Source organism: Micromonospora sp. NPDC047187 (genome assembly GCF_040643355.1).
Lineage (GTDB): Bacteria > Actinomycetota > Actinomycetes > Mycobacteriales > Micromonosporaceae > Micromonospora > Micromonospora salmantinae.
This window is the reverse complement of record NZ_JBEYUF010000006.1, coordinates 114,345-229,687: the sequence shown is the minus strand read 5'-3', so window position 1 is coordinate 229,687 and position 115,343 is coordinate 114,345. Positions and strand designations below refer to the sequence as shown.

Here is a 115,343-nt window from a genome sequence, read left to right as displayed (position 1 = left end):
GCCCCGCGCTCTCGGGGACCGGTGGCGCGTGGCCGACCGGGCTGAAATGGCGCGGGAGTGGCCGGTCGCATACGGTGCCTGACGTGGACGGACGACGGAGTTTTCCGGAAGATCAGGAGTCGCGCTGGTACCCCGACGAGCGGGGTCGCGGTTACGGCGAGTCGGAGTGGCGCGGCGCGGGCGAACCGCGGTACGGGGACGGTGAGATTCCCGAGCAGCGTGGTGCGGAAGACGGCCGCTCCGTCGAGGACACCGGAGTCGGCCGCCGCCGCGAGCCGGACTCGGGACGCTTCGGCGCCGTCGACGTGGGCCGCTTCGGTTCGCCCGAGTCGGACTCGGGTCGCCTGAGCGCGGTGGACGCGGGTCGCTTCGGTTCGCCCGAGTCGGACTCGGGTCGCTTCGGCGCCCTGGACGATCAGACCGGTCGGTTCGGGGCGAGCGAGGCTGACTCGGGGCGTTTCGGCGCGATCGACCCGCTGGGTGCCGCGCGGCCGGAGACGGACGGTTACCGGGCCACCCGATCGCGGCGGGCGGACCGGGACCCCTCGGAGACCTCCGGTGAGCTGCCCGGACGCCGGGCCGCCCGGGAGACGACCACTGCGGGATCTCCGGTGACCAGCGCGGCGCCGGAGACGTCCCGCGACAGCACGTCGACAGCGCCGGCCGGTGTGCTCTCCGACCAGGCGCGTCCCGCTCCGCTCGGTGGGTACCCGATCATCGAGCCGACCCGGAGCGGCGGCGACACGCCGCACCCGCTGGAGATGCCGACCGGCCCGATGCCCGGGATCGGCCCGCGACCCGACCTGCCCGCAGGTGAGCCGCCGGTGTATCCGCCGGCCGCCGACGGCGTCTATCGGACCCGTCGACCGGTGCTGGCCGTACTTTTCGCTCTGCTGGTGTTGGTCTTCGAGGTTCCCGCGTCGCGGGTGCTGCTGGCGGGCGTGACCGGCGACCCGGTGGACGCCGGGAACGTGGTGGCGGGTATCGCCCTGGTCGCCGGGCTGCCGATCTTCGCGACCGGGCTGTACGGGCTACGAACCGGGGGTCTGGCGCTCGCCGACAACGGCCGGGGCTGGTTGCGCCCACCGACGGCCTACCTGACCGTCGGCCTGGTGCTCTTCGTGGCCGCCGCGCTCGCCGCCGGCTGACCCGGCCCGCCGCCAGCCTGACCCGCCGCCAGCGGCCGGGTCAGGCTGGCGGTTCGGACAAGAGCCGGCGGAGCAGCACGCCACGCGCACCCCGGGGCGGCTGAACGGGTGAGGGGCGTACACTGGCCAACTGGCGACCGCCTCGTGCGGTCGACCTCGCGCGCCCTCTTCACGAATCGTCGTGGAGCGACGGCCTCCCTGGTCCCGATCTTGATCGGGTCCACCATGGGTCGGCGACCAGGCGCCAGGACGCCCGGCCACCGGCCGGGCGTGACAACCAGGGACCTTGAGGAGTACCCCAACCATGGCCGTCGTGACCATGCGTCAGCTGCTGGAGAGCGGTGTCCACTTCGGGCACCAGACCCGGCGCTGGAACCCGAAGATGAAGCGCTTCATCATGACCGAGCGCAACGGCATCTACATCATCGACCTGCGCCAGACCCTCGAGTACATCGAGAAGGCGTACGAGTTCGTGCGTGGGACCGTCGCCGAGGGTGGCAGCATCCTGTTCGTCGGCACCAAGAAGCAGGCCCAGGAGGCGATTGCCGAGCAGGCGACCCGGGTCGGCCAGCCGTACGTCAACCACCGCTGGCTCGGTGGCATGCTGACCAACTTCCAGACCGTTTACAAGCGGCTCCAGCGGATGAAGGAGCTGGAGGGCCTGGGTGACCTCAGCGGCACCGCCGCCGGTTACACCAAGAAGGAGACGCTGCAGCTCTCCCGCGAGAAGATCAAGCTGACCCGCACCCTCGGTGGCCTGCGGGACATGCAGAAGCTTCCCGCCGCGGTCTGGATCGTCGACACCAAGAAGGAGCACATCGCCGTCGACGAGGCCCGCAAGCTGGGCATCCCGGTGATCGCGGTGCTGGACACCAACTGTGACCCGGACGAGGTCGACTTCCCGATCCCGGGTAACGACGACGCGATCCGCTCGGCGGAGCTGCTGACCAAGGTCGTCGCCGCCGCCGTCGCGGATGGTCTGATCGCGCGTTCCGGCCGTCGCCGGGGCAACGACGAGAAGCCCGAGGGTGTCGCGAGCGACGAGCCGCTGACCGAGTGGGAGCGCGAGCTGCTCGAGCCGAAGAAGGCCGACGAGTCGGCCGCTCCGGCCGCCACGGCCGAGCAGCCCGCCGCTGCCGCCGAGCAGCCCGCCACCCCGGAGCAGCCGGCGCAGGCCGCCACCGAGCAGCCGGCGGCCGCCACCGCGGAGTGATCGCACCGTCGCTGCCCCGCCGTCCGTTTTTGCGAACGGCGGGCAGCGACGGTACTCCGGGCACGATCCGCCCGGATCCGGGTAACCGGCACCTCTGACCATCCACACGCCGTCTCAACACCGAAGAGAGAGCCATGTCCCAAATCACCGCCGCGGACGTCAAGAAGCTCCGCGACCTCACCGGCGCCGGCATGATGGACAGCAAGAAGGCGCTGACCGAGGCCGAGGGCGACTTCGACAAGGCCGTCGAGATCCTGCGCGTCAAGGGCGCCAAGGATGTCGGCAAGCGGGCCGGCCGTACGGCCGCGAACGGCCTGGTCGCCCACTCCGGCAAGGCGCTGCTCGAGCTCAACTGCGAGACCGACTTCGTCGCCAAGACCGAGTCGTTCATCGCGCTGGGCCAGCAGCTGGTCGAGCACGGTGAGCGCGCCGGCGTGAACTCCGCCGAGGAGCTGCTCGCCTCCGAGCTCGACGGCAAGGTCATCGCGGACCTGATCCAGGAGCAGTCCGCCAAGATCGGCGAGAAGCTGGTGCTCAACCGGTTCGCTCGGGTCGAGGGCACCACCGCCGTCTACCTGCACCGCAAGGCCCAGGACCTGCCGCCGGCCGTTGGCGTGCTGGTGTCGTACACCGGCAAGACCGACGAGGCCGGCGACGCCGACGCCCGTGGTGTGGCCATGCAGATCGCCGCGATGCGGCCGAAGTACCTCACCCGGGACGAGGTTCCGGCTGAGGTCGTCGAGTCCGAGCGGCGCATCGCCGAGCAGACCGCCCGCGAGGAGAACAAGCCCGAGGCGGCTCTGCCGAAGATCATCGAGGGTCGGGTCAACTCCTTCTTCAAGGACTTCGTCCTGATCGAGCAGTCGTCCGTCTCTGACAACAAGAAGTCGGTGAAGCAGCTGCTGGCCGAGGCCGGCATCGAGGTCACCCGCTTCGTGCGGTTCGAGGTCGGCCAGGCCTGAGCCGCCACCGGGCGCCGCTGGCGCCCGTGGGCAGGAGACATCAACGAGGAGGCCGCCGGTGTACGTGACAGGCACCGCGGCCTCCTCGTCACATAGGGTCGGCAGCGGCAGGTTCGCGGTACGCGCCGCACGGGGCGTGCGCGTGGGGAAGGGCGGGGCGGATGACGCAGGTTGTGAGTGACCGGACGCTGGAGCTGGACGATCCGACGGCACCGCCGCCGGGACGTGCCCGCCGGGTGGTGCTGAAGCTCTCCGGTGAGGTCTTCGGTGGCGGCGCGATCGGCGTCGACCCGGACGTCGTCCAGGCCATCGCCCGGCAGATCGCCACAGTGGTCCGCCGCGGCGTGCAGGTCTCCGTGGTGGTCGGCGGAGGCAACTTCTTCCGCGGCGCGGAGCTGCAGAAGCGTGGGATGGACCGGGCCCGCGCCGACTACATGGGCATGCTCGGCACGGTGATGAACTGCCTCGCGCTCCAGGACTTCCTGGAGAAGGAGGGCATCGAGACCCGGGTGCAGAGCGCCATCACGATGGCCCAGGTCGCCGAGCCGTACATCCCGCTGCGGGCCATCCGGCACCTGGAGAAGGGCCGCGTGGTCATCTTCGGCGCCGGTGCCGGAATGCCGTACTTCTCCACGGACACGGTGGCCGCCCAGCGGGCGCTGGAGATCCGGGCCGACGTGGTGCTGATGAGCAAGAACGGCGTGGACGGCGTCTACACGGCCGACCCGCGGATCGACCCCACCGCCAGCAAGCTCGACTCGATCACCTTCTCCGAGGCGCTGCGCCGCAACCTGCGGGTGGCCGACGCGGCGGCGTTCAGCCTCTGCATGGAGAACGGCCTGCCGATGCTGGTCTTTGGCGCGCAGGGTGACGACACCATCATCCGCGCGGTGGGTGGCGACAAGATCGGCACCCTGATCACCGCCTGAGTCCCGCCGACCGGCGACGACGACAGCGGTCTGACGACTTTCAGCAGAGCCCACCACGAGCACAGAAGGAGGCGAGGAGACCGGTGATCGACGACACCCTCCTCGAGGCCGAGGAGAAGATGGAGCGTGCGGTTGAGCACGCCAAGGAGGAGTTCGGCGCCATCCGTACCGGTCGCGCCAACGCCGCCATGTTCTCCAAGGTCATCATCGACTACTACGGCACGCCCACGCCGCTGACGCAGATGGCGTCCATCGCGGTCCCCGAGCCGCGGATGGCCATCATCAAGCCGTACGACAACTCGCAGATCAATGCCATGGAGAAGGCGATCCGCGACTCGGACCTCGGGGTGAACCCGAACAACGAGGGCAACCAGCTGCGCATCCTGCTCCCGCAGATGACCGAGGAACGCCGCCGCGACATGATCAAGGTGGCTCGGCACAAGGGCGAGGAGGCCAAGGTGGCGATCCGCAACGTCCGCCGCCGTGGCAAGGAAGAGCTGGACCGGATCGTCAAGGACGGCGAGGCCGGCGAGGACGACGGTCGCCGCGCCGAGAAGGAACTCGACGACCTGACCCAGCGGTACGTGGCCAGCGTCGACGACCTGGTGAAGCACAAGGAAACCGAGCTGCTCGAGGTGTGACCCATGCTTCGAGGCCCGTTCCCGACGTCGGGAACGGGCCTCGTTCCATAGGTCAGCAGGCGATCCAGACGGTCCTGGTGCTGCTGTCTGCCGTACCGGATGGGTGTGCGTCGCTGGCCGGCGGGCCGGCGGCACCGGGTGGCGTCCGTGGGCGTGCCTCGTCCGCCGTGCCGATCCGGCGTGTGCAGTAGGCTCGGCAGGATTCCCGGCCACCGGGTGGTGAACACCGGGGATCGACCGACCGTCGGGGCGGTCAATCGGAGGAACATCGCACGTGTAGGGGATGCTTGTGGTCTTGCGTCATGTGGTGGTTCTCGTGCCGCTTCGCGGTGCGTGATGTCCCACCCCGACCCCTACGGCAGCGAGCCTCGCGGCTGGGACCGCCCGGAGCGCCCGGTGGCGCTGCCCTGGCCGGACCAGGATCTGGAGGCCGGCCAGTGGAGCCACCGTCCGGCCGCCGGCCCTGAGCTGTACGCCGACCCGCACGCTCGGCCGTACGCCGACCCGCACCCCGCGGACCCGTACGACGAGCGTGGCCGCCCGGTCCGTCCGGACGACCGTTTCGACGACCGGGACCGGCGCGATCGTTTCGACGACCGCGACCGGCACGTCGACGACCGCAACCAACCCGACCGGTACGACGACCGCGGTCGCGGTGACCGCTACCCGGACCGACCTCCCGCGGGGGAGGGGCCGCCCCGGTACGACGGCCCGGACCGTGGGCGCTTCGACGAGCCGAGCCGTCTCGACGGCCCTCCCGTCCGCTTCGACGACCCGGGGTACCCGACCGAGCAGCTCGCGCCCGTCCGGGCCGACGTGGTGCCGGACGAGGCGCCGACGACCGGTCGACGGTCGAAGGGGCGACGTCGGGCCAGCCTCGACCGTCCGGCCACCCAGCAGGTGGGCACCGGGCGGGCGGGGCGCAACCTTCCCGCGGCGATCGGGGTCGGGCTCGGCCTCGGCGCGCTGATCGTGGTGCCGCTGCTCTTCTATCCGTTGGCCTTCCTGCCGGTGATCGCCGCCGCGGTCGCCGTCGGCATCTGGGAGATGGCCCGCGCGGTACGGCGCAGCGGCGCGCACCCGCCGCTGGTGCCACTGATCGCCGGCGGCGTGTTGACAGTGGGTCTGGCCTGGTACGCCGGTCCGGACGCGCTCAGCCTGGGGCTGCTGGTCACCGTGCTGGGCACCATGATCTGGCGGTTGGGTGACGGGCCGGCGGGCTTCCAGAGGGATCTCACAGCGGCCACCCTGATCGCCGTCTACGTGCCGTTCCTCGCCGGTTTCGCGGCGCTGCTGGCGGCGGCCCCCGGCGATGGCCATCTGCGCATCCTGGCCACGCTGATCGGGGTGGTCCTCTCCGACACCGGTGGGTACGCGGCCGGGGTCTCCTTCGGCCGTCACCCGATGGCCCCGTCGATCAGCCCGAAGAAGTCCTGGGAGGGCTTCGCCGGCTCGGTCACCGCGGCGGCCCTGGGTGGAGCGTTGCTGCTGTGGCTGATGTTCGAGGTTGCCCCCTGGTGGGGCGCGCTGTTCGGGGTGGCGGTCTCCTGCGCGGCCGTCCTCGGCGACCTGGCCGAGTCGATGATCAAGCGGGATCTCGGCGTGAAGGACATGAGCAACCTGCTGCCCGGCCACGGCGGTCTGATGGACCGGCTGGACTCGATCCTGTTCGCGGTGCCGACGGCATACCTGCTGTTGGCGGTCCTCGTGCCGGTGGTGAGCTGAGGTATGAATCACGGCGACCTGGTCATCCGGCTCCGGCGGTCGCGGCCCGTTCGACACCTCCGGACCGGCAGCCGCCGCCGACGGCGTGACACACTGGACCAGCCATGACGAGCCTGCCCCTGATCCCCGCCATCTCGGTCGCCCCCGCTGCGCGCCGGGCCTCCATGCCCCCTCAGCACCTCGCTGACCTGGACCTGGCCGGCCGCCAGGCGTTGGTCACCGGGCTGGGTGAGCCGGCCTTCCGCGCCAAGCAGGTCTCCAACCACTACTTCGGGCGGTTGGTCCGCGACCCGCAGGCGATGACCGATCTGCCCGCTGCGACCCGGGAGCGGCTGGCCGACCAGTTGCTGCCGACGTTGCTCAACCCGGTGCGCGAGCTGGCCTGCGACGACGGCGCGACCCGCAAGGCGCTCTGGCGGCTGCACGACGGTGCGCTGGTGGAGAGCGTGCTGATGGGTTACCCGGACCGGGTGACCGTCTGCATCTCCAGCCAGGCGGGCTGCGGCATGGCCTGTCCGTTCTGCGCGACCGGCCAGGCCGGGTTGACCCGCAACCTATCGACGGCGGAGATCGTCGACCAGGCGGTCTACATGGCCGGGGTGGCGGCCTCCGGCGTGGTGGCGGGTTCCCCGCCGAGGCTGTCGCGCGTCGTCTTCATGGGCATGGGCGAGCCGCTGGCCAACTACAACCGGGTGATCGCGGCGATCCGTCGGCTGGTCAGCCCGGCCCCGGAGGGGCTCGGCCTGTCCCAGCGGCACATCACCGTTTCCACGGTCGGCCTGGTTCCGGCCATCCACCGACTGGCCAGCGAAGACCTCTCAGTGACCCTTGCGTTGTCGTTGCACGCGCCCGATGATGATCTGCGCGACGAACTCGTGCCGGTAAACCAGCGCTGGAAGGTAGCCGAGGTGCTGGACGCAGCGTGGGACTACGCCGCCCGGACGGGCCGCCGCGTGTCGATCGAGTACGCGATGATCAAGGACGTGAACGACCAGCCGTGGCGAGCCGACCTGCTCGGGCGGCTGCTGGCCGGCAAATTGGCCCACGTGAACCTCATTCCGCTCAATCCGACGCCGGGCAGCCGCTGGGACGCGAGCCCGAAGCCGGTCGAGCGGGAGTTCGTCCGGCGGTTGCGCGACGCCGGGGTGTCCACCACAGTTCGGGACACCCGAGGTCGCGAGATCGACGGCGCGTGTGGCCAGCTTGCCGCCGCCGAAGACAACGACACCAACACCGACCGCGCCGGAGAGGCACCGGCGTGACCGGGCGTGGCGAACGAGACCAGGAGACATAGTGGCGAGTCAGGGTCAGCGTTTCCGGCGCAAGGCGCTCCGCCGGGGATACAAGGTCGACGAGGTGGATGCCTTCCTCGACCGGGTCGAGGCGACGCTCGACGGCCGACAGGTCGGTGCCCCGGTGGCCTCCCAGGAGGTTCATGACGTCGTCTTCCGGGTCCGCTTCAACGGCTACGACGAGTGGCAGGTGGACCTGCACCTGGACCGGGTCGAGCGGCAGCTGGCCGAGCTGGAGGAGCGCAACAGCGCCGGGCGCGGTGGCGACCCCCGGATGGGTGACCGGATGGGCCCACCGGACCGGATGGGTCCGCCGATGCGTGATGACCGGGGCATGGTCCCGCAGCCGATGCCGCCCCGGCCGATGCCCGCTCAGGCCGGCCCGCCCTACGGCCGCTACGACGAGCCGACCGGTGCCTTCGCCGGTGGGTACGACGCCCCCCGCGGCGGTGGTTACGACGCGCCACGTGGCCCGGCCGGCCCGCCGATGGGTCCCGGTGGCCCGATGGGCCCCGGCCCGATGGGTGGCCACGGCATGCCGCAGCGCGGCCTGCCCGCCGGTCCCAGCGGGTACGGCCCCCCGGACGACCAGCGCTCACCCGGCGGCTACGGCCAGGATGACCAACGCGGTGGGTACGGCCCCGACGACCAGCGCGCGCCCGGCGGTTATCCGCCGCCGCCGGAGGAGCCGCGCTTCGACGGCTTCGAGGCCGGGCGGCACGGTCGCGCCGACATGACGGCCGAGATCCGGATGCCGGAGCGGGATCTGCGCGACATGCGCCGTGGTCCGGCCGGTCCGCCTCCGCTGCCGCAGCAGGGCATGGGTGGTCCGCCGATGGCCGGTCCGCCGGCGGTGGCCGGCCCGCCGATGGGTGGTCCGCCGATGGCCGGTCCGCCCGGCAGCGACCTGTACCGGGTCGACCAGATCCGCCGTAGCTTCCAGGTGCGCCGGTTCGGCAGCGGGTACGACCCCGACCAGGTGGACCGGTTCTTCGACACCCTGCTCGGTGGCATGCAGCGCCGCAACCCGATGCCGGTCGACCCGAAGGACCTGGACACGCTCCGGTTCGGCCTGGTGCCGGGTGGCTACTTCGAGGCCGAGGTCGACGCCGCGCTCAAGGACGTGCAGGACATCCTCTTCGGGCGCTGACCCGACGCGATACGGACGAGGGCCCGTCCCCCGGGTGGGGGCGGGCCCTCGGCGTACGTCGGCCGGTCGTCCGGCGGTGGGTCGGTCAGGAGCGCAGACCGCTGCGCCGCAACACGACGTCGCCGATCACGATGATCAGCAGCAGCGCGGCCAGGCCGATCAGCCAGATGTCCTCGACCCTGCCCTCGTGGTTGCCGCAGATCATCGCCAGCAGCGCCAGTGCGGACAGCACGGCGCCGATCTGCCCGGCTTTGCGGTGCCCGGGCTTGTGCTGGTCTGGCGACGTTACCGGCTCGCTTCCTGCCACTGTCGGTCCTTCCCTCGCGATCGGATCTTTGGTTAGTCTGGCACGCCTCGTAGGCGGTGCGGTGGGGTGGGGGTTTCCTGGCCATCGGCCCTGCCCCACCTGGGCTGGACGGCACTACCGGCGTCGCGGGGCGGCGGTCAGACTCGCTCCGGTAGCGTTTGGCGTACACCTGATTGTCTGTTTGAGGGGGACTGTGCGGTGCGAGTGACCGGAACCGGGCACGCCAGCATGCGGATCGACACGACCGCGGGCAGCATCCTGTGCGACCCGTGGGTCAACCCGGCCTACTTCGCGTCGTGGTTCCCGTTCCCGGACAATTCACTGCTGGACTGGGAGAGCCTGGGTCAGGTCGACTACCTGTACGTCTCCCACCTGCACCGGGACCACTTCGACGCGAAGCACCTGCGCGACTTCGTCTCCAAGGACGCAACGGTCCTGCTCCCCGAGTTCCCGACCTCGGAGATGGAGGACGAGTTCCGGGCGCTGGGCTTCACCAAGTTCCTGAAGGCGCCCAACGAGCAGGTGGTGGAGCTGCCCGGCGGCCTGAAGATCATGATTCAGGCGTTGACCAGCCCGACCGACGGGCCGATCGGCGACTCCTCGCTCTGGGTCGAGTACGAGGGGGTGCGGCTGCTCAACCAGAACGACGCCCGCCCCACCGACCTGACCGTCTTCGCCGAGTTGGGGCACGTGCACGCGCACCTGCTCCAGTTCTCCGGTGCGATCTGGTACCCGATGGTCTACGAGTTGCCGCAGGCGGCGAAGACCGCGTTCGGCAAGCAGAAGCGTGACCGGCAGTTCGACCGGACCTGGCGGTACATCGACGACCTGAAGGCGTCGCACGTCTTCCCGATCGCCGGCCCGCCGTGCTTCCTCGACGACGCCCTGTGGCAGTTCAACGACATCCACGGCGACGAGGGCAACATCTTCCCCGACCAGTCCGTCTTCCTGTCGGAGTACGCCAAGGTCGGCGGCACGAACGGGATCGTGCTGCTGCCGGGGAGCGTCGCCGAGGTCACCACCGAGGGCGCGAGCACCACCCACCCGGTGCCGGTGCAGGAGTTCTTCGCGAACAAGGTCGCGCACCTGGAGGAGATGCGGGAGCGCAAGCGCCCGATCATCGAGGCGGAGAAGGCGTCCTGGCGGCACCCCGAGGTGGACGTCCTGGGGGAGATGAAGCGTCGGATCGAGCCGCTGCTCGACGAGTCGATCTACCTGGCCAAGGGGGTCGGCGGCCCGGTCCGTTTCGACCTGGTGGGGTACGACGGCGAGAGCGTCGAGTCGATCGTGGTGGACTTCCCCGGCAAGGAGGTCCGGCCGTACGCGGACGAGAAGGTGCGCTACCGGTTCCGGACCGAGCGGTCGTTGATCGAGCACCTGCTCTTCATCGACGAGGTGGACTGGGTCAACTCGCTCTTCCTGTCCTGCCGGTTCTCGGCGGCCCGGATCGGCCAGTACAACGAGTTCGTCTACGCGTTCTTCAAGTGCCTCTCCGAGGAGCGGCTCCAGTACGCCGAGGGCTGGTACGACGAGCACGAACGCAGCACCGACGCCGAGGACATCACGTTGGGCGACTGGGTGGTGCAGCGGCGGTGCCCGCACCTGAAGGCGGACCTGACCCGCTTCGGCATCGTCGACGGTGACCAGCTCACCTGCCAGTTGCACGGCTGGCGCTTCGACCTGCCCTCTGGCCGCTGCCTGACCAGCGTCGGCCACAAGGTGAGAGCCCACCGAGTAGACGCGGAAACCCCCGCCCCCGCTGGCGAGGCCGTGATCTGACCCTCTCACCACCGCGATCTTGCACATGCTGCTGCGGCAAAGTGGGGCATATAGCCCACAGCGACGTCCGAAAGTGCAAGATCGCGGGAGTCTGGGTTAGCGGCCCAGATCGGTGAGGATGCGGCGGGCGGCGTTGTGGCCGGCCGCGCCGATGACGCTGCCGGCCGGGTGGCAGCCGGCGCTGCCGGCGTACACACCGTCGACGCCGGTGGCGTAGGGCATCCGGTCGGTGAACGAGACGGTGTTGTCGACGTGGTGGATGTGCCCGCCGGTGATGCCGAAGTGCTCCTCGATGCCCGGCGGCGGCAGCGGCACCGCGTCGGCGATCAGGTCGGCGGTGCCGGGGGCGTACCGCTCGACGATCCCGAGCAGCCGGTCGACGTAGCCGGGCAGCTCCGCGTCCCAGGTGGTGCCGGCCAACTCGTAGGGGACGGACTGGACGAAGAGCGCCGACGAGTGGTGCCCGGCGGCGTCGGAGAGCGACGGGTCGACTGTGGTGTGCAGGTACCACTCGATGGTGGGCTCCGCCGGCAGCAGCCCGGCCTGCACGTCCGCCCACATGGCGCGCAGCGCGGTCATCGGCGAGGTCTCCGCCCCGCCGACCAGCGACGCCGACCCGGGCAGCAGGTGGATGGTCGAGCCGAACGGGCTCGGCGTGCCGTCCGGCAGGCAGGAGAACCGCGGCAGCCCGGTGAGCGCCAGGTTGAGCTTGAGGGTGGTGCCGGGCCGGCGCACCGCCGCCATCCGTTCGCCGAGCCGCGCCGGGAGCGCGCCGTCGGGCAACAGGTCCATCAGCCGGTACGGGTCACACGCGCCGAGCACCACCCGGGCGGCGACCTCCCGACCGTCGGCCAGCACCACTCCGCTCGCCGCGCCGCCGTCCAGTGTCACCGCGTGCACCGGCGTACCGGTCAGGATTGTCGCTCCGGCGGCGCGCGCGGCCTCGGCGAACGTGCGCGAGACCGTGCCCATGCCGCCCTCGGCGATCATCCAGGTGCCGCCGGAGCCGGGCAGCCGACACATGTTGTGCACGAGGAAGTTGTGACCGGTGCCGGGGTCGTCCGGGCCGGCGTTGAGCCCGGACAGGCCGTCGGTGACCGCGTACATGCTGACCAGCAGCTCGGAGCGGAACTCGAACCGGGCCAGGTAGTCGGCGACCGAGCCCTGCACGAGGTCGACGAAGACCTGGCGCAGCGCCGGGCGGACGTGCCGTTCGGCGGTCTCCTGGACGCTCAGCGGCTCGGCCAGCCAGGCCGGGGCGAGGTCTTCCCGCAGCGCGGCCAGCTCGGCCTGCATGGCGTCGTCGGCGGCCACGTCGGCTGGGGAGAAGAACTCGGCGAGCTGCGCCCGGGTGGCGGTGGTGTCACTGCCGAACAGCAGGTACGGCGAGCCGAGGCCGCCCGGGGTGGGCAGGAAGTAGTGCGGGTCGCGGCGCAGCACCGGGATCCGTACGTCGAGCGTGGCGAGCAGCTCCGGGGGCATCAGCCCGAGCAGGTACGACCCGGTGGAGTGGCGCAGCCCCGGCACCTTCGGGAACGGGTTCTCGGTGCGGGTCGCGCCGCCGATGACGTCGGCGGCCTCCAGGACGAGAACGTCCAGGCCGGCCCGGGCCAGCAGGACCGCGGAGACCAGACCGTTGTGCCCGGCACCGACGATCACGACGTCGGCGCGGGCCGGAATCTCACTGCTCATGCCGCGGCAGCCTAGTCCGCCCCACCAGCCCAGGTAACCCCTTCCACGACCACCCACCCCACCCCCACCCCTCCCGGTGATCAAGAGCTTTGCGTCAAGGAACGGCCTCCCGGTGACGCAAACCTCTTGATCAACCCGGCGGGGTGGGGGTGGGGGTGGGGGTGGGGGTGGGGGTGGTGCGCCAGTTCGAGAGGGCGAGGGTGGCGGAGTAGCCGGCGAGGACGATCACGTGGAACAGATAGAGCCAGAGGAGGACGGCCACGCCGCCGCCGATCTCGTCGAAGCCGCCGAACGGTACTCCCAGGTCCAGCGGGAGTGAGGCGAAGAGCACGAAGCCGTGCAGGAATCCGGAGAGGTTCGCCGCGGTGAACGACCCGACCCCGAGGGTGCAGAGCCAGTCCGGTGAGGCCGGTCCGACGACCCGGAACACCCACACCAGCACCGGCGTGAGCACCAGCCAGACCGCCAGGAACGACAGCACCACGCCGAGCACGCCGAGCCAACCGCCCTGGCGTACGAGGCGGGTGGTGAGTGGGAGCGCCAGCAGGATCGACAGCAGCAGCGCGGGCGCCGGCGCGAGCAGCGGCAGCAGCAGGAGCCGGCCCCGCCAGCCGACCAGGTGCTCGTCGGAGCGGGGCGCGGCCACCGAGACGAACGCCCGGCGCAGGCCCTCGCCGTACAGCGAGGCGGGCAGCAGGGAGGCCAGCGCCAGCAGCGGGGTCAACCCCACCCCGGCGTCGACCAGCGCCTCCACCGCCCGGGGCGCGCCGATCGCGGTGGGCAGGGCCTCCACGGCGTACGAGGTGAGCCGGCGTACCCGGTCGGCCCCGGCCACCAGTGCGGTGAGCCAGATTGCCAGCAGGGCGACCGGCACCACGGCGATCGCCCCGTAGAAGGTGATGGCGGCGGCGTGCAGCGACAGGTCCCGTCCGCGCACCGGACGGAACGCGGCACTGGTGATCCGTTTCGCGCGCTGCCATCCGTTGCCCATCGGGTCCTCCTTCCCTGTCGTCGCGGCCGTCACTCCTTAAGATCGCCGGTCATGACTGTTCTCATCACCGAACGCCTGATCCTGCGCGATTGGACCGACGATCCGGCCGATCTGGTCCGGATCTACGACATCTACTCGCGTCCCGAGATCAGCCGATATCTGGGCGTGGCGTCGGGTCTGCCGATGACCAACCCGGCCCAGGCCGCCGAGCGGCTGGGGATCTGGCAGGAGCGGCACGCCGCCGACGGCGGCCGGTACGGCACCTGGGCGATCGAGGTATGCGAGACGGGTCAGGTGGCGGGCACTCTGTTGCTCAAGCCGCTGCCGGGGCGCGACGAGTCGCGCCGGACCGACGACATCGAGGTGGGCTGGCACCTGCACCCGGACGCGTGGGGTCACGGCTACGCCACCGAGGCGGCGCGCGCGGCGGTGGCCCGGGAGTTCGCCGCCGGTACCCGGGAGATCTACGCGGTCGTGTCGCCGAGCAACGAGCCGTCGATGGCTGTCGCTCGGAGGCTGGGCATGAGCCATGTCGGTCAGCGCACGGACTGGTACGGCGGGGAGCTGGTGGAGACCTTCGTGCTGACGGCACCAGATGCCTGATCGTTCCCGTACGACCTGACGCAAGATCCGCGCAACTTCGGGGAAGGTGTGGCCTCCAGTAGTCAGGAGGCGGCACCTTCCCCGAATTCGTGGGCAGGTCAGCGCGGACGGCGGCCCTCAGGGCAGACAAGTCCGTCAATAGTCACGGTGGTCGAAGTGTTGACGCTCCCGTAGCACGTCAGTAACCTTTGGGCCAAAGTAACGCAAGATTTAGACAAAGACATGCACGGTTCTGTGCATGCTCTCGGAAGATTCAACGGGCCTCCTGGGGAGGCCCGTTGATGGTCGTACCCATCTGGTGTTTGCAGGACGAGCGGCGCCCCCGCGCCGCCCGTACCACCCCGTCTCTCTCGACACCGGCCCTCTCGCGTCGGCCGGCGCTGCACCGCCGCACCCCCACCCCCGTGGTCCAGCCACCGCGGCAACCGTCCCCCGACGACAAGGACAGTGATGAGACGAACGAATCTGTTCAGGATGGTGGCGGCCACGGCCGCCGCCGCGCTGATCGCGACGGCCGGGGCGACAGCCCTCGCGAACCCGGCCGCCGCCGTCCGCCCGGCCGATCCGGCGGCCGCACCGAGCACCAGCTTCGCCCCGGCGGCCACCAACCTCGCCCAGGGCCGTCCCACCCAGGAGAGCGGCCACGCCGACGTCTACGACTCGTCGAAGGTCGTCGACGGCAACGCGGGCAGCTACTGGGAGAGCGTCAACAACGCGTTCCCGCAGTGGGTGCAGGTCGATCTCGGCTCATCGCAGAGCGTCAACCAGGTAGTGCTGAAGCTGCCGACCTCCGGTTGGGGGACCCGGACGCAGACGCTGAGCGTGCGGGGCAGCACCAACGGTTCGTCCTTCACCGACCTGGTCGGGTCACAGACGTACACCTTCAACCCGGCGAGCGGCAGCACCGCCACGATCAACTTCAGCTCGACCTCCACGCGCTACGTCCGGATCACCATCACCGCCAACAGCGGCTGGCCGGCCGGGCAACTCTCCGAGCTGGAGGTGTACGGCAGCGGCGGCACCACCCCCGACACCACGGCGCCGAGCGTCCCCGGCAACCTCTCGTACACCCAGTCGGGCACCACCATCAGCCTCAACTGGGTCGCGTCGACAGACAACGCGGGCGGCAGCGGCATCGCCGGTTACGACGTCTACCGCAACGGCGCGTTCCTCCAGTCCATCGGCAACGTGACCACCTTCAATGACACCCAGCCGGCCACGGCGACCGTGTCGTACCACGTCCGGGCGCGTGACGTCGCCGGCAACATCTCCGGCAACAGCAACACTGTGACCCGTACCGGCAGCGGTGACACCACAGCGCCGAGCGTCCCGGGGACGCTGTCGCACAGCACGTCGGGCAGCACGATCACGCTCAACTGGGGGGCCTCCACCGACTCCGGTGGCAGCGGGCTCGCCGGCTACAACGTCTACCGGGGCGGCAGCCTGATCGCCACGCTGGGCACCGTCCTCACCTACCAGGACACCCAACCGGCGACGGCGACCGTGTCGTACCACGTCCGGGCCCGCGACGGCGCCGGCAACCTCTCCGGAAACAGCAACACCGTCACCCGGACCGGCAGCAACCCGCCCGCCTGCACCAACGTGGCGGCGGGCAAGAGCATGACGGCGAGCGGCTCCACCTTCAGCTTCACCCCGGACAAGGCGAACGACGGGCAGCTCACCACCTACTGGGAGGGTGCGGCGAGCTACCCGCAGAACCTGACAGTGGCGCTCGGCGCGAACCACTCCATCTCCGGTGTCACGGTGAAGCTCAACCCTGACCCGGCCTGGGGCACCCGTACCCAGACCATCCAGGTCCTCGGCCGCGACCAGGCGTCGTCCGCGTACACCAGTCTGGTGTCGGCGGCGACCTACCAGTTCGCCCAGGGCACCAACCTGGTGACCATCCCGGTCAGCGCGACCACCGCTGACGTGCAGTTGCGGTTCACCGGCAACACCGGTGCCCCGTCCGGCCAGGTGGCCGAGCTTGAGGTGTGCGGCACCCCGGCGCCCAACCCGGACCTGGTCGTCAGCTCGGTGACCTGGTCGCCCACGTCGCCCAGCGAGGTCTCCCCGGTCACCCTCTCGGCAGTGGTGCAGAACGTCGGGTCGGCCGCCGCCGGCGCGACCACAGTGAACTTCAGCCTGGCCGGCGCGGTCGTCGGCAGCGCCTCGGTGGGCACGCTCGCCGCGGGCGCCTCGACCACCGTGTCGTTCAACGCCGGTACGCGGCCGATGGGCAGCTACGCCGTCTCGGCGGTGGTCGACCCGGCGAACACGATCGTCGAGCAGAACAACGGCAACAACAGCCGCACCGCGGCGTCGCCGCTGGTGGTGGCGCAGGCCCCGGGGCCCGACCTCCAGGTGCTCAGCATCGCCTCGAACCCGCCGAACCCGGCCGTCGGGGCGTCCGTCACCTTCACCGTGACCGTTCGCAACCGGGGCACCACCGCGACCGGGGCGACCACCGTCACCCGGCTGGTGGCGGGCAGCACCACGCTCAACACCAACACCGCCTCCATCGCCGCCGGCGCGACGGTCACCGTGGCCGTCAGCGGTAGCTGGACCGCCACCAGCGGCGGCGCCACCATCACCGCCACCGCCGACGCCACGAACGTGGTCACCGAGACCAACGAGACCAACAACGCGTTCAGCCAGTCGATAGTGGTCGGTCGTGGAGCAGCCGTCCCGTACGTCTCGTACGAGGCGGAGGCCGGCCGTTACCAGGGCACGCTGCTGGAGGCCGACCCGCTGCGGACCTTCGGGCACACCAACTTCGCCAGCGAGTCCTCGGGTCGCAAGTCGGTACGCCTCACCAGCACCGGCCAGTTCGTCGAGTTCACCTCGGCCAACCAGGCCAACTCGATCGTGGTGCGTAACTCCATCCCGGACGCTCCGGGTGGTGGCGGCATCGAGGCGACCATCAGCCTCTACGTCAACGACGTCTTCTCCCGGAAGCTGACGTTGTCGTCGAAGCACAGCTGGCTCTACGGCAACACCGACGGGCCGGAGGCGCTGACCAACACCCCGCAGGCCGACGCCCGGCGGCTCTTCGACGAGTCGAACGCGCTGTTGGCGCAGTCGTACCCGGCCGGCACCCGGTTCAAGTTGCAGCGCGACTCGGGTGACAGCGCCTCCTTCTACGTCATCGACATGATCGATCTGGAGCAGGTGGCGCCGGCGGCGAGCCAGCCGGCCGGCTGCACCTCGATCACCTCGTACGGTGCGGTCCCGAACGACGGGCTCGACGACACCGCCGCCATCCAGCGGGCGGTGACCGACGACCAGAACGGGGTCATCAGCTGCGTCTGGATCCCCGCCGGGCAGTGGCGGCAGGAGCAGAAGATCCTGACCGACGACCCGCTGAACCGGGGCATGCACAACCAGGTCGGCATCAGCAACGTCACGATCCGGGGCGCCGGGATGTGGCACTCGCAGCTCTACACACTGACCGAGCCGCAGAATGTGGTGGGCGGCATCAACCACCCGCACGAGGGCAACTTCGGCTTCGACATCGACAAGAACACCCAGATCTCCGACATCGCCATCTTCGGCTCGGGTCGGATCCGCGGCGGTGACGGCAACGCCGAGGGTGGCGTCGGTCTGAACGGTCGCTTCGGCGCCGGTACGAAGATCAGCAACGTCTGGATCGAGCACGCCAACGTGGGCGCCTGGGTGGGTCGCGACTACGACAACATCCCCGACCTGTGGGGGCCGGCCGACGGGCTGGAGTTCACCGGTATGCGGATCCGCAACACGTACGCCGACGGCATCAACTTCAGCAACGGCACGCGCAACTCGCGGGTGTTCAACTCGTCCTTCCGCACCACCGGTGACGACGCGCTCGCCGTCTGGGCCAACCCGTACGTCAAGGACCGCAACGTCGACATCGCCCACGACAACCACTTCGTCAACAACACCATCCAGCTGCCCTGGCGGGCCAACGGCATCGCCATCTACGGCGGCTACGACAACTCGATCGAGAACAACCTGATCTACGACACCGCCAACTACCCGGGCATCATGCTGGCCACCGACCACGACCCGCTGCCGTTCTCCGGCACGACGCTGATCGCCAACAACGGGCTCTACCGCACCGGCGGCGCGTTCTGGAACGAGGACCAGGAGTTCGGTGCCATCACGATCTTCCCGGCCACCAGGGACATCGTCGGGGTCACGATCCGGGACACCGACATCATCGACTCCACGTACGACGGCATCCAGTTCAAGAACGGTGGCGGCAACATACCGAACCTCGCGATCACCAACGTGCGGATCGACAAGTCGGTCAACGGTGCCGGCATTCTCGCGATGAGCGGCGCGCGCGGCAACGCCAACCTGACCAACGTGACAATCACCAATTCGGCCGACGGCAACATCGTCATCCAGCCGGGCTCGCAGTTCGTCATTACTCCCTGATCGACACGGTTTGAGTGAAGTCGGGGTGTCCGGATGTCGAGGACACCCCGACTTCCGTGTTGGGCACTGCGGCGCAGGGTCCGTCGTGGGCGTCGGGCCGCCGGCAGCGACCGGCACCGTCGAGGTTGGTGTCACAAAACACTCGGGTACGCAGGAACTGCGCGTCCTCCTCGCTGAGCGTCGTCTCGCCGAAGTCGATGGTGCTGAGATGGCCGAGCGAGTCGCGCAGCGCCACGGCCAGGGCGGTGACCTCGTCGAGGCTGGTCAGCGTGGTCGGCAGGTGGATGATCCACCGCGGCGCGGTCATCGCGGCCCCCGGTTGTCGGGTGCTCCCCGGACGCGGCGGCTCATCGCAATGCCACCGATCCTCCAGCGATCAACATCTGTACCTGCTCGTCGGTCAGGCCGCGCCGCTCCAGGACGCGACGGCCCCAGCGGTGCAGCCGGCACGGGTGTGTTGCCTGGTCCTTGCGGCAACGCTCACCGTCGGGCCGCTCGGGGGCGTGCACGGTGACCGCCCTCAGCGCGAACACGATGTCCTCCGTGGTCAGGTAGGGCGGCAGCGGTAGGTCATCGATGGGGTCCATGGTCCTCCCGTCCGGGCGGCGACCTCTCGATGAGCGGTATACCTCGTAGGTATAAATATGACCCTGAGGTATACCGCTCACGAGAGTGACCGCTCCGAGTTGTTGTGCCTTTCCACGATGGTCGTTTCACTGCTGGCCCAACGCAATCTTTCACGGCAGAATGCGGACCAAGGGGCGAGGTGTCTTACGCGACGACAGCCAGGGAGATGACGTGGACGACTCCGGCAGCACAGTCCCACGGAGGCAGCTCGGCAGATACCTGAGAGAGCTTCGCGAAAATGCCTATGTGACGGTTACCGCGGCGGCCAAGGAATTGGAATGGTCGGCACCCCGGATCTGGCGCTACGAGACCGGTCAGGTCCCCATGCACCCGAACGACGTGGCGGCCATGTGCCGCGTCTACGGCGCGTCCCCGGAGACGATCGAGACGATGCGGGCGCTGGCCCGCGAGACCAAGGCGCACGGCTGGTGGCACAGCTACGGCGAAGCGATCAAGGACTGGTTCAAGCTGTACGTCGGCCTGGAAGCCGCCGCCACCCGTATCCGCCACTACGAAGCGAACCTGGTACCCGGTCTGCTGCAGACGGTCGAGTACATGACCGAGGTGATCGCCACCGACCACCCGCAGCTCGGCGAGGCGGAGCGCAAGGCTCGGGTGGACATCCGGCTGCGTCGGCAGCGGTTGCTGGCCCGCGCGGTGCCCCGAGCCCCGCATCTCGACGTGATCCTGAACGAATCCGTGCTGCGTCGGCCGCTGCGCGACCGAGCGGCGATGGTCCGGCAACTGGATGCCCTGGTGGTGACGAGCGAGCGGCACAACATCAGCCTGCGGGTGCTACCGCTGGCTGCCGGGCTGTTCCGTTGGGCATCGTCTGGCACCTTCACCATGCTCGACTTCCCGACTGACGTGCGGGAGCCGGAGCCAACCACGATCTACATGGACGGTCCCTGCGGCGCGGTCTACCTTGACAAGGCCCACGAAATCGAGGTCTACGAGACCGTATGGCGCTCACTCGGGGAACGGGCGCTGAGCCCGATCGAGTCCCGTGAGTTGATCGTGGCTATAGCGAAGGAGATGACCGATGGTGCGTGACGGAGTCTGGCGCAAGTCGACCCGGTCCGGCGGCGACGGCAACTGCGTCGAGGTGGCCGGGTTCGCCGAGACGGTCGGCGTGCGCGACAGCAAGGACCGGCAAGGGCCGGTGCTGACCTTCACTCCCTCGGTCTGGACCGCCTTCGTCCAGGCCGCTGGCCGTTTCACCGGCGAAGCCTGACGGAACAGCCTGCCAAGGGCCGTTGCGGTTTTCAGCCGATGGAGGGCGGTGTGCAGCGATGCAGTCTCGCCTGGCGCGCGTCAACGCTCGTGCTCGACACGGTGCAGGCTGCACTCGGCCTGATCCCCGTCACCATGCGCGCCATCTCGGTGCAGGCGACTCCGGAGAAAGTCATCCTGCATTTCGCCCTGCTTGAGCGGAACGCCAACGTCAGCGCCACGAAGCCACACCCCATGTCCGTTGGCCATGAGCCGGGCCCTGCCATTGTTGCGACGTGCCCGCGAAGTCGTTTGAAGTGTTGGGCCGCCGCAGCGATGCGTGGACGGCGGGCGCCGCGCTTGACCTTCTGCCCGAGAACAGCGGTCCACGGGTGGAGGTGCTGCGCGGCTGTGTCGTGATCACGCCGGGTTCCGACCTCGATCGGCGGACGGTTCAACGGGAACTCGGCTACCTGCTGAAGCAGGCCGCCCGCCGGGCACGGCTGTGGCTCTATCACGAGGTGAACGTCGTCTCGGATGACGACCTGTTCATTCCGGACATCGCCGTGCTGAAGGTCCCCGGCGGCGGGCGAACGGCGATGAGCATCGGGCAGGCGGTGTTGTTGGGGGAGATCGTGTCTCCCGGAAATCGGCGTAAGGACGTGATCGACAGGCCCAGGGAGTACGCCGCCGTCGGGGTGCCGTTCTTCCTCCGGGTGGACCTGCGCAACCGGGTGCCGACCATGGCGCTGTTGGAGCTGGTCGACGGGGAGTACCGCCCGTTGGCCGCCGCTGCGGCAGGGAGCACCTTCGCGATGCGCGAGCCGTTCGATTTCTCGATCGACCCGGCCGAGTTGCTGGACGAGGCGGAAGCGTCGGAGGGGGAGGGCTGAGGCTCCCAGCAGACGTGCAGCGGGGGTGGGGAAGAATGGCCGGGTGACTTCCCCCCGCGACCTCGTTCTGCTCGGGTCCACCGGCTCGATCGGCACCCAGGCCATCGACATCGTCCGGCGCAACCCGGACCGGTTCCGAGTGGTCGCCGTGGGCGCCGGTGGCGGCAACGTCGAGCTGCTCGCCGCGCAGGCCCTCGAACTGGGCGTCGAGGCGGTCGGAGTGGCCAAGGCGTCCGCCGCGCAGGACCTGCAACTCGCGTTCTACGCCGAGGCGAGCCGGCGCGGATGGGCCACCGGTGACTTCAAGCTTCCCAAGATCGTGGCCGGGCCCGATGCCATGACCGAGCTGGCCCAGTGGCCGTGCGACATCGTGCTCAACGGGGTGGTCGGCTCGCTGGGCCTCGCTCCTACGCTGGCCGCGCTGCGCGGTGGTCGTACTCTCGCGTTGGCCAACAAGGAGTCCCTCGTTGCCGGCGGCCCGCTGGTCAGGGCCGCGGTGACGCGGCCGGGGCAGATCGTCCCGGTCGACTCGGAGCACTCGGCGCTGGCCCAGTGCCTGCGCTCCGGTTCGCGCGGTGAGGTGCGTCGGCTGATCGTCACGGCCAGCGGCGGCCCGTTCCGGGGCCGACGGCGCGACGAGTTGACGCAGGTCACACCCGAGCAGGCGCTCGCACACCCGACCTGGAACATGGGGCCGGTCGTCACGATCAACTCAGCCACCATGGTCAACAAGGCGCTGGAGGTGATCGAGGCGCACGAGCTGTTCGACGTGCCCTACGCCGACATCACAGTGATGGTGCACCCGCAGTCGGTGATCCACTCGATGGTCGAGTTCGTCGACGGGTCGACGATCGCCCAGGCCAGCCCACCGGACATGCGGCTGCCGATCGCGCTCGGCATCGGCTGGCCCGACCGGGTGCCGGAGGCGGCCACCGCCGTCGACTGGACGGCCGCGCACACCTGGGAGTTCGCGCCGCTCGACGACGAGGCGTTCCCGGCCGTCGCCCTGGCCAAGGCCGCCGGGGAGACCGGGCGCTGCCGGCCGGCGATCTACAACGCGGCGAACGAGGAGTGCGTGGCCGCGTTCGTGGCGGGCCGGCTGCCGTTCCTCGGCATCGTCGACACCCTCGAACGCGTGTTGGAGGAGGCTCCGGACTTCGACGAACCAGGTACCGTCGAGGACGTGCTCGCGGCCGAGTCGTGGGCACGCGCGCACGCGCAGGAGATCATCGCGGGTTCGGTGGAAGGAGCTTGATGTCGTACCTGCTCGGGGTGGTCCTCTTCGCCCTGGCCATTCTCATCTCGGTGAGCCTGCACGAGGCGGGTCACCTGCTGACCGCCAAGGCGTTCGGGATGAAGGTCACGAAGTACTTCGTCGGTTTCGGCCCCACCATCTGGTCGTTCCGGCGGGGTGAGACGGAGTACGGCCTCAAGGGCATCCCCCTCGGTGGCTTCTGCAAGATCGTCGGGATGACGCCGCAGGACGACGACGTCGAGCCGGGCGACGAGTCGCGGGTGATGTGGCGCTACCCGGTCTGGAAGCGGACGATCGTGATGGCCGCCGGGTCGATCACGCACTTCGCGCTCGCTCTGGTCACCATCTGGATCCTCGCCGTCTCCGCCGGCCTGCCCAACCCCGACTTCCCGACCACCGACGCGCAGGCCCGCCAGGAGCCCGCCGTCATCCAGCTCAGTGAGTGCGTGGTTCCGGAGAACGCGGTGCGGGCGTGCACCCCCGCCGACGCGGCCAGCCCGGCAGCCCAGGCGCAACTGCGCAACGGCGACCGGATCACCTCGGTCAACGGCACCCCGATCAACTCCTACGGCGACCTGCTCACCACGCTGCGCGGGCTCAAGCCGGGCGACAACGCGCAGATCGCGTACGTCCGCGACGGGCAGCCGGGCACCACCAGCACGGTGCTCGCGCAGACCCAGCGTCCGCCGCTGGACAACCCGACAGGTGCCGCCGCGCCGGTGGCCGCGCTCGGCGTCGGGCTCGTCCCCAGCACCCCAACCCGTGTGACGTACGGCCCGGTCGGCGCCTTCGGCGCCACCGCCGACTTCACCGGTCAACTGGCCGTCGGCACCGCCCAGGCGCTCCAGCGCCTCCCGCAGAAGGTCCCCGCCCTGTGGACCGCCCTCACCGGCGGCGAGCGCGACGTCGACACCCCGATCAGCGTGGTCGGCGCAAGCCGACTCGGCGGGGAGGCGGTCGAGAACAACGCCTGGCTGGTCTTCTTCATGCTCTTCGTGTCGCTGAACTTCTTCATCGGCGTGTTCAACCTGCTGCCGCTGCTCCCGGTGGACGGCGGCCACATCGCCATCGCCTGGTTCGAACGGGCCCGCTCCTGGGTCTACGCGCGGATCGGCCGGGCCGACCCCGGCCGGGTGGACTACCTCAAACTGATGCCCTTCACGTACGTGGTGATCCTGATCGGTGGCGCGTTCACGCTGCTGACCATCGCCGCGGACGTCGTCAACCCCATCACGCTCTTCTCAAGGTGAGTGCCTGAAGTGACAGCTATCAGTCTCGGTATGCCCGCCGTGCCGCCCCCGCCGCTCGCTCCCCGTCGGGCCAGCCGCCAGATCATGGTCGGTTCGGTTCCGGTCGGTGGTGGTGCGCCGGTGTCCGTGCAGTCGATGACCACGACCCTCACCTCCGACATCAACGCGACCCTTCAGCAGATCGCCGAGCTGACCGCGTCCGGCTGCCAGATCGTCCGGGTGGCGGTGCCGTCCCAGGACGACGTCGAGGCGCTGCCCGCGATCGCCAAGAAGTCACAGATCCCGGTGATCGCCGACATCCACTTCCAGCCCAAGTACGTCTTCGCCGCGATCGACGCCGGCTGCGCGGCGGTCCGGGTCAACCCGGGCAACATCCGGCAGTTCGACGACAAGGTCAAGGAGATCGCTCGTGCCGCGGGGGCGGCGGGGACGCCGATCCGGATCGGCGTCAACGCCGGGTCACTGGACAAGCGCCTGCTGAGCAAGTACGGCAAGGCCACCGCCGAAGCGCTTGTCGAGTCGGCGCTGTGGGAGTGCTCGCTGTTCGAGGAGCACGGCTTCCGCGACATCAAGATCTCGGTCAAGCACAACGACCCGGTCGTGATGATCCGGGCGTACCGGCAGCTCGCCGAGCAGTGCGACTACCCGCTGCACCTCGGCGTCACCGAGGCCGGGCCAGCCTTCCAGGGCACCATCAAGTCGGCGGTCGCGTTCGGCGCGCTGCTGGCCGAGGGGATTGGCGACACGATCCGGGTGTCGCTGTCCGCCCCGCCGGTGGAGGAGATCAAGGTCGGCAACCAGATCCTGGAGTCCCTCGGTCTGCGTGAGCGGGGCCTGGAGATCGTCTCGTGCCCGTCCTGCGGGCGGGCCCAGGTGGACGTCTACAAGCTCGCCGAGGAGGTCACCGCCGGCCTGGAAGGGCTGCCGGTGCCGCTGCGGGTCGCCGTCATGGGCTGCGTGGTGAACGGTCCGGGCGAGGCCCGGGAAGCCGACCTCGGTGTCGCCTCCGGCAACGGCAAGGGCCAGATCTTCGTCAAGGGCCAGGTCGTCAAGACGGTGCCCGAGGCCCAGATCGTCGAAACCCTGATCGAAGAGGCGCTGCGGATCGCCGACGAGATGGGCGCCGAACTCCCCGAGGAGCTGCGCGGGCTGGTCACCGGCCCGACCGTCACAGTGCACTGATCTTCCATCTGGAAAAAGCGGCCGCTCCCCGTGCGGGGAGCGGCCGCTGTGCGTTCGTGCTGATCGTGCGCTGTTGGGGTGGCCTGGCGTTGTGGTGCGGCCTGGCGTCACTCGGATTCGGCGAGGATCGCGTACAGCTTGCGCCGGGTCTCGTCGAGCACCTGGGCGGCCCGCTCACGCTGGTCGTCGGTGCCGTTCATCATCACCTGGCGCAGCGCGTTCATCGCCTGTGCGCCAGAGTCACGGATGTCGTGCCAGCTGCTCACAGTGCCCTGGGCGACGTCCGCCCACGGCGGGGTCTGCGCGGCCTCGGTGGCCTCCGCCTGACCGGCCTCGGTGACAGTGAACCGCTTCCGCCCACCACCGGACTCCTCGGTGCTGGCGACGATCACGCCCTCGTCCTCCAGTAGCTGGAGGGTGGGGTAGATCGAGCCCGGGCTCGGCCGCCACGCACCGCCGGTGCGGGAGTCGATCTCCTGGATCATCTCGTAGCCGTGCATAGGCCGCTCGGTGAGCAGGGCCAACACGGACGCTCGGACGTTGGGGCGTCGGCCCCGACCCCGTCCACGGCCCCGGCCGCCCCAGGGGCCGCCGTGCTCGTGGCCATGACCGTGCGGACCGGGCGGGAAGCCGAACCCCCGCATCCGGGCCTCGTGCATCGGGTGGTGCTGTCGGTGGAACCTCATCGGGTTTTTCCTTCCCTAGGACTATCGCTGATGCATCAACGATATATCGGCAATGCATCGCCGACAACCCCCATCTACCAAACCGTACGTACGTCTTGTTAAGGTGTCGGTCATGCGCCTGCTTCCCCCGCCGGGTCCGGCCCGGGTCCTCACCCTCGGCACTCTGGTCAAGACCGTCGGGCGGGGCCTCTGGCTCGTCGCCAGCGCGCTCTTCCTCACCCGGTCGGTCGGCCTGTCGGCCACCGAAGTAGGTATCGGGCTGACCATCTCGGCCCTGGTCGGTGTGTTGGCCAGCGCCCCGAGCGGTTACCTGGCCGACCGCGTCGGCCCACGCGGCGTGCAGGTCGGCGCGCTGTTCGTCGCTGGCACCCTGACCATCGGCCTGATCGCCGTCCGGTCGTTCCCCACGTTCGTGCTGGTGGCAGCGGCCACCGCGCTTGCCGACGCGGTCGAGCGAGGTGCCCGCGGCGCACTGATCGCCGGCGCGATCCCAGCCGACCAGCGGGTCCGCACCCGCGCCTACCTGCGAGCCACCACCAACGTCGGGATCTCCGTCGGCGCCGTCCTCGGCGGCTTCGCCATCGCCGCCGACACCCGAACCGGGTACGTCGTGCTCATCCTGGCCTCGGCGGCGACGTCACTGGCCGCAGCGGTGGTCTTCCTTCGTCTGCCCGCCGTCGCCCCGGTCGCCGCCCCGACGCACGGCCCTCGGCTGGTCGCCCTACGGGACCGCCCGTTCCTCGCCTTCACACTGGTCGACGGGCTGATGTCGATGCACTTCAGCCTGCTCACCATCGCCCTGCCGCTGTGGATCGCCGGCCACACCCGGGCCCCCGTCTGGATGATCTCCGCGTTGACGCTGGTCAACACCGTGCTGGTCGTGCTCCTTCAGGTACGCGCCGCGAATACCGCCGCCACAGTGCCCGGGGCCGCCCGCGCCGCCCGCCGAGCGGGCGTGGCCATCGCCCTGGCCTGCGTACTCTTCGCTGCCAGCGGCGCGCTGCCCACCGCCGGCGCGGTGGGCCTGCTCGGCCTCGGGGCGCTCGCGCACGTCACCGGGGAGCTGTGGCACTCCGCCGCCGGCTGGGGGATCTCCTTCGGGCTGGCACCAGCGGACGCACAGGGGCAGTACCAGGGGGCGTACGGCATGGGCTACGAACTGGGCAAGATGCTCGCACCGGTCGTGGTGACCACCCTCGCGCTCGGCTGGGGCGTACCTGGCTGGCTCGTGCTCGGTGCCCTTTTTCTCCTGCTCGGAGCCCTGGTGCCCCCGGTCGTCCGCTGGGCCGGGCGGACCCGGCCGATCAGTGGGCCCGCAGAACCGGTGCCGGCCTCGCCACTCGACCGGCGGAGCGGGGGGTCGATCTGGCAGGCTGATAGTCGTGCTGACGGTGCCGGTACGCCAACTGGGGGAATCGGAGCGCCGCGCGGTCGAGCGACTGCTCGACCATGACCCGTTCGCGGGCGCGCAGGTCGCCGAGCGGATCGCCGCGCGCGGACTCTCCTGGTGGCGGGCCGAGGGCAGAATCCTGGGGTACGGGGCTCGCCGCAACCTCGAGTCACTCTGCTGGCTCGGCGGCAACCTGACCCCGGTGCTGGCCAGTGACGCAGCGGTCGCTGCCTTCGCCGACCTGCTCGCCGGCGAGGAGCGGCTCTGCTCCTCCATCGTCGGCCGGGCCGATGCCGTCCTCGGGCTGTGGGACCGCCTTTCCGGAACGTGGGGGCCAGCGCGAGACGTTCGCCCCAATCAGCCACTGCTGGTCACCGACACGCTGCCACCCGTACCGGCCGATCCGGAGGTACGCCAGGTTCGCTCCGGCGAGGTCGACCGGCTCTTCCCGGCGGCGGTTGCCATGTACACCGAGGAGGTCGGCGTCTCCCCGCTGGCCGAGGACGGCGGACGCAGCTACCGCCGGCGGGTCAACGACCTGGTCCGGACCGGTCGCGCGTACGCCCGCATCATCGACGGCAAGGTCGTGTTCAAGGCCGAGTTGGCCGTGGTCACCAAACGGACGGCGCAGATCCAGGGCGTCTGGGTGGCACCGGAGTGGCGAGGCCGGGGGATCGCCACCGCCGCCATGGCAGCCGTGGTCCGCGACGCGCTGCTGCGGGTCGCCCCCACCGTCAGCCTGTACGTCAACGATTTCAACCTCCCGGCCCGCCGTGTCTACGAGCGCTGCGGATTCCAGCCGATCGGCACCCTGGCCACCGTCCTCTTCTGACCGCTGCCGGTTGGCTCGCGCGGCACGCGGTGATGTATCCCCGCAGATTTTGGACAGATTCCGTTCGCGCTGAACGGGAAATGTCCAAGATCTGCGCACTCGGAGCAAAGAAACGCCGCTGGCCGGCGCCCCGGGTTGCGGGGTGCCGGCCAGTGGTCGGTGTGGTGCTGTGGTGTTGCCGTGCTGGGTGCTGGGTGCTGGGTGCTGGGTGCTTGTGGTGTGGGTCAGCTGTTCCAGTGCTGGGCGACGAGGTCGGTGGCCTGCTGCTCCCACTGGGCGTAGGCGTCCGGGTAGGCCGACACCTGTACGGTCTGGGCGGCGTCGGTCAGCGGCATGTTCTGCCAGCCGTCGACCTGCTTGAGGCCCTTGAGGAACGCGGTGGTGGAGTAGGCGGGGTCGGTGATCTGCTCCGGGGTGCCCCAACCCGAGCTAGGGCGCTGCTGGAACAGGCCCAGCGAGTCGTGGTCGTTCCGGTCGCCCAGGTGACCGAGGTTTTCCAGCTTGGACTCCTGCAGGCTCGTCGCGATCGAGATGACCGCGGCCCGCTCGGGGAGGCCGGCCTTCTTGGTGGCCGCGATGATGGCCTTCACGTTGGTGGTCTGCTCGTCGTTGAGGGTGATGTGGGACTGCTCGCCCTGCGGCTTCGGCGCCGCCGACTGCACGGCCACCGCAACCGCCTTGGCATCCACGGCCGGGGTAGCGGCGTGGGCGGCGATCGGGCCGGCGAACACACCACCGGCGAACGCGAGACCAGCAACAGACAGCATGCTCTTACGGAAGATCGTGTTCATGGGGGTAGCTCCTTCGGGGGTAGAACACCCGCACCGCCAAAGAGGGGGACGGCGGTGATGGGTGTGAGCACCTCGTCCGGCGCTGCACTAACAAGGGGAAAAGTCTTGGTCGGGCGTCGGGGTCGGCGACCTGGCGAGCGGGGGGCTCGTGGCGCCGGGTCCCTGTGTAACGACCGGGGGGCCGGGGTCATTCCGGGGTCGGCCCATCTGCCGGCACCCTCGTCGTGGCGGTGCCCGGTGGTCGTTCGTGGGGACTGTAACGACCCGGTGGAGGCTGGCATTCCACCCTGTGCGACCAGCCGTCAGGGGTCCGGCGGCCGGTCGGTGGTACTGCGATCGTCAGGGTGTGTAACGACCCCGGCCCGGCCATGATTCCGGCCCACGAGTGCGCCCGGTCACACCCCACAACCACCCACCAACGGACAAATCACCCCATGCGGCGTGGCTCGTGCGACCCCAAACCACCCCTGGTCGACCAAGAAGCCCCTGCCGGCACCAAAGTTGGCTGGATCGCATCAGATCGGGCAGAACGCCAGCGGTGCGGAGCCCCGCCGGGGTTCTGCCGGCGCTGACCCTGCAGGTCCGCTGCCGCCGCTGGCGGAACTGCACGGATGCCCAGCTCAGAGGCCGGAAATTCGGTTGAATCCACACGCCGACGCCGGCAGGCTGAAGTCTCCGCAACCCCACATCCGGAGGACTTTCCATGCGCCTGCTCCGTGATCTGTGGGGCACCTCGACCCGTCGTGTGACGATCGTGGCCGTCCTCATCGTGCTGGGTGCCGCTGGGCAGGCGGGCGCGTCGGCCCTGGCCGGCGCGGTGCTGGTGCATCGTTCGGCTGGTTTCTTCGCCGTACTGGCCGCGGCCCTGGTCGCCGTGGTCCTCAGCGACCTCGCGGTGAGTCTGCTGATGGCCGGCCTGACCGCCGACTGGTCCGCCGACGTGCGTCGCCGGCTCTGCCGCGTCGCTCTCGGGCAGGACCTGCCCACCCTGGAGACCACTCCGGTGGGCGAGCTGCTGGACCGGATCGACGGGGACGTCTATCAGGTGGCGTCGGCAATTCGTAACCAGGGCACCCGGCTCGCCCAGGGCCTCTGCGTCGGTCTGTTGTCGATGGTCGTGGCGGTGTTCGTGTGGTGGCCGGCGGGGATCGCGATGCTGCTGCTCACTGTGGTGCTCGCGGTCGGCCTGCGCCGGCCCACGGCCCGGATCGGCCCGGCCCGGATGGCCGAGGAGGAGGCGTGGTCCGACCTGGCGGCCGTGATGGAGGAGGCGGTGCACGGGCAGGACGACGTACGCACCAGCCTGGCGCGGCCGTACGTGCTGCGGTTGTACGCCCGGCGGGCCTCCGCCGTGCTGTCCCGTGGCCTGGTGGTCTGGGTGCTGTCCGCCCGGGTGGCGACGGTGGCCACCGCGACGATCCGGGCGGGCATCGGCGCGGTGGTGCTCGGCGGTGCCTGGGCGTTGGCCACCGGCCGGATCGACGCCGCCCGGCTCACCGCCATCTGGCTGCTCGCCCTGGCCTTCGGGGCGACCGCGGAACACGTGAGCCGGATGGTGCCGGAGATCCAGGAGGCGCTCGGCGCGTGGGCGCGGGTGCAGTTGCTCTACAAGGCCCGGCAGGAGCCGGTGGGCGGGGCCAGCCCGAGCGAGGGTGACCTGCGCATTCGGGACCTGACATTCGGGTACGGGGAGGGTGGCCGCGGGGTCGCGCTGCGCGGGCTCAGCCTCACCTTCGCGCGCGGTCGCTCGTACGCGCTGATCGGGCGGACCGGTTCGGGCAAGTCGACGCTGGCGAAGGTGCTCACCCGGGCGGTCGACGTGCCGCCGGGCACTGTCTTCCTCGGCGGCACCGACCTGTGCGACCTCGACGTCGAGCAACTGCGCCGCTGGGTGGCGTTGGTGCCGCAGCGCACCGAGATCCTGGCCGGCACGCTCGCCGAGAACGTGGCGCTCTTCGACCCGGAGTTGCTCGACGCGGCCGCTCGGGCGCTCGACGAGCTGGGCCTGGCCAGCTGGATCGCCGAGCTGCCGGACGGGTTGACGACCCGGCTGGGGGAGGGCGGGCACGTGCTCTCCGCCGGTCAGGAGCAGTTGGTGGCGTTCGCCCGGATCCTGGTCCGGGAGCCGCACGTGGTGATCCTCGACGAGGCCACCGCTCGGCTGGACCCGGTCACCGAGGCGCGGGTGCAGCGGGCCACCGAACGACTGCTGCGTGACCGGATCGGCATCGTCATCGCGCACCGACTCTCCTCGGTGCGCCGCTGTGACGAAGTGGTGGTCCTGGCCGACGGCGCGGTGGTCGAGGCCGGTCCGCTGGAGACGTCGACACGCTTCGCCGAACTCCTGGCGACCAGCCACGCCGCCGCGTACGCCACTGTGGCGCCGGCCGGTCGCAGCGGCGTCGGCACGGACCTCCTGGTCGGCCCCGGTCCGGACGCGTGGCCGAGCGAGCCGGCGCCCGCGCGGGGCGAGCCGGTCGCGGCGACCGAGCACGCCGCCGCCTGGCCGACCGAGCCGGCACCGACGCGGGCCGAGCCGAACGGGCAGGCCACGCGGGAGACACCGCCCGACAGCACGCAGGGCACGGTCGGGCCGACCCGGGCCGACCCGCCGCCGCTGCCGCCGGTGCCGCCGGCCCGGACGCTGCGGGAGATCTTCCGACTCTGTACCAACGATCCCCGGTACGGGGCGGCCGCGATCGTGCTGTTCCTCGGGCTCAGCCTGCTCGGGTTGGACGGCCCGGTGCTGCCGTGGCTCTGGGCGGACCTGGTCGACGGGACCGGGAACCCGTACCTGCCGGCGGTGGGGATCGTCGCCGGTTTGCTGATCACACTGCCGCTGCCGTTCTATACCCACGTCTGGTTCCCGCAGTGGTGGGTGCGGCAGATGCTGCGGATCGGCCTTCGCCTGGTGCACGGCCAGACCGGGCCGCGCCGGGTCAGCTCACACAGCCCCGCCGAGGTGGTGGCGCAGGGTGGGGACACCGAACGGGTGGTCCAGCTCGCCGACAACGTGCTGGACCAGACCGTCGCGCTGGTGCTCGTGGTCGCCATGACGGCGGTCACCGGCAGCGTCGTACCCGGGCTGTTCTTCCTCGGCACGATGGTCGTCTCCGGGCTGGCGGCGACGTTGTTCGGGCCGAAGCTGGAGCGTGCGGCCCGGGCGACGGTGGCGGCGCGGGCCTCCTTCGCCACGGCGCTGGTCTCCGCGCTCTCCGCGGCGCGGACGGTGAAGCTCGCCGGCGCGACCACTGCGGTGCTGCGCCACCTGGCGAGCCTGGACGTGCTGCGCAGCGACCGACAGCGGCGGGAGATCTCGGTGCAGGTGTGGGCGCGCTCCACACCGTCGATGGCCAGTGGGCTGTTGCCGATCGGCGCCTGGGCGCTCTACCTGAACGGCTCGCTCTCCGCCGGGGCGGTGCTGGTGGCCGTGTCCACCCTGGGCGCGGCCCGGTGGTTCGCCTGGACGACGGCGTCGTTGATCTCGCAGCTGCCCTCGGCACGGGTCTGGACCCGGCGCACGGCGGCGATGACCGGGGTGAGCGCGTACTCCGCGGGGGTGCCGGAGGTCGACCTGACCGCCGGGACGGCGCCCGCGCCGACCATGCCGCCCCGGCATCCGCTGCGACGGCTGGAGCTGCGCGGCTTCGGGGTGGTGCACTCCGACGGCACGGTGGCCGTCCGGGACGTGGACCTCACCGTGCAGCGGGGGCAGTTGGTGCTGGTCGTCGGGCCGGTGGGGTCGGGGAAGTCCTCGTTGCTGCGTGGGCTGGCCGGGATCGTGCACCACACCGGCGAGCTGGCCTGGAACGGTGACCCGGTCACCGAGCCGGAGCTGTTCCTGCGTCCCAACCAGGTCGGCTACGTCGGTCAGTTGCCCCGGGTGCTCTCCGGCACGGTGGCCGACAACATCGCCCTCGGGCACCAGGTGGACGCGGCGGGGGCGGTCAGCACCGCCCAGCTCGACCATGACCTGGCTGCCGCCGGCGGCGGGCTGGGCCTGCTCATCGGGCACAAGGGCACCCGGCTCTCCGGTGGGCAGTTGCAGCGGTTGGCGCTGGCCCGGGCGCTGGCCCCGCGTACCGAACTGCTGGTCGCCGACGACGTGTCGTCGGCGCTCGACGTCACCACCGAGCTGGCGCTGTGGCAGGCGTTGCGCGGCCACGGGGTGACAGTTGTCGGCTCGACCGCGAAGCGCGCCGCGTTGGTCCGGGCCGACCACGTGGTGGTGCTGATCGGCGGCACGGTGGCCGCCCAGGGCACCTGGCAGGACCTGGAGGGCGACTGGTCGCACCTGGCCGGCTGACCGACGGTCGGGCGGCCGCTCACGCGGCGGCCGCCCGACCGGTCGGGATCAGGAGGCGCGGGCGTACTGGGCGGGGCCGGAGTACGTGACGCCGAGCTTCGCGGCGGCCCGGCGCGGCCAGTACGGGTCGCGCAGCAACTCCCGACCCAGCAGCACCAGGTCGGCCTCGCCGCCGGCGACGATCTGCTCGGCGTGCTCGGGCTCCACGATGAGGCCCACCGCGCCGGTCGGCACACCGGCCTCGCGGCGGATCTGGGCGGCCAGCGGCACCTGGTAACCCGGGCCGAGCGGGATGCGCTGGTCCGTGCTCACCCCACCGGAGGACGCGTCGACAAGGTCGACGCCGACGCCGGCCAGCTCACCGGCGAGCACCACGCTGTCCTCGATCGTCCAGCCGCCGTCGACCCAGTCGGTGGCGGAGATCCGGGTCAGCACCGGCACGTCCTCGCCGACCGCGGCGCGTACCGCGCGGGCCACCTCCAGGGTGAGCCGCATCCGGGCCGCCCGGTCGCCGCCGTACGCGTCGGTGCGGTGGTTGGTCAGCGGCGAGAGGAACTCGTTGAGCAGGTAGCCGTGGGCGGCGTGGATCTCCACGGCGGCGAAGCCGGCGTCCAGGGCGCGGACGGCTCCGGCCGCGAACGCCTCGACCACCCCGGCGATGCCGGCCTCGTCGAGGCTGGTCGGCGTCCGATAGCCGGCGGTGAAGGGCTCCGAGCCGGGGGCGACGGGTGTCCAGCCGCCCTCGGCGTCCGGCACGCCACCGCGCTCCGGCGCCCACGGCCGGTAGGTGGAGGCCTTGAAGCCGGCGTGCGCGAGCTGCACGGCCGGCACCGCGCCGTGGGCGGCGACGAACGCCGTCACCGGTCGCCAGGCGTCGACGTGCGCACCGGACCAGAGGCCGGTGTCCTGTGGGCTGATCCGGCCCTCGGGGAGCACGGCGGTCGCCTCGGTCAGCACCAGGCCGGCACCGCCGACGGCGCGGCTGCCGAGGTGGATCAGGTGCCAGTCGGTGGGCAGGCCGTCGGGGCCGGCGGAGTACTGGCACATCGGTGCCATGGCGATCCGGTTGGGCAGTGTGACCCCGCGCAGGGCCAGGGGAGTGAACAGGGAACTCATGGGGTCATCCTCTCCGACACGGCGACGGGCCCCTGGGGAGAGGGGCCCGTCGTCGTACTGGTGAATCGGTCAGGCGGGAACGGGGGTGAGCTCGGGCCGGGTGTCGGCGACCGGCACCGGGTCGGTCAGGTCACGTCGGCCGGCGGACTCGTACGCGGCCCGGTCGAGGGTGCCCTCGCGGGCGGCGACCACCGTCGGCACCAGCGCCTGCCCCGCGACGTTCGTGGCGGTGCGGACCATGTCCAGGATCGGGTCGATGGCCAGCAGCAGGCCGGCGCCGGCCAGTGGCAGGCCCAGCGTGCTGAGGGTCAGGGTGAGCATCACGATCGCGCCGGTCAGACCGGCGGTGGCCGCCGAGCCGACCACCGAGACGAAGGCGATCAGCAGGTAGTCGCCGATGCCGAGCTGCACGCCGAACACCTGGGCCACGAAGATCGCGGCGAGGGCCGGGTAGATGGCGGCGCAACCGTCCATCTTCGTGGTCGCGCCGAAGGGCACCGCGAACGAGGCGTACTCGCGGGGCACGCCGAGTCGCTCGACGGAGCGCTGGGTCACCGGCATGGTGCCGACCGAGGAGCGGGACACGAAGCCCAGTTCGATAGCCGGCCAGGCGCCGGCGAAGAAGCGCAGCGGGTTGAGGCGGCCGGCCAGGATCAGCACCAGCGGGTAGACCACGAACAGCACTATGGCGCAGCCGACGTAGACGGCCGTGGTGAACTTCGCGAGGGGGGCCAGCAGGTCCCAGCCGTACGAGGCGACGGCGTTGCCGATCAGGCCGAGGGTGCCGATCGGGGCGAGCCGGATGATCCACCAGAGCGCCTTCTGGACGATCTCCAGCAGGGAGCGGTTCAGCGCCACGAACGGTTCGGCGGCTTCGCCGACCAGCAGGGCCGCGGCACCGATGACGACGGCGAGGAAGACGATCTGGAGGACGTTGCCCTCGACGAACGCGCCGACCGGGTTGGTGGGCACGATGCCGGTGAGGAAGTCGGTCCACGAGCCGGTGTTCTTCGGCGGCGCCGCGCCACCCAGGTCGAGGGTCACGCCCTTGCCCGGGTTGGTGAGCAGGCCGAGGCCGATGCCGATGCTCACCGCGATCAGCGCGGTGATGCCGAACCACAGCAGGGTCTTGACGGCGAGCCGGGCGGCGTTGGCGACGCCGCGCAGGCTGACCACGCTGACCACGATGGCGGTGAAGACCAGCGGCGGCACGGCCAGCTTGAGTAGTTGGACGAAGAGGCTACCGACGGTGTGCAGGGTGCTGGTCAGCCAGCTCAGGTCGTTGCTGCGGGCAAGGAAGCCCAGCGCGACGCCGAGCACGAGGCCGAGCAGGATCTGCACGGAGAAGGGAATTTTACGCAGGCTGAAGGGCATGGGGATGTATCCAATTGTCCGGTCCGATCGGGGCAGGCGTAGAAACGCGGCTAGCCCGGACAGATGCCACTGGCCTGCAGTCGGAGATCGACATACAGGCGGACGGTGAGGCCCCAGACATTGGTCATCGTTGGCCGACGATACGCCGATTCCCGCTCATCGGAAGGACCGGACGGCGTGAGGCTCCTTACAGAGGGCCAGCGCGGTGGCGGTGCCCAGGCCCCACAGCACCGCGAGGGCGAGGATCAGCCGTTCCAGCACCCCCACCACCGGGCCTCGGCCGATCACGAGCATCGCCAGCCCCACAGTGGCGCAGAGCGGCAGAGCCAGCGCGGCGGCGACGCCGGCCAGCCGACGGACCGTCCGGCCGGCCGGCCCGGAGACGGCCAGCGTGATCATGGCGAAGACCACAGCGGCGGTCGCCGCGATGCTCGCGCCGCCGTGCACCAGGTCCGCCGTCGTCGCGCGCTCGAACGGCGGCAACGGGCAGCCGCCGGAGCAGGTCACCGCCCCGGACACGGCGGTGAACACGGCCCCGGTGGCGAGCAGCGCCGGGGCCGCCGCCCACACCCCGGGGGGCAGCGCCGCGCCGATCAACAGCAACGCGCCGGCAAGGGCCAGGATCCCGATCCGGTACGTCGCGGCGTGAGCGCTGCCGGCGATGCCCGCCTCGCTGACGTACCCGGTGAGCCCTGGACCGGGGCCGGCGACCACGGCGAGCGTCACCGCCACCGCACCGGCCAGGGTGCAGCCGGCCGCGGCGGACCCGGCGACCCGGCGGGCGACCTCGCCGCGGGCCCTCGGCACGGTCGGGGCGGCCGGCCGACCCGGCTCAGCCACGCCCGTGCGGCGTGCTCCAGCCGGACTCGTCCGGCCCGAGTGGCACGATGCCGCTGGGATTGATCTCCCGGTGCGTGCCGTAGTAGTGCCGCTTGATGTGGTCGAAGTCCACCGTCTCGCCGAAACCCGGCGTCTGGAACAGGTCCCGGGCGTACGCCCAGAGCACCGGCATCTCGGTCAGCTTGTCGCGGTTGCACTTGAAGTGCCCGTGGTAAGCGGTGTCGAAGCGGACCAGCGTGGTGAACAGCCGCACGTCCGCCTCGGTGATCGCGTCGCCCATCAGGTAGCGCTGCCCGGCCAGCCGCTCGGAGAGCGCGTCCAGTCGGGCGAAGAGCGCCCGGAACGCCTCGTCGTACGCCTGCTGGGAGGTGGCGAACCCGCACCGGTAGACGCCGTTGTTCACGTCGGTGTGGATCTCGGCCATCAGCGCGTCCATCTCCGGGCGCAGCGCCTCCGGGTAGAGGTCCGGCGCCCCCGCACGGTGCAGCGACCGCCACTGCGTGGAGAAGTCGAGGGTGAGCTGCGGATAGTCGTTGGTGACCACCCGACCGGTCAGGGTGTCGACAAGCGCCGGCACTGTCACCCGGCCGGTGTAGTCCGGGTCGGTGGCCAGGTACGCCTCGGAGAGGAAGCTCACGCCGAGCACCGGGTCGAAGCCGTCCGGGTCGAGGGCGAACGCCCAGCCCCGCTCGTCCCGGATCGGGTCGACGGTGCCCAGCGAGATCGCGTCGTCCAGCCCGAGCAGGCCACGCACGATCCTCGCCCGGTGCGCCCAGGGGCAGGCCCGGCACCAGATCAGCCGGTAACGGCCAGCCTCCAGCGGCCAGCGGTCCTGCTCGTCCGGGCCGCCGCCGGGTGGCGAGGTCGAGTCGGCGGTGACCCGACCGGTGAACCGGTTCGGCTGGCGGACGAACGCGCCGCCGCCGCTGGTCTCTGCGCTGAACTGGGCCCGGGCCATGCCGTCAACCTATCCGCTGTCGGCGCGGATATCCTGGCGGCCGGCAGCCCTCGTGACCCGGTGGGCGTGCCCCACCCCCGCCGTCTGCACCCCCTAAGGACTCACGATGACCGTGGCATACCTGGTGGCCGGTGTCCGCACCCCGATCGGCCGGTACGCGGGCGCGCTGGCCGGCGTCCGCCCCGACGACCTGGCCGCGCACGTGATCCGAGAACTGGTCGCCCGCCACCCGTCGGTGGACTGGGCGCGAGTCGACGACGTCGTGCTCGGCTGCGCCAACCAGGCCGGCGAGGACAACCGCAACGTGGCCCGGATGGCGGCGCTGCTGGCCGGCCTGCCCGAGGAGGTGCCGGGCAGCACCGTCAACCGGCTCTGCGGCTCGGGCCTGGACGCGCTCGCCACCGCCGCCCGGTCCATCGTCGCCGGGGACGCGGACCTGGTGATCGCCGGCGGGGTGGAGAGCATGAGCCGGGCGCCGTTCGTCATGCCGAAGGCCACGTCGGCGTACTCCCGTTCGGCCGAGGTGTACGACACCACACTGGGCTGGCGGTTGGTGAACCCGTTGATGCGTGACGGGTGGGGGGTCGACTCGATGCCGGAGACGGCGGAGAACGTGGCCGCCGAGTACGGCGTGAGCCGGGCCGAGCAGGACGCCTTCGCGTACCGCTCGCAGCAGCGCGCGGCCAAGGCGCAGGCCGACGGCCGGTTCGCCGAGGAGATCGTGGCGGTGTCAGTGCCGGCCGGTCGCCGGGAGACCCGCCTGGTCGAGGTCGACGAGCACCCCCGGGAGACCTCGCTGGAAAAGTTGGCCGCGCTGCCCACCCCGTTCCGTGACGGCGGCACGGTGACCGCCGGCAACTCCTCGGGCGTCAACGACGGCGCTGTCGCGTTGCTGGTGGCCAGCGAGGCGGCGGTCGCCCGGTACGGCCTGACCCCGCTGGCCCGGATCGTCGGCGCGGCGGCGGCCGGTGTGCCGCCCCGGATCATGGGGATCGGCCCGGTGCCGGCCACCCGCAAGCTGCTCGACCGCGTCGGCGTCGAGGTGGGCGCGGTGGACGTGGTGGAGTTGAACGAGGCGTTCGCCGCGCAGTCCGTGGCGGTGTTGCGCGAGCTGGGGCTGCCAGTGGACGCCGACCACGTCAACCCGAACGGTGGGGCCATCGCGCTGGGGCACCCGCTCGGTGCCAGCGGCGCGCGGTTGGCGCTGACCGCCGCCCTGGAGCTGCGCCGTCGCGGTGGCCGCCGGGCTCTGGCCACCATGTGCATCGGCGTTGGTCAAGGCATCTCACTGTTGCTGGAGTCAGCCGCCTAGAGTGGTCCACACCACACGACCCGCGGGTCGACCGGTGCCCACGCGTGCCCGCTGCGCGCCCCGACGCCGGTGCCGTCCCGCGCCGCGGCGATGAACTGGGGAGCACGCTGATGCCGGACGGACTGCCGACCGAGATCGATCTGACCAGGCCGAGCGCGGCCCGGGTGTACGACTACTTTCTGGGTGGGGCACACAACTTCGAGATCGACAGGCAGTTGGCGGAGCAGATCGCCAGCATGACCCCGAATCTCGCCGCCACCATGCGCTCCGGTCGGGAGTTCCTGCGCCGGGCCGTCCGGGTGCTGCTCGACGCCGGCATCGACCAGTTCCTCGACATCGGCTCCGGAATTCCCACCGTGGGCAACGTGCACGAGGTGGCGCAGGGGGTGAACCCCAAGGCCCGCGTGGTGTACGTCGACATCGACCCGGTGGCGGTCGCGCACAGCCGGGAGTTGCTGGCTGGCAACGAGCTGACCGGTGTCATCCACGCCGACCTGCGCGAGCCGGAGCGGATCCTCGCCGAGACCCGACAGCTCGGGCTGATCGACTTCAGCCGTCCGATGGGCATCCTGCTGGCCGGGGTAGTGCACTTCATCCCGGACGCCGACGGGCCCGAGGCGATCCTGGCCACCCTGCGGGCCGCGGCCGCGCCGGGCAGCTTCCTGGTCGTCTCCCACTCCACCTTCGAGGACCAGCCACAGGAGATGCTGGACGCCCAGCGCCTCTCCGCCCGCACCGCCACCGAGATCACCCTGCGCTCCCGCGCTCAGGTCACCGGCTTCTTCGGCGACTGGACCGTCCTGGAACCGGGCGTGGTGCACATGCCGCTCTGGCGCCCGGACTCACCGTCCGAGGTGGACGAGCACCCGGAGCGGTTCGGCGCCTTCGGGGGCGTCGCCCGGTACGACCAGCCCGCCGGCTGATCTCGTGGCCGCCGTCCCGGACTCCGCCGGGGTCGATGCCGGCCGGGACCCCGCCGGGGTCGATGCCGGCCGGGACCCCGCCGGGGTCGTCGCCGGTCGGGCGGACGCCCAGGGGTACGCCGCCGACTGGGCCCGCGCGGTTCGCCGACTCGGCTTCGTGCCGCTCAGCGTGGCCGAGACCGAGCGGCTGCTGCTGGCGCACACGATCCGGCTGGCCCAGGCGGTACGAGCGGAGCCGTTCACCGCCCACCCGGCCGAGGAGATCGGGCGGGCCCTGGTGGAGGCGCACCTCACCGAGCCGCAGGCCCTGGAGTGGACGCTGCACGCGCTCGGCGCGACCTTCGGACGTCGGGTGCTGTGCGACGGTGAACGGCCGGCCGACCTCGCCGAACGGATCGCGGCGGTGCAGGGCGGGCTGGCCGCCGGGTTCGCCCGTGCGCTGCGTGACCGCACCTTCAGCCAGCAGGAGCGGATCGCCCGGTCGGCCTGGCAGGCGCGCGACGAGGTCGAGCAGGCGCTACGCGAGAGCGAGGAACGGTTCCGGGCGGTGTTCACCGGCGCCGCGATCGGGATCGGGATCGCCGGCGTGGACGGTCGGATCATCGACGTCAACCAGGCGTTCGCCGACATGCTCGGCTACTCGATCGAGGAGTTGCGCGAGATCAACGTGGCGGCGCTGTTCCACGCCGACGACGCCGCCGGGATGTGGGAGCTCTACCAGGAGCTGATCGAGGGAAAGCACGACGCCGCCCGGGTGGAGAAGCGCTACCACCGCAAGGACGGCACAGTGGTCTGGACGGATCTCGCCGTCTCGCTGATCCGACACGATGGCCGGCCGCGATTCACCGTCGCGATGATCGAGGACATCACCGAGCGGTACGAACTCCAGCAGCGGCTGCGCTTCCAGGCGCTGCACGACCCGCTGACCGGGCTGCCCAACCGGACGCTGTTCTTCGAGACGTTGGGGCGGGTGCTCGACACCGCGGACGCCGGGCAGCGCGTCGGGGTGTGCTTCCTCGACCTGGACGGCTTCAAGGCGATCAACGACAGTCTCGGCCACGACCTCGGTGACCGGCTGCTCGTGATGATCGGCCGGCGGCTGGCCGCGTGCGTGGCCGACCACGGCCACCTGGTCGCCCGGATGGGGGGCGACGAGTTCGTGATCCTCGTCGACGGAGGGGACGACACCGACGACCCGGTCGCCGTCGCGGAGGCCGCGCTGGCCGCCGTCGCGGCCCCGGTCCACGTCGGTGAGCACCAGTTGGCCGTCTCGGCCAGTGTGGGCATCGTGCAGTGCCCGGCCTCGGAGACCACAGCGTCCGAGCTGATGAAGGCCGCGGACACCACGCTCTACTGGGCCAAGGCGGCGGGCCGGGGCCGGTGGGCGGTCTACGACCCCGAGCGCGGCGCCCGGGACATCGCCCGCTCGGCGCTGGTCGCCGGGCTGCCCGCCGCACTGGAGCGGGGCGAGTTCGTGCTGCACTACCAACCGATCGTGTCGCTGCTGGAGGGCACCATGCTCGCGGTGGAGGCGCTGGTCCGTTGGGAGCATCCGGAGTTGGGCCTGATCGGGCCGGACCGGTTCATCGGCCTGGCCGAGGAGACCGGCCTGATCGTCCGGCTCGGCGAGTGGGTGCTGCGGCAGGCCTGCGAGGACGCCGAACGGTGGTGGCGGGAGTTCCCCGACGCCAGGCTGGTGGTCAGCGTCAACCTGGCCGCCCGGCAGGCCGACGAGCCGGCCATCGTGGACACCGTCGCCGACGCGTTGCAGACCAGCGGACTGCCCGCGGAGCTGCTCCAACTGGAGCTGACCGAGAGCGCCGTGATGGGCAGTGCCGGTGAACCCCTGCGCAGCCTGCACCGGCTCGCCGCGCTCGGCGTCCGGCTGGCCGTGGACGACTTCGGCACCGGGTATTCCAACCTGGCGTACCTGCGCCGGTTGCCGATCCACTGCCTGAAGCTCGCCGGTCCGTTCGTCGAGGGCATCCGCGCGGACGGGACCGACGTGGCGGCCGACCACCGCGACGAACGGATCGTCGACGCGTTGGTCCGGTTGGCGCACGCCCTGGAGTTGTGGGTAACGGCCGAGGCGGTGGAGACGGGCGTGCAGGCGGAACGGCTGCGGGCGCTGCGCTGCGACACCGGGCAGGGCCGATACTTCGGTGCGCCCGCCTCGGCCGACGTGATCACCGCCCGGCTACGCGGCGGAGCGTTGGCGTGAGTGGGGGACCGTTCTGGTCCGGAGGGTGGCGACGGAGGGTGGCGGCGTGGACCTGACGGACTCGCAGACGGCGGTGACAGTGGTGGCCGGGCTGGCCATCCTGGCCGGGTTGGCCGGCGTGGTGGTGCCCGGTCTGCCGGCGCTGCCGCTGTGCTGGGGTGGTGTGCTGCTCTGGGCGGTCTTCGGTGGCGCCGGTCTGGGTGGCTGGGCGGTGTTCGCCGCCGCCACCCTGGTCGCCGGGGGTGGCGCCGTGATCAAGTACGCGTGGCCGGGCCGGAACCTGAAGCGCACCGGTGTGCCGACGTCCACGCTGCTCGCCGGTGGGGTGCTCGGCATCATCGGGTTCTTCGTGGTGCCTGTCGTCGGCCTGGTGCTCGGCTTCGTCGCCGGGGTGTGGGCGGCCGAACGGCTCCGGCTGGGCAGTAACCAGCTCGCCTGGCCGTCCACCGTGCAGGCCCTGAAGGCCGCCGGCCTGTCGATGCTGGTGGAGTTCCTGGCCGGCCTCCTGGTCGCGGCCCTCTGGGTAGCCGGCCTCCTCCTGACCTGACCCACGCCTTTCCCGCGGTGATCAAGAGCTTTCGGTCAGGCACTGCCGGAAATCTGACGCAATCCTCTTGATCACGAGGGGGAATGGGGCGCGGGGCACTTTTCGGGTACGGCGGAGTGGCCGTACGTGAGAGAGAGGCGTGCCCCGCGCCACCGGGTCGGGCGGTCCGAGCGCCCGGGGTGGGCCCATGTCGGGCCTGGTCACTGGTCCAGGATGCCGGCCGGGACAGCCGGTCGGCAACGCAATTAGCCCGCCGGCGGTGAGATTCCCACCGACTACGTATTGACCGCCTTGATCGGCCGGGTCGACACTTTGCCCACTCGCACGCGGAACCACCTCAGGGAGGTGTGCAGTGGCCACGACGCCCGTGCCGACCGCCGAGCAACCGATGGACGACGACGCCAGGCGGCTCGCCGAACTCGGCTACAAACAGGAGTTGCGCCGCAAGTGGAGCGGCTTCTCCAACTTCGCCATCTCCTTCTCGATCATCTCGATCCTGGCCGGCTGTTTCACCACCTTCGGTCAGGCGTGGAACAACGGCGGGCCAGTCGCCATCTCCTGGGGCTGGCCGCTGATCTCGCTGTTCATCCTGATCATCGGCTTCTGCATGGCGGAGCTGGTGTCGGCGTACCCGACCGCGGGTGGGATCTACTGGTGGGCGGCCACCATGGGCCGCCCGGTGCACGGCTGGTTCACCGGCTGGCTGAACCTGATCGGTCTGGTGGCGGTCACCGCCTCGGTGGACTACGGCTGTGCGACGTTCCTCAACCTCACCCTGTCGGCGCTCTTCGACGGCTGGGCCGGGACGCTGCGTCAGGCGTTCGTCCTCTTCGTGATCATCCTGGTGCTGCACGGGCTGATCAACATCTTCGGGCACCGGATCATCGACGTACTCCAGAACGTCTCGGTCTGGTGGCACGTGGCCGGCGCGGCCGTCGTGGTCGCCATCCTGGTCTTCGTGCCCGACAACCACCAGAGCTTCCAGTTCGTGTTCACCGAGCGGTTCAACAACTCCGGCTTCGGTGACGGGGACATCGGCGGGCTGACGTTCTGGTTCTACGTGCTGCCGCTGGGCTTCCTGCTGACCCAGTACACGATCACCGGCTTCGACGCCTGCGCGCACGTCTCCGAGGAGACCCGGGGCGCCTCGCAGGCCGCGGCCCGCGGACTCTGGCAGTCGATCTTCTACTCGGCGGTCGGCGGCTGGATCCTGCTGCTGGCGTTTCTCTTCGCGGCCACCGACGTCGAGGCGGTAAACGCCGCGGGCGGCTTCTCCGGCGCCATCTTCGAGTCGGCGCTGACCCCGGTCTTCTTCAAGATCGTCATCATCATCTCGACCATCGGGCAGTTCTTCTGCGGCATGAGCTGCGTGACCTCGATGAGCCGGATGGCGTACGCGTTCAGCCGGGACCGTGCCGTACCCGGATGGCGGCTGTGGTCGACTGTCGACCGCAACGGCACCCCGGTCAACGCGATCATCGGTGCCACGGCGGCCGGCCTGGTGCTGACCCTGCCCGCGCTGTACGAGAGCTCGGCCGGTATCCCCATCGCCTTCTACGCTGTCGTCTCCGTCGCGGTGCTCGGGCTCTACCTGTCGTTCCTCATCCCGATCGCGCTCCGACTGCGGATGGGCGACCGGTTCGTCCCCGGGCCGTGGACGCTGGGGCGCAAGTACAAGCTGCTCGGCTGGATCGCGGTGATCGAGATCGCGATCATCGCCGTCTACTTCGTGCTGCCGATCGTGCCCGCCGGGGTGCCCGGCAACGACGGGTTCACCTGGTCGGCGGTGAACTACGCGCCGCTCGCCGTCGGCGGGGTGCTACTGGTGGTCGCGGTCTGGTGGTACGCCTCGGCCCGCAAGTGGTTCACCGGCCCGGTTCGTACCGTCGAGGAACCCGCGGACGAACGACGGTCGCCGGCGGTCGACGGGTCGGAATGACCGGTGCCCCACAGTGGGTCAGGGCTGCGCGGCGTCAACGGCGTGGGATCCGGCGCGGCCGGCGGGCGGCGGCTGCCGCTCGCCGGTCGTGAACCGCAGGATGCGGTCGTCCGCCGGCGCCGGCGTGCCATTGGCGTCGCGGTTGCTGGTGGCCACCCAGAGCGAGCCGTCCGGGGCTGCGACGACGGTACGAAGGCGGCCGTAGGCGCCCACGAGTTCGGCGACCGGGGTGCCAACCTGTCCGGAGGCCCTCACCGGCACGGTCCAGAGCCGGGTTCCTCGCAGAGCGGCGACGAACAGGGCGCCGTTGGTGAAGGCGACACCACTCGGCGACGCCTGCGCCGGCGGCCAGACGACCACCGGGGCACGGAACCGGGGGTCGCTGCTCGGGCCCTCCACGATCGGCCAGCCGTAGTTGCCGCCCCGGACGATGACGTTGACCTCGTCCCAGGTGGCTTGACCGAACTCGGTGGCGAACAGGCGACCGCGCGGGTCCCAGGCCAGCCCCTGCACGTTGCGGTGCCCGTAGCTGTAGACCGGCGAGCCGGGGAACGGGTTGTCCGCCGGGATGCCGCCGTTCGGCCGGATCCGCAGGATCTTGCCGTTGCGGCTGGCCAGGTTCTGCGCGTTGGAGGCGACACCGGCGTCACCGATGCCGGCGTACAGCAGTCCGTCCGGGCCGAAGGCGATCCGCCCACCGTCGTGCACCGACGCCCGCGTGAGCCCGCTGAGGATCAACTGCTGGGCCTGCGGCGTGCTGAGCCGGAACCGCGTGATCCGGATGTCGGAGGCGGTGGTGAAGCAGACGTACACCCACCTGTCCAGCCAGTAGCGGGGGGAGACGGCCAGACCGAGCAACCCCGCCTCGCCGCCGGCGACCACCCCGGGGATCCGGGCGACCTGCACGGGAGGCTGCCCTGGTCGTATCCGCACCACGGTGCCCAGGTCGCGCTGCGCCACGAGGGCGCTGCCGTCGGGGAGGAAGTCGAGCCCCCAGGGGACGTCGAGACCCGTCGCGACGACCTCCGGGTCGGCGAAGTCGAAACCGCCGGCACCCAGTGCGATGACCGGACCAGGCGTTGGCTGCGCCTCCGCCTCGGCCGTCACCGTGCCCAGCCCTCCGGTGACGAGGACGGCGACGGCCAGGACTGCTCGAAGACGCATGACAGCTCCTCGCGGGTTTGCCGCCGACCGGGCCGGGGGCATTGACGGTGATCCGGATTGCCAGTAGACCTTGGTGATGGAGGCCCCCTGATGAGCAGAACGCCGTTTTCGCTGGAAGAGTTGCGGGTCGCCGTCGAAGCCGGTGAGATCGACACGGTGGTGCTGGCCCTGGTCGACATGCAGGGCCGCTTGCAGGGCAAACGGTTTCACGCGCCGTTCTTCCTCGATCAGGTGGCCGAGCACGGCAGCGAGGGCTGCAACTACCTGCTCGCCGTGGACGTCGACATGAACACCGTCGACGGGTACGCGATGTCGAGCTGGGAACGCGGCTACGGCGACTTCGCGATGGTGCCGGACTTCGCCACGTTGCGCCGGGTGCCCTGGCAGCCCGGCTCCGCACTGCTGCTGGCCGACCTGACCTGGCTCGACGGCTCGGGTGACGTGGTGGCCTCGCCCCGGCAGATCCTGCGCCGGCAGCTCGACCGGCTGGCCGAGCACGGGCTGACCGCGTACGCCGGCACCGAGTTGGAGTTCGTGCTGTTCCGCGACTCGTACGAGGACGCCTGGCAGCGCGGCTACCGCGACCTCACCCCGGCCAACCAGTACAACGTCGACTACTCGCTGCTCGGCACCGCCCGGGTGGAGCCGCTGCTGCGCCGCATCCGCGTCGAGATGGCCGGCGCCGGGCTCACCCCGGAGAGCGCCAAGGGCGAGTGCAACCTCGGGCAACACGAGATCGCCTTCCGGTACGACGAGGCGGTGGCCTGCGCCGACCACCACGTGATCTACAAGAACGGCGCCAAGGAGATCGCCGCCCAGGAGGGGATGGCGATCACGTTCATGGCCAAGCCGAACGAGCGGGAGGGCAACTCCTGCCACATCCACTTCTCGCTGCGGGACTCCTCCGGCTCGTCGGCGATGCTCGGCGACGGACCGGCGCACCTGTCGCAGACCGGGCAGCGGGTGCTCGCCGGGCTGCTGGGCACCATGCGGGAGTTCAGCCTGCTCTTCGCCCCGAACATCAACTCCTACAAGCGCTACCAGCCAGGATCGTTCGCCCCGACCGCGCTGCGGTGGGGTGTCGACAACCGCACCTGCGCGCTGCGGGTGGTCGGGCACGGGCAGGGCATGCGCGTGGAGAACCGGGTGCCCGGCGCCGACGTCAACCCGTACCTGGCGATCGCCGGGCTGGTCGCCGGGGCGCTGCACGGCATCGAGGGCGAGTTGGAGTTGGGCGCGGAGTGCACCGGCAACGCGTACGACGACCCGGAGGCCGAGCGGGTCCCCGGCACCCTGCGCGACGCCCTGGCCCTCTGGGAGAACTCCACTGTGGCCCGGGACGCGTTCGGCCCCGAGGTGGTGGCCCACTACGCCAACCAGGCGAGGGTCGAGCTGGCCGCCTTCGACGCCGCGGTGACCGACTGGGAGCTGACCCGTGGCTTCGAACGCCTCTGACCACGTGAGGATGGGGGTGGCGGTGTGACGGTCTTGGTTGACCCGGCTCGCGGGGTGGGTTTTCGGGAGGTTGCGGCGGCCTCGATCGAGGACGTGGACGCGGCGATCGCCGCCGCCGCCACGGCCTTTGCGACCTGGCGTCTCGTGGGGGCGGGGGACCGGGCGCGGTTGCTGCGGCGGTTCGCCGCCGTCGTCGACGCCCAGCTGGACGAGTTGGCAGCGCTGGAGGTGCGCAACGCCGGGCACACCGTCGGCAACGCCCGGTGGGAGGCGAGCAACGTCCGCGACGTCCTGGACTACTACGCCGGCGCGCCCGAACGGTTGACCGGGCGGCAGATCCCGGTGCCCGGCGGGTTGGACGTCACCTTCCACGAGCCACTCGGTGTGGTCGGCGTGATCGTGCCCTGGAACTTCCCGATGCCCATCGCCGCCTGGGGGTTCGCCCCGGCGCTCGCCGCCGGCAACACAGTGGTGCTCAAGCCCGCCGAGTTGACCCCGCTCACCGCGCTGCGCCTGGCCGAGTTGGCCCGCGAGGCGGGCCTGCCCGACGGCGTCTTCACCGTCATCCCGGGCGAGGGTTCGGTGGTGGGGGAACGGTTCGTCAGCCACCCGGCGGTCCGCAAGATCTGCTTCACCGGCTCCACCGAGGTCGGCACCCGGATCATGGCCGGCTGCGCCGCCCAGGTGAAGCGACTCACCCTGGAGTTGGGCGGCAAGAGCGCGAACATCGTGTTCGCCGACGCCGACCTGGAACGCGCCGCCGCGACCGCGCCGGGCGCGGTCTTCGACAACGCCGGCCAGGACTGCTGCGCGCGGTCGCGGATCCTGGTCCAGCGCTCGGTGTACGACCGGTTCCTGGAACTGCTCGAACCGGCGGTACGCGCGGTGCGCGTCGAGGACCCGTCCCACGACACCGCCGAGATGGGCCCGCTGATCTCCGCCGCCCAACGGGACCGGGTAGCCGGTTACCTCGCCGGGGCGACTGTCGCCTTCACCGGCTCCTGCCCCGACGGCCCCGGGTTCTGGCACGCGCCCACTGTGCTGCTGGCCGACTCGCCGGCCGACCGGCACTGGCGGGAGGAGATCTTCGGCCCGGTGGTCTCGGTGCTGCCGTTCGACGACGAGGCGGACGCGGTCCGGCTCGCCAACGACACCGAGTACGGCCTCTCCGGCTCGATCTGGACCCGCGACGTGGGTCGGGCCCTGCGCCTGGCCCGCGCCGTCGACTCGGGCAACCTCAGCGTCAACTCGCACTCCTCGGTGCGCTACTGGACCCCGTTCGGCGGAATGAAGCGCTCCGGGCTCGGCCGTGAGCTGGGCCCGGACGCGTTGCACTCCTTCACGGACGTCAAGAACGTGTTCATCGCGACGGAGGAGTGACGCCAGTGCAGGGTCGGTTGCAGGACCGGGTGGCAGTGGTCACCGGAGCGGGCAGTGGCATCGGATTGGCCACCGTGCGGCGGTTCGCCGCCGAGGGGGCCCGGGCGGTCTGCGTGGACATCGACGCGGCGGCCGGCACGAGGGCCGCCGAGGAGTGCGGCGGCGAGTTCGTGGCCACCGACGTGGCCGACGAGTCGGCGGTACGCGACCTGTTCGACGGGGTGGCCGACCGGCACGGCCGGGTGGACATCGCGTTCAACAACGCCGGCATCTCACCGCCCGACGACGACTCCATCCTGGACACCGGCCTGGACGCGTGGGAGCGGGTGTTGCGGGTCAACACCACGAGCGTCTACCTGTGCTGCAAGTACGCCATTCCACACATGCGTCGGCAGGGCAAGGGCTCGATCATCAACACAGCCTCGTTCGTGGCGTTGATGGGTGCGGCCACGTCGCAGATCGCGTACACCGCGAGCAAGGGCGGGGTGCTGGCGATGACCCGGGAGTTGGGTGTGCAGTTCGCCCGTGAGGGCATCCGGGTCAACGCCCTCTGTCCCGGCCCGGTGGCCACCCCGTTGCTGCTGGAACTCTTCGCCGCCGACCCGGAGCGGGCCGCCCGTCGGCTGGTGCACGTGCCGATGGGACGCTTCGGGCAACCGGAGGAGATCGCCGCCGCGGTGGCGTTCCTGGCCAGCGACGACGCCTCGTTCATGACCGCCGCGCAGTTCGTTGTCGACGGTGGCATCACGGGCGCCTACGTCACTCCTCTATGAGGAGGAGGCCGCTGATCGGGGTCAGCGCGTACGTCGAACCCGCCGACTGGGCGGTCTGGCGGGGTGTGCGGGCGGTGCTGGTGCCGGAGGCGTACTCGCGGGCGGTGGCGGCCGCGGGTGGCCGGGCGGTGGTGCTGCCGCCGGACGACGTGGACGCGGACGTGGTGGCAGTCCTCGACGGGTTGCTGTTGGCCGGTGGCGCGGACGTCGGCCCGGTGCGGTACGGCCAGCCGCCCGACCCCCGTACCGAGGACCGGCCGGACCGGGACGCCGGCGAGTTGACAGTGTTGGCCGCCGCGCTCGCCGCCGAGGTGCCGGTGCTGGGTGTGTGTCGGGGGATGCAGTTGCTCGCTGTCGCGTACGGCGGCACTCTGCACCAGCACCTGCCTGACGTGGTGGGTCACGAGGCGCACCGCCCCGCGCCCGGCGTGTACGGGGCGCACGCGGTGCGGTTCGCGCCGGGCAGCCTGGCCGCCTCGGTGCTGGCCGGGGTCGATCAGGTCAACTCGTACCACCACCAGGCGGTCGCCGATCCGGGCCGGCTCACGGTGACCGGTTGGGCGGGAGACGGTGTGGTCGAGGCGGTGGAGGACCCGGCCCTGCCGTTCGTGCTCGGGGTGCAGTGGCATCCGGAGAACGAGTCGGATCCCGCCCCGATCACGGCGTTGGTGCAGGCCGCCGGCCGGCGGGTGTGACTGGGATCGCCCCCGCCCCTGGATGGCATCGGTGGCAGGATCGGCGCATGGGCAAGGTTTATCCGGAGATCGATGCTCGACTGCGTGACTTCATCGTGGCCCAGCCGCTCTTCTTCGTGGCGACCGCCCCGTCCGGGGTCGAGGGGCACGTCAACGTGTCACCGAAGGGCATGCGGGGCACGTTCGTGATCCTCGGCCCGCACCGGGTGGCCTACCTCGACTATCACGGCAGTGGGGCGGAGACCATCGCCCACCTGCGGGACAACGGCCGGATCACGCTGATGTTCTGTGCCTTCGACGGCCCGCCGAAGATCGTCCGGTTGCATGGTCGGGGCAGCAGCGTCGCGGTCACCGACGACGCCTTCGCCGATCGGCTCGGCGAGTTTCCCGCGCCGCCGGACGTGCACGCCGTCCGGGCGGTCATCACTGTCGAGGTGGAGCGGGTCAGTGACTCCTGCGGATACGCGGTGCCACTGATGGACTTCCGGGCCGAACGTGATCTGTTACTCACCTCACACTCCCGCCGCAGTGCCGATGATCTGGTCACCTACCGGGCCACCAGGAACGCGGCAAGCATCGACGGGCTGCCGGTCTTCTGACTCCTCAGAGCGTTCCGGCCACCGCCGTTCGGCGCCGCCGTCCACCAGCACTGTCCGGTGCCCGACGGCTCACGCGTACGTAACCAGCGTCCATCTGTCGTGATGCGTTACGTTGCCGGTCCGCTGGGGTACAAGTCGGAGCACGGCGGGTGAAGATCAACGGTCGAGGGGTACGGCCGGAGCGGGAGGCTGCATGAGCTCGGCCCAGGGGGGCGCGGACATCGGGCATCCCACCCTGTCCGGTCGCGAGACCCCGCCGATGCTGGCGGCCGCGTTCGCGGCCGGCGGCGAGATGGGCGAGCGGCTGGCTTCCTTCGACTGGTCCTCCGGCCCGCTGGGTGAGCCCGGTCAGTGGCCCCCGGCGCTCTCCAACGCTGTCGGCATGATGCTCGCCTCCAGCGCGCCGATCGTCATGTTCTGGGGCGACGAGCAGTTGGCCTTCTACAACGACGCCTACCGGCCGACCATCGGGGGCAAACACCCGGACGTGATCGGCCGACCGGCCCGCTTGAGCTGGGCGGAGACCTGGGCGGTGCTCGGCCCGCTGCTCGACAGCGTCCGGAGCACCGGCCGCTCCTACCGGGGCGAGGACCATCCCTTTCTGCTGGACCGTTACGGCTTCGTCGAGCAGACCTACTTCAACGTCTCGTACGACCCGATCCGGGGGGACGACGGCTCGGTCAGTGGCGTCTACTGCATCGTCAGCGAGACCACCGGGCGGGTGCTCGGCGAGCGTCGGCTGCGGGCGCTGTCCGAGCTGGGCGCCGAGCTGACCGACATCGGCAGCGCCATGGAACTGGGTCGCACCGCCGCCGGCGTGCTGGGCCGGCACCGGCCCGACGTGCCGTTCGCCCTGATCTATCTGGCTGACGACAACGACCAGCTCACCCTGGCCGGCTGCACCGGCACCACCCCGCCCGCCGCCAATGTCACAGCGCACTTGTTGGCCCGGCTGAGCGCCGATGACGCGCCCGCCACGATCGAGGTGGCCGCACTGCTCGACGCGTCGCCGGTCGACGCCGCCGACCAGGCCCTCGTGCTGCCGCTCACGGCGACCAACCAGACGGTCGGCGCGCTTGTCGTCGGCGTGGCCCGTCAGCTGCCGCTCGGCGACGACTACCGCGACTTCCTCGGCCTGGTCGCCGCCCAGATCTCCCGGGCGGTCGGCACCCAGCGGGCGTACGAGCAGGAACGGGCCCGCGCCGCCGAGTTGGCCGCGCTGGACCGGGCGAAGACCAACTTCTTCGCCAACGTCAGCCACGAGTTCCGCACTCCGCTGACCCTGGTGCTCGGCCCGCTGGAGGACATGCTGGCCGACCCGGAGCTGCCCGCCACCGAAACCGACCGGCTCACCATGATGCACCGCAACGCGCTGCGCCTGCTCAAGCTGGTCAACACCGTGCTGGACTTCTCCCGACTGGAGTCCGGTCGGCTCGCCGCCCGCTACCAGCCCACCGACCTCGCCGGTTACACCGCCCGGCTGGCCAGCACCTTCCGCTCGGCCACCGACCGGGCCGGCTTGCGACTGGTGGTGGACTGTCCGCCGCTGCCGACGCCGGTCTTCGTCGATCGGGACATGTGGGAGAAGATCGTCCTCAACCTGGTGTCGAACGCGGTCAAGTTCACCTTCGGCGGCGAGATCCGGGTGCGGATCCGGGCCGTCGAGGGCGCGGCCCGGCTGGAGGTGACGGACACCGGCGTCGGCATCGTGCCGGACGAGCTGCCGCACGTCTTCGAACGGTTCCACCGGGTCCCCGGGGTGCGGGCACGCACCCACGAGGGCACCGGCATCGGCCTCGCGCTGGTCCGGGAACTTGTCGAGATGCACGGCGGTGAGGTCGGGTTGACCAGCAAGGTGGACGTGGGCAGCACGTTCACGGTTACCGTCCCGTTCGGCTCGGCGCACCTGCCGGCGGACCGGGTGGCGGCGTTCGACCCACTGCCAGTGGGTGAGCCCGAGCAGGCCCGGCTCTTCGTGGCGGAGACCGCGCTGTGGGCCGGTGTCGCGTCGACACCCGAGCTCGACCGGCAGCCGGTGAAGGGCACCTCGGCTGGCCGGATCCTGGTCGTCGACGACAACGCCGACCTGCAGGAACACGTCAGTCGGCTGCTATCCCCGACCTGGGACGTGGTCACCGCGAACGACGGGCTCGATGCCCTGCCGCTGGCCCGCGAAGGCGGGTTCGACCTGGTTCTCACCGACGTGATGATGCCCCGGCTGGACGGGTTCGGGCTGGTGAGCGCGCTGCGCTCGGACCCGCGTACCCGGCATGTGCCGATCGTGCTGCTCTCCGCCCGCGCCGGCTCCGCGGAGGCCGTCGCCGGTCTCGCCGTCGGCGCCGACGACTACCTCACCAAGCCGTTCTCCGCGCAGGAGCTGATCGCCCGGGTCCGGGCCAACGTCGAGCTGGGCCAGCTGCGCGGGCAGATCATCCGCCGGCTCCGGGCGCTGGCCGACGCGGCGGTGGCGGTGAACACCGCCCGGTCCACCGCCGACGTGCTCCAGGTCGCTGCCCGGCACGCGTTGAGTCTCGCCGAGGCCGCCCGGGTGGTGGTCACCGCGGCCGAGGCGCGCTTCGAGGCGGACGGTGGCGGCAGCACCGCCGCCGACCCGTCCTTCGTGGCCGACCTGACCGGCACCACCGGAAAGCAGCTCGGTGAGCTGCAGGTCTGGCGGGCGGCCGGCGACGAGGCACAGGCCGACGACGCCGCGTTGACCCAGCTGGCCCGGCTCGTCGGGGTGCGACTGGAGAACGCCCAGCTCTACGAAGCCGAACACCGCATCGCCACCACGCTGCAGCACAGCCTGCTGCCCCGGTCGCTGCCCCAACTGCCCGGCGCCGTGGTGGCCAGCCGTTACCTGCCCGGCAGCGCCGACGTCGAGGTCGGCGGCGACTGGTACGACGCGATCGCGTTGAACGGCGACGAGTTGGTGCTGGTCATCGGCGACGTGGTCGGCAAGGGCGTCCGGGCCGCCGCGGCGATGGGGCAGCTGCGCAACGCGCTGCGGGCGTACGTGCTGGAGGGCTTCGGCCCGGGTGAGTCGCTGACCCGGCTCAACCGGCTGGTCGGCTCCACCGAGGGCCGCTCCTTCGCGACTGTGGTCTGCCTGCTGTTCACCCCCCGCACCGGTCGGCTGCGGTATGCGAGCGCCGGTCACCCGTCCCCACTGTTGATCACGGGAGGCGACGTGGCGTTCCTGCACGACCGGGCGCTCGGTCCACCGGTCGGCGCCCTCCCCAACGCGACGTACGAGTCGGCCGAGGGCGAGTTGCCGGCCGGCACTCGACTGCTGCTCTACACCGACGGGCTGATCGAGGACCGTCAGCTCGGCATCGATGCCTCACTGGCCCAGTTGCGCATCGACGCGGCCACCCCGAGTGAGCACGTGGTGGACCTGATCGACGCCGTCGTGGAACGGGTCACCGGACGGCCGCGCCGCGACGACGTGGCGGTTCTCGCCCTGGAGGCGGCGGAGCTGAACCGCTTCGCGCTGCGGCTACCGGCGGACCCGACCCGGCTCAGCGTGCTCCGAAAGCGGCTGGAGGACTTCCTCGTCGCGCACTCCGTCGGCGAGACCGACCTGTTCGACCTGACCGTCGCCGTCTCCGAGGCCGCCGCCAACGCCATCGAGCACCCGGTCCACCCCGCCGAAGCCATGATCAGTGTGGAGGTGGCCATCGAGGATCGGACGGTGACGGCCACGGTGCGCGACAGCGGGCAGTGGCGGGAGTCGACCGGCTCCGGCTTCCGGGGCCGCGGCCTGGACCTGATCAGAGCGCTCGGCGAACTGTCGGTACGGCGCACCGCTGAGGGCACCGAGGTGACGCTGCGCCGGCAGTTGCAGGACTGACGGCGCGCCCGGCTGCGGCCGGGCGGCTAGGCCGGGTCGAGCCAGCCCTGCTCGCCGAGGCCGGAGATCTCCAGCACCCGACGGACCTGCCGGGACGGGCGAACGGTGAGTCGCCCCGGAAACTCCCGGGCGAGCCGGACCAGGGCGTGGATGGCTGCCGAGTCGAAGAAGGTGACAGCGCTCAGGTCCAGAGTCATCTTTTCGGCGGGCTCGCGCAGTGCCGTCTGGAGCATCGTGTCCGCGGTCGCCATGTCGACCTCGCCGGCCACCACGACGTGGAGGTGGTCACCGTCGATCTCGGCGCTGGCGGAGAAGACGGGCGGTGCTCCCCCTTGATCCACGTTGACACCATGGCACAGCCACCCTGGCAGGGCAACAACCTCCACCGGGTGGCCGTGGCGCGGGTCACCAGCGGCCCCGGCGATAGGCTTGCGGCATGACCGTCCGTCCGCCGCTGACACCAGGCACGCTCTCCCCGATGCGACCGGTGCCACCCCAGATCGCCCGACCGGAGTACGTGGGCAAGGCGCGCCCGCGGGAGTGGCGTGGCTCGCACGTGCAGACGCCGGAGACCATCGAGAAGATGCGGCTCGCCAGCCGGCTCGCCGCCCAGGCGACCCAGCTCGCCGGCGAGCACTGCAAGCCCGGCGTGACCACCGACGAGATCGACAAGGTGGTGCACGAGTTCCTCTGCGACCACGGCGCGTACCCGTCGACGCTGGGCTACAAGGGCTTCCCGAAGTCCTGCTGCACCAGCCTCAACGAGGTCATCTGCCATGGCATCCCGGACACCACGGTCCTGACCGACGGCGACATCATCAACGTCGACGTGACCGCGTACATCGGTGGGGTGCACGGTGACACCGACGCCACCTTCTGCGTCGGCGAGGTCAGCGAAGAGGCCCGGCTGCTGGTCGAGCGGACCCACGAGGCGATGATGCGCGGCATCCGCGCCGTCGCCCCGGGACGCCAGATCAACGTGGTGGGCCGCGTCATCGAGTCGTACGCCAAGCGGTTCGGCTACGGCGTGGTCCGCGACTTCACCGGCCACGGCATCGGCGAGGCCTTCCACAGTGGCCTCTACGTGCCGCACTACGACAGCCCGCGCCCCACGGACATCATGGAGCCCGGCATGACGTTCACCATCGAGCCGATGATCACCCTCGGCACCTACCAGTACGACATGTGGGACGACGGGTGGACCGTGGTCACCAAGGACCGGAAGTGGACGGCTCAGTTCGAGCACACCATCGTGGTGACCGACGACGGCCACGAGATCCTGACCCTTCCGTGAGCGCGAGGAACGCAGCGAAGCGGAGTCCCGCAGTCGCGAACGAAGGGCAGGCGCCGTGACCGACACCCCAGCGGCGCTGCGCGAGGCGCACCACGCGGACGTCTCCGGCGGCTGGCTGCGCCCGGCCGTCTTCGGCGCGATGGACGGCCTGGTCACCAACATCGCCCTGATCGCCGGCGTCGGCGGCGGCGGGGTGTCGCCCCGCAGCATCGTGCTCACCGGCAGCGCCGGCCTCGTCGCCGGTGCCATCTCCATGGGCCTCGGCGAGTACACCAGCGTGCGTTCCGCCAACGAGCAGGTCGCCGCCGAGGTGGCCAAGGAGCGACGGGAACTGGAACGGCACCCCGAGGCGGAGGCCCGGGAGCTGGCCGACGCGTGGGTGGCCCGGGGCCTGCCCCGGGACCTCGCCACCCAGGTCGCCGAGGCGGTGCGGCGCGACCCGGAGGAGGCACTGCGGGTGCACGTCCGCGAGGAACTGGGCGTCGACCCCGACGATCAGCCCAGCCCGTGGGCGGCGGCGATCTCGTCGTTCCTGTTCTTCTCGGTCGGCGCGCTGGTCCCGCTGCTGCCGTACCTGCTCGGCGCCACCGAACTGTGGCTGGCGCTCGCCGTCGGCGGGCTCGGGCTGTTCGCCGCCGGTGCCGTGGTGGCCAGGTTCACCCGCCGTCCCTGGTGGACCAGTGGGCTGCGCCAGCTGCTGCTGGGCGCCGCCGCGGCCGGCGCCACCTACCTGATCGGCTCGCTGATCGGCGTGCCGGGCGGGCTGTGACCCGCCTCAGGTGCTGAGCAGCTCGTCGATCGTGCCGTCGACCGCACGACCACGGGCGGCCAACTCCTCGGCCTGCCGGGCCAGCACCACACCCACCTCGGTCATGTCCGCGCCGGCCAACCCGGTGCGCCGCACCGCGTCCCCCGGGTCACGGAAGTAGGTGCGACTCAGCAGACCGGTCACCGTGGCCGCCGCCAGCCGGGCCTCACCGAGCATCAACAGAGCTTGATCGGTCTCGTACCACTCGGCGAGCCGGGCCGCACGGGAGTGCGCCGCGCTGCCCCGGTACCACGCCTGGCGGGCAGCGGTGCTGAACTCCGCCGGCCGGGCCCGAGCCAACCGGCCGAGATGCTCGTCGCGCAGCGTCCGCAACCAGCCCGTCGGATCGTGCAACGCCTGCGTGGTGACGTACCGGTCGGCGGTCAGCGGCCAGAGCGGGGAGAGCACCCGGGCCTGGGCCAGGTAGTCCTCGGCGGCGGCCACTGTCAGATCGACGAGCACCCCGTCCACCCGCCGGGTCGCCGGCGGCGGGCCCGTCCCGGGTCGATAGGTGACCACCAGCATTCCAGCCTCGCGGTCTCCGCCGCCGTCGTCGTCCCCGTGCGCCAGAGGCCCGTGCACAGCGATTACGAGCGCATCCGCCGCGAAACGCCGTCGGACCGCCTCGGCGACCCGTTCCGCGACCGTCCACCGTCGATCGTCGAGGCCCCGGTCGACACCGGCCGGCTCACTCCTGGCGCTCACGGGACCACCTCGCCTTAACTACCGAGCGTCAGCCTAGCCAGCCGACGGCGGAGCTTCGGGCGCGCCGCGCCCGGTCGGGGCCAGCCGGAAAATGTGGATCTCCCGGCCACCGGCCCGCTGCACGTACGTGTGGTAAGCGGGCCACGCGGTGACCAGCAGCTGCCACAACCGGTCCCGTTCGGCGCCGGAGGCCCGCTCGGCCCGCACCGCGACCCGCCGGCCCTTCACGTCCACCTCGGCGGCGGGATCGGCGAGCAGGTTCATCGCCCAGCCGGGGTGGTGGGTCTGGCCCCAGTTGGAGCCGATCACCACGTACGCGTCGCCGTCGGGCACGTAGAGCAGCGGATTGCTGCGGGGCCTGCCGGAGCGGCGGCCCGTTGTGGTGATCAGCAGGGAGGGGAGCAGGCCGAGCGCGACCACCCGGCCCCTGGTGAGTCGACCAACCACCCGATCGGCCGGAACCAGCAGGCGCACGGTGGCGCCGAACCAGCGATGATGACCGGCCCGACGGACGACATTCCTGAGCACTGACACGCCGGTCAGTCTGCCGGCTGCCCGGCCCCGGCGGCACCCCCGCGCGGTCCCGTTTCGGTCGCCCGGCGGATCGGTCAGTCGAGCCGTCGTTCGATAGGCAGTCGGGCCCGGGTGAACAGGCCCGCCCCGAGCATCGCCACCACCGGCACCAGCACCAGGACCCCGAGCGCGGGCCACGGCACCAGAAAGGGGTACGGATCTGATACCGGCCAGTCACTGGCGTACTGCCGGTTCACCGAGACCAGCACGATCGCGGCGGTGCCGAGGCCGGCCACGATGCCGAGCACCGAACCGAGACCGGCGATGACCCCGGCCTGGCAGATCGCCAGCAGCCGACGTAGCGCCGGGGCCGCGCCGACAGCCGCGAGGGTGGTCAGCTCGGCGCGTCCCTCGGCGGCGGCGAGCGCGGTGGCGATCCCGGCCGCGCCCACGGTGATCAACCCGGCCGCCGCCGCGAGCAGCAGGAGCAGGGGTGAGACGTCGCGTGGGGCGCCGCCGTTCTCCACGCTCAGCGCGAGCGTCCCGAATGGCCGCAGGGCGGCGGCGAACCGTGCCTGTTGCTCCTCGTCGGGCGGGGTGGTGGTGCCGATCACCCAGCCGGTCTGAGACCAGCTCAGGTCGAGTTGCCGGGCGGCGGCGGTGGACAGCAGCAGACGGGACTGGCCGGTCGCCCGGGGCAGCGCGTACCCCGGAAGGTCGTGGACGGTGACCGGCCGGTCCGGCCCGGCCTCCACCTCGCTGACCCGGACGGTCACCAGGCCGTCGTGCAGGTAGCGCGGGTCGGTCACCACCACGCCACCGGCGCGCAGCACGGCCGTGGCGGCTGCTGTCGTCGCCGGGTCCACGCCGGTGAGCAGGGGGAGTGCGGTTCCGTCGTCGACTCCGGGTTCCACGTAGCCGCCGAAGTAGTCCGCCTCGCGGATCTGGCAGCGGGGATCGGCGCGGGCCTGCTGGCGCTGCGCCGCGGGAAGTTGAGCGTCGGGCTGCCAGGGGCAGGCCCGGGTAAGTGGGAGCACCGGTGCGATGTCGCAGTAGCCGGTGCGGCCCGCCCCGCAGCTCGGTGTCTGCACCGGGGCGACAGCGCCGACCCCGAGCTGGTTGCGGGCCGCGTCGGTGATCTGGGCCAGCGTGGGCTGCCCGGCCGAACCGACCGGGTTGACCATGACATGGCCGGTCGGCAGCGCCGGCCGGTAGGCGCGCGCCTCGCGGGCGCCGTCGCTGGCCAGGTATCCGCCGAGGGCGACGCTGCTGGCCACGGCGGCCATCACGGCGCAGATGGCCGGTGCCGCGGCGGCCCGGTTGCGGCTGGCATCGCGCAACGCGATCCGTGGTGCCAGCGGCAACACCCGGCCGAGGCGGGCGAGTGCCCCGAGCAGCGTGGGCGTGCAGCAGACCAGGCCCAACTCGCCGAGGATCAGCCCGGTGAGAACCACCGCTGGGGAAGTCCGGGTGGCCCCGAACGCCGCCAGCCCCGCCCCGCCGACCACCAGCGCCAGTCCGAGAGCCAACCACCGGCCCGGGGATTTCGCCGGGGTGCGTCGTCCGGCGAGCCCGGCGCTGACGTCCTGCCGGGCGGCGGTCCAGGCCGGTGCCAGCGCGGCGAGCACCCCGGCCAGCACCGCGACGCCACCGAGCAGGACCAGCGCGCTCGGCCAGCAGCGGTAGCCGCCGAAGCGGGCGCTGAAGACGTACTGCTCCATGAGCGGGCGACCGGCGAACGCCGCGCCGACGCCGACCAGCAGGCCGGCGGCGGCCCCCAGCACACCCAGCACCACACCGTCGGCCAGCACCACCCGGCGAAGCTGGGCGGCGTCCCCGCCCGCCACCGCTACCAGCGCCAGATCCCGTCGACGGCGACGGACTCCGACCGCGAAGGCCGGCCCGACCAGCAGGACGACCTCCAGCAGTCCGAGGCCGGCGATCAGGACGCCGGTGCTCAGATCGTTCGGGTTGTCCCCCATGACCGACCCGAGCCAGGTCCGGTCCGCTCCGGTCGCCGAGCCGATCCGGTGCCGCGCGGTGACCACCACCCCACTGTCGTTGAGCCGGGACACCAGCGCCGCGTCGACGGTGCCCGGCACGTCCGCCAGCCAGACTCCGTCCGGCTCCGGACCGGTCGATGGCACGGCTCCCGGGTGCAGCGCCACCACCGGTCCGAGGTCGTCGGGAAACTCGACCACACCCACCACTGTGTACGCCCTGCTGCCGTCGGCGGCGGCCACGGCGTGGCCGAGGCGCAGGTCCAGGCGACGCAGCGCCCTCGGACTGACCGCGACCTCACCGGGTTGCTGCGGCGCCCGGCCGGCCCGGAACCGCACCAGCCCACGGGCCAGCGGATCGGTGAGGTCCAGCACCCGACCGTTCACGACCTCGTCGCGGTGCGGGCCGCGCAGGGTCAGCGGGATGTGCGGACGCACCTCGGTGACCCGGCTGCCCGGCCCGAGCAGTGCGGTCAGCTGGGCCGCGGTGACCTTCGCGGGAAGCTCGCCCTCGCGGGTGTACCAGCCCTCACCCCACTCGTCCTGCGCCACCGGGGTATTGGCGATCCACTGCAACTGCGCGTCGGCCACGCCGAGCCTGCGGTCGACGCGTTCCTGTGGGGTCAGCTCGGCCATGTCGTAGCTCGCCGCCAGGAAGGCCAGCGCCGTCACCGGCAAAGCGATCATCGCGAGCACCAGGGCGGTCCGCCGCCGGGAGCGGCGTGACTCCCGCCGGGCGATCCGCAGCGCCGCCCGCCAGGAGCCGGTCAGCTCGGCGAACCGCCGCCGGCCGACCGGGGCAGGCTGGGCGACCGGCCGCGGCGTCACGGTGTCGGCCCGACCGCGGGCCCGCGTCGGACGGCGGATGGTCACCGCTCGCTGCCGGACAGCAGCTGCTCGACACTGCCCAGCGGTGCCGTCGTGTCGACCAGCACGCCGTCGCGGAGGAACACCACCCGGTCGGCCCAGCCGGCGTGCCGCGCCTCGTGGGTGACCAGCACTCCGGCGGCGCCCGCGTCGATCCGGCGGCGCAGCAGGTGCAGCACCGCCTCACCGGTCTGGGAGTCCAACGCCCCGGTGGGCTCGTCGGCGAGGACCAGCCGGCGTTCGCCCACCAGCGCGCGGGCGATCGCCACCCGCTGCTGCTGCCCGCCGGAGAGCTGGTCCGGGAAACGGTCACCCAACGCCGGTAGGCCCACCTCGGTGAGCGCGGCCACGGCCAGTGCGCGGGCCCGACGTCCGCTGGTCCCGTCGAGTTCCAGTGGGAGCGCCACGTTCTCCAGTGCGCTCAGACTGCCCAGCAGATTGAGCTGCTGGAAGATGTAGCCGATCCGACGGCGGCGCAGCTGGGCCAACCCGCGGCGGTCCAGGGCCCCCAGCGGTTGCCCCTCGACCCGGACCTCGCCGCCGGTCGGACGGTCCAACCCACCGGCGAGAGCCAGCAGTGTCGATTTGCCGGAGCCGGACGGCCCCATCACGGCGACCAGCTCGCCGGGCCGGACGACCAGGCTGACGCCGCGTAGCGCGTGTACCGCCGCAGGCCCGGCGCCGTGGGTGCGGTGGACGGCGCGTAGCTCCAGCACCGCGTCGTCCGATCCGCTCACCGTCTTGCCTCCTCGCCGGCCCATCGAGCCGCGTCCCGAGCGTCGGCGTCATCGGGTCGGGGAGGGGGAGGCGCCGGGCCGCTGGGTTGGTGCCGGACCAGACTGGTCTCGCAGTGGTCCAACCAGCGCACCTCGGCCTCGGCCTGGAACACCATCGAGTCCAGCACGAGACGCCAGGGAAGGTCCTCCGGCCGGTTGCTGCCGTACTTCAACCGGGTCAACTCCTGGAGGGCCCGCATCGTCGCGCTGCGTTGGGCCTGTACCACGGACCGGACGTCGACCCCGGGGGTGGTGAGGGCCAGCGCCAGCTTGATCGCCAGCTCGTCGCGGGGGCGGTCGGTACGGCTGATCGGGGTGGCGAACCACAGCGCCAGGTCCGCCCGCCCGGCGTCGGTGATCTCGTACGGGCGCTGCCCGGCCTCGCTCTCCGGCAGCGGGCGCACCAGACCGTCCCGTTCCAGCCGGGACAGCGTGGTGTAGACCTGCCCGATGTTCAGTGGCCAGGTCGAGCCGGTCGACTCCTCGAACGCGGCGCGCAGCTGGTAGCCGTACATCTGGCCGCGTTCGAGCAGGGCGAGCAACCCGTGACGGATGGACATGGCAACGGAGTATGCATACCTGGTATGCGTACCGCAACCGGAGTGGAACCGGCTCAGGTCGGCCGACCGGGAAACGGGACAGTCAGCGGGGTCAGCCCCGCAGTCTTCCGCCACCGGGTGGCCCGCACGGCGTAGTCGACCAGGGCGGCCAGCGCCTGGTCCCGGTCGGCGCCGGTGGTGGACACCAGGGCGGCCCGCCAGTGCGCGGCCGTGCGCTCCTCCACCTCGGCGGCGAGTCGCAGGGCGCTGGCCCGGTCGGTGACCGGGAACGGCAGGGCGTACCCGGCGCGGTCCGGCGGGACGACGCCGCCGGCCGTGGTGAGCTGCACCACCAGCGCGTCGCGCCGGCGTCGATGCGCGGCCTCCGCCTGGCGTGCCGCGTCCCGTGCCGCTCCGTTGAGCCGGACACCGATCCGGCCGTAGGCGTAGATGGCCGCGTACTCGGCGGACAGGGCGGAGGCGAGTGCCTCCCCGGCGGACGGCTGCCTCACTTCAGTGCCTCCTGGTGAGTTGCCCGGGCGGCGACGATCGACCCGAGCAGTGCCGCCCGCTCCGCGGGCGCCGCGGCGCAGGCGGCGGTGGCGGACTGCTGGGCGGTCTTCTCCAGCGCCCGCAGGGCGGCGCGCGCGCCGTTGGGATCGGCGGCCGGGGCGGTGGTCGGGGCGGCGGAGGCCGCCGACGGCAGCGTCACGCCGATCACCCGGGCCAGCTCGGTGGCGTGCGTGGTGTGCGTCTCGGCGATCGGGTTGAGCCGGTCGGCGAGCTCGGGATGGGCGGTCGCGCTCGCCCGGTACGCGGCGGCCAGCGCGAGTGATTCGTCCACCATCGGCCGCAGCGGGTCGGGCGGTGGGGCTGGTTGATCGTCGCGGTCGAAAAGATCACAGCCGGTCAGCGGCGTCACGGCACCGCCGAGCACCAACAGCGCCCCGGTACTCAGGAGCTTTCGCCGGGAATGTCCGGATGATTGGTCGCGCTGTGTCGTTCTGCCGATCCCCACCGGCCAAGTCAACACCATCCGTGCCGCTCCGGGGGTCACCGGCGTCGGTGCGCCGCCCGGTCCGCCGCCGGGCAGGCGCGTTACGCTCTGCGCAACCACCGGCGTGTCCACTCCGGTGGCGTGCCGGCATGGCGGGACCAGCGGTCCCCGTCGACCAGGGAGAGGGTGCGGAGATGACGCAGCGTGGCCGTGCCACCAGGCCGACGGGTCGACCCCGCGGTGCTGCGGGCCCCCGCGGCGGTGACCTCGCCGCCCGGCGGGACCGACTGCGGGCCGTGATCGAGCCGGTGGTCAACGACGCCGGATACGACCTGGAGGACCTGTCGGTCTCCCGGGCCGGCCGTCGGCACGTGGTGCGGGTGATGGTGGACACCGACGGCGGGATCGACCTGGACGCCGTCGCGGACGTCTCCCGCGCGGTCTCGGCCGCGCTGGACGCCGCGGAGGAGACCGGTGGCGACATCGTCGCCGGCGAGTACCAGCTGGAAGTCAGCTCGCCCGGCGTCGACCGGCCGCTCACCCTGCCCCGCCACTGGCGGCGCAACGTGGGTCGACTGGTCAAGGTCACCGCCCGGGGCGCGGCCGCGCTGCCCGGCCAGCGGGGCGAGCAGCCCGCCGGCGACCGTCAGCTGACCGGCCGGGTGGTCGCGGCCGACGACGAGGGCGTGCACCTGGAGACCGACGACGGCCGTGCCGCCTGGGCGTACGCCCAGCTGGGCCCTGGCCGCGTCCAGGTCGAGTTCACCCGGCTCGCCGAGCTCGGTGAGCCGGACGACGAGTTCGACGACGCGGACGATTCCGACGAGATCGACGATTCAGACGACATCGACGACGAAGATGATGTGGAGGACGAGGAGAGGTGAACATCGACCTCGCGGCGCTGCGCGCACTCGAGCGCGAGCGGGAGATCCCGTTCGACACGATTCTCGCGGCGATCGAGACCGCGTTGCTGACCGCCTACCGGCACACCGACGGGGCCGAGTCGCACGCCCGGGTGGAGATCGACCGCAGGTCGGGCGCCGCCCTGGTGTACGCGCAGGAGATGGATGCCGACGGCAGCCTGGTGCGGGAGTGGGACGACACCCCGCACGACTTCGGCCGGATCGCCGCCATGACCGCCAAGCAGGTGATCCTCCAGCGGTTGCGGGAGGCCACCGACGAGGTGCACTTCGGTGAGTACGTCGGCCGCGAGGGTGACCTGGTCACCGGCGTGGTGCAGGCGCACGAGACGCGTACCGAGAAGGGCATCGTCAGCGTCGACCTGGGCAAGCTGGAGGGCGTGCTGCCGCAGTCCGAGCAGGTGCCCGGCGAGCGGTACGCGCACGGCGAGCGGGTCCGCTGCGTCGTGGTGCACGTGGCCAAGGGCATGCGCGGGCCGCAGATCACCCTGTCCCGGTCGCACCCGGCTCTGGTCAAGAAGCTCTTCGCGCTGGAGGTGCCGGAGATCGCCGACGGCACCGTCGAGATCGGTGCGATCGCCCGTGAGGCGGGCCATCGCACGAAGATCGCCGTCCGCTCCACCACCCCCGGCGTGAACGCCAAGGGCGCCTGCATCGGCCCGATGGGTCAGCGGGTGCGTGCCGTGATGAGCGAACTGCACGGTGAGAAGATCGACATCATCGACTGGTCGGACGACCCGGGCACCTTCGTCGGCAACGCGTTGTCGCCGGCCAAGGCGCTGCGGGTCGAGGTGGTCGACCTGGCCAACCGGGCCGCCCGGGTGACAGTTCCCGACTTCCAGCTCTCGCTCGCCATCGGTCGAGAGGGGCAGAATGCCCGACTCGCGGCCCGATTGACCGGTTGGCGGATCGACATTCGTTCCGATGCGGAGCAGACCGCGCCGGCAGCGCGCGGGGTAACTGATCACGTGCGGGAGCCGGGCGGCGCGATCTCGGGGAGCTAGGGGTAGACTTCCTCCAGTGGTACGACGCGCGCAGCCGGAGCGCACCTGTGTGGGTTGCCGGCAACGTGCGCCGGCCAGCGAATTGCTGCGGATCGTCGCGGTCAGGGACGAGGCTGGTCACAGCCTCCGGCCTGATCCGCGCCGCAGGCTGCCGGGTCGGGGAGCGAACATGCACCCGGATCCGGCCTGCTTCGCGCTGGCGGTGCGGCGCCGCGCCTTCGGGCGTGCGCTGCGCAGCACCGAGGTCCTCGACCACGGTGCGCTGGCGGAGCACGTCGATGCGCCAACCACTACGTCCGGTCAGCCCGACCGGGCGAGGGTCGCTAGCAGGGTAGGACGACCGACATGAGCACACGATGAAGTCCCTGAAATGACCAGGCTTCAAGTGCACGAGTGAGGTCGCTGCGGGTGCTGCCCGCACGACCTCGGAGTGAGGAGTGCAGTGGCAGGCAAGGCCCGCGTACACGAGCTTGCAAAAGAGCTCGGGGTCGAGAGTAAGACCGTTCTCGCCAAGCTGAAGGAAATGGGCGAGTTCGTGAAGTCCGCGTCCAGCACCGTCGAGGCGCCCGTCGCCCGGCGGCTGCGTAACGCATTCGTCGCGTCCGCCGGAGCCCCGGCTCCGGCCGCCCCGTCGGCGCCCGCGTCGACGCCGGCTTCATCCCCGACCCCGACGCCATCCCCGGCCCCGGGCGCGCCCCGGGTCTCGGCCAAGCCGATGCCGCCTCGGCGGCCGGCCGCGCCGGCACCCGGTCCGAAGCCCAAGGGTCCGGTTCCCGGTGCGCCGCAGACGGCGACCCCGGTCGCCAAGCCGGCGAGTGCCCACGACATCGAGGTGGCGGCCGCGGAGGCGCGTGCCGCCGCACTGAAGGCTGAGCAGGAGGCCGCGGTCAAGGCCGCGCAGGCCGCCCGCCAGCAGCAGCGGGACAACCCCGTTCGCCGGGAGCCTCCGGCAGACGGTGGCAACCGCCCCGGCCCTCGGCCGGGTCCCGCGGCGATGCCGCCCCGTCCCGGTTCGCCGGCAGCTCGTCCGAGCACGCCGGCTCCCGGTCCGGGTGCCCGGCCGGGCGGTCGTCCGCCGGCGCGCGGTGCCGGTAACAACCCGTTCGGCATCCAGGGTGGCCAGCAGCAGCGGCCCCCGGCCGCCGGTGCGGGTGGCCCTCGGCCCAACAGCCCGGCGGGCATGCCGCCGCGGCCGAGCCCGAACTCCATGCCGCCGCGGCCCAGCCCGGCGTCCATGCCGAGTCAGCGTCCGGCTGCCGGTCGCCCCGGTCCCGGTGGCGCTGGTCGCCCCGGTGGCGGTGGCGCTGGTCGTCCCGGTGGCGGTGGCGGCGGTTTCCGTGGCGGTCCCGGCGGTGGCGCCGGTGGCGGTGGCGGTTACCGAGGCGGCCCTGGTGGCGGCGCGGGTGCCGGCGGTGGCGGTGGCTACCGTGGCGGTCCCGGCGGCGGTGCTGGTGCTCCCGGTGGCGGTTTCCGTCCGGGTGGTCCGGCCGGTGGCGGCGGTCGTCCGGGTGCGGGCGGTCGTGGCCGTGGCGGCGGCGCCGCGGGTGCCTTCGGGCGTCCGGGTGGTCGGCCGACGCGCGGTCGCAAGTCCAAGAAGCAGCGCAGACAGGAGTTCGACAACCTGTCGGCTCCGACCATGAGCTCGGGTGCTCCCCGGGGTCAGGGTCAGATCGTCCGGCTCTCCCGTGGCGCCTCGCTGTCCGACTTCGCGGACAAGATCAACGCCAACCCGGGTTCGCTGGTCCAGGAGATGTTCAACCTGGGCGAGATGGTGACCGCGACCCAGTCCTGTTCTGACGACACCCTGCACCTGCTGGGTGAGCACCTGGGCTTCGACATCCAGATCGTCAGCCCGGAGGACGAGGACCGCGAGCTGCTCGCGCAGTTCAACATCGACCTCGACGCGGAGGTGGCCGAGGAGCGTCTGGTCAGCCGTGCGCCGGTGGTGACCGTCATGGGTCACGTCGACCACGGTAAGACCAAGCTGCTCGACGCCATCCGTAAGGCGAACGTCGTGGCCGGTGAGGCGGGTGGCATCACCCAGCACATCGGTGCGTACCAGGTCCACGTCCCGCACGAGGGCGAGGACCGGGCGGTCACCTTCATCGACACCCCGGGTCACGAGGCGTTCACCGCCATGCGTGCTCGTGGTGCCCAGGTCACGGACATCGTGATCCTGGTCGTCGCGGCCGACGACGGTGTGATGCCGCAGACGATCGAGGCGTTGAACCACGCCAAGGCGGCCGACGTGCCGATCGTGGTCGCGGTCAACAAGGTCGACAAGCCGGACGCCAACCCGGACAAGGTCCGCCAGCAGCTGACCGAGTACGGCCTGGTCGCCGAGGAGTACGGCGGCGAGACCATGTTCGTCAACGTGGCAGCCAAGCCGGGCATCGGCATCGAGGAACTGCTCGAGGCCGTTCTGCTGACCGCCGACGCGTCGCTGGAGCTGACCGCTCCGATCGACGGGCCGGCTCAGGGTGTGGCCATCGAGGCACACCTGGACAAGGGTCGCGGTGCGGTGGCGACGGTGCTGGTGCAGAAGGGCACCCTGCGGGCGGGCGACTCGATCGTCGCCGGTGGGGCGCACGGCCGGGTCCGGGCCATGCTCGACGAGAACGGCAACCAGCTCACCGAGGCTGGGCCGGCGCGTCCGGTCATGGTGCTGGGTCTGACCGCGCCTCCCGGCGCGGGCGACACGTTCCTCGCCGCGGCGGACGACCGCACGGTGCGGCAGATCGCCGAGCAGCGGCAGGCACGGCGGCGGGCGGCGTCCTTCGCCAACTCCCGTGGTCGGGCCACCCTCGAGACGCTCATGGAGCAGCTCAAGGAGGGCGAGAAGACCTCGCTCAACCTCATCCTCAAGGGCGATGTCTCCGGTTCGGTGGAGGCTCTCGAGGACGCGCTGTTCAACCTCGACATCCCCGAGGAGGTCCAGCTCAAGGTCCTCGACCGGGGCGTGGGCGCGATCACCGAGAGCAACGTCATGCTCGCGAGCGCCTCGTCCGAGCCGGTCACGATCATCGGCTTCAACGTGCGGGCCTCGAACAAGGTCCGTGAGATGGCCGACCGCGAGGGCGTGGAGATCCGGTACTACACCGTCATCTACCAGGCCATCGAGGAGATCGAGGCAGCGCTCAAGGGCCTGCTCAAGCCGGAGTACGAGGAGGCCGAGCTGGGCAGCGCGGAGATCCGCGACGTCTTCCGCTCGTCCAAGATCGGCAACATCTCCGGTTGCATCGTCCGGTCGGGCATCATCCGACGCAACGCGAAGGCTCGCCTGCTTCGGGACGGGGCGGTCGTGGCGGACAACCTCACGATCACCTCGCTCAAGCGGTTCAAGGACGACGCCACCGAGGTCCGCGAGGGCTTCGAGTGCGGTCTGACCCTGGGTGGTTACAACAACGTCCAGGTCGGCGACGTCATCGAGACCTTCGAGATGCGGGAGAAGGTTCGCGCCTGATCCGGCAGTGACACGCTGATCAAGGGGTTTACGCCGAGTGGCGTAAACCCCTTGATCATGCGGGGCGGGTTGGCGGTATCGTCCGGGGCGATGTTCACCGGAACCGCGGTCTTCGACCTGCTGCTGCCGGGCGACTCCCGGTCGCTCAAAGCCAAGAGATCATATGTACGGCCGATCGTGGCGGCGCTGCGCCGCTTCGAGGTGTCGGCCGCCGAGGTGGGTGCGCTCGACCTGCATGGTCGAGCGCAGCTGGCGGTGGCCGTGGTGGCCGCCGAGACGGCGCATGTCCGCGAGGTGCTCGACTCCTGTGAGCGGCTGGTGGCCAATCGCCCCGAGGTCGAGTTGTTGTCGGTTCGACGCCGGCTCTACGGCGTGGACGACGACTGACCATGGTGCCGGCTGTGCCGGGCGACCGGAGCGGCCCCGAAGGTAATGTTCGAGATGTTGGCCGGTCGGCCGGCGGCCTCCGGGCCGCCGGGTCGACCGGAAGCAGGACGCCGTGGAGGTGGCGAGATGTCTGATCCGGCCAAGGTACGCCGGCACGCGGAACGGGTGCGTGAGCTGGTCGCGTCGGTGGTGCGGAGCCAGATCAAGGACCCGCGGCTCGGGATGATCACCATCACCGATGCCCGGATTACCGCTGACCTGCGTGACGCGACGGTCTTCTACACAGTGCTCGGTGACTCGGTGGCCCAGGCGGACACCGCGGCGGCGCTGGAGAGCGCCAAGGGGCTGCTGCGCAGCACTGTCGGCAAGGCCCTCGGGCTGCGCCACTCGCCGACCCTCACGTTCGTCCTCGACGACGTGCAGGACCAGGTCAAGCACATCGACGACCTGCTCGCCGCCGCCCGCAACGCCGATGCCGAGGTGCAGCGGCTCGCCGCCCAGGCGAAGTACGCGGGCGAGGCCCAGCCGTACCGGGTGGACGACGAGACCGATGAGACGGACGAGACCGAGGAGGCCGACGAGGCCACCGACGTCAAGGAGACCCCGCGGGGTGGGGAAACGCGGTGAGCAACACCGCCAGCGCCCCGTTCGCCGGGGCAGCCGGGCTCGGCCCCGCCGATGCGGACTGGGCCGCGGCCGAGGCGTTGGTGCGGGCTCTCCCGCCGACCGCCCGGGTGCTGCTGATCTGTCACATCAATCCGGACGGCGACGCGCTGGGCAGCATGCTCGGCTTCGGTCTGGGCCTGCGGCAGTTCGGCGTACGCGACGTGCAGGCGACCTTTCCCGGGCCGCCGGAGCTGCCGGAGCCGTTGCGGGGGCTGCCCGGGCTGGACCTGCTGGTCCCGGCGGACGCCGCCGACCCGGCACCCGATCTGGTGATCTGCTTCGACGCGGCGAGCGAGTCGCGTCTCGGCGAGTTGGCCGGGCGGTTGTCGTCGGCGGGTGCGGCGCTGGTGCTCGACCATCACGCCTCCAACCCCGGTTTCGGCACCGTCAACCTGGTCGACCCGGGTGCGGCGGCCACGTCGGTGGTGGCTGAGCAACTGCTGGCCCGGCTCGGGGTGGTGGTGGATCCGGCCATCGCCGAGTGCCTCTACGTGGCGCTGACCACGGACACCGGCTCGTTCCGGTTCGAGGCGACCACTCCGGCGGTGCATCAGATGGCCGCCCGATTGTTGGCGACCGGCATCTCGCCGGGTGACATCTCCCGGCGGGTCTTCGACACCCGGCCCTTCGGCGCGGTCCGCCTCTTCGGTGAGGTGCTCGGCCGGGCTCGACTGGAGCCGGCCGCCGCCGGTGGTCGGGGCCTGGTCTGGACCTTCGCCACCCTTGACGACCTGGCCCGGCACGACCAGCGGCCGTACGTGCTGGAGGCGCTGATCGACTCCGTGCGCTGCACCGCCGAGGCGGATGTGAGCTGTGTGGTGAAGCAGACCAGGCCCGCCGAGTGGGCGGTGTCGATGCGCAGCAAGGGCGCCGTGGACGTCAGTCGGGTCGCGGTGGCGCTCGGCGGTGGTGGGCACACGTTCGCGGCCGGGTTCACCGGTCGGGGCACGGTCGAGCAGGTGGTCGAGTCGATTCGCGGTCAGCTGGACGCGGCGCTGATCGGCTGACGCCGGCTTCGGCCGCCATCGATCCGTCGGTCTGGAAGATCAGGGTCAGCTCCGGGGAGTGTTGGTCTTCCCGCGTTCCGTGATACCGGGAAGAATTGCGGGATGGAGCAGCCGCACGACCTCACCGTGGAGGCCCCCCGCGCCTGGGACCGGCCCGCCGTCTCCGTTCCCGTCCTCGTCTGCCTGTCGCTCGTCGGTGGCCGGTTCGCGTCCTTCTCCACCGAGGCGAATCTGTTCACCCTCGGGACGGGTGGGGTGCTGATCTGGCTCGGTCTGAGCAACCGGGTGCCCCGCCGGCCGGCGCCGCGCCGGCTGGGCGCGGGGGCGGCCTGGTGGGCGGTGCCGGTGGTGGTCTTCGGGGTCTTCGAGGGCGTGACCTTCGTGCTGGCTGCCGGCGATGACTTCCCCACCTTCTCCCGGTTGGCCGATCCTCTCCTGGAGGATCAACTGACCCGGTCGGCAGCCTGGTTCGCCTGGTTGGCCGCCTTCTGGGGGCTGGTGCGGCGATGATGCGCGCGCTCGCGATCGGCGGCTTCGTCGCCGCCCTGGTCCTCTTCGCGGTGGTCGAGTGGATGGCCCGGCGGGAGGGGTCGCGGATCCCCACCCTCGGCGAGGTCTGCGCCTATGTGATGCGTTACGAGGTCGGTTCGGTGCCGGTGGGCCGGATCGGTCTGTTCGGGTTCTGGTGGTGGCTGGGCTGGCACTTCCTGGCTCGCTGAACCGGGCTGCCGACCGTCCAAATGGCGGGAACCGTAAGCAGTATGTGGACCTGAACGATAACTTGGGAGAGGGCCGGTGCCGCCTGGCGGTGCAGGTCATGGGCGGTGGTGCCACACCCCGTGCCGCCTCCCTCCAGGGTCGGATCGACCCGGGCTCACGCTGCCCAGTCGGCTGCTCCGGTAACCCCGGACCGCCGTGGGGCGCTCAGCAGGACCGCCCGTGAGGGCCGCCGCGTGTCGGCGGCTCACGCCCTGGGAAGAGGAGCGCCACCATGCCGAACAAGCCCAAGCCCGAGACCACCACCGACGACGCCCGCGAGCAGGCCCGCCGCGCGCTGCAGACGTCGATGGACACCCGTCAGTGACTCGTCTCCACCGGTGGTGACGCCGCCGGCACGCCGCGCCGACGACGTCACCGTCCGGCCACCAGTGCGGGGCGAGTCGTTCAGGACAGGAACGTGTCCAGGGCCGCCTCGATGGTGCCGGAGTCCGGCGTCGCGTACGCCCTCATGGTGGTCTTGTCGTACGAGATGAAACTCGGGCACCTGTTCGTCGGGGCGGTCACGGTGCCGCCGTCGCCGATCTTCTCGGCGGTCCTGGCCGCGTAGAAGGTCAGGGTGTAGCGCGACGAGACGTAGTCGACGGTGACCTGCTTCTCCGCCTTGTCCTTGTACTGACACTTCTTCGGGGCGCCCTGGCTGCCCTGGTCGAACTTCAGGCAGCCGACCACCGACACCTTCTGGTAGTCCGCGCCCTTGGCGTAGTAGGACTTGTCCGAGGGGACGTACGTCGACGACCAGGACGTCGGCCGGTCGGGGTTGTTCGAGAACGTGTAGGCCTTGGCGCCGGCCGGGCCGCTGTAGGGCGCCGCGTTCAGGATCGGGCTGCCCTCGCAGACGTTCGCCAGGTCGCTGGAGTAACGGGCGGTCATCGAGTTGTTGTTCGGTGGATCCGCCTGCCCCGGCGTGGGGACCGTCCCCGTGCCCGGCTTGCTGCCGGTGCCCGACGTGGGGGTGGAGGACGTGTCCCGGGCGGGCTCGTCGTCATCGTAGGCGAGCAGGATGCCGATCCCCGCGCCGCAGATGGCGAGTATGACGACCACCGCGCCGGCGACCAGCCCGATGATCAGGCCCTTGTTCGACTTGTCCGGCGCCGGCGCCAGTGGTGTGCCGTAGTACGGCTGGGGTGGTGGCTGTCCGTACGGCGGGTAGCCGCCCGGCTGCGGGGCCGGCGGGCCGCTCCAGGGGGTGACGTTCGGGTCGGGCGGAGGGTAACTGTCGCTCACTGTGATAAGGCCTATCGCTGTCGTGGTGCCCCCCGCGTGGGAGCCTCGGACAGGGTAGTGAGCGCCGCAAACCGGGGTGCCGGCGACATGGAGCGCAGCAGGGCCTCGATCCTCGGTGACGTCCGGGGAGCCGGTCGAGTGGTTGGCCCGTAAGTCGCCACCGACCTTGTGCTCCTTACCGCAGCCGTGCCAGGATCGGCGGCGATGAACCACGCCACCACCGCTCACCGCCCCGCCTCGCCTCGGCGGATCGCCGCGCTCGCCCTGCCGGCCCTCGTGGTGCTCGCCGCCGAGCCGCTGTACGTGCTGGTCGACACCGCAGTGGTCGGTCACCTCGGCCGGGTGCCGCTCGCCGCGCTCGCCGTCGGCGGCACGGTCATGACGCTCACCGCCTGGGTCGGCACCGTGGTCGCCTACGGCACCACCGGCCGCGCCGCCCGCCGCTTCGGCGCGGGTGATCGGGCCGCTGCGGTCGCCGAGGGCGTCCAGTCGTCCTGGTTGGCGTTCGGTGTCGGTCTGCTGATCGCTATCGGCATGCAGGTCGGCGGCGGCGCGCTCGCGCGTACCCTCGCCGGTGGTGGTGGCGAGGTCGCCGACGCCGCCGCCCAGTGGTTGCGGATCGCGGCCCTCGGCGCCCCCGGTCTGCTGCTCGCCGCCGCCGGCAACGGCTGGCTGCGCGGCGTGCAGGACACTCGCCGCCCCCTGTACTTCGTGCTCGGCCCCAACCTGCTCTCCGCGCTGCTCTGCCCGCTGCTGGTCTATCCCGGCGGGCTGGGTCTGGTCGGCTCGGCCGTGGCGAACGTCGTCGCGCAGACGCTCTGCGGGGTGCTCTTCGCCGCCGCCCTGGTCGGCGAGCGGGTGTCGCTGCGACCCCAACCTCGCGTGATCCGCCAACAACTGGTGCTCAGCCGGGACCTGCTGATCCGTGGGCTGGCGTTCCAGGCCAGCTTCCTGTCCGCGACCGCCGTCGCCGCCCGCTTCGGCGCCGCCGCCGTGGGTGCCCACCAGATCGCCCTGCAACTCTGGTTCTTCACCGCGCTGGTGCTCGACGCCCTCGCCATCGCCGCGCAGTCCCTGGTCGGGGCCGCGCTCGGCGCCGGCGACGATGCGGGTGCGCGGGCGCTCGCCCGCCGGGTCGGGCTGCTCGGCGGCGTCTGCGGCGTGGGCTTCGCGCTGCTCGTCGCCGCCGGCGCGGGCGTGGTGCCGTCGTGGTTCAGCTCCGATGCGGGGGTACGCGAGCAGGCCATGGTGGCCTGGCCGTGGTTCGTCGTCATGCTGCCGCTGGCCGGGGTGGTGTTCGCCCTCGACGGCGTGCTGATCGGCGCCGGCGACGTGCGTTACCTGCGCAACCTCACCATCGTGGCGGCTCTCGGCGGCTTCCTGCCGGCCATCTGGCTGGCGTACGCGCTCGACCTCGGGCTGGGCGGCATCTGGGCCGGGCTCACAGTGTTCGTGGTGATCCGGCTGGTCGCCCTGCTGCTGCGACTGCGCAACGGCAGGTGGGCGGTGACCGGCGCGGTCCGCTGACCGGTCGCCGGGGCCCGCCGGTCAGCAGCGCACGGTGGTCGGCGCGGGCGCGCCAAGGTCGAAGATGGTGCCCGGGTCACCAGCGGGTATCCGCTTCCCGTGCAGGGCAGCCAACCAGTACTGCTCGCGGACCCAGCCGTCCCGCAGTTGAGCGCAGTCCGCGTTCCAGGTGATGGCCTCCGCTGAACCGAGCCACAGACCTTTGGAGGACGCCTGCACGTCGTCCGGGTGCGGCACCTGCCAGACCACCCGGTCGCGGAGTGCCACCACAGCGGCTCCGGCGGGGGCCCGCGGGTCCACGTTGAACGGGTACGCCCACACGAACTCCGTGGAAACCTCCAACAGTCGGATCCCCTTCTCCTCGGTGGTGGCCCGGTAACTGATCCGGCCGGCGGCTCGCGCGCCGGGCTGCCACTGCGACGGCGACGCCATCCGGGTCGCGTATCGAAGGAAGCTGTTGCTGGTGAAGTCCGGCCGGAGCCGCTCGCGGGCGTCCGGGGCGAGCAGCGCCAGGAACGGCTCGGGATCACCCATCAACATCGAGGTGTCGAGCCGGCTCTTGATCAACGCCTTGCGTACCGACTCCAGTGCGGTCCGCACCTGGGTCGCTGTGAACGGCCCGGTGGCCTTGGCCGCCGGCATCCGCACGCCCTCCTCACCCGGCGCGAAGGAGGCCGCTGGCGACCCGGCAAACAGGTCGCGTGGCTCGCCGACCCTGCTCACCGGCGGGGTGCGACTCGCCGTGGGGCTCGCCGAGGCGGATGCGGAGACACCATCGGCAACTCGACCGACCAACACCACCCCGCCGACGACCATCAGCACGGTCAGCACCAGGCCGAAGCCGAGCAGTAGCGCCCCGTTGTGCCGGGCCGAGAAGAAGCGGACCCGGTCCCACCCGGTGGGCTGGTGCTCGGTCTGCGGTGCCCGCAGCCAGTCCGGTAGCTGCACCGGGTTGACCTGCGCCACCGCGGCGGGCGGCGGTGGTGGGTCGACCGGGTCCGTCGGTGTGGTGCTCTCCATGGTTCCTCCGTCAGTATTCGCCGCTGGTGGCCAGCGCGAGCAGGTAGTAGGTGCCGGTCACCAGGGCGGTCCCGAGGACGACTGCCACGACGAACGACAGCACGGCGACGAGGTGCGGATGCGACTCGCTCCATCTGCTCCGGCCGCGCCAGTGCCACACCGCCCGGCGGGCGGCCCGGAGCGCCGGCCGGCCCTCGATCAGGTCGTCGACGTAGCGCGCCGGGGTCCGCCGCTTCGGCGTCGGCTGCCGCATCCACTGCGGTAGGTCGACGCGAGCGCGGTGCTCGTGGCCGGGAGGTCGGTCGGAGGTCATCGGCGGTCCTGGTCCCTTGGCGACGGCATCGGGCGGATGATCTTCGCATCCATGACGGTCGGTCGGCTGCCCCACTCGACCTTCCGTCGAAATGGACGCCCCCTCCCGACAGGCCGGCTCAGACCCCGTGAGTGGAGGCTGCGGTCACGACGGGCCTGCCCACGCACTGCGGGGTGGGTGGCATCTGGCAGGCTTGGCCGACGTGAGCACCGATGGTCTGATCGTGGTCGACAAGCCCGGCGGCATGACGTCGCACGACGTGGTGGCGCGCATCCGCCGACTGGCGAAGACCCGACGGGTCGGGCACGGCGGCACCCTCGACCCGATGGCGACCGGCGTGCTGGTGATCGGTGTCGGCCGGGCCACCCGGCTGCTGACCTACGTGATCGGCGCGGGCAAGAGCTACACCGGCACCATCCGGCTCGGCCAGACCACAGTCACCGACGACGCCGAGGGCGACGTGACCGCCACCGTGCCGGCCGGGCAGGTCACCGACGACGCGATCCGGTCGGCGCTGGCCGGGCTGAGCGGCGAGGTCGACCAGGTGCCGAGCGCGGTCAGCGCCATCAAGATCGACGGACAGCGGGCGTACAAGCGGGTCCGCGACGGGGAGAGCGTCGAGCTGCCGGCGCGGCGGGTCACCATCTCCCGGTTGGAGGTGCTGGCGATCCGTCGCACCGAGCCGGACGTGGTGGACGTGGACGTGGACGTGACCTGCTCCTCCGGCACGTACATCCGGGCCATCGCCCGGGACGCCGGCCTGGCGCTCGGCGTCGGCGGGCACCTCACGGCGCTGCGGCGCACCGCTGTGGGTGGCTTCACCCTCGCCGAGGCGGCGACGCTCGACGAGTTGGAGCAGCGCGCCCCGGACGTGGTGAACCTGCCACTGGACGCGGCGGCCGACCGGTTCTTCGCCCGTCGGGAGGCCACGCCGGACGAGGCCCGGGTGCTCGCCCACGGTGGGCCACTGGACCCGACCGGCCTCACCGGGCCGTACGCCGTCTTCGGGCCGGCCGGCGGCCTGATCGCTATCGTCAGCGAGCGGGACGGACGGGCCCGCGCGGAGATCGTGCTCGCACCGGCCTGACAGCGCAGCGCAGGTCCGCCGGCCCGCAGCCGGCGGTGTCGACCCGCCGGCCGGCGGGACAGCAGAGAGGAACGGCATGCAGCGGTGGCGGGGCTACGACGCGGCGCCCGGCGGGTGGGGACGCTCGGTGGTCACCATCGGCGTCTTCGACGGCGTGCACAAGGGGCACCAGGCGACGATCGGGCACACCGTGGCCCGGGCCCGCGAGTTGGGAGTGCGGTCGGTGGTGGTCACCTTCGACCCGCACCCGGCCGAGGTGGTCCGCCCCGGTTCGCACCCGGCGGTGCTCACCGAGCCGGCCCGTAAGGCCGAGCTGATCGAGGCGCTCGGCGTGGACGTGCTCTGCGTGGTGCCGTTCACCCCGGAGTTCTCCCGGGTACCGGCCGAGCAGTTCGTGCACGACGTCCTGGTCGAGCACCTGCACGCAGCGTTGGTGGTGGTCGGCAGCAACTTCCGCTTCGGGCACCGGGCCGCCGGCGACGTGGCGTTGCTGGAACGGCTCGGTCAGACGTTCGGCTTCGGCGTGGAGGGCGGCCCGCTGGTCGCCGAGGCCGGCACCGTCTTCTCCTCCACCTACATCCGATCCTGCGTGGACGCGGGTGACGTGGGCGCGGCAGCCGCGGCGCTGGGCCGCCCACACCGGGTGGAGGGCGTCGTGGTCCGCGGCGACCAGCGGGGCCGGGAGCTGGGCTTCCCCACCGCCAACCTGCTCTGCCACCGGTACGCGGCGGTGCCCGCCGACGGCGTGTACGCGGCCCGGCTGATCCGCCGCGGTCAGCACGAACCGCTGCTGGCGGCAGTGTCGGTCGGCACCAACCCGACCTTCTCCGGCCGGGAGCGGCGGGTCGAGGCGTACGCGCTGGACTTCTCCGGCGACCTGTACGGCGAGCGGCTGGCCCTGGACTTCGTGGCGCACCTGCGTGGTCAGATCCGGTACGACTCGATCGAGCCGCTGATCGCCCAGATGAATCAGGACGTCGAGCGCACCCGGCGCGTACTGGCCTGATCGTGGCGGGGTGACGGGCCGCCACCGAGGCCCTTCGCCGGGTGTTACCGGCGAGTGCTGGTAGTCTTGCCGGGACGTCGGGTGACCGGCGTGGGGCCTCGCGTGCCTGCTCGACGCCGCGGGTGCGAGGTACCGGTCCGTTCCCGGTCCATCGGGACGACGGACACCCACTTGATCAACCCATCGAAACAGGGAGAACATGGCGCTCGATCAGGAAGCCAAGGCCAGCATCCGCGCGGAGTACGCGACCGCCGAGGGCGACACCGGTTCGCCGGAGGTCCAGGTCGCGGTCCTCACCAAGCGGATCGCCGAGCTGACCGAGCACCTGAAGGTGCACAAGCACGACCACCACAGCCGCCGTGGGCTGCTGCTGCTGGTCGGCCGGCGCCGTCGGTTGCTCAACTACGTCCAGAAGAAGGACATTGCCCGCTACCGGTCGCTCATCGAGCGGCTCGGTCTGCGCCGGTGACGTGACGGGGGAGTGGCCGGACGGCCGCTCCCCCGTACCGCGTCCCACCTGAGGAAACACGGGCCGCGCGACCACCCGAGAGGGAGCCGGTCAGCGTACCGGTCTCCGGTAGTGGCCCCCGGGAACCCCGGCATCATGCCGGCCACCCGGGCGCTTCGATCGAAGACCGGCCGGCTGAGCAGCTCCCCGATGTCGTGGGCCCACGACGCGAAGGAGCACGACAGCACATGACCGAGACCAAACTCGGCACCGAATCCCGCACCGCCGTGATCGACAACGGGTCCTTCGGCACCCGCGAGATCACCTTCTCCACCGGTCGGCTGGCTCGCCAGGCCGCCGGTTCCGTCATCGCCCAGCTGGGCGAGACGGTTGTTCTCTCCGCCACGACCGCCGGTAAGCACCCGAAGGAGCAGTTCGACTTCTTCCCGCTGACCGTCGACGTCGAGGAGCGGATGTACGCCGCGGGCCGCATCCCCGGCTCGTTCTTCCGCCGTGAGGGTCGGCCCAGCGAGGACGCGATCCTCACCTGCCGGCTGATCGACCGGCCGCTGCGCCCGTCCTTCGTCAAGGGCCTGCGCAACGAGGTCCAGGTCGTCGAGACCATCCTCGCGCTCGACCCGCAGCACCCGTACGACGTCGTGGCGATCAACGCCGCCTCGATGTCGACCAAGCTCTCCGGCCTGCCGTTCTCCGGCCCGATCGGGGCGACCCGCGTCGCCCACATCGACGGCCAGTGGGTCGCCTTCCCGACCCTGGAGGAGCTGGCTCGCGCCACCTTCGACATGGTCGTGGCCGGCCGCACGCTCGAGGACGGCGACGTCGCGATCATGATGGTCGAGGCCGAGGCCACCCCGAACGCCGTCGCCCTCATCTCGGCCGGTGCCACCGCCCCGACCGAGGAGGTCGTCGCCAGCGGCCTGGAGGCCGCCAAGCCGGCGATCCGTGAGCTGTGCCGCGCGCAGAGCGAGCTGGCCGAGGTCGCCGCGAAGCCGGTCACCGAGTTCCCGGTCTTCCTGGACTACCAGGACGACGTGTACGACGCCGTCTCCGAGCTGGCCCGCGCCGACGTGGCCGAGGCGATCACCATCGCCGGCAAGGCCGACCGCGAGGAGGCCCTGGACCGGGTCAAGGCCCGGGTTGCCGAAGAGCTGGGCGCTCGGTTCGAGGGTCGGGAGAAGGAGCTCAGCGCTGCCTTCCGGTCGCTGACCAAGTCCGAGGTGCGCAACCGCGTGCTGCGCGAGCAGGTCCGCATGGACGGGCGTGGTCCGCGCGACATCCGTTCGCTGACCGCCGAGGTCGGCGTGCTGCCCCGGGTGCACGGTTCGGCGCTGTTCGAGCGGGGCGAGACCCAGATCCTGGGCGTCACCACGCTGAACATGCTCCGCATGGAGCAGATGGTGGACACGCTGTCCCCCGAGAACCGTAAGCGCTACATGCACAACTACAACTTCCCGCCGTACTCGACCGGTGAGACCGGCCGGGTCGGCTCGCCGAAGCGTCGCGAGATCGGCCACGGCGCCCTCGCCGAGCGCGCGCTGATCCCGGTGCTGCCGTCGCGCGAGGAGTTCCCGTACGCCATCCGGCAGGTGTCGGAGGCGCTCGGCTCCAACGGCTCCACCTCGATGGGTTCGGTCTGCGCGTCGACGCTGGGCCTGCTCTCCGCTGGCGTCCCGCTGAAGGCGCCGGTCGCCGGCATCGCGATGGGGCTCATCTCCGACGAGGTGGACGGCAAGACCCAGTACGTGACGCTGACCGACATCCTCGGTGCCGAGGACGCGTTCGGTGACATGGACTTCAAGGTCGCCGGCACGCCGGAGTTCGTCACCGCGCTCCAGCTCGACACCAAGCTCAACGGCATCCCGTCGGACGTGCTGGCCGCCGCGTTGCAGCAGGCGAACGAGGCCCGGCAGGTCATCCTCGGGGTCATGAAGGCGGCGATCGAGGCTCCGGCCGAGATGTCCGACTACGCGCCGCGGGTCACCACCGTCAAGATCCCGGTGGACAAGATCGGCATGGTGATCGGCCCGAAGGGGCAGACCATCAACGCGATCCAGGACGAGACCGGCGCCGAGATCTCCATCGAGGACGACGGCACGATCTACGTCGGCGCCACCAACGGCCCGTCGGCCCAGGCGGCTGTCGACCGGATCAACGGCATCGCCAACCCGACGCTGCCGAAGCAGGGCGAGCGGTTCCTCGGCACTGTGGTCAAGACCGCCGCGTTCGGCGCGTTCGTCTCGCTCCTGCCGGGCCGTGACGGCCTGCTGCACATCTCCAAGGTGGGCGACGGCAAGCGGGTCGAGCGCGTTGAGGACTTCCTCAACGTCGGTGACCGGGTCGAGGTCGAGATCGCGGACATCGACGCCCGCGGCAAGATCTACCTCGACAAGGTCCGCCCGGAGGGCACCGAGGCTCCGGCCGCCGGTGAGGCCGCCGCTGGCGACCGGCCGGCTGGTCGGGACCGGGGCGACCGGGCTCCGCGTGACCGCGGCGACCGTGAGCGTGGCGGCGACCGTGGCGGTCGTGGCCCGGAGCGCGGCGGCGAGGGCGGCAACGGCGGCGGCGGCGAGGGTGGCGAGGGCGGCGAGCGTCCGCGCCGTCGGACCCGGCACAGCTGACCGTCGTACAACGCATCACCCACCCCTCGTCGAACCGGGAGCAAGTCGTGAGTCGGGCCATCAGCGCGCCGTTTCCACCGGATCGACGGGGGGTGGCCCCGTCTCGGGACACCGGGGCGGGCCGCTCCGGCGGCACCGCCCGCGCGGTGACCCGGACGCTCAGCGACGACCCGCTGGGCGGCACGGTACGTCGTACCGTGCTGCCCAGCGGTCTGCGCGTCCTCACCGAGGCGATTCCGGCGATGCGCAGCGTCTCGTTCGGCATCTGGGTGGCGGTCGGCTCGCGGGACGAGACCGGCCCGCAGGCCGGTGCCGCGCACTTCCTCGAGCACCTGCTCTTCAAGGGCACCCACAAGCGCACCGCACTGGAGATCTCCTCGCAGATCGAGGCGGTGGGTGGCGAGACCAACGCCTTCACCACGAAGGAATACACCTGCTACTACGCCCGCGTGCTGGACGAGGACCTACCGCTGGCGATCGACGTGATGTGCGACCTGGTCGCCGACTCGCTGTTGGAGCCGGCCGACGTCGAGACCGAGCGTGGCGTGATCCTGGAGGAGATCGCCATGCACGACGACGAGCCGGGTGACGAGGTGCACGACCTCTTCGTCCAGGCCGTCTACGGCGATCACCCGTTGGGCCGGCTGATCTCCGGCACCGCGGAGACCGTCACCCCGATGACCCGGCGGCAGATCCAGACCTTCTACCGGGGTCGCTACACCGCGCCGCAGATCGTCATCGCCGCCGCCGGCAACCTCGACCATGCCGCGGTGGTCAAGCTGGTCCGTCAGGCCGTGCGCGGCACCCCGCTGGACAGCGACCCGGCCAGCCCGGCGCCGCACCGCGCGGCGACCCCGGCGGTACGCACCAAGCCGGTGACCACTGTGGTGGAGCCGAAGGAGACCGAGCAGGCACACGTCATCCTCGGTTGCCCCGGGATCGACCGGCTCGACGACCGGCGGTTCGCCCTCGGGGTGCTCAACAACGTGCTCGGCGGCGGCATGTCCAGCCGCCTGTTCCAGGAGATCCGCGAGCAGCGTGGCCTCGCGTACTCGGTCTACTCCTACGCCAGCCAGTACGCCGACACCGGCCTGTTCGCCGTCTACGCCGGGTGCGCGCCGGGCAAGGTCGACGAGGTGCTGGCCCTGACCCGCGCCGAGCTGGCCCGGGTGGCCGCCGACGGGTTGACCGAGGCCGAGGTGGCCCGGGGCAAGGGGATGAGCAAGGGCTCGTTCGTGCTCGGCCTGGAGGACACCGGTTCCCGGATGAGCCGGCTGGCCAAGGGTGAGCTGCTCTACGGCGACCTGATGCCGGTCGACGAGCTGCTCCGCCGGGTCGACGAGGTCACCGTGGAGGACGTGAACGTCCTCGCCGCCGAGCTGCTCAGCCGGCCGATGTCGCTGGCCGTGGTGGGCCCGTTCGGCGCCGGCGACTTCGCGGTCTGAGGTCTGCCGCTCGGCCCGGTCGAGGTGCCCCGGTCTGGCGTCCCGGCCGGTGGAGCACAGCCGATCCGGCCGGAAGGGCCCGTCCCGATTGGGATAGGTTGTGCCCCGTGACTGACGAGCAGGGAAAGACCCCGGCCCAGCAGCTGCGGGTCGGCGTGTTTGGTGCGCGCGGCCGGATGGGCGTCGAGGTCTGCAAGGCGATCGACGCCGCCGCCGATCTCACCCTGACCGCGGCGATCGACCAGGGCGACAGCCGCTCCGCCGTCTCCACCGCCGAGGTGGTCGTCGACTTCACCACCCCGGACGTCGTCATGGACAACCTCCAGTGGTGCATCGAGCAGGGCATCAGCGCTGTGGTCGGCACTACCGGCTTCACGGAGCAGCGGCTGGAGCAGGTGCGCGGCTGGCTGGCCGACAAGCCCGAGGTGGGCGTGGTCATCGCCCCGAACTTCGGTATCGGCGCGGTGCTGATGATGCAGTTCGCCGCGCGGGCCGCCCGACACTTCGAGTCCGTCGAGATCATCGAGCAGCACCACCCGCGCAAGCTGGACGCCCCGAGCGGCACCGCCACCCACACCGCCCGGCAGATCGCCAGGGCCCGCGCCGAGGCCGGGCTCGGCCCGGTCCCGGACGCCACGAAGGACGAGGTGCCGGGTGCGCGCGGCGCCGAGATCGACGGGGTACGCGTGCACGCGGTGCGCGCCACCGGTCTGGTCGCCCACCAGGAGGTGCTGTTCGGCGGCACCGGCGAGACGCTGACCATCCGGCACGACTCGTACGACCGGGTGTCGTTCATGCCGGGTGTGCTGCTGGCCGTCCGCGCGGTGCGCAACCGCCCCGGCCTCACCGTCGGCCTGGACGCCCTGCTCGACTGACCGGCCCCTCTTCCGCGTCCGCCCGCCGACCAGCCCACAACACCGCCCAGCGCAGTATTCCGTTCCGCGCTGACGGAAAGTGTCCAAGATCTACGGGCGCGGGCCGGGTAGCATCCGCCGGATGATCGATGCGGGACACCTGGACCGGGCCGGGCGGCGAGTCACGCTGCGGCCGGTCGACGACGACAACTGGCGGGCGGTGGCCGACGTCGCCCCGCGTGACGACCAGCGCCGGTTCGTGGCCGCGCTGGGCGCGCGCTATCTGCTGCTCAGCATGCGCTCCGAGGTGTGGAACTCGCTGGCCGTGTACGCCGACGAGACCGTCGTCGGCCACGTCATGTGGGGCGTGGACGACGACGGCTCGCACTGGATCGGCGGAATGCTGATCGACGCGGCCGAGCAGGCCCAGGGCGTTGGCCGGGCCACCGTGCAGACGCTGGCCCCCTGGCTGGCGGCCCGGGCCGGCAACCCCCCGGTCCGCCTGTCGTACCACCCCGACAACACCAGAGCCGCAGCCCTCTACACCTCCGTGGGCTTCCACCCCACCGGTGCCATGGACGACGACGAACTGATCGCCGAACGAACCCCCTGAACCCCGCGATCTTGCACTTTCTGTCGCGGAACAAGGCGCATCTCCCGCATTTCAACAACCGAAACCGCTAGATCGCCGGGCTGTTGGGTCTGACCCGCGTCGGGGCCGCCACAGCGGTTCACTCGGCCGGTACCTTCTCGGTCGGCACGCCCACGTGCAGGCGCACCTGAGGCACCAGCATGTCGTCGACGTCCAGCGCCCGGGCCGCGCCGTCGGGCTCCCACCCGGTGCTGGTCAGGAACTTGCGGGTCGCCTCGTCACCGTCGAACGCCCAGGCCACCGCCCGACTCATCCCGTCCTCCCGCCACAGGTCGACGGTGGCCGCGAGCAGTCGACTGCCGTGCCCGCGCCGGCCCCACCGCGGCTCCACCAGCAGGTCGGTCACCGCCGCCACGTCCGGGCCGAGCGCGTCGGCCGGCTCACCCGGGGCCAACGCCTCGGCGTCGGCCGGGCCGGAGGCGGCGAACCCCACCAGATACGATTGCTCGGCCTGTTCGACGGCGACCAGCACCCGGTGCGCGCCCGAGGGCGGCTCCAGCACCGCGGCGCTCCACCGCCGGGCGAGGAACGCCTCGTCCAGGTTGTCGAGCACATGCCGAGGCAGGATCCGGCGGTACGCGACCCGCCAGGTCGCGAGTTGGATGCGTGCGATCTCGCCGGCGTCCTCGGGACGCGCCGGGCGGACGTACCCGAGAGCCATGGGACGGAAGCCTACGCAGGGCGAGGGAGACGACGGTGGCGCAGGGTGCCAACAGGACGACCGCGCAGGTCGTCGGGGTGGTGGTGCTCGCCGCGGCGGTCACCGGGTTCCTCGCCGTCGCCGCCGTCCGGCACGGGTTCTTCGACCTGAAGGTCTACTACGGCGCGTTGACCTGGTGGGTGCACGACGGCGGGGAGATCTACGACTACCTCAAGCCGGGCACCCAGTACGGCTTCACCTATCCGCCGTTCGCCGCGCTGGTCATGCTGCCGATGGCGTACCTGCCGTGGACGGCCGCGATCGTGGTGAGCGTGCTCGCCAGCGTGGCCACCACCACCGTGCTGATCTGGTGGCTGGTCGACCCGATCGCCCGCCGCGCCGGCTGGACCCGGTGGTTCGCCCTCGCCGTGGCGCTCTGCCTGGCCGCCGCGTTCGAACCGATGCGGGAGACGGTCAACTTCGGCCAGGTCAACACGCTGCTGCTCTTCCTGGTGGCGGTGGACCTGCTGCGGCTGCTGCCGGCCGGCAACCGGTGGACGGGGGTGGGCATCGGCCTCGCCACGGCGATCAAACTGACCCCTGGCGTGTTCATCGTCTACCTGCTGGTGACCGGGCGGTGGCGGGCGGCGCTCACCGCCAGCGGCACCGCCGCCGGGGTGTCGCTGCTGGCCGCCGCGCTCTTCCCGGACGCCTCGCGGGAGTTCTGGACCGAGGCGCTGTGGAACACCGGACGGGTGGGCGAGTTGGCCTTCGTCTCCAACCAGTCGCTGCGCGGGGTGGTCGCCCGGCTCGACCCGGAGCACCCGAGCACCCTGCTGTGGCTGGTGCTGGTGCTCGGCACCCTGGCGCTCTGGGCCTGGCGGTCCCGGGCCGCCGTCGCGGCCGGCGACGAGGCGACCGGCCTGGCGCTGACCGGCGCGGTGATGTGCCTCGTCAGCCCGGTCACCTGGGTGCACCACCTGGTCTGGCTGCTGCCCGCGTTGATCCTGCTGGTCGACAACGCGCTGGCCGCGCCGGCCGGCCGCCGACGGCAGGTCCTGCTGCTCGCCGCGACCATCGGGTACGCGTTGCTGATCAGCCGGACCGTCTGGCTCTGGGAGAAGGACTTCACCGGCGTCGACGGCTTCCTGGGCAGCAACGCCTACGTGTGGGTCAGTCTGGCGCTGCTGGCCTTCCTGCCGATCCGCCGGTGGCTGACCCCGAACGGGTCAGCGGTCGAGACGTCCGGCGTACCGCAGCTCGACCAGCCCGACCGGCGCGCCCCCACCGGCCAGCGGCACCTGGTAGGTCGACCGCTCACCGTCCGCTGACAGGCCGGCGCGCTCGCAGAACCGCCGGGCCCGCCGGTTGTCCGCCAGCACCCACGCCCGGTAGCCGGCCCAGCCCCGCTCGGTGAGCCCGCTGCGGGCGGCGTCCAGCAACGCCGCAGCGGTCCCGTCACCCCAGTGGGCCGGCTCCACGTAGAGCGCCACCACCTCGCCGACCGTCGGGTCCAGGTCGTCCCGGTCCTGGTTGCGGCGGTACGGCCCGAAGGTGGTGAAGCCCACGACCAACCCGCCCACCTCGGCGAGCAGGGTGATGAACGGGTGCTCCGGATCGGCGGTGCCGACGTCGCGACGACGCTGCGCCCAGGCCACCACGTTGAGCCGCCCCAGCACCTCGTCGGGCATGAAGCCGGCGTAGCCCGCCTGCCAGCCGTGCACGTGTACCCGGGCGACCGCCTCGGCGTCGTCCGGCTCCTCCCGACGGATGGTCAGCATTGCACCGTTCTATGCCCCGTTGGTCGTCGCGTCCAGCTTCCCGCACCGGCGTCGTACCGATGAATTAAGGTCGCCGACGATGATCGCACCGGAATCGCTCTCGCTCGCCCAGGCCCGCCGCGTGGCGCTCGCCGCCCAGGGCTTCGCCGACCCGGCGCCCACTGGCGTGCCCACCCGCCGGCACCTGCGTCGCGTGCTGGGTCGGGTCGGGCTGATCCAGATGGACTCGGTCAACGTGCTGCAACGGGCGCACTACCTGCCGCTCTACAGCCGGCTCGGGCCCTACCCGACCACGTTGCTCGACCAGGCCGCCTACCGGCGCCCCCGTGAGCTGTTCGAATACTGGGGCCATGAGGCGTCGCTGGTCCCGGTGGAGCTGCACCCGATGCTGCGCTGGCGGATGGCCAGGGCGCACAGCGAATCCTGGGGCGGCATGCGGCGGATCGCCCAGGAGCAGCCGGAGCTGGTCGCCTGGGTCCGGGACGAGGTGGCCGTCCGGGGGCCGCTGACCGCCGCCGAGATCGAGCACGACGCGCCCCGGGAGACCGGCAACTGGGGTTGGAACTGGTCGGCTGTCAAGCGAGCGTTGGAGTTCCTGTTCTGGGCCGGGGAGGTGGCCGCCGCCGAGCGCAGCACCTCCTTCGCCCGCCGCTACGACCTGCCCGAGCGGGTGCTGCCCGCGAGGGTGCTGGCCGCGCCCACCCCGACCGACGCCGAGGCGTACCGGACGCTGGTGGCCCTCGCCGCGCGGTCCCTAGGGGTCGCCGCCGAGCCGGAGCTGCGCGACTACTTCCGGTTACCGCTGGCCGGCGCCCGACAGGCCGTCGCGGAGCTGGCCGAGGCCGGTGAGCTGGTGCCGGTCACCGTGGCGGGCTGGCGACAGCCGGCCTGGCTGCACACGTCCGCCCGGCTGCCCCGCTGGGTGCGGGGCAACACACTGGTCAGCCCCTTCGACCCGCTGATCTGGGAACGGGCCCGCACCGAGCGGCTGTTCGACTTCAGCTACCGGATCGAGATCTACGTCCCGGCGCCACAGCGGGTCTACGGCTATTACGTGTTGCCGTTCCTGCAGGGCGACCGGTTCACCGCCCGGGTCGACCTGAAGGCCGATCGGAAGGCCGGGGTGCTGCTGGTGCCGGCCGCCTGGCTCGAACCCGGCGCCGACCCGGGGGAGACCGCGGTCGCGCTCGCCGCCGAGCTGTACCGCCTCGCCGGCTGGCTCGGCCTGGACGCGGTGGCCCCGCCGGCAGCCGGCGATCTGGCCGGTCCGCTCACCGCCGCGTTGGCCGGCGTCTCCGGTGTACCGTGAGCGCGTGACGAGCGCTCCCGGACCGGTCGACCAGCCGCACCCAGCCCCCGGCGCGGTCCACACGGCGCCGGCCGACGGTGACACGGCTCCCGGTGGCCTCAATTACGGTGGCGCGGGTCCGGAGGGTTGGCCGACGACACCGCCGGGTGGCTACCCGGCGCCTGAGCCGGACCGGCTCACCCGGTTCGTGCTGCGGCTCTACGAGCGTTCCCCGCGCTGGGCGGTGCCGCTGGCCGCGGTCGGCTGCGTCGCCGTCGGCATGAGCTACGCGCTGCTCAGCAACCCGACCTACGCCGACCCGGACGCCGCGCCCACCTGTCTGCTCAAGTTGACCACCGGGCTGGACTGCCCGGGCTGTGGTGGCACCCGAGCGCTCTGGTACGTGCTGCACGGCGACCTGCCGGCCGCCGCCCGGCACCACTTCCTGTTCGTCTTCGCGTTGCCGTTCCTCGCGTACCTCTTCGTGGCCTGGGCGGGGAACCAGGCGTTCGGGTGGCGACTGCCCGAGCTGCGGATCAGCTCGAAGGTCATCGGCGGTTTCCTGGCCGCGTGGCTGGCCTTCTCGGTGCTTCGCAACCTGCCCTGGGCGCCGTTCACCTCGCTCTACGTCTGACCGCCCCGCCCCGCCCCGCCCCGCCCGCCCCGCCTCGCCCCGCTGTGCTGCCGTCTGACGCGCCGCTGCCTGGCGCGCCAGTGCGCGACCTGCCGCCGCCCGACGGGCCGGTGCCCGGGTGCGACCGGCATGCGTTGTTCGAGCGTCCTTTGGAGCTGATTCGTTTACGACATCACGGGCCTCCTCCGGCGCCCACCCGAGTCCGGGGCGCACGACGGCCGACGTACCTGGCCCCGAGAGCGCGCTCGATCCTGGATGTAAGAGCGCGCTCGATCCTGGATGTAGTGGAGTCGGGCGCGATCGATGCCACTACATCCAGGATGTTGCCTGATCTTGCGGGTGCAGCGGCTGCCGAACCGCCCGGGCCCCGGTCGCTCGGGCCCCGGTCGCTCGGGCCTCGGTCGCCGGCTCGGGCGGCCCACCCGCCGGGGGTGATGTCGCCAACGATTCAGCTCCAAAGGACGCCGATGGATCTGTCCGCCCCGGCCCCGACGACGATCCCCGGCACCCGGCACCCGGCACCCGGCACCCGGCCGACGCCCCCAGGCTGTCGGCCTGGTGCGTCGGCGGGTTCGGCGCTGGCTGAGTGATCGACATTGCACGGGGCGCGCCTGAGTTGGGTCGGGCGGCACCCCACCACTAAAGTCCCAGGAATGCCGGACATGGTGCAGCCCCAGGTCAAGTTGATCGCGTGGACCCAATTCGCGGCCCCGGACGACGTGCCGTGGTCGACCGACGCGGAGGGCGGCCAGGCGCTCGCCGAGTTCGCCGGTCGGGCCTGCTACCAGTCGTGGAAGAAGCCGAACCCGGCGACCGCCACCAACGCCGGCTACCTGGCGCACATCCTCGAAGTGGGCCACCTGAGCGTGCTGGAGCACGGGTCGGTCACCTTCTACTTCACCGGGGTGTCCCGCTCCTTCACCCACGAGCTGATCCGGCACCGGCACTTCTCGTACTCCCAGCTGTCGCAGCGTTACGTCCCGGAGCGGGACGCGGCCATGGTCGAGCCGGCCGTCATCGCCGACGACCCGGAGCTGCACAAGAAGTTCGTGGAGGCCGCCGAGGCGAGCGTTCGGGCGTACACCGAGTTGCTGGAGGGCCTCGAGCAGCGCTTCTCCGACGAGCCCAACCCGACGCTGCGCCGCAAGCAGGCCCGGCAGGCGGCCCGCGCGGTGCTGCCCAACGCCACCGAGACCCGGATCGTGGTCTCCGGCAACTACCGGGCCTGGCGGCACTTCGTGGCGATGCGGGCCACCGAGCACGCCGACGTGGAGATCCGTGAGCTGGCCGTGGAGTGCCTGCGCCAGCTCCAGGGGGTCGCCCCGAACGTGTTCGCCGACTTCGTGATCACCACCCTGCCGGACGGCACCGAAGTGGCGGCCAGCCCGCACGAGGCGTCCTGAGCCCTTCCCCGGCGGGCCTCGGCTGGTCGTCCGCTAGGTTGGAGGGTATGACGCACGACCACCTCGACGCCGCGGCCCGACCGGCGTCCCGCCCGTTCGGCCGGCTGCTCACAGCCATGGTGAGCCCGTTCGCCCCCGACGGTTCCCTCGATCTCGACGGCGCCGCCCGGCTGGCGAGCCACCTGGTCGACGAGCAGGGCAACGACGCGCTGGTGGTCAATGGCACCACCGGCGAGTCGCCGACCACCACCGACGTGGAGAAGGAACACCTGATCCGAGCCGTGGTGGAGGCCGTCGGTGACCGCGCCAAGGTGGTCGCGGGCGTTGGCACCAACGACACCCGGCACACCATCGAGCTGGCCGCCGCCGCCGAGAAGGCGGGTGCGCACGGCCTGCTGGTGGTCACCCCGTACTACAACAAGCCGCCGCAGAGCGGGTTGCTGCGACACTTCACAGCGGTGGCCGACGCCACCGGCCTGCCGGTGATGCTCTATGACATTCCGCACCGCTCCGGCGTGCCGATCGACACCGAGACGTTGGTCCGGCTCGCCGAACACGGCCGGATCGTCGCGGTCAAGGACGCCAAGGGCGACCTGACCGCCACCAGCTGGGTCACCAGCCGGACCACCCTCGCCTTCTACAGCGGCGAGGACGCCCTCACCCTGCCGGCGCTGGCCGTCGGGTGCGTGGGCGTGGTCGGCACCTCGACGCATTTCACCGGGGCGCTGACCGCACAGATGATCGAGGCGTACGACGCGGGGGACATGCCGACCGCGCTGGCCCTGCACCGGCGGCTGCTGCCGCTGTTCACCGGCATCTTCCGTACCCAGGGCACCATCCTGGTGAAGGCGGGCCTGGCGTCGCTGGGCCTGCCGGCCGGCCCGGTGCGACCCCCGCTCGTGGACGCCACCGACGACGAGATCGCCCAGCTGCGCGCGGACTTCGCGGCAGCGGGCCTGGAGCTGCCCGAATGAACGAACGACACGATGGACGTCGAGTAACGGCGTCGCAGAATGAGGTGGACGCGTGACCGAGGCGCACATCGAGGCGGAGCTACCCCCGCCGCTGCCGGAAGGTGGCCTGCGGATCATCCCGCTCGGCGGGCTCGGCGCCATCGGTCGGAACATGACCGTCTTCGAGTACGACGGCAAGTTGCTGATCGTCGACTGCGGGGTGCTTTTCCCCGACGTCGAGCAGCCGGGTGTGGATCTGATCCTGCCCGACTTCGGTCCGATCCTGGACCGGCTGGCCGACGTCCAGGCGATCGTGCTGACGCACGGTCACGAGGACCACATCGGCGCGGTGCCGTACCTGCTCGCCCACAAGCCCGACATCCCGCTGGTCGGCTCACAGTTCACCCTCGCCCTGGTCGAGGCGAAGTTGGCCGAGCGGCGGATCCAGCCGTACACGCTGACCGTGCGGGAGGGCGGCCGCGAGCGGCTCGGCCCGTTCGAGTGTGAGTTCTTCGCTGTCAACCACTCGATCCCGGACGCCCTCGCGGTGGCCATCCGCACCCCCGCCGGCCTGGTGCTGCACACCGGCGACTTCAAGATGGACCAGCTGCCGCTGGACGGCCGGATCACCGACCTGGCCGGTTTCGCCAGGCTCGGCGCCGAAGGCGTCGACCTGCTGCTGTCCGACTCCACCAACGCGGAGATCCCCGGATTCGTCACCCCGGAGCGGGAGATCGGCCCGGTGCTCGATTCGATCTTCGCGAAGGCCAAGGGTCGGATCATCGTGGCCTCGTTCGCCTCGCACGTGCACCGCGTGCAGCAGGTCTTCGACTCCGCCGCCGAGCACGGTCGCAAGGTCGCGCTGATCGGCCGGTCCATGGTCCGCAACATGGGCATCGCCCGGGACCTCGGCCTGCTCAACATCCCGGCCGGCCTGGTCATCGGGATCGAGGAGGCGACCACGCTGCCGCCGGAGCAGATCGTGTTGATGTCCACCGGTTCCCAGGGTGAGCCGATGAGCGCGCTGGGCCGGATGGCCAGCGGCGACCACCGGCACATCACCATCGCCCCCGGTGACACGGTCGTGCTGGCCTCCTCCCTGGTGCCCGGCAACGAGACCTCGGTCTACCGGGTGATCAACCGGCTCGCGCGGGCCGGCGCGGTGGTCGTGCACAAGGACGTGGCCAAGGTGCACGTCTCCGGGCACGCCCCCGCCGGGGAACTGCTCTACCTGCTCAACGTGGTCCGGCCCAGCAACCTGATGCCCGTGCACGGCGAGTGGCGTCACCTGCGCGCCCACGCCCGGCTCGGCATCGAATCCGGGGTCGCTGCCGACCGGGTGGTGATCTGCGAGGACGGCGACGTGGTCGACCTGGTCGAGGGCCGCGCCACCCTGGTCGGGCACGTGAAGAGCCGGTACGTCTACGTGGACGGCCTCGCCGTGGGTGACGTCAGCGAGTCGCTGCTCACCGAACGGCGGATCCTCGGTGACGGCGGTTTCATCGCCACCACAGTGGTCGTCGACTCGGTCACCGGCAAGGTGGTCGCCGGCCCGACGCTCTCCGCGAAGGGTTTCTCCGAGGACCCGGAGGCGTTCAACCCGGTGGTGCCGCTGGTCACCGAGGCGCTCAACCGGGCCGCGGCGGACGGCATCACCGACCCGCACCAGCTTCAGCAGATCGTCCGGCGGACCGTGGGGCGGTGGGTCAACGACAAGTACCGTCGTCGGCCGATGATCGTTCCCACCGTCGTCGAGGTCTGAGCAACTCCCGCTGACGCCGGTCCACCTGAACGGGGTGGGCCGGCGTCAGCCGTATCCGGGAGTCAGGGCAGCGCGGCGACGGCCTCGGCGTACGCGATGCCGGTGGCGATGGCGGCCTCCATGAGGACCCGTAGCTGCGCCGGGGCGACCCCGTGCGCCAGGTCGGTGGCCACGTCGCCGGCCAGCACCAACTCGTCGCCGAGGTCGTGCGCGTACGCCTTGGGCAGTAGCCGGTCGTGGTTCCACGCGTTGCAGAAGGCGTACGCCTCGGCGCGGCGGGCCGCCGGCAGCCGGCGGTTGGCCATGGCACGGGCGTGCAGCACCTCGCCGCGCTCACCGGCCCGCCGGAACTGGATCACCGCCCCCTCCCAGTGGCCGACCACTGTCTCGCCCTCGTCCACCAGGTACCGGTCGCCGCGCCCGTCCAAGATTTCGGTGATCATGCCGAGGGAGAGCGCCGACAACTCGCGTTCGCCCAGCTCGGGCTCGGCGTCGGCGTCGGCCTGGAGGTCGGACCAGTCGGCGTCGGGCTCGTCAGGTTCGTCGTCGGTGGGTAGCGGAACCGGCGCCGCTAGCGGGCGCTCGGCCAGCCAGGCGGCCATCCGTCCGGAGTGGTGCCCGGTGCCGTTGCGGGCGTCGAAGCTGCCGGCCAACTCGTTGGCCATCCCGAGCAGCAGCGCCCCGAGGGTGGCGACGTCCAACTCGGTGGCCGTCCGCTCGCCGTACGCCGGCCGGGGCATCGTCCGCCCGCCCAGCCCTGCCTCGGCAGCCAGCCCGCAGACCAGCGCCCCGGCGGCGGCGAACTCCATGGCGGCGAGATCGTCGGTCGGCCGGTCCAACCGGGGAAGCTGCTCGGCCAGGATGGCCAGCCCGCGCTCCAGGTGCCCGCCCAGCGCGCAGAACCGCAGGTGCGCGGCGAGGTGCGGGAACGCCGCGCGCTCCCGCCGGTGCCGGCGGTACGCCCGCACGTGCGACGTCGCCGCCCGCGCCGGCTCGCCGGTGCGCAGTGCCGGCAGTAGACCGGCGACCAGGTCCCGCTCGGGCTGGTCGGTGCAGGACTGCGGGTCGCCGTCGGTTTCCCCGAGCTCACTGACCGCGGCATGCCACTCGCCCCAGCCGGCCAGCAGCTCGGCACGCCGTGCCGAGGCGCAGCCCGGGCAGCCGCCGGCCGGGCCCGGCCGTTTTCCGGACCATCGCTCGTACCAGTGTCGGGCGGTGGGCTCGTCGCCCAGATGATCGGCGATCCGGCAGTGCAGCTCCGCGACGGTCGGTGTGTCCGGGCCATCCGCGCCGACGCGGTGGGCCAGGTCGTGCAGCAGGGACCGGGTCTGGTCCAGCCCGACCCGGGGGGTGCCGAGCAGCGCCTCCACCGCGTACCGCTGGTAGCGCAGCAGCAGCCCGGCCTCCGTCTCGGTGAGGAGGTCGGGCCGGTGGTCGGCGGCGGCCCGGCAGCGCCGGACCGGCTCGACCAGACGCCACCGCTCCCCGTGCAGCAGGTACGCCTCGATCAACGCGAACCGCGCGTCCATCCCGGACCGGACGTCGCCGGCCGCGTCGGCGCGCTCGGCGAGCCGCTCCAGGGCCACCTGCCGGGCCGGGCCGTCGGGGAGGTCCCGGGCCGCGGCGAGCGCGGTCTCCAGCGCCGGTGCGCGGCCCCGCGCGAGGCGGTCACCGGAGCCGGTGGGTGTCGTGCCGGTGCGGCTGCCGGTGAACTCGTCCCGGCCGGTCACGACGGCACCGCGCCGGGCAGTCGACGAACCGCCACGGCCAGCTGGCAGCCGGTGGAGATGCCACAGTCGAGCAGTTGGTCGAGCTGGTGTGGGGTCACGCCGCGTTCCAGGTCGGTGATCACCTCTCCGTACACCCGGGCCCGACCGTCGTCGGCGACGTGGACGAACGCCTTGGGCCAGAGCCGGTCGTGGTTCCAGGAGTTGCAGAACGCGTACAGGTCGGGCACCCGTTCGATGCCGAAGGTCGGATCGACCATGGTGCGGATCTGGAGCAGCTCCCCGTCCCCGCCGACGCGCAGGAACCAGATCAGGTTGTCGTCGAAGTGGCCCACCAGCTCGCCGTCCGGGGTCGGGCCGACGGACCGGCCACGGGCAGCGAGGACCGCGGCGACCAGTTCACCGGTCAGCGGACGCAGCGCGCCAGGGTGCCCGGCCAGCGGATCGTCCGGATCGCCTTCGATTTCCGGCGACGCCATGGGGCATCCCTTCTGAGGCGGATATCACGACCGGCGGTGGGGTTCGTGTTACGACGCGCGGACACGACCCGGAAAAGCGGGGTTCTGCCCGGCCCCACCGTTACCGTGACTCTATGGCGGGCCGTACCTCTCAGGCGAGCCGGCGACGCGGCGCGTCGCCGCGCGGTGGCACCAACAGTCGTGCCCGTCAACCGGCGAAGAAGACCACCCGGGCACCGGTCCGACGTCGCACCACGCCGTCCCGGCCCGGACCGGCGGTCTACGTCGGTCGTGCGGTCGGTGCACTGTGGATGGGGTTGGCGCACGGGATGGGCTGGGCGGTGCGCGCCGCCGGCCGGCAGGCCGCCTCGGCCCGCGACCTCGACCCGGAGCACCGCCGCGACGGTGCCGGGCTGCTCATGTTCGGGCTCGCCCTGCTCACCGCCGTGGCGCTCTGGCTGTCCGGAGCGGGGCCGGTGGGCGCGCGACTGGCCGACACGATCCGGCTGTTCCTTGGTGCGATCTCGGTCGTCGTTCCGGTGCTGCTGATGATCGGGGCATGGCGGTTGATGCGTCAGCCGGCCGATCCGGAGCACCGGGGCCGTGGGTTGATCGGCTGGGGGTCGCTGCTGGTGTCGACCGCCGCGCTGCTCCAGATCGGTCAGGACCCGGCCGACCCGCTGGAGCGTGACTTCGCCGGCGGTCTGGTCGGCGCGGGCGTCGGCGGGCTGTTGGAGCGGGCGGTCACCGCCTGGGTGGCGGTGCCGCTGCTCATCCTGCTTCTGCTCTTCGGTCTGCTCGTGGTGACCGCGACGCCGATCAACAAGATCCCGGAGCGGCTGGGCCTGCTCGCGGGTGGGCTGGTCGGCGCACCGGAGGCGGATGAGGAGGCGGACGAGGTGGCCGCCAAGCCGGCGCGCAAGCGACCGGCGAAGCGGATGCCCGCGCCACTGGACCCGGACGACTTCGAGGACCTGGACGGCGCGGACCTCCAGGAGACCATGGTGCTGCCGCGCAAGTCTCCGGCGAAGGTGCCGGCGAGCCGCAAGCCGCCGGTCGACCCGCCGGAGCACTCGCCCGCCCCGACCCGGGCCGAGCAGCTCGCGTTGACCGGGCTGTCCGGGGACTACACCCTGCCGCCGGCCAACATGCTCAGCGCCGGGGCGGCCGCGAAGACCCGCAGCAAGGCCAACGACGAGGTGATCGCCGCGCTGACCGGCGTGTTCGACCAGTTCGACGTGGACGCCGCCGTCACCGGCTTCACCCGCGGCCCGACCGTCACCCGCTACGAGGTGGAGCTGGGGCACGGCGTCAAGGTCGAGCGGATCACCCAGCTGTCCCGCAACATCGCGTACGCGGTGAAGTCACCGGACGTACGGATCCTCAGCCCGATCCCGGGCAAGAGCGCCGTCGGCGTGGAGATCCCGAACACCGACCCGGAGAACGTGGCCCTCGGCGACGTGCTGCGCTCGCGCGCGGCGACCAGCGATCACCACCCGATGGTGGTGGCGCTCGGCAAGGACATCGAGGGCGGCTACGTGGTGGCCAACCTCGCGAAGATGCCGCACATCCTGATCGCCGGGGCCACCGGCGCGGGCAAGTCGAGCTGCCTCAACACCCTGCTGGTGTCCATCCTCACCCGGGCCACCCCGGACGAGGTGCGGCTGCTGCTGATCGACCCGAAGCGGGTCGAGATGACCGGCTACGAGGGCATTCCCCACCTGGTCACCCCGATCGTGACGAACGCCAAGAAGGCGGCCGACTCGCTGGACTGGGTGGTCCGCGAGATGGACATGCGTTACGACGACCTCGCCGCCAACGGGGTCCGGCACATCGACGACTTCAACCGCAAGGTCCGCAGCGGCGAGATCACGGCACCGCCGGGCAGCGAACGCGAGATGCGTCCGTACCCGTACCTGTTGGTGATCGTGGACGAGCTGGCCGACCTGATGATGGTCGCGCCGCGCGACGTGGAGGACTCGGTCGTCCGGATCACCCAGCTGGCCCGGGCCGCCGGCATCCACCTGGTGCTGGCCACCCAGCGCCCCTCGGTCGACGTGGTGACCGGTCTGATCAAGGCGAACGTGCCGTCCCGGCTGGCGTTCGCCACCTCCTCCCTGGCGGACTCCCGAGTCATCCTCGACCAACCGGGCGCGGAGAAGCTGCTCGGCCGTGGTGACGGGCTCTTCCTGCCGATGGGCGCCTCCAAGCCGGTCCGGATCCAGGGCGCCTGGGTCACCGAGCGCGAGATCGCCGACGTGGTGAAGTTCTGCAAGGACCAGCGTGAGCCGGAGTTCCGCAAGGACGTGCTGGCCCCGGCGCAGGAGAACAAGAAGAAGATCGACGAGGACATCGGCGACGACCTGGACCTGTTGGTGCAGGCGGTGGAGCTGGTGGTCACCTCGCAGTTCGGCTCGACCTCGATGCTGCAACGCAAGCTGCGGGTCGGTTTCGCCAAGGCGGGCCGCCTGATGGACCTGATGGAGACCCGGGGAGTGGTCGGGCCGTCCGAGGGGTCGAAGGCGCGCGACGTGCTGGTCAAGCCGGACGAGCTGGACGAGGTCCTGACCGGCCTGCGCGGCGACGTGGACTGACCGACCCCCGACGCACGACGGGCCCGCCGGAATCCGACGGGCCCGCGACGGGGGGAGTGGTCAGTTGTTGATCAGCGCGGCGAAGACCACCAGGCTGATGATCGCGGCGACGACGCTGGCCGCGGCGGCGTACCAGCCCAGCGGCTTGTCACCGAGCACCGCGCCGACGACGCCAGCGATGACGCCGAGCACGCCGAAGATGATCGGGTTGAGCAGCAGGGCCAGGACCGCGAAGACGAAGCCCACGATGGTGAGGATGCGGGCGGCGTTGCTGCGGGGACGGGCGGTGCTCGGCATGTCGGCCATGTCTTCCTCCGGGTGAGAGCCTGTCGTGACGAATCGATCACTACCCACTGTGGGCGCCGGCCACGCCTGCCGACGGGGCGCCTCAGTGGAAGATCTTGAGACCGATCACGCCGGCGACCACCAGCAGGAGGCAGAGGATCCGGGGCAGGCTCGCCGACTCGCCGAGCGCCAGCATCCCGACCAGCGCGGTGCCGACCGCGCCGATGCCGACCCACACCGCGTAGCCGGTGCCGACGGGGATGTCCCGGAGCGCGTACGACAGCCCGGCCATGCTCAGCAGCAGGGTCACCACGAACACCACTGACGGGACCAGCCGGCTGAAGCCGGCGCTGCGGTCCAGGGCGATCGCCCAGGCCGTCTCCAACAGTCCCGAGATCACCAGTACGAGCCAGGCCATCGTTCACCTCACCGGAAGCGCCCGGGCTGCCGCGCCGGGACGAGTCGAGTCTGCACGTCACGCGGGGCGTCTTGGCCTGACCGGGTACGCCCACCACTCGTCCGGAGCGGCCACGAGCATCCGGCCGCCGGTGCCGACGCTAGCACCGGCCCCGGGTGGCGGGGCCGTGACCACCACCACGGTCCGTTGACCTCCACCTGACTTCAACTTGCAGTATCGCCACCATGACCATGCTCTACGCCGACCCGGAGGTCGCCGCCGCGCTGGACGCCGCCACCACTGTCGACGCCATGCGCGCCGCCCTCCTGGCCGCGTACGAGGGGCGCCTGATCGCGCCGCCCCGGGCCGCCGCACCGCTGGGCGGCGGGCGGATGGTTCTCACCGCCGGGCACCTGGTCGGCGAGTGGTACGGCTTCCGCTCGTACGACACCTTCGGTCACCCGCAGGGCGAGCAGTTGGTGGTGCTGCACGACGCCCGGACCGGGGCGATCCGGGCGGTCGCGGTCGGCGAGGAGTTGGGCTCCCGTCGTACCGGAGGGTTGGGGGGCCTCGCTGTCGACGCGCTGGCGCGTCCCGACGCCGCCACCCTCGCGGTGATCGGCTCCGGCCGGCAGGCGTGGACCCAGGTCTGGGCGACCGCCGCGGTCCGTCCGTTGCGCGAGGTGGTGGTGCACAGCCGCTCCGCCGCTCGCCGGGAGGCGTTCGCCGCCCGGGTCCGTGCCGAACTGGGCGTGCCGGCCCGGGCGGTGGCCGACCCGGGCTCGGCCGTCGCCGGGCGGGACCTGGTGGTGCTGGCGACCACCAGCCCGACCCCGGTGCTCTGCGCCGCCGACCTCAGCCCCGGCACGCACGTCAACGCGGTCGGTTTCAAGCAGCGCGACCGCAGCGAGTTCGGCACCGACCTGCTGGACACCGCCGACCTGCTGGTCACCGATTCACCGGCCCAGGCGGCGGACTACCAGCCGCCGATGCTCGCGGCCACACCCCCGTACGCCGGGCGGTTGCGTGACCTGGGCGGCATCCTGGCCGGCGCGGTTCCCGGCCGGACCACGGCGAACCAGATCTCCGTCTTCTGCTCCACCGGCCTGGCCGGCACCGAGGTGTTCCTGCTCGACGCGCTGACCCGGGTCGGCGCCGAGGCGCGCTGACCGGAATGACGTTCGCCTCGGTGTCGACCGTCTCCGCAGCCCGCGTGCGTGGGGTTACCCGGCCGGCCCGGTACCCTCGGATGGTGTCTGCCACCTCTCCTTCTCCCGCTGATCACGCCGAGGGCCGTCGCGTCGCCCTGCTGACCCTGGGCTGTGCCCGCAACGAGGTCGACTCGGAGGAGCTGGCCGCCCGCCTGCACGCCGACGGCTGGCAGGTGACCACCGACGGCGAGGGCGCCGACGTGGTGGTCGTCAACACCTGCGGTTTCGTGGAGAAGGCCAAGCAGGACTCGATCCAGACTCTGCTCGCCGCCGCCGGAACGGGCGCCAAGGTGGTCGCCGCGGGCTGCATGGCCGAGCGGTACGGCCGGGAGTTGGCCGACAGCCTGCCCGAGGCCCAGGCGGTGCTGAGCTTCGACGACTACCCCGACATCGCCGCCCGGCTGAACGCCGTCGTCGCCGGCGAGCAGATCACCGCGCACACCCCACGGGACCGGCGCGAGCTGCTGCCGCTGACTCCGGTGCAGCGCCGCGACAGCAAGGTGTCTCTGCCCGGCCACGGCACTGTGACCCGCACCGTCGTCGACACCGATGAGCACACCCCGGCACACCTGCGCCAGGTGCTGCGCCGACGGCTCGACACCGGCCCGGTGGCCTCGCTGAAGCTGGCCAGCGGCTGCGACCGTCGCTGCGCGTTCTGCGCCATCCCGGCCTTCCGGGGGGCCTTCGTCTCGCGTACCCCGGACGAGCTGCTCGCCGAGGCGGAGTGGCTGGCCAAGACCGGCGTACGGGAGCTGGTGCTGGTCAGCGAGAACTCCACCTCGTACGGCAAGGACCTGGGTGACCCGCGCGCCCTGGAGAAGCTGCTGCCGCAGCTCGCCGCGGTGACCGGCATCGTCCGGGTGCGGGCCAGCTACCTTCAGCCGGCCGAGACCCGGCCCGGTCTGGTCGAGGCGATCGCCACCACCCCGGGCGTGGCGCCGTACTTCGACCTGTCGTTCCAGCACTCCAGCGAGCCGGTGCTGCGCCGGATGCGGCGTTTCGGCTCCACCGACCGGTTCCTGGAGCTGCTGGCGAGTGCCCGCGCCCTGGCCCCGGACGCGGGCGCCCGGAGCAACTTCATCGTCGGCTTCCCCGGCGAGACCCGCGCCGACGTCGACGAGCTGGTCCGGTTCCTGACCGAGGCCCGGCTCGACGCGATCGGCATGTTCGACTACAGCGACGAGGACGGCACCGAGGCTGCCGGGCTGCCCGGCAAGGTCTCCGCCGCGACGATCAAGCGGCGCTACGACCGGCTCAGCGCCCTCGCCGACGAGCTCTGCTCGCAGCGGGCCGAAGACCGGCTCGGCTCGACAGTCGAGGTGCTTGTCGACTCGATCGAGGACGGCGTCGTGGAGGGCCGGGCGGCCCACCAGGCGCCCGAGGTGGACGGTTCCACCACCCTGGTCGCCCCGGCCGAGGGCGGGGTCGACCTGGCCGCGTTGCGCCCGGGCGATCTGGTACGCGCAACGGTGACCGGCACCGAAGGGGTGGACCTGCTCGCTGTGCCGGATGAGATGATCTCGGCGGCGCCCGGCGCGGCACGGTGACGGCGGGCCCGAGCGGAGCGGGGGACCCAGGTGGTGCGGTGCCGGGAACGCCACGGCGGCCCGAGCGGAGTCCGGCGGTGACCGGGGCGACGGAGTCGACGCCGGGCCGGGTGGTGGCCGTGGTGCCCGTCGTCAACGCGGCCAACGCGTTGACCGCCCTGCGGCTGGTGCTGGTGCCGGTCTTCGCCGCCTCGGTGATCATGTCGGGGATGACCCACGCCGGTTGGCGGATGGCGGCCTGCCTGATCTTCGCGGTGGCCTCGGCGACCGACCTGGTGGACGGCTGGATCGCCCGCCGCTTCGGGCTGGTCACGTCGGTGGGCAAGGTGGCCGACCCGATCGCCGACAAGGCGCTGACCGGCGCGGCGCTGGTGCTGCTCTCCTGGTACGACCAACTGCCCTGGTGGGTGACAGCGCTGATCCTCGTCCGCGAGCTGGGCATCACGGGGCTGCGGTTCTGGGTGATCCGGCACGGCGTTATCGCCGCCAGCCGAGGCGGCAAGGTCAAGACCGCGCTCCAGATCCTCGCCATCGCCTGGTACCTCTGGCCGATGCCGGCCGCGCTCGCCGCCGTCGGCCCCTGGATCATGGCCGCCGCCGTCCTGGTCACGGTCGCCACCGGCTTCGACTACATAGCCCAGGCCCTCCGCCTCCGCCGCCCCCGCTGACCCCCTGCCCAGGTGCTCCTATCGATCATGGAGTTATCGCCGGTCGGAACGGCGTGTCGTGACACCAACTCCATGATCGCCGCGATTGGGTCGGGCGTCGGGGTTGGGGATTGGTGGGTGGGGAAGGACTGGTTGGTGCGACGGAGGTTGGGGTGTCGGTGAACGGTGGCGGGGCGGGCGGTGCCGGGGTGAATGGTCCTGGGGCGGGTGGTGCCGGGGTGAATGGCGCTGAGGTGGACGGTGCCGAGGTGGGCAGAGCGGCGGCGGGCGTCGTGCACCGGCTGGCCGAGCGGCACGAAACCCTGGCCACTGTCGAATCGCTCACCGGTGGGTCGCTCGCCGCTTCGATCGTGAACATCGCCGGGGTCAGCGGGGTCTACCGGGGTGGCCTCGTGGTCTACGCCACCGAGTTGAAGGCGACGCTGGCTGGCGTACCGGACGACCTGCTGTCCGAGCGAGGGCCGGTGGACCCGGAGGTGGCGGCGGCGCTCGCCGAGGGCGGCCGGCAGCGGTGCGGCGCGGACTGGGGGCTGGCCACCACGGGGGTCGCCGGCCCGGAGCCGCAGGACGGGAAACCCGTGGGCCTGGTCTACGTCGCGGTCGCCGGTCCGAACGGCGGCGAGGTCCGCCAGCTCCACCTGGGCAGCGGGCGGGACCATGTCCGAGCGGAGGCGGTGGTCGAGGCGTTGCGGCTGCTTTCCGAGCGGCTGGCCGCCGCAACCTCGTGAACGCCACCGCCGAAGCGATCAGAGCCACCGAGCCGACGCCACACGGGCGGCGGCGTGCCCCGGTGAGCCCGTCCCGACGAACCGACGGGCGGGGCGGGATGTCGCTCGGGCCCGCAACGGGTACGGTTGCGGGAAGGCTCCGACGTTCGGGGTCGGCGCGGTCCGCCGCGACCGGCTGCCCAGCGGCGGGCGCGAGGTATCCCTCAGGGGGGAGGTGCGATGATCCTGCTACGCCGGGTGATCGGTGACGCACTGCGAGCGCGTCGGCAGGGCCAGCAGCGCACGCTGCGTGAGGTCTCCACCGCCGCCAACGTCAGCCTCGGCTACCTCTCCGAGATCGAGCGCGGGCACAAGGAACCGTCGAGCGAGTTGCTCGCCGCGATCTGCGACGCCCTCGGTGCCCGCCTCTCCGAGCTGCTGCGTGAGGTGAGCGACACCGTGGCGCTCGCCGAGCAGATGCCCGGGGTGCTCGTCTCGATGCAGGACGAGCCGGCCGACGCCGCCGCCAAGAGCACCAACCGGGGTGTCCGTCAGGTCACCTCCGACGGCAAGGTCGCTGTCTCGGTCCGCCAGGAATCGCCGCTCAAGGCCACCCTGCGCAGCACCCGGGTCCGCCCGACCGAGCGCGACCGGGACGTGGTCTGCGCGGCCTGAGCCGCCGATCCAGTTGACCATGGGCGGGCTGGCCCCGGCCGCGTAGGGTTGCTCGCAGGAGCCGCCGGTGCTGTCGACCGCCCGGTACGGATGCCTCATTGGCGTTCGGCTGGGACGATGGAGACCGGCCGGTCATGGTCGGTCGGTCCAGCCGGCCCGGCCGTGGTGGAGCGACGCTACTGAGGGGATACCGCGGAGATGGCGAACCCGTTCGTCAAGGGTTGGAACTACCTGATGGCGCTCTTCGGTGCGAAGATCGACGAGCATGCCGATCCCAAGGTGCAGATCCAGCAGGCCATCGAGGATGCCCAGCGGCAGCACCAGGCGCTGGTTCAGCAGGCTGCCGCGGTGATCGGCAACCAGCGTCAGTTGGAGATGAAGCTGTCTCGGCAGATGACCGAGGTCGAGCGGTTGCAGGGCAACGCCCGGCAGGCCCTGGTGCTCTCCGACCAGGCCCGGGCCAAGGGCGACGAGGCCGAGGCGGTGCGGTTCGAGCAGTCCGCGCAGACCTTGGCCAGCCAGCTCGTCTCCGCCGAGCAGGCCACCGAGGACCTGAAGACCCTGCACGACCAGGCGCTGGGCGCCGCCGCCCAGGCCCGCCGAGCGGTCGAGAACAACTCGATGATCCTCCAGCAGAAGCTCGCCGAGCGCACCAAGCTGCTCAGCCAACTGGAGCAGGCCAAGATGCAGGAGACGGTGGCCCGCTCGCTGGAGTCGATGTCGTCGCTGACCGCGCCCACCAACACCCCGTCGCTGGACGAGGTGCGCGACCGGATCGAGCGGCGGTACGCCAACGCGATGGGTCGCGCCGAACTGGCCGGCAACTCCGTCGAGGGCCGTATGTTGGAAATTCAGAAGGCCACGATCGACTCGGCCGGCTCCGCCCGGTTGGAGCAGATCCGGTCCAGCATGGCGGGGGAGCAGCTCGGCGGCGCGGCGCAGCGACCGGCCGTGCCGCAATCCGAGAAGACCGGCCCGGCCAACGACCCGACGGCCGCCGCCCGGTTGGACGAGCTGCGCGCCAGCATGGCTCGCGAGCGGGGCACCGGCGACCCGACCGCCGCCGGCTGAACGACCGGATCGAGGGGGTCACTGTGGCAGACGAGCGGACACGGTACTTCCGGAGGCTGGGTCGGCTTCGCCGGTCGGCCCGACGGTGGAGCGTGCTGGCCGGTGGGCTCGGCGGCGCGGCGGTGGTGCTGACTCCGTACGCCGGCCTTGGTCTGCCCGACGCGGCCTGGGCCGGCGCCGCTGGCAGCGCTGTGGCGCTCGCCGCCTGGCGCTGGATCGACGTGCGCGCCCTGGCCGCCCAGCCGGCGCCCCCCGCGCTCGCCCCGGCCGAGGCGGCGGCCCGGTCGCGGGCCCGACTGATCGCCGCCGTCGAGCGGCTGCCGGTCGGCCCGGGCGTGCTGGCCGAGGTGCGCCGGGTCCGCTCCCGGATCGCGCTGCGCGGCACCAGCGCCGGAGAGCAGTGGGCCCGACTGGACCGGGCGGCGCTCACCCTGGCCGGGATGGCTCCCCGGCTCACCGGGCTGGCCGAGCCCGCGGTGCTGGAGGCCGCCGCCGCCGACCGGTCGCTGCGCGACCTGGCCGCGCGGGTGGCCGGTGTCGAACGCGCGCTGCGGTTGGCCCCTGCCGACGCCCGGCCGCCGCTGGCCGAGGCGCACGCCGCGCTGACCGCTCAACTGGAGGGCGGGGTGGCCGCGTACGAACGGCTGGTGGTCGCCGCCGCCGGCTACCTGGCCGAGGACTCCCGACCGGAGACCGCCCACCCGGCCGCCGACCGGCTCACCGAGGCGACCGACCTGCTGCACGGGGTCGCCGGGGCGCTTGCCGAGCTGCGGGCCGTCGGCACCCCGCTGCGCGCGCCGACGCGCTGACGGCGCCCGCCGCGAGACACCGCGCCGACGGCGCACGTACCGCGACACCGCGCCGACGGCGCACGTACCGCGACACCGCGCGGAGCCTGGGCCGGTCACTGTGGTGTCGTCACCAGGATCGGGGCGGTGTACGGCGAGGTGCCCACGACGTTGAACGACCGGATCCGGTAGTGGTACGTCATGCCCCGGGCCAACCCCGTGTTGGTGAAGCCGCGGCCGGTGACAGTGAAGGTGGCCGTCTCCTGCTCGAAGGCCGGGTCGAGTGCCCGCTGCACGATGAACCCGGACCCCGGGCCGCCGGGTGTGCTCGCCTCCCAGGCCAGGATCACCGTCGCGGTGTCCGGCCCCGGTGCGCTGGCGGTGGCGCTCACCCCGTTGGGGGTTCCCGGTGCGGGTGGCGAGGTCACGGTGGCGACAGTCGACCACGCCGAGGCGGAGCCCAGGTAGGTGGTCCGCACCCGGTAGTAGTACGTGGTGTCCGGTGCCACCGTCGCGTCCAGGTGGTTGTCGCCGACCCCGATCGCCGTGGTGCCCGGACCGCTGGTGAACGTCGGGTTGGTGGCCCGCTGCACGTCGATGCCGGTGGCGAACGAGCGGTTCGTCCAGCGCAGCGCCACGCGCAGCGGGGCGGCCGGCGGGAGCGTCGCGACCAGACCGCTCGGCGCGGCCAGGTGCACCGAGGCGGGTACCCCGTTCGACCAGGACGAGTAGCTGACCGCGTTCTCGGCCCGGATCCGGTAGTGGTAGGTCACCCCCGGGGTGACTGTCGCGTCGGTGTAGCGGGAGGCGGCGGCCGCGACGGTGATCGTGGTGACCTCGCCGCCGAATGTCGCGTCGGTGGCCCGTTGGAGCACGTGGCTGGTGGCGGGCGGTCGTCCGCCGTTGCTGGTCCAGGCCAGCGCGATCGCGGGTAGCGCGGTGGCCGAGCCGGGCACCGGTGTGGCCGTCAGCCCGGTCGGCGCCTTCGGCGCCACCCGCAGCACCAGCGGCCGGCTCATCCCGCCGTCGCGGTGGCCGGCGAGCTGACTGTGCCAGCGGTACTCCCAGCCCAGGTTGACCAGTTGGTTGACCACAGTGGCCGGTCGCCCGTCGATCGGACTGACCGGCGTCGACCCGGTCCGCGCTCCGGCCGGCCGACAGGGGTCGAGCAGCCGGACGCTGTCGCCCAGCTTGAACGGCAGCGCCGGCGCGACCGGGCGCAGCGCCACCACCACGTCCTCCCGGGGGTTGACCCGGACGACCCCCTTCCAGCCCAGCTCGGTGCCGTGCGGGAGTCGCAGCGTGCCGTCCCAGCCAACCCGGTTGATCACCTGCACGTCGCAGCCGGCGATGTGCAACGGCTCGGTCTGTCGGACGTTGCCCCTGATCCGCCAGAGCTGCGTGCCGTCGGTGGGGGAGCCCACCGGCACGGCGGGGTCGGTGGCGAAGAGCACCTCGGTGACCGGGTCGGTAGCACCGAGCGGCAGCGTCGTCGGGTTGAGCGGCCCGGCGTGTGGGTGCCCGACGCCGAGCCGGCCCGCCGACCGGCCGTGGTCCGGCTCGAAGATCTGCTGTGCGGCCTTGACCGCGATCGGCACTGTCACCGGGCCGGTGCCGGCCGTCGGCGTGAACGTCACAGTGGTGGCGTGCACCGGCACCGTCGTCTGCGCCGGGGTCCGGGTGCCGAACGCCGGGTCGTACGCCGGCTGCGGGACGATCGGCGGGCGCTGGCTGGCCGCGTACGCCAGGGGCAGCCGTTCGCGCAGCCGGCTCAGGTCGTACGGCGACTCGGGCGTCCCGGTGACCCGGAACTGGAGCACGGTGCGGGTGTTCGGGCCGTACCCCGGTTCGGTCCGGGGCGGGCCACCCTCGGCGCTGCGGTCCGGGGCGTCGGTGTGCTGGTCGTAGCGACTGTCGAAGCCGGGCAGCGGGGCCGGAGCGTCGTTGTAGAGGATCAGCGTGCTGCCCGGCGGCAGGGCGGAGAAGTCGACGAGCACGTCGGCCCGTTCGCCCGGGGCGAGCAGCACTGTGTGTCCGTCGACGTTCAGCACTGTCGGGTCCAGCCGGTCGTAGCGGTAGCCGATCGGCTGGTTCGGCAGCACCACCGGTGCCGGCAGGAGGCCGGCCTCGTTGCCGATCTGGATGAACTCCGGGCCGGCGGCGCGCGGGTCCGGCACACCGCCGTCGCGTCCGTCGGTCGGCCACCCGGCCGGACGGTCCGCCGCCCGCGCGGCGGGCACCATCGGCACCTCACCGGCGTCGGGGTCGGCGAGCGCACCGTCGGCAGTCCACATCGCCGCGTCGGAGCAGGCGCGGTAGAGCTGGAGGTTGAGGCTGCGGTCCAGGCAGGCGTTGAGGATCCGGAACCGGTACGCGCGTGGCCGCACCTCCAGGTACGGGTAGGCGACGCCGTTGACGACCGGGGTGTCGCCGTACGCCTCGGGGACGGCCGACGGGTGCGGTACGCCGGGGCTCAGCGGCGGCTCGTCCGGCGCGTCGACCGGGTCGTGGTACGGGTTCGGCACCCAGCCGTCGGCGTGGGCGTCGTCCGGGGTGGGGTTGCGGGACCAGGGCCCGTAGTCCCACCGGCCGGTGGGGTTGCGTCCGCCGGAGGAGTACGGGTTCTGCCGGGGTTGGTAGACGTGCGGGTGCCAGAGGCTGCCGCGGGCGCCCCATCGTTCCCGGTCCCAGGTCGGGTCCTCGGCGGCGAGTTGGGTGTCGTCCGGAACGAACGTCTTGTCCTCGATCACCAACGGCACCTGGTCGGCCGGCAGCACCCCGTCGGCGACGAGTTGGTCCTCGGCCGGGTCGGTGAGCAGGTAGAGCGCGAGCTGTCCGCCGTAGACGGTGAGCCGGGCCAGACCGAGGGTGTTGTCGTGGAACCACAGCAGCCGGGCGCTCTGCTCGTTCGGGAAGTAGAGCGTGGTGGCGCCGACTCCGGGCTCCGGCATGTCCGGCACGTGGGTCAGGCCGGGCCCGGTCGGGTACGGGGTGATCTCCCCGGCCGGGGTTATCCACTGCCCCGGGTTGCCCGCGCTGGTCCAGCCGGTCTGCGCCCCGGCCAGGTGCAGCACGGCCCGGTTCTGCGGGTACGGCGCCGGTCCGTCCAGTGGGCCAGGGCCGGCCCCCTCGATGGTGTCGTCGACCGGCAGGAACAGCTCGCCGGACCGACCGGTGGGGAGTTGGTTGATGAACTTCACCCGGACCGGTCGACCCCGACGGGCGCGGATCATCGGCCCGAGGTGCCACTGCCGCTCCGGCGGCGCCACCGTGTTGTGTCCGGCCGGGTCGGTGCCCAGGTTGAGTTGCCGGTAGCCGCGCAGCCGGGTGACCGGCAGGTCCCGGTGCAGCCGCTGGGCGTACTCCTGCAGGCCGATCTCGTAGTAGTCGCAGCCCGGATAGCTGATGGTGTCCGGCACCGCCACCGGCAGGTGGCTGCCGAGGTCGCCGGGGCCCGGCCGGCCCGGGAGGGGCAGTGGGTCGACGAACTTGCGCAGCCCGGTGCCGGCCACCACCCGTCCGTCGGGGTCCCGCGTCGGACGGGGGCTGTGGGCGAAGTTCGGCACCGGACCGAAGTAGCGGGGCACGACGGCCGGGTCCAGGCTCGACGTGACAACGGCCTCCTCGGCGGTACGCGGGGCCGGCAGGGACGCCGCCCTGTCCTCGGCGTCGGTGTCGCGGGTGGTCCGCTCGAAGAAGGTGGAGCGGAGTCTGCGGAACATCGCCATGACTCTCCCCGGTTCGGGGCGCGAGGTCCGCCACCCCGGCGTGGGGGACCCCGGCACTCTGCTGACGGTCGGTGAGCGCTCAACCGCAGCATGCGACTCCGGCGGCCGGTTAGGAATTACCCAATCGTCCGTTTCTGCCATGGCTCCCGTCTGGCGAGAGCCTGGTCAGCCGGTTGGCGACGGACCCGGACGCTCGGGCTGGCAGACCGGGCACCAGTAGGTGACCCGTTCGCCCAGCTCCTCCTTGCGGATCGCGGTGCCGCAGCGGCGGCAGGGCTGGGCGCGGCGGCCGTACACGTAACTGGTCTGCCCCCGGTGCAGTGAGCCGGTGCTGCTCTGCGTCCACCGGCCCCGGTTGGCGGCGAGCAGCCGCTGTGCGAGGGCCACCAGGCCCGGCAGGTCGGGCACCCCGCCGACCGGGGTCCACGGTGACACGCCCCGCAGGAACAGCACCTCGCACTTGTAGAGGTTGCCCACGCCGGCCAGGTTGCGCTGGTCGAGCAGCGCCTCGCCGATGCTCTGTTCCGGGTGCTCGGCGAGCCGACGGACCGCCTCGGCCGGGTCCCAGTCGGAGCCGAGCAGGTCGGGGCCGAGGTGGCCGACCAGTTGCTCCTCCTCGGCGGTCGGCACCAGGGTCAGGTCGTGCAGGTGGTAGCCGACCGCGACAGCGCCGGGGCTGCGCAGCACCACCCGGATCAGGTGCGCGGGCCGGCCGCTCCAGCGTTCCCCCGGGGCGTACGCCCGCCAGGCGCCGTCCATCCGCAGGTGGGAGTGCAGGGTCCAGTGCTCCTCGGTGGGGGCGTCGAGCCGCAGCAGCAGATGCTTGCCCCGGCTGGCCGACTCGCGGACGGTCCAGTCGGTGAGGTCAGTGGTCGCCAGCTGCGGCACCCGGAAGTCACTGCCGGTGATCCGCGCGCTGGCCAGCGCGCGGTGCAGCACGCGCGCGGTGTTCCAGACGGTGTCGCCTTCGGGCACCCTGCCATCCTCCCTCTTTCGAGCAAGATTCGCATGTGTCGCTATTTGTACTCAGGTTCCTCCTGATCTCCTGACATGCGAAGGTCAGGGGGTTCTGAGGAGAATGCCCATGACGCGACCCTGTTGTCGTATCCCATCCGTCGCCCTCATCGCCACCCTCGCCCTCCTGCTCACCGCAGCACTCCTATCCACGACCGGTCCTGCCCCGGCCGCACCCAGCGGCGCTCCGGTCACTCTCGTCGCCGCCGCGCCCGGCGACGAACGGTGGAGCGCCGACCTCACCATCGTCGACCGCGACGATGTCAACGTCCGGCGTACCGGCGCCGGCCTACGCCTGCGGGAGGCCCGGTCCAACGGGCGCGGCGCCCGCAGCCCGCACAGCGCGGTCGCCGAGGGCATGCTGCTGACCGCTCCCCGCACCCTCGCCCGGCCGGCGACCCGGGTCCGTGCCGAGATCAACGCCGCGGTTCCGGCCGGGGCGACAGTTGAGGCGCAGGTCCGCGGCTGGCGGGCCGCCGGCTGGACGGAGTGGCGGGCGGCCACCACCGGCGCGGTCTTCGACCGGCCGGTCACCCGGGTGCAGACCCGGGTGGTGCTCACCGCCCCCGACGGGGGCGCCACGGCGACGGTACGGGGCGTGCGGCTCACCGCCGACGCGAACGCCGCCGTCTCCGCCGCCACGCCCGGCCGCACCTACCGGGTGTACGCCACCCGCATCGGGCTGGTCGGTGAGCTGACCGCCAACGGCCGTACCGTGCAACCCCGGGACCACTTCGCGGCGCTACCGTCGCGGCGAGGGCTCTCCCCGCTCAACACCGGCGACTACACAGTGCGGGTCTGCACCACCAGCGGCTCCCGCTGCGAGTACGCCCCGGTCTGGGACGTCGGGCCGTGGAACACCCGCGACGACTACTGGAACCCCTCATCGGTCCGGGAGAACTGGAAGAACCTGCCGCAGGGCCGGCCCGAGGCGCAGGCCGCGTACCAGTCCGGCTACAACGGCGGTCGGGACCAGTTCGGGCGGACCGTGCTCAACCCGGCCGGCATCGACCTGGCCGACGGCACGTTCTGGGACGGGTTGCGGCTGACCACCAACGCCTGGGTGGACGTCGCCTACCTGTGGACCGGAGGCGGGCCGCGCGGCGTGGTCGGTGACGGGCCGCTCAACATCCGCACCGGGGCCAGCACGTCGTACGCGACGCGTGGCCTCGCCGCCCGGCTGGCCCACGTGCCGATCCAGTGCTACGTCACCGGTCAGTCGGTCGCCGGCCCCTACCGGACCACCACCCGCTGGAACCGTCTGGCCAGCGGCCAGTACGTCAGCCACGCGTACATCTCCAGCGTGTACGGCGGAAGCGTGCCGGTCTGCTGAGCCACGCTCACCCCGTCGGGCGCCCCGTCAACGTCAGGGGCGCTCGTCGGGGCGAGCCGTACGCACCATGTCCTGGTAGCGCGGGTGGCTGGCACCGTAGACGGCATAGTTGAGTCGAGCGTGCGTGAGGCTCAGGTCGCCGTTCGGGCCACCCCGGACGGCGTCGGCGTCGGCGTCGGTCTGGCCGTCGTCGGTCCAGAAACAGACGGGGCAGGTCCCCCCGCCGGTCCGGGATGCACAGCAGGGACAGCCCACAGGAACCACATGCTCACCCACCGGAGAAGCATTCCACAGTCGAACATCAGCCCGATACCCGCAGGAGGTCCCCCGGGCGGGCCGCGAGGAGGTCCGCGGCCCGCCCGCCGTTGACGGCGACAGCGACCAGACCGGCCGAATCGACGTACGCCACCAGGCCACCGGCCGGGGCGTCGCCGAAGGTCCGCCGAAGCCGTCGGTGAGGCCGTAGTCGGTGGTCAGCGAGATCCAGGGCACTGCGGACATGCCCGCAGGCCAGTAGAACCGGGGCGTGCTGGCGGATACGGGACAGCGCAGTGGCCGACCGGCCCCTCCCGCCGCCGGAGGACGTTGGGCAGACTGCCCTGGTGACAACTCGGAACCTCCCCGCAGTCGGAATCCTGCTGGTCGCCGTCGCCCTCAGCGCCGGTTGTGGCAGTGACGACGACGGCAGCCCGACCGCGCCCCCGTCCGTCTCGTCCGAGGCGGCCTCGACCGGCCTGCCGACGCCCCAAGCCGCACCCAGTGCCGACGGCGCGAGCCCGCCCTCCGCCGCCGCACAGGGCACGACGCAGCGGCGGCCGGCCAGCCCGCCGCCGGTGGTGCTGCCCAAGCGCCCGGCCAGTGCGCCCGGCGCGAAGCAGGTCGTCGACGCCTTCCGGGCCGCCGGCCTGAAGGTGCCGCGCCCGAAGGACCGCTCGGTCGACTGTGGGCCGGACGGCCTCGGCCTGGGCTGCTCCGAGCTGATGGCCACCGACGCCGTCACCGTCTACGTCTTCCCGGACGAGACCAGCGCCAGCGACATCGCGGAGACCTGGGGCGGCCAGTCGTACCGGCGTGGCGCGGTGGTGCTGAACTACCTGGAGGCGACGACCCCGGCCGCCGACCGGCCCCGCTACGAGAAGGTCCTCGACGGCCTGGGCTGAGCACCGGCCCGTGGCGTCCACGGCCGGGGCATGTCCGTCTTCGGAGCGGTATACCTGTGAGTCATGAAGGTCAGCCGCGCAGGCGAAGGCCGCGGGGCGTGGCCCGGAAGCCGGCGGCGGTCAGCGCGTCCCGCAGTGGCGACGAGTGCACCGCCTCGCCGTCGGCGCGCTCCACCGACATCGCGCCCAACGCCCCGGAGTGGACGGCGTCGGCGAGCGCCTTGCCGGCCGCGGCGAGCGTGTCGGTGTCGTCGATGAAGGACAGCAGCGTTCGGCCGCCGCGTTCGACGTAGAGGACGAGGTCGCCGCCGACCTGCACCACCAGGGCGCCCGCCTTGCGACCGGCCCGGTGCCCGGTCGCCGGGGTGGCACCGTCGCCGGAGTCGACCACCCGTTCCGGCCAGGGCAGCGCCGCGCCGTACGGGTTGGCCGGGTCGGTCGCGGCGAGCACTGTGGCCACCGCGCCCCGACCCCGGGCGCCGTCGGTCGGCTCGGCCAGCGCGCGCAGCCGGTCCACCGCACCGGGTACGGCGAACTGCGCCGCCCCGAGCCCTTCGACGAAGTAACCCCGGCGGGCCGCGCCGCGCTCCTCCAGCGCCGACAACACCGGGTAGACCGCCGAGAACCCGCCGACCACCTGCTCGGCCATCACCGCGCCCCGGGTGACCACCCCGTGCCGCTCCAGCAGCAGGTCGGCGAGCGCGGCGGCGCGCCGGGTCGGGTCGAGGTCCCGCTCCGGGAGACGTGACCAGCGGCCGGCGACCGTCGGCGGGCCACCCCGGGTCGGCAGCGCCACCCGACCGGGCCGCCGGTAACGGGTGCGGGGCGCGGACGGCCGCGAGCGGTGCGCGCCGCCGGCGCCGAGCACCGCGCGCAGCGGGGCGAGGGTGTCGTTGCTGAGGTGCCCGGCCCAGACCAGGTCCCAGATCACCCCGGTCAACGCGGCGTCGTCGGTCGAGCCGACCCGGTCGGCCAGCGGGCGGAAGAAGAGCGCCTGCCCGTCGCCGAGCGCGTCGAGCACCGCGTCGTGCAGCGGGGTACGGGTCAACGCCTCGTCGGGCGGCGGGAGCAGCAGCGGCGCGGCGTCCGCGTACGCCAGGGTGACCCAGCCGTCGCCCCCGGAGATCGCGCCCGAACCCGCCCAGAGCACCTCCCCGCTGGCACACAGCTCGTCGAGTTGGGCGGGGGAGTAGTCCGCGACCCGGGCGGGCAGCACCAACCGCTCCAGCGCGGACGCCGGCACCGCGGTGCCCTGCAACTGCTCCACGGTGGCGGCGAGCGCCTCCACACCTCGGGCGGACGAGCCGACCTGCTGCCAACGCGGCAGGAACGTCGCCAGCGCCCGGGGTGGCACCGGCTCGATCTCCCGGCGCAGCGCGGCGAGGGAGCGGCGGCGCAGCATCCGCAGCACCTCGGCGTCGCACCACTGGGCGCCGGCCGAATCCGGGGTGAACTCCCCGGAGACCACCCGCCCGGTGGCGCCGAGCCGGCGCAGCGCCTGCTCGACGACGAACACGCCCAACCCGAAGCGGGCCGCGCAGCTGGCCGCGGCGAATGGCCCGTGGGTGCGGGCGTAGCGGGCCACCAGGTCACCGAGCGGGTCGGCCACCGGGGCGAGGTACGCCTCGGCCACCCCCATCGGCAGCGCCACGCCAAGGGCGTCGCGCAGACGGGCCGCGTCCTCGACGCCCACCCAGCGCTGCTCGCCCGCGATCCGGACCCGCAGCACCCGGCGGGTGGCCTCCAGCTCGCTGAGCCACGTCTCCGGCACACCCCGCTCGGTCAACTCGGCGTCGCTCAGGTCACCGAGCACCCGCAGCAGCTCGACGACGTCCTCGGCGTCGCGGGGGCGGCGCTGCTCGGTCAGCCACCGCAGCTGCCGGTCGGTCTCGGTGAGCACCGCCGGGTCGAGCAACTCCCGCAGGTCGACCCGGCCGAGCAGCTCGCCGAGGAGCGTGGAGTCGAGGGCCAGTGCGGCGGCGCGGCGCTCGGCCAGCGGGGCGTCGCCCTCGTAGAGGAACGCGCCGACGTAGCCGAAGAGCAGCGACCGCGCGAACGGCGACGGCGCGCTGGTCTCCACCTCGACCAGCCGCACCTTGCGGGTGGCCAGGTCGCGCATCAACCCGGCCAGCGCCGGCTGGTCGAAGACGTCCTGGAGGCACTCCCGGGCAGCCTCCAGGGTGACCGGGAAGTCCGCGTACTCGCGGGCGACGTCGAGCAGTTGCGCGGCGCGTTGCCGTTGCTGCCAGAGCGGCTGGCGGCGGCGCGGGTCGCGGCGCGGTAACAGCAGGGACCGGGCGGCGCACTCCCGGAAACGGGCGGCGAAGAGGGCGGACGTGCCGACCGACTCCTCCACGAGCTGGGTGATCTCGTCGGGCTCGAAGACCACCACATCGGCGCCGGGAGGCTCGTCGGCGGTGTCCGGAAGTCGCACCACGATGCCGTCGTCGGAGGGCATCACCTGGGCGTCCACCCCGTACCGCTCGGCCAGCCGGCGGCCCACCGCGAGGGCCCACGGCCCGTTGACCCGGGCACCGAGCACGCTGTGCACGGCCAGCCGCCAGTCACCCAGCTCGTCGCGGAACCGCTCGACCACGACAGTGCGGTCGTCGGGCAACGAGCGGGTGGCCTCGCGCTGCTCGCGCAGGTAGGCCATCAGGTTGCCGGCGGCCCAGTCGTCCAGCCCGCCGTCGCGCAGCGCGGCCAGGGCGGCCTCGTCGGTCTGGCGCAGCAGGGTGCGCACCCGGGCGCCGATGGCCCGGCCCAGCTCCACCGGCCGACCCAGCTGGTCGCCCTTCCAGAACGGCATGCGCGCGGCCTGCCCCGGGGCGGGCGAGACCAGCACCCGGTCCGGAGTGATCTCCTCGATCCGCCAGGAGGAGGAGCCGAGCAGGAAGACGTCGCCGACCCGGGACTCGTAGACCATCTCCTCGTCCAGCTCGCCGACCCGGGCGGCCCGTTCGGCGCCGGCCAGGAAGACCCCGAACAGGCCCCGGTCGGGGATCGTGCCGCCACTGGTCACCGCGAGGCGTTGCGCTCCCTGGCGGCCGGTGAGCAGGTCGGTGGCCCGGTCCCAGACCAGCCGGGGGCGCAGCTCGGCGAATGCCGTGGACGGATAGCGGCCGGAGAGCATGTCGAGCACCGCGTGCAGCGCCGAGTCGGGCAGCTCGGCGAAGGGCGCGGCCCGGCGGACCAGCACGGCCAGGTCGCCGAGCGTCCACGGCTCCAGCGCCACCATCGCGACGATCTGCTGGGCCAGCACGTCCAGTGGGTTGCGCGGGTAGTGCAGCTCTTCGATGGCACCGGCGGTCATCCGCTCGGCGACCACCGCGCAGGAGAGCAGGTCACCGCGGTGCTTGGGGAAGACCACCCCCCGCGAGACCGCGCCCACCTGGTGCCCGGCCCGGCCGACGCGTTGCAGGCCGGCGGCCACGCTGGGCGGCGCCTCGATCTGCACCACCAGGTCGACCGCGCCCATGTCGATGCCCAGCTCCAGGCTGGAGGTGGCCACCACCGCCGGGAGCTGACCAGACTTGAGCGCCTCCTCGATGTGCTTGCGCTCCTCCCGGGAGACGCTGCCGTGGTGGGCGCGGGCGATCACGGGCGCCGCGCCGGTGGCCGCGCCGGACTGGGCCATCACCTCGGCCGGCGGCCGGTTGCGCAGCGGACCGGCGGGGCCACCCCACAGCTGCGCGCCGGACGCCCTGTCGTCGTCGCCCGCCGGGTCGTCGCCGGCCGGCAACCCCTCCGGTACGCCGATAGCGCCCTCGCCCGACGCGGATGCGGCGACCGCCTCGGCTGCCAGCTCGTTGAGCCGGGCGCAGAGGCGCTCGGCACTGCGCCGGGAGTTGGTGAAGACGATTGTCGAGCGGTGCTGCCCGATGAGGGTGAAGACCCGTTCCTCCACGGCCGGCCAGATCGACGCCCGGCGTGGCCCGGGGCCGCCGAGGTCGTCCTCCGGTGGTTGCTCCTGCTCGTCCAGGCGGGTCATGTCCTCCACCGGGACCTGCACGCTGACCTCGATGGTCTTCGGGGTGGCCGGCTGCACCACGTCGACCGGGCGGGCGCCGCCGAGGAACTGGGCACAGGCGTCGATCGGCCGGACGGTGGCCGAGAGGCCGATGCGCTGCGCCGGGGCGGGCAGCAGCTCGTCG

At 72.0% G+C, this 115,343-nt stretch carries 98 protein-coding genes, 2 pseudogenes and 1 riboswitch (1 of these 101 only partly in view); of the genes and pseudogenes, 66 read left to right on the top strand and 34 right to left on the bottom strand.

What is annotated here, in order from left to right:
• Window positions 1-46: 46 nt before the first annotated feature.
• From ABZ794_RS13655 to ABZ794_RS13620, 8 genes and pseudogenes are all read left to right on the top strand, one after another.
• Window positions 47-1,148: pseudogene (locus ABZ794_RS13655) on the top strand (hypothetical protein).
• Window positions 1,149-1,452: 304 nt separating this feature from the next.
• Window positions 1,453-2,361: a 30S ribosomal protein S2 gene (rpsB, locus tag ABZ794_RS13650; protein WP_238691316.1), complete on the top strand. Its 909-nt coding sequence runs from the start codon at window positions 1,453-1,455 to the stop codon at window positions 2,359-2,361.
• A 134-nt stretch (window positions 2,362-2,495) separates the two neighbouring features.
• Window positions 2,496-3,323, top strand: coding sequence for a translation elongation factor Ts (gene tsf / locus ABZ794_RS13645; protein ID WP_091400300.1), 828 nt, complete (start codon window positions 2,496-2,498; stop codon window positions 3,321-3,323).
• A 161-nt stretch (window positions 3,324-3,484) separates the two neighbouring features.
• On the top strand, window positions 3,485-4,252 hold the full coding sequence (gene pyrH / locus ABZ794_RS13640) for a UMP kinase (protein WP_030487501.1): 768 nt from the start codon (window positions 3,485-3,487) through the stop codon (window positions 4,250-4,252).
• 83 nt (window positions 4,253-4,335) lie between these two features.
• Complete coding sequence (gene frr, locus ABZ794_RS13635) at window positions 4,336-4,893, top strand: ribosome recycling factor (protein ID WP_203149044.1); 558 nt, start codon at window positions 4,336-4,338, stop codon at window positions 4,891-4,893.
• A 336-nt stretch (window positions 4,894-5,229) separates the two neighbouring features.
• Complete coding sequence (locus ABZ794_RS13630) at window positions 5,230-6,618, top strand: phosphatidate cytidylyltransferase (RefSeq protein WP_238689734.1); 1,389 nt, start codon at window positions 5,230-5,232, stop codon at window positions 6,616-6,618.
• 104 nt (window positions 6,619-6,722) lie between these two features.
• Entirely contained in the window at window positions 6,723-7,880 is a 1,158-nt protein-coding gene (gene rlmN, locus ABZ794_RS13625) for a 23S rRNA (adenine(2503)-C(2))-methyltransferase RlmN (RefSeq protein ID WP_091400305.1), read from the top strand.
• A gap of 31 nt (window positions 7,881-7,911) precedes the next feature.
• The gene (locus ABZ794_RS13620) at window positions 7,912-9,060 is read left to right on the top strand and encodes a DivIVA domain-containing protein (protein WP_210784354.1); all 1,149 of its coding nucleotides are present in this window, start codon (window positions 7,912-7,914) and stop codon (window positions 9,058-9,060) included.
• An 85-nt stretch (window positions 9,061-9,145) separates the two neighbouring features.
• Here ABZ794_RS13620 and ABZ794_RS13615 read toward each other — a convergent pair whose 3' ends face one another.
• Window positions 9,146-9,367 carry a DUF2631 domain-containing protein gene (locus tag ABZ794_RS13615; protein WP_091400308.1) on the bottom strand — a complete coding sequence of 74 codons (222 nt, stop codon included), beginning with the start codon at window positions 9,365-9,367 and terminating at the stop codon, window positions 9,146-9,148.
• 198 nt (window positions 9,368-9,565) lie between these two features.
• Between ABZ794_RS13615 and ABZ794_RS13610 the strand changes: the two genes are divergently transcribed.
• Window positions 9,566-11,146 (top strand): Rieske 2Fe-2S domain-containing protein, encoded by a 1,581-nt coding sequence (locus ABZ794_RS13610; RefSeq protein WP_357515707.1) that lies wholly within the window; start codon window positions 9,566-9,568, stop codon window positions 11,144-11,146.
• A gap of 96 nt (window positions 11,147-11,242) precedes the next feature.
• Here ABZ794_RS13610 and ABZ794_RS13605 read toward each other — a convergent pair whose 3' ends face one another.
• Both ABZ794_RS13605 and ABZ794_RS13600 read right to left on the bottom strand, forming a co-directional pair.
• A complete protein-coding gene (locus tag ABZ794_RS13605; RefSeq protein ID WP_210784353.1) occupies window positions 11,243-12,838 on the bottom strand; it encodes an NAD(P)/FAD-dependent oxidoreductase in 1,596 nt (531 codons plus the stop codon).
• Between the two features lie 130 nt (window positions 12,839-12,968).
• Window positions 12,969-13,829, bottom strand: coding sequence for a YhjD/YihY/BrkB family envelope integrity protein (locus ABZ794_RS13600; protein ID WP_357515705.1), 861 nt, complete (start codon window positions 13,827-13,829; stop codon window positions 12,969-12,971).
• 51 nt (window positions 13,830-13,880) lie between these two features.
• Here ABZ794_RS13600 and ABZ794_RS13595 point away from each other — a divergent pair, with 51 nt between their 5' ends.
• Entirely contained in the window at window positions 13,881-14,432 is a 552-nt protein-coding gene (locus tag ABZ794_RS13595) for a GNAT family N-acetyltransferase (protein WP_357515703.1), read from the top strand.
• Window positions 14,433-14,882: 450 nt separating this feature from the next.
• Window positions 14,883-18,851: a CARDB domain-containing protein gene (locus ABZ794_RS13590; RefSeq protein ID WP_357515701.1), complete on the top strand. Its 3,969-nt coding sequence runs from the start codon at window positions 14,883-14,885 to the stop codon at window positions 18,849-18,851.
• Here ABZ794_RS13590 and ABZ794_RS13585 read toward each other — a convergent pair.
• On the bottom strand, window positions 18,841-19,158 hold the full coding sequence (locus tag ABZ794_RS13585) for a hypothetical protein (protein ID WP_357515700.1): 318 nt from the start codon (window positions 19,156-19,158) through the stop codon (window positions 18,841-18,843). The genes ABZ794_RS13590 and ABZ794_RS13585 overlap by 11 nt on opposite strands.
• Before the next feature lie 40 nt (window positions 19,159-19,198).
• Window positions 19,199-19,438 carry a hypothetical protein gene (locus tag ABZ794_RS13580; protein WP_238689740.1) on the bottom strand — a complete coding sequence of 80 codons (240 nt, stop codon included), beginning with the start codon at window positions 19,436-19,438 and terminating at the stop codon, window positions 19,199-19,201.
• A gap of 211 nt (window positions 19,439-19,649) precedes the next feature.
• On the opposite strand from ABZ794_RS13580, the gene ABZ794_RS13575 reads away from it, so the two are divergent.
• From ABZ794_RS13575 to ispG, 6 genes are all read left to right on the top strand, one after another.
• Window positions 19,650-20,531 carry a helix-turn-helix transcriptional regulator gene (locus ABZ794_RS13575; protein WP_238689741.1) on the top strand — a complete coding sequence of 294 codons (882 nt, stop codon included), beginning with the start codon at window positions 19,650-19,652 and terminating at the stop codon, window positions 20,529-20,531.
• The gene (locus ABZ794_RS13570) at window positions 20,521-20,712 is read left to right on the top strand and encodes a DUF397 domain-containing protein (RefSeq protein ID WP_210787018.1); all 192 of its coding nucleotides are present in this window, start codon (window positions 20,521-20,523) and stop codon (window positions 20,710-20,712) included. The genes ABZ794_RS13575 and ABZ794_RS13570 overlap by 11 nt, the downstream gene beginning before the upstream one ends.
• 274 nt (window positions 20,713-20,986) lie before the next feature.
• On the top strand, window positions 20,987-21,583 hold the full coding sequence (locus ABZ794_RS13565; RefSeq protein ID WP_210787020.1) for a Uma2 family endonuclease: 597 nt from the start codon (window positions 20,987-20,989) through the stop codon (window positions 21,581-21,583).
• A 43-nt stretch (window positions 21,584-21,626) separates the two neighbouring features.
• Window positions 21,627-22,838 carry a 1-deoxy-D-xylulose-5-phosphate reductoisomerase gene (gene dxr, locus ABZ794_RS13560; protein ID WP_210787022.1) on the top strand — a complete coding sequence of 404 codons (1,212 nt, stop codon included), beginning with the start codon at window positions 21,627-21,629 and terminating at the stop codon, window positions 22,836-22,838.
• On the top strand, window positions 22,838-24,088 hold the full coding sequence (locus ABZ794_RS13555) for a site-2 protease family protein (protein ID WP_210787024.1): 1,251 nt from the start codon (window positions 22,838-22,840) through the stop codon (window positions 24,086-24,088). Before dxr ends, ABZ794_RS13555 begins: the two co-directional genes overlap by 1 nt.
• Before the next feature lie 9 nt (window positions 24,089-24,097).
• Window positions 24,098-25,270, top strand: coding sequence for a flavodoxin-dependent (E)-4-hydroxy-3-methylbut-2-enyl-diphosphate synthase (ispG, locus tag ABZ794_RS13550; RefSeq protein WP_210787026.1), 1,173 nt, complete (start codon window positions 24,098-24,100; stop codon window positions 25,268-25,270).
• Between the two features lie 107 nt (window positions 25,271-25,377).
• On the opposite strand, the gene ABZ794_RS13545 is transcribed toward ispG, so the two are convergent.
• Window positions 25,378-25,956 carry a PadR family transcriptional regulator gene (locus ABZ794_RS13545; protein WP_210787028.1) on the bottom strand — a complete coding sequence of 193 codons (579 nt, stop codon included), beginning with the start codon at window positions 25,954-25,956 and terminating at the stop codon, window positions 25,378-25,380.
• 112 nt (window positions 25,957-26,068) lie between these two features.
• Between ABZ794_RS13545 and ABZ794_RS13540 the strand changes: the two genes are divergently transcribed.
• Together ABZ794_RS13540 and ABZ794_RS13535 are read left to right on the top strand one after the other, a co-directional pair.
• Complete coding sequence (locus ABZ794_RS13540) at window positions 26,069-27,409, top strand: MFS transporter (RefSeq protein WP_210787030.1); 1,341 nt, start codon at window positions 26,069-26,071, stop codon at window positions 27,407-27,409.
• Complete coding sequence (locus ABZ794_RS13535) at window positions 27,339-28,178, top strand: DUF4081 domain-containing GNAT family N-acetyltransferase (protein ID WP_210787032.1); 840 nt, start codon at window positions 27,339-27,341, stop codon at window positions 28,176-28,178. Before ABZ794_RS13540 ends, ABZ794_RS13535 begins: the two co-directional genes overlap by 71 nt.
• A gap of 224 nt (window positions 28,179-28,402) precedes the next feature.
• On the opposite strand, the gene ABZ794_RS13530 is transcribed toward ABZ794_RS13535, so the two are convergent.
• Window positions 28,403-28,969, bottom strand: a complete 567-nt coding sequence (locus ABZ794_RS13530; RefSeq protein ID WP_357515696.1) for a hypothetical protein — start codon at window positions 28,967-28,969, stop codon at window positions 28,403-28,405.
• Window positions 28,970-29,672: 703 nt separating this feature from the next.
• On the opposite strand from ABZ794_RS13530, the gene ABZ794_RS13525 reads away from it, so the two are divergent.
• Entirely contained in the window at window positions 29,673-33,275 is a 3,603-nt protein-coding gene (locus ABZ794_RS13525) for an ABC transporter ATP-binding protein (protein ID WP_357515694.1), read from the top strand.
• A 48-nt stretch (window positions 33,276-33,323) separates the two neighbouring features.
• Here ABZ794_RS13525 and ABZ794_RS13520 read toward each other — a convergent pair whose 3' ends face one another.
• From ABZ794_RS13520 to ABZ794_RS13505, 4 genes are all read right to left on the bottom strand, one after another.
• Window positions 33,324-34,391 (bottom strand): NADH:flavin oxidoreductase/NADH oxidase, encoded by a 1,068-nt coding sequence (locus tag ABZ794_RS13520; protein ID WP_210784701.1) that lies wholly within the window; start codon window positions 34,389-34,391, stop codon window positions 33,324-33,326.
• Between the two features lie 69 nt (window positions 34,392-34,460).
• A complete protein-coding gene (locus ABZ794_RS13515) occupies window positions 34,461-35,753 on the bottom strand; it encodes a dicarboxylate/amino acid:cation symporter (RefSeq protein ID WP_210784744.1) in 1,293 nt (430 codons plus the stop codon).
• 168 nt (window positions 35,754-35,921) lie between these two features.
• Window positions 35,922-36,605 carry a DUF998 domain-containing protein gene (locus ABZ794_RS13510; RefSeq protein WP_210784702.1) on the bottom strand — a complete coding sequence of 228 codons (684 nt, stop codon included), beginning with the start codon at window positions 36,603-36,605 and terminating at the stop codon, window positions 35,922-35,924.
• Window positions 36,598-37,563 carry a glutathione S-transferase C-terminal domain-containing protein gene (locus ABZ794_RS13505; RefSeq protein WP_210784703.1) on the bottom strand — a complete coding sequence of 322 codons (966 nt, stop codon included), beginning with the start codon at window positions 37,561-37,563 and terminating at the stop codon, window positions 36,598-36,600. Before ABZ794_RS13505 ends, ABZ794_RS13510 begins: the two co-directional genes overlap by 8 nt.
• Before the next feature lie 106 nt (window positions 37,564-37,669).
• Between ABZ794_RS13505 and pcaF the strand changes: the two genes are divergently transcribed.
• The 5 genes from pcaF to ABZ794_RS13480 all read left to right on the top strand — a co-directional run bounded on the left by pcaF (window position 37,670) and on the right by ABZ794_RS13480 (window position 44,505).
• The gene (gene pcaF / locus ABZ794_RS13500; RefSeq protein WP_357515691.1) at window positions 37,670-38,875 is read left to right on the top strand and encodes a 3-oxoadipyl-CoA thiolase; all 1,206 of its coding nucleotides are present in this window, start codon (window positions 37,670-37,672) and stop codon (window positions 38,873-38,875) included.
• Between the two features lie 110 nt (window positions 38,876-38,985).
• Window positions 38,986-39,798, top strand: a complete 813-nt coding sequence (locus tag ABZ794_RS13495; RefSeq protein ID WP_210784705.1) for an SAM-dependent methyltransferase — start codon at window positions 38,986-38,988, stop codon at window positions 39,796-39,798.
• 4 nt (window positions 39,799-39,802) lie between these two features.
• Window positions 39,803-42,019 (top strand): EAL domain-containing protein, encoded by a 2,217-nt coding sequence (locus ABZ794_RS13490; RefSeq protein ID WP_210784706.1) that lies wholly within the window; start codon window positions 39,803-39,805, stop codon window positions 42,017-42,019.
• A gap of 46 nt (window positions 42,020-42,065) precedes the next feature.
• On the top strand, window positions 42,066-42,566 hold the full coding sequence (locus ABZ794_RS13485) for a DUF456 domain-containing protein (protein WP_112638544.1): 501 nt from the start codon (window positions 42,066-42,068) through the stop codon (window positions 42,564-42,566).
• Window positions 42,567-42,918: 352 nt separating this feature from the next.
• Complete coding sequence (locus ABZ794_RS13480) at window positions 42,919-44,505, top strand: amino acid permease (RefSeq protein WP_210784707.1); 1,587 nt, start codon at window positions 42,919-42,921, stop codon at window positions 44,503-44,505.
• An 18-nt stretch (window positions 44,506-44,523) separates the two neighbouring features.
• Here the strand turns inward: ABZ794_RS13480 and ABZ794_RS13475 are convergent, their stop codons facing one another.
• Window positions 44,524-45,669, bottom strand: coding sequence for a PQQ-dependent sugar dehydrogenase (locus ABZ794_RS13475; RefSeq protein WP_210784708.1), 1,146 nt, complete (start codon window positions 45,667-45,669; stop codon window positions 44,524-44,526).
• A gap of 90 nt (window positions 45,670-45,759) precedes the next feature.
• Between ABZ794_RS13475 and ABZ794_RS13470 the strand changes: the two genes are divergently transcribed.
• From ABZ794_RS13470 to ABZ794_RS13445, 6 genes are all read left to right on the top strand, one after another.
• Window positions 45,760-47,124, top strand: a complete 1,365-nt coding sequence (locus ABZ794_RS13470) for a glutamine synthetase family protein (protein ID WP_282102838.1) — start codon at window positions 45,760-45,762, stop codon at window positions 47,122-47,124.
• A gap of 24 nt (window positions 47,125-47,148) precedes the next feature.
• A complete protein-coding gene (locus ABZ794_RS13465; RefSeq protein WP_210784709.1) occupies window positions 47,149-48,504 on the top strand; it encodes an aldehyde dehydrogenase family protein in 1,356 nt (451 codons plus the stop codon).
• A 5-nt stretch (window positions 48,505-48,509) separates the two neighbouring features.
• Complete coding sequence (locus tag ABZ794_RS13460; RefSeq protein ID WP_357515687.1) at window positions 48,510-49,277, top strand: 3-oxoacyl-ACP reductase; 768 nt, start codon at window positions 48,510-48,512, stop codon at window positions 49,275-49,277.
• Window positions 49,274-49,972 (top strand): gamma-glutamyl-gamma-aminobutyrate hydrolase family protein, encoded by a 699-nt coding sequence (locus tag ABZ794_RS13455; protein WP_210784711.1) that lies wholly within the window; start codon window positions 49,274-49,276, stop codon window positions 49,970-49,972. Before ABZ794_RS13460 ends, ABZ794_RS13455 begins: the two co-directional genes overlap by 4 nt.
• Before the next feature lie 47 nt (window positions 49,973-50,019).
• Window positions 50,020-50,571, top strand: a complete 552-nt coding sequence (locus ABZ794_RS13450; protein WP_210784712.1) for a pyridoxamine 5'-phosphate oxidase family protein — start codon at window positions 50,020-50,022, stop codon at window positions 50,569-50,571.
• 193 nt (window positions 50,572-50,764) lie between these two features.
• Window positions 50,765-54,424, top strand: a complete 3,660-nt coding sequence (locus tag ABZ794_RS13445; RefSeq protein ID WP_357515684.1) for a SpoIIE family protein phosphatase — start codon at window positions 50,765-50,767, stop codon at window positions 54,422-54,424.
• Window positions 54,425-54,450: 26 nt separating this feature from the next.
• Here the strand turns inward: ABZ794_RS13445 and ABZ794_RS13440 are convergent, their stop codons facing one another.
• Window positions 54,451-54,765, bottom strand: a complete 315-nt coding sequence (locus ABZ794_RS13440; RefSeq protein WP_210784714.1) for an STAS domain-containing protein — start codon at window positions 54,763-54,765, stop codon at window positions 54,451-54,453.
• Between the two features lie 95 nt (window positions 54,766-54,860).
• Between ABZ794_RS13440 and map the strand changes: the two genes are divergently transcribed.
• Together map and ABZ794_RS13430 are read left to right on the top strand one after the other, a co-directional pair.
• Entirely contained in the window at window positions 54,861-55,718 is an 858-nt protein-coding gene (map, locus tag ABZ794_RS13435; RefSeq protein WP_112586528.1) for a type I methionyl aminopeptidase, read from the top strand.
• Window positions 55,719-55,773: 55 nt separating this feature from the next.
• Window positions 55,774-56,487 carry a VIT1/CCC1 transporter family protein gene (locus tag ABZ794_RS13430; protein WP_210784715.1) on the top strand — a complete coding sequence of 238 codons (714 nt, stop codon included), beginning with the start codon at window positions 55,774-55,776 and terminating at the stop codon, window positions 56,485-56,487.
• 6 nt (window positions 56,488-56,493) lie between these two features.
• Here ABZ794_RS13430 and ABZ794_RS13425 read toward each other — a convergent pair whose 3' ends face one another.
• From ABZ794_RS13425 to ABZ794_RS13395, 7 genes are all read right to left on the bottom strand, one after another.
• Window positions 56,494-57,231 carry a nucleotidyltransferase domain-containing protein gene (locus ABZ794_RS13425; protein WP_210784716.1) on the bottom strand — a complete coding sequence of 246 codons (738 nt, stop codon included), beginning with the start codon at window positions 57,229-57,231 and terminating at the stop codon, window positions 56,494-56,496.
• A 33-nt stretch (window positions 57,232-57,264) separates the two neighbouring features.
• Window positions 57,265-57,765 carry a nitroreductase/quinone reductase family protein gene (locus tag ABZ794_RS13420; RefSeq protein WP_210784717.1) on the bottom strand — a complete coding sequence of 167 codons (501 nt, stop codon included), beginning with the start codon at window positions 57,763-57,765 and terminating at the stop codon, window positions 57,265-57,267.
• Window positions 57,766-57,839: 74 nt separating this feature from the next.
• Window positions 57,840-60,617 (bottom strand): FtsX-like permease family protein, encoded by a 2,778-nt coding sequence (locus tag ABZ794_RS13415; RefSeq protein ID WP_357515681.1) that lies wholly within the window; start codon window positions 60,615-60,617, stop codon window positions 57,840-57,842.
• Window positions 60,614-61,372, bottom strand: coding sequence for an ABC transporter ATP-binding protein (locus ABZ794_RS13410; RefSeq protein WP_210784719.1), 759 nt, complete (start codon window positions 61,370-61,372; stop codon window positions 60,614-60,616). The genes ABZ794_RS13415 and ABZ794_RS13410 overlap by 4 nt, the downstream gene beginning before the upstream one ends.
• Window positions 61,345-61,947, bottom strand: coding sequence for a PadR family transcriptional regulator (locus ABZ794_RS13405; RefSeq protein WP_210784720.1), 603 nt, complete (start codon window positions 61,945-61,947; stop codon window positions 61,345-61,347). The genes ABZ794_RS13410 and ABZ794_RS13405 overlap by 28 nt, the downstream gene beginning before the upstream one ends.
• A gap of 53 nt (window positions 61,948-62,000) precedes the next feature.
• On the bottom strand, window positions 62,001-62,438 hold the full coding sequence (locus ABZ794_RS13400) for a ferritin-like domain-containing protein (RefSeq protein ID WP_210784721.1): 438 nt from the start codon (window positions 62,436-62,438) through the stop codon (window positions 62,001-62,003).
• The gene (locus ABZ794_RS13395) at window positions 62,435-62,962 is read right to left on the bottom strand and encodes a hypothetical protein (RefSeq protein WP_238689756.1); all 528 of its coding nucleotides are present in this window, start codon (window positions 62,960-62,962) and stop codon (window positions 62,435-62,437) included. Before ABZ794_RS13395 ends, ABZ794_RS13400 begins: the two co-directional genes overlap by 4 nt.
• Before the next feature lie 155 nt (window positions 62,963-63,117).
• Between ABZ794_RS13395 and rimP the strand changes: the two genes are divergently transcribed.
• The 9 genes from rimP to ABZ794_RS13350 all read left to right on the top strand — a co-directional run bounded on the left by rimP (window position 63,118) and on the right by ABZ794_RS13350 (window position 71,089).
• On the top strand, window positions 63,118-63,807 hold the full coding sequence (gene rimP / locus ABZ794_RS13390; protein ID WP_210784723.1) for a ribosome maturation factor RimP: 690 nt from the start codon (window positions 63,118-63,120) through the stop codon (window positions 63,805-63,807).
• Entirely contained in the window at window positions 63,804-64,847 is a 1,044-nt protein-coding gene (nusA, locus tag ABZ794_RS13385) for a transcription termination factor NusA (RefSeq protein ID WP_210784724.1), read from the top strand. The genes rimP and nusA overlap by 4 nt, the downstream gene beginning before the upstream one ends.
• Window positions 64,848-64,863: 16 nt before the next feature.
• A complete protein-coding gene (locus ABZ794_RS13380) occupies window positions 64,864-65,196 on the top strand; it encodes a YlxR family protein (RefSeq protein WP_112624296.1) in 333 nt (110 codons plus the stop codon).
• A gap of 93 nt (window positions 65,197-65,289) precedes the next feature.
• Complete coding sequence (gene infB / locus ABZ794_RS13375) at window positions 65,290-68,310, top strand: translation initiation factor IF-2 (protein ID WP_210784725.1); 3,021 nt, start codon at window positions 65,290-65,292, stop codon at window positions 68,308-68,310.
• 90 nt (window positions 68,311-68,400) lie between these two features.
• On the top strand, window positions 68,401-68,697 hold the full coding sequence (locus ABZ794_RS13370; protein ID WP_091400377.1) for a DUF503 domain-containing protein: 297 nt from the start codon (window positions 68,401-68,403) through the stop codon (window positions 68,695-68,697).
• A 126-nt stretch (window positions 68,698-68,823) separates the two neighbouring features.
• Window positions 68,824-69,324, top strand: coding sequence for a 30S ribosome-binding factor RbfA (gene rbfA, locus ABZ794_RS13365; protein WP_210784726.1), 501 nt, complete (start codon window positions 68,824-68,826; stop codon window positions 69,322-69,324).
• Entirely contained in the window at window positions 69,321-70,370 is a 1,050-nt protein-coding gene (locus ABZ794_RS13360) for a bifunctional oligoribonuclease/PAP phosphatase NrnA (RefSeq protein WP_238689758.1), read from the top strand. Before rbfA ends, ABZ794_RS13360 begins: the two co-directional genes overlap by 4 nt.
• Before the next feature lie 102 nt (window positions 70,371-70,472).
• Complete coding sequence (locus ABZ794_RS13355) at window positions 70,473-70,880, top strand: hypothetical protein (RefSeq protein ID WP_210784728.1); 408 nt, start codon at window positions 70,473-70,475, stop codon at window positions 70,878-70,880.
• Entirely contained in the window at window positions 70,880-71,089 is a 210-nt protein-coding gene (locus ABZ794_RS13350; RefSeq protein ID WP_210784746.1) for a DUF6186 family protein, read from the top strand. The genes ABZ794_RS13355 and ABZ794_RS13350 overlap by 1 nt, the downstream gene beginning before the upstream one ends.
• A gap of 445 nt (window positions 71,090-71,534) precedes the next feature.
• On the opposite strand, the gene ABZ794_RS13345 is transcribed toward ABZ794_RS13350, so the two are convergent.
• The gene (locus tag ABZ794_RS13345; protein WP_210784729.1) at window positions 71,535-72,374 is read right to left on the bottom strand and encodes a hypothetical protein; all 840 of its coding nucleotides are present in this window, start codon (window positions 72,372-72,374) and stop codon (window positions 71,535-71,537) included.
• 204 nt (window positions 72,375-72,578) lie between these two features.
• Between ABZ794_RS13345 and ABZ794_RS13340 the strand changes: the two genes are divergently transcribed.
• The gene (locus ABZ794_RS13340; protein WP_357515676.1) at window positions 72,579-73,901 is read left to right on the top strand and encodes an MATE family efflux transporter; all 1,323 of its coding nucleotides are present in this window, start codon (window positions 72,579-72,581) and stop codon (window positions 73,899-73,901) included.
• A gap of 21 nt (window positions 73,902-73,922) precedes the next feature.
• Here ABZ794_RS13340 and ABZ794_RS13335 read toward each other — a convergent pair whose 3' ends face one another.
• Window positions 73,923-74,921 carry a hypothetical protein gene (locus tag ABZ794_RS13335; protein ID WP_357515674.1) on the bottom strand — a complete coding sequence of 333 codons (999 nt, stop codon included), beginning with the start codon at window positions 74,919-74,921 and terminating at the stop codon, window positions 73,923-73,925.
• A 10-nt stretch (window positions 74,922-74,931) separates the two neighbouring features.
• A complete protein-coding gene (locus ABZ794_RS13330; RefSeq protein ID WP_210784732.1) occupies window positions 74,932-75,234 on the bottom strand; it encodes a hypothetical protein in 303 nt (100 codons plus the stop codon).
• A 184-nt stretch (window positions 75,235-75,418) separates the two neighbouring features.
• Between ABZ794_RS13330 and truB the strand changes: the two genes are divergently transcribed.
• From truB to ABZ794_RS13295, 7 genes are all read left to right on the top strand, one after another.
• Window positions 75,419-76,321, top strand: a complete 903-nt coding sequence (truB, locus tag ABZ794_RS13325) for a tRNA pseudouridine(55) synthase TruB (protein ID WP_357515774.1) — start codon at window positions 75,419-75,421, stop codon at window positions 76,319-76,321.
• 76 nt (window positions 76,322-76,397) lie between these two features.
• Complete coding sequence (locus ABZ794_RS13320) at window positions 76,398-77,327, top strand: bifunctional riboflavin kinase/FAD synthetase (RefSeq protein WP_210784734.1); 930 nt, start codon at window positions 76,398-76,400, stop codon at window positions 77,325-77,327.
• Between the two features lie 199 nt (window positions 77,328-77,526).
• Window positions 77,527-77,796 carry a 30S ribosomal protein S15 gene (gene rpsO / locus ABZ794_RS13315; RefSeq protein WP_030337594.1) on the top strand — a complete coding sequence of 90 codons (270 nt, stop codon included), beginning with the start codon at window positions 77,527-77,529 and terminating at the stop codon, window positions 77,794-77,796.
• A gap of 227 nt (window positions 77,797-78,023) precedes the next feature.
• A complete protein-coding gene (locus ABZ794_RS13310; RefSeq protein ID WP_357515671.1) occupies window positions 78,024-80,414 on the top strand; it encodes a polyribonucleotide nucleotidyltransferase in 2,391 nt (796 codons plus the stop codon).
• Between the two features lie 47 nt (window positions 80,415-80,461).
• A complete protein-coding gene (locus ABZ794_RS13305; RefSeq protein ID WP_210784736.1) occupies window positions 80,462-81,859 on the top strand; it encodes a pitrilysin family protein in 1,398 nt (465 codons plus the stop codon).
• A gap of 107 nt (window positions 81,860-81,966) precedes the next feature.
• Window positions 81,967-82,734 (top strand): 4-hydroxy-tetrahydrodipicolinate reductase, encoded by a 768-nt coding sequence (gene dapB, locus ABZ794_RS13300; RefSeq protein ID WP_357515669.1) that lies wholly within the window; start codon window positions 81,967-81,969, stop codon window positions 82,732-82,734.
• Between the two features lie 121 nt (window positions 82,735-82,855).
• Window positions 82,856-83,326: a GNAT family N-acetyltransferase gene (locus tag ABZ794_RS13295; RefSeq protein WP_357515667.1), complete on the top strand. Its 471-nt coding sequence runs from the start codon at window positions 82,856-82,858 to the stop codon at window positions 83,324-83,326.
• 118 nt (window positions 83,327-83,444) lie between these two features.
• Here ABZ794_RS13295 and ABZ794_RS13290 read toward each other — a convergent pair whose 3' ends face one another.
• Entirely contained in the window at window positions 83,445-84,026 is a 582-nt protein-coding gene (locus ABZ794_RS13290) for a GNAT family N-acetyltransferase (protein WP_210784739.1), read from the bottom strand.
• A 35-nt stretch (window positions 84,027-84,061) separates the two neighbouring features.
• On the opposite strand from ABZ794_RS13290, the gene ABZ794_RS13285 reads away from it, so the two are divergent.
• Window positions 84,062-85,336 (top strand): glycosyltransferase 87 family protein, encoded by a 1,275-nt coding sequence (locus ABZ794_RS13285; RefSeq protein WP_357515666.1) that lies wholly within the window; start codon window positions 84,062-84,064, stop codon window positions 85,334-85,336.
• Here the strand turns inward: ABZ794_RS13285 and ABZ794_RS13280 are convergent.
• Window positions 85,235-85,786, bottom strand: coding sequence for a GNAT family N-acetyltransferase (locus tag ABZ794_RS13280; protein WP_357515664.1), 552 nt, complete (start codon window positions 85,784-85,786; stop codon window positions 85,235-85,237). The two genes, ABZ794_RS13285 and ABZ794_RS13280, sit on opposite strands and share 102 nt — an antisense overlap.
• 79 nt (window positions 85,787-85,865) lie before the next feature.
• Between ABZ794_RS13280 and ABZ794_RS13275 the strand changes: the two genes are divergently transcribed.
• The 5 genes from ABZ794_RS13275 (at window position 85,866) to ABZ794_RS13255 (ending at window position 91,826) form a co-directional block, all read left to right on the top strand.
• Window positions 85,866-87,095 carry a crosslink repair DNA glycosylase YcaQ family protein gene (locus ABZ794_RS13275; protein WP_357515661.1) on the top strand — a complete coding sequence of 410 codons (1,230 nt, stop codon included), beginning with the start codon at window positions 85,866-85,868 and terminating at the stop codon, window positions 87,093-87,095.
• A 4-nt stretch (window positions 87,096-87,099) separates the two neighbouring features.
• Complete coding sequence (locus ABZ794_RS13270) at window positions 87,100-87,708, top strand: DUF2752 domain-containing protein (protein ID WP_238689765.1); 609 nt, start codon at window positions 87,100-87,102, stop codon at window positions 87,706-87,708.
• A 662-nt stretch (window positions 87,709-88,370) separates the two neighbouring features.
• Complete coding sequence (gene thyX, locus ABZ794_RS13265; protein WP_210786506.1) at window positions 88,371-89,111, top strand: FAD-dependent thymidylate synthase; 741 nt, start codon at window positions 88,371-88,373, stop codon at window positions 89,109-89,111.
• A 47-nt stretch (window positions 89,112-89,158) separates the two neighbouring features.
• Window positions 89,159-90,085 (top strand): 4-hydroxy-tetrahydrodipicolinate synthase, encoded by a 927-nt coding sequence (gene dapA, locus ABZ794_RS13260; RefSeq protein ID WP_210786476.1) that lies wholly within the window; start codon window positions 89,159-89,161, stop codon window positions 90,083-90,085.
• 52 nt (window positions 90,086-90,137) lie between these two features.
• Window positions 90,138-91,826, top strand: a complete 1,689-nt coding sequence (locus ABZ794_RS13255; protein ID WP_210786478.1) for a ribonuclease J — start codon at window positions 90,138-90,140, stop codon at window positions 91,824-91,826.
• 62 nt (window positions 91,827-91,888) lie between these two features.
• On the opposite strand, the gene ABZ794_RS13250 is transcribed toward ABZ794_RS13255, so the two are convergent.
• Window positions 91,889-93,466: a YbjN domain-containing protein gene (locus ABZ794_RS13250; RefSeq protein WP_357515772.1), complete on the bottom strand. Its 1,578-nt coding sequence runs from the start codon at window positions 93,464-93,466 to the stop codon at window positions 91,889-91,891.
• Between the two features lie 86 nt (window positions 93,467-93,552).
• Window positions 93,553-94,032, bottom strand: a complete 480-nt coding sequence (locus tag ABZ794_RS13245; RefSeq protein WP_210786482.1) for a YbjN domain-containing protein — start codon at window positions 94,030-94,032, stop codon at window positions 93,553-93,555.
• 113 nt (window positions 94,033-94,145) lie between these two features.
• Between ABZ794_RS13245 and ABZ794_RS13240 the strand changes: the two genes are divergently transcribed.
• Window positions 94,146-96,605: a DNA translocase FtsK 4TM domain-containing protein gene (locus ABZ794_RS13240; protein ID WP_357515658.1), complete on the top strand. Its 2,460-nt coding sequence runs from the start codon at window positions 94,146-94,148 to the stop codon at window positions 96,603-96,605.
• Window positions 96,606-96,665: 60 nt separating this feature from the next.
• Here the strand turns inward: ABZ794_RS13240 and ABZ794_RS13235 are convergent, their stop codons facing one another.
• Both ABZ794_RS13235 and ABZ794_RS13230 read right to left on the bottom strand, forming a co-directional pair.
• The gene (locus tag ABZ794_RS13235; protein WP_210786486.1) at window positions 96,666-96,911 is read right to left on the bottom strand and encodes a hypothetical protein; all 246 of its coding nucleotides are present in this window, start codon (window positions 96,909-96,911) and stop codon (window positions 96,666-96,668) included.
• A gap of 82 nt (window positions 96,912-96,993) precedes the next feature.
• Window positions 96,994-97,308: an SMR family transporter gene (locus ABZ794_RS13230; RefSeq protein WP_112586602.1), complete on the bottom strand. Its 315-nt coding sequence runs from the start codon at window positions 97,306-97,308 to the stop codon at window positions 96,994-96,996.
• Between the two features lie 60 nt (window positions 97,309-97,368).
• Window positions 97,369-97,440, bottom strand: a riboswitch (guanidine-III (ykkC-III) riboswitch).
• Between the two features lie 92 nt (window positions 97,441-97,532).
• Here ABZ794_RS13230 and ABZ794_RS13225 point away from each other — a divergent pair.
• From ABZ794_RS13225 to ABZ794_RS13195, 7 genes are all read left to right on the top strand, one after another.
• On the top strand, window positions 97,533-98,456 hold the full coding sequence (locus tag ABZ794_RS13225; protein WP_210786488.1) for an ornithine cyclodeaminase family protein: 924 nt from the start codon (window positions 97,533-97,535) through the stop codon (window positions 98,454-98,456).
• 80 nt (window positions 98,457-98,536) lie between these two features.
• The gene (rimO, locus tag ABZ794_RS13220) at window positions 98,537-100,045 is read left to right on the top strand and encodes a 30S ribosomal protein S12 methylthiotransferase RimO (protein ID WP_210786490.1); all 1,509 of its coding nucleotides are present in this window, start codon (window positions 98,537-98,539) and stop codon (window positions 100,043-100,045) included.
• Window positions 100,046-100,122: 77 nt separating this feature from the next.
• The gene (gene pgsA / locus ABZ794_RS13215; RefSeq protein WP_030336827.1) at window positions 100,123-100,713 is read left to right on the top strand and encodes a CDP-diacylglycerol--glycerol-3-phosphate 3-phosphatidyltransferase; all 591 of its coding nucleotides are present in this window, start codon (window positions 100,123-100,125) and stop codon (window positions 100,711-100,713) included.
• Between the two features lie 218 nt (window positions 100,714-100,931).
• Window positions 100,932-101,441, top strand: coding sequence for a CinA family protein (locus tag ABZ794_RS13210; RefSeq protein ID WP_238689771.1), 510 nt, complete (start codon window positions 100,932-100,934; stop codon window positions 101,439-101,441).
• A 219-nt stretch (window positions 101,442-101,660) separates the two neighbouring features.
• A complete protein-coding gene (locus ABZ794_RS13205) occupies window positions 101,661-102,095 on the top strand; it encodes a helix-turn-helix transcriptional regulator (protein WP_210786492.1) in 435 nt (144 codons plus the stop codon).
• A 198-nt stretch (window positions 102,096-102,293) separates the two neighbouring features.
• Window positions 102,294-103,166 carry a PspA/IM30 family protein gene (locus ABZ794_RS13200; RefSeq protein WP_210786494.1) on the top strand — a complete coding sequence of 291 codons (873 nt, stop codon included), beginning with the start codon at window positions 102,294-102,296 and terminating at the stop codon, window positions 103,164-103,166.
• Window positions 103,167-103,189: 23 nt separating this feature from the next.
• The gene (locus ABZ794_RS13195; protein ID WP_210786496.1) at window positions 103,190-103,975 is read left to right on the top strand and encodes a hypothetical protein; all 786 of its coding nucleotides are present in this window, start codon (window positions 103,190-103,192) and stop codon (window positions 103,973-103,975) included.
• 95 nt (window positions 103,976-104,070) lie between these two features.
• Here the strand turns inward: ABZ794_RS13195 and ABZ794_RS13190 are convergent, their stop codons facing one another.
• Entirely contained in the window at window positions 104,071-107,682 is a 3,612-nt protein-coding gene (locus ABZ794_RS13190) for a hypothetical protein (protein ID WP_357515654.1), read from the bottom strand.
• Between the two features lie 165 nt (window positions 107,683-107,847).
• A complete protein-coding gene (locus ABZ794_RS13185) occupies window positions 107,848-108,657 on the bottom strand; it encodes a DNA-formamidopyrimidine glycosylase family protein (protein WP_357515652.1) in 810 nt (269 codons plus the stop codon).
• 109 nt (window positions 108,658-108,766) lie between these two features.
• Here ABZ794_RS13185 and ABZ794_RS13180 point away from each other — a divergent pair, with 109 nt between their 5' ends.
• Window positions 108,767-110,029 (top strand): hypothetical protein, encoded by a 1,263-nt coding sequence (locus tag ABZ794_RS13180; protein WP_357515650.1) that lies wholly within the window; start codon window positions 108,767-108,769, stop codon window positions 110,027-110,029.
• 33 nt (window positions 110,030-110,062) lie between these two features.
• On the opposite strand, the gene ABZ794_RS13175 is transcribed toward ABZ794_RS13180, so the two are convergent.
• Together ABZ794_RS13175 and ABZ794_RS13170 are read right to left on the bottom strand one after the other, a co-directional pair.
• Window positions 110,063-110,305: a CPCC family cysteine-rich protein gene (locus ABZ794_RS13175; protein ID WP_238671784.1), complete on the bottom strand. Its 243-nt coding sequence runs from the start codon at window positions 110,303-110,305 to the stop codon at window positions 110,063-110,065.
• A 25-nt stretch (window positions 110,306-110,330) separates the two neighbouring features.
• Window positions 110,331-110,483, bottom strand: a pseudogene (locus ABZ794_RS13170) (SAM hydroxide adenosyltransferase); the annotation flags it as partial.
• Between the two features lie 148 nt (window positions 110,484-110,631).
• Between ABZ794_RS13170 and ABZ794_RS13165 the strand changes: the two are divergent.
• On the top strand, window positions 110,632-111,189 hold the full coding sequence (locus tag ABZ794_RS13165) for a hypothetical protein (RefSeq protein WP_357515776.1): 558 nt from the start codon (window positions 110,632-110,634) through the stop codon (window positions 111,187-111,189).
• A 70-nt stretch (window positions 111,190-111,259) separates the two neighbouring features.
• On the opposite strand, the gene ABZ794_RS13160 is transcribed toward ABZ794_RS13165, so the two are convergent.
• Window positions 111,260-115,343 carry the 3' portion of a DEAD/DEAH box helicase gene (locus ABZ794_RS13160; RefSeq protein WP_357515648.1) on the bottom strand. 587 nt of this gene lie beyond the right edge of the window, so only the last 4,084 of its 4,671 coding nucleotides appear in the window; its start codon lies beyond the right edge, outside the window — the gene reads right to left on this strand; it ends in the stop codon at window positions 111,260-111,262.

What these genes read in the sequence shown, in the direction of transcription:
- rpsB (WP_238691316.1), top strand. Translation starts at nt 1,453, where the DNA reads ATGGCCGTCGTGACCATGCGTCAGCTGCTGGAGAGCGGTGTCCACTTC.
- tsf (WP_091400300.1), top strand. Translation starts at nt 2,496, where the DNA reads ATGTCCCAAATCACCGCCGCGGACGTCAAGAAGCTCCGCGACCTCACC.
- pyrH (WP_030487501.1), top strand. Translation starts at nt 3,485, where the DNA reads ATGACGCAGGTTGTGAGTGACCGGACGCTGGAGCTGGACGATCCGACG.
- ABZ794_RS13630 (WP_238689734.1), top strand. Translation starts at nt 5,230, where the DNA reads ATGTCCCACCCCGACCCCTACGGCAGCGAGCCTCGCGGCTGGGACCGC.
- rlmN (WP_091400305.1), top strand. Translation starts at nt 6,723, where the DNA reads ATGACGAGCCTGCCCCTGATCCCCGCCATCTCGGTCGCCCCCGCTGCG.
- ABZ794_RS13605 (WP_210784353.1), bottom strand. Translation starts at nt 12,838, where the DNA reads ATGAGCAGTGAGATTCCGGCCCGCGCCGACGTCGTGATCGTCGGTGCC.
- ABZ794_RS13600 (WP_357515705.1), bottom strand. Translation starts at nt 13,829, where the DNA reads ATGGGCAACGGATGGCAGCGCGCGAAACGGATCACCAGTGCCGCGTTC.
- ABZ794_RS13595 (WP_357515703.1), top strand. Translation starts at nt 13,881, where the DNA reads ATGACTGTTCTCATCACCGAACGCCTGATCCTGCGCGATTGGACCGAC.
- ABZ794_RS13590 (WP_357515701.1), top strand. Translation starts at nt 14,883, where the DNA reads ATGAGACGAACGAATCTGTTCAGGATGGTGGCGGCCACGGCCGCCGCC.
- ABZ794_RS13585 (WP_357515700.1), bottom strand. Translation starts at nt 19,158, where the DNA reads ATGACCGCGCCGCGGTGGATCATCCACCTGCCGACCACGCTGACCAGC.
- ABZ794_RS13580 (WP_238689740.1), bottom strand. Translation starts at nt 19,438, where the DNA reads ATGGACCCCATCGATGACCTACCGCTGCCGCCCTACCTGACCACGGAG.
- ABZ794_RS13570 (WP_210787018.1), top strand. Translation starts at nt 20,521, where the DNA reads ATGGTGCGTGACGGAGTCTGGCGCAAGTCGACCCGGTCCGGCGGCGAC.
- ABZ794_RS13555 (WP_210787024.1), top strand. Translation starts at nt 22,838, where the DNA reads ATGTCGTACCTGCTCGGGGTGGTCCTCTTCGCCCTGGCCATTCTCATC.
- ABZ794_RS13545 (WP_210787028.1), bottom strand. Translation starts at nt 25,956, where the DNA reads ATGAGGTTCCACCGACAGCACCACCCGATGCACGAGGCCCGGATGCGG.
- ABZ794_RS13540 (WP_210787030.1), top strand. Translation starts at nt 26,069, where the DNA reads ATGCGCCTGCTTCCCCCGCCGGGTCCGGCCCGGGTCCTCACCCTCGGC.
- ABZ794_RS13530 (WP_357515696.1), bottom strand. Translation starts at nt 28,969, where the DNA reads ATGAACACGATCTTCCGTAAGAGCATGCTGTCTGTTGCTGGTCTCGCG.
- ABZ794_RS13525 (WP_357515694.1), top strand. Translation starts at nt 29,673, where the DNA reads ATGCGCCTGCTCCGTGATCTGTGGGGCACCTCGACCCGTCGTGTGACG.
- ABZ794_RS13520 (WP_210784701.1), bottom strand. Translation starts at nt 34,391, where the DNA reads ATGAGTTCCCTGTTCACTCCCCTGGCCCTGCGCGGGGTCACACTGCCC.
- ABZ794_RS13505 (WP_210784703.1), bottom strand. Translation starts at nt 37,563, where the DNA reads ATGGCCCGGGCCCAGTTCAGCGCAGAGACCAGCGGCGGCGGCGCGTTC.
- pcaF (WP_357515691.1), top strand. Translation starts at nt 37,670, where the DNA reads ATGACCGTGGCATACCTGGTGGCCGGTGTCCGCACCCCGATCGGCCGG.
- ABZ794_RS13495 (WP_210784705.1), top strand. Translation starts at nt 38,986, where the DNA reads ATGCCGGACGGACTGCCGACCGAGATCGATCTGACCAGGCCGAGCGCG.
- ABZ794_RS13475 (WP_210784708.1), bottom strand. Translation starts at nt 45,669, where the DNA reads ATGCGTCTTCGAGCAGTCCTGGCCGTCGCCGTCCTCGTCACCGGAGGG.
- ABZ794_RS13470 (WP_282102838.1), top strand. Translation starts at nt 45,760, where the DNA reads ATGAGCAGAACGCCGTTTTCGCTGGAAGAGTTGCGGGTCGCCGTCGAA.
- ABZ794_RS13455 (WP_210784711.1), top strand. Translation starts at nt 49,274, where the DNA reads ATGAGGAGGAGGCCGCTGATCGGGGTCAGCGCGTACGTCGAACCCGCC.
- ABZ794_RS13450 (WP_210784712.1), top strand. Translation starts at nt 50,020, where the DNA reads ATGGGCAAGGTTTATCCGGAGATCGATGCTCGACTGCGTGACTTCATC.
- ABZ794_RS13445 (WP_357515684.1), top strand. Translation starts at nt 50,765, where the DNA reads ATGAGCTCGGCCCAGGGGGGCGCGGACATCGGGCATCCCACCCTGTCC.
- map (WP_112586528.1), top strand. Translation starts at nt 54,861, where the DNA reads ATGACCGTCCGTCCGCCGCTGACACCAGGCACGCTCTCCCCGATGCGA.
- ABZ794_RS13410 (WP_210784719.1), bottom strand. Translation starts at nt 61,372, where the DNA reads ATGGGCCGGCGAGGAGGCAAGACGGTGAGCGGATCGGACGACGCGGTG.
- ABZ794_RS13405 (WP_210784720.1), bottom strand. Translation starts at nt 61,947, where the DNA reads ATGTCCATCCGTCACGGGTTGCTCGCCCTGCTCGAACGCGGCCAGATG.
- ABZ794_RS13395 (WP_238689756.1), bottom strand. Translation starts at nt 62,962, where the DNA reads ATGGTGTTGACTTGGCCGGTGGGGATCGGCAGAACGACACAGCGCGAC.
- rimP (WP_210784723.1), top strand. Translation starts at nt 63,118, where the DNA reads ATGACGCAGCGTGGCCGTGCCACCAGGCCGACGGGTCGACCCCGCGGT.
- ABZ794_RS13370 (WP_091400377.1), top strand. Translation starts at nt 68,401, where the DNA reads ATGTTCACCGGAACCGCGGTCTTCGACCTGCTGCTGCCGGGCGACTCC.
- rbfA (WP_210784726.1), top strand. Translation starts at nt 68,824, where the DNA reads ATGTCTGATCCGGCCAAGGTACGCCGGCACGCGGAACGGGTGCGTGAG.
- ABZ794_RS13355 (WP_210784728.1), top strand. Translation starts at nt 70,473, where the DNA reads ATGGAGCAGCCGCACGACCTCACCGTGGAGGCCCCCCGCGCCTGGGAC.
- ABZ794_RS13350 (WP_210784746.1), top strand. Translation starts at nt 70,880, where the DNA reads ATGCGCGCGCTCGCGATCGGCGGCTTCGTCGCCGCCCTGGTCCTCTTC.
- ABZ794_RS13340 (WP_357515676.1), top strand. Translation starts at nt 72,579, where the DNA reads ATGAACCACGCCACCACCGCTCACCGCCCCGCCTCGCCTCGGCGGATC.
- ABZ794_RS13335 (WP_357515674.1), bottom strand. Translation starts at nt 74,921, where the DNA reads ATGGAGAGCACCACACCGACGGACCCGGTCGACCCACCACCGCCGCCC.
- ABZ794_RS13330 (WP_210784732.1), bottom strand. Translation starts at nt 75,234, where the DNA reads ATGACCTCCGACCGACCTCCCGGCCACGAGCACCGCGCTCGCGTCGAC.
- ABZ794_RS13320 (WP_210784734.1), top strand. Translation starts at nt 76,398, where the DNA reads ATGCAGCGGTGGCGGGGCTACGACGCGGCGCCCGGCGGGTGGGGACGC.
- rpsO (WP_030337594.1), top strand. Translation starts at nt 77,527, where the DNA reads ATGGCGCTCGATCAGGAAGCCAAGGCCAGCATCCGCGCGGAGTACGCG.
- ABZ794_RS13310 (WP_357515671.1), top strand. Translation starts at nt 78,024, where the DNA reads ATGACCGAGACCAAACTCGGCACCGAATCCCGCACCGCCGTGATCGAC.
- ABZ794_RS13295 (WP_357515667.1), top strand. Translation starts at nt 82,856, where the DNA reads ATGATCGATGCGGGACACCTGGACCGGGCCGGGCGGCGAGTCACGCTG.
- ABZ794_RS13290 (WP_210784739.1), bottom strand. Translation starts at nt 84,026, where the DNA reads ATGGCTCTCGGGTACGTCCGCCCGGCGCGTCCCGAGGACGCCGGCGAG.
- ABZ794_RS13280 (WP_357515664.1), bottom strand. Translation starts at nt 85,786, where the DNA reads ATGCTGACCATCCGTCGGGAGGAGCCGGACGACGCCGAGGCGGTCGCC.
- ABZ794_RS13275 (WP_357515661.1), top strand. Translation starts at nt 85,866, where the DNA reads ATGATCGCACCGGAATCGCTCTCGCTCGCCCAGGCCCGCCGCGTGGCG.
- thyX (WP_210786506.1), top strand. Translation starts at nt 88,371, where the DNA reads ATGGTGCAGCCCCAGGTCAAGTTGATCGCGTGGACCCAATTCGCGGCC.
- dapA (WP_210786476.1), top strand. Translation starts at nt 89,159, where the DNA reads ATGACGCACGACCACCTCGACGCCGCGGCCCGACCGGCGTCCCGCCCG.
- ABZ794_RS13245 (WP_210786482.1), bottom strand. Translation starts at nt 94,032, where the DNA reads ATGGCGTCGCCGGAAATCGAAGGCGATCCGGACGATCCGCTGGCCGGG.
- ABZ794_RS13240 (WP_357515658.1), top strand. Translation starts at nt 94,146, where the DNA reads ATGGCGGGCCGTACCTCTCAGGCGAGCCGGCGACGCGGCGCGTCGCCG.
- ABZ794_RS13235 (WP_210786486.1), bottom strand. Translation starts at nt 96,911, where the DNA reads ATGGCCGACATGCCGAGCACCGCCCGTCCCCGCAGCAACGCCGCCCGC.
- ABZ794_RS13230 (WP_112586602.1), bottom strand. Translation starts at nt 97,308, where the DNA reads ATGGCCTGGCTCGTACTGGTGATCTCGGGACTGTTGGAGACGGCCTGG.
- ABZ794_RS13225 (WP_210786488.1), top strand. Translation starts at nt 97,533, where the DNA reads ATGACCATGCTCTACGCCGACCCGGAGGTCGCCGCCGCGCTGGACGCC.
- rimO (WP_210786490.1), top strand. Translation starts at nt 98,537, where the DNA reads ATGGTGTCTGCCACCTCTCCTTCTCCCGCTGATCACGCCGAGGGCCGT.
- ABZ794_RS13205 (WP_210786492.1), top strand. Translation starts at nt 101,661, where the DNA reads ATGATCCTGCTACGCCGGGTGATCGGTGACGCACTGCGAGCGCGTCGG.
- ABZ794_RS13200 (WP_210786494.1), top strand. Translation starts at nt 102,294, where the DNA reads ATGGCGAACCCGTTCGTCAAGGGTTGGAACTACCTGATGGCGCTCTTC.
- ABZ794_RS13190 (WP_357515654.1), bottom strand. Translation starts at nt 107,682, where the DNA reads ATGGCGATGTTCCGCAGACTCCGCTCCACCTTCTTCGAGCGGACCACC.
- ABZ794_RS13180 (WP_357515650.1), top strand. Translation starts at nt 108,767, where the DNA reads ATGACGCGACCCTGTTGTCGTATCCCATCCGTCGCCCTCATCGCCACC.